This window comes from Streptomyces sp. NPDC086766 (assembly GCF_044746005.1).
Classification (GTDB): Bacteria; Actinomycetota; Actinomycetes; order Streptomycetales; family Streptomycetaceae; genus Streptomyces.
Map to the genome: position 1 here is coordinate 334241 of NZ_JBIVBI010000003.1, position 113162 is coordinate 447402.

At 74.2% G+C, this 113162-nt stretch carries 94 protein-coding genes and 2 pseudogenes (1 of these 96 cut by a window edge); 40 read left to right on the plus strand and 56 right to left on the minus strand.

The window, feature by feature from the left end:
* The 4 genes from ACIPM1_RS07365 to ACIPM1_RS07380 form a co-directional block, all read right to left on the minus strand.
* A protein-coding gene (locus tag ACIPM1_RS07365) for a right-handed parallel beta-helix repeat-containing protein (RefSeq protein WP_402430166.1) crosses the window boundary here: on the minus strand, nucleotides 1-2086 show its 5' portion. The gene continues 353 nt to the left of window position 1, outside the view; the window shows 2086 of its 2439 coding nt (coding positions 1-2086); it begins with the start codon at nucleotides 2084-2086; its stop codon lies off the left edge, out of view.
* A 107-nt stretch (nucleotides 2087-2193) separates the two neighbouring features.
* Entirely contained in the window at nucleotides 2194-2799 is a 606-nt protein-coding gene (locus ACIPM1_RS07370; protein ID WP_402430169.1) for a hypothetical protein, read from the minus strand.
* A gap of 166 nt (nucleotides 2800-2965) precedes the next feature.
* Complete coding sequence (locus ACIPM1_RS07375) at nucleotides 2966-3790, minus strand: MOSC domain-containing protein (protein WP_402430172.1); 825 nt, start codon at nucleotides 3788-3790, stop codon at nucleotides 2966-2968.
* Between the two features lie 39 nt (nucleotides 3791-3829).
* The gene (locus tag ACIPM1_RS07380) at nucleotides 3830-4261 is read right to left on the minus strand and encodes a DUF6643 family protein (RefSeq protein ID WP_402430175.1); all 432 of its coding nucleotides are present in this window, start codon (nucleotides 4259-4261) and stop codon (nucleotides 3830-3832) included.
* A gap of 312 nt (nucleotides 4262-4573) precedes the next feature.
* Between ACIPM1_RS07380 and ACIPM1_RS07385 the strand changes: the two genes are divergently transcribed.
* The gene (locus tag ACIPM1_RS07385; RefSeq protein ID WP_402430178.1) at nucleotides 4574-5917 is read left to right on the plus strand and encodes a TerD family protein; all 1344 of its coding nucleotides are present in this window, start codon (nucleotides 4574-4576) and stop codon (nucleotides 5915-5917) included.
* Nucleotides 5918-5957: 40 nt separating this feature from the next.
* Here ACIPM1_RS07385 and ACIPM1_RS07390 read toward each other — a convergent pair whose 3' ends face one another.
* Complete coding sequence (locus ACIPM1_RS07390) at nucleotides 5958-7370, minus strand: glycosyltransferase (RefSeq protein WP_402430181.1); 1413 nt, start codon at nucleotides 7368-7370, stop codon at nucleotides 5958-5960.
* Nucleotides 7371-7409: 39 nt separating this feature from the next.
* Here ACIPM1_RS07390 and ACIPM1_RS07395 point away from each other — a divergent pair, with 39 nt between their 5' ends.
* Together ACIPM1_RS07395 and ACIPM1_RS07400 are read left to right on the plus strand one after the other, a co-directional pair.
* Nucleotides 7410-8195 (plus strand): aspartate/glutamate racemase family protein, encoded by a 786-nt coding sequence (locus ACIPM1_RS07395; protein WP_356179886.1) that lies wholly within the window; start codon nucleotides 7410-7412, stop codon nucleotides 8193-8195.
* A 106-nt stretch (nucleotides 8196-8301) separates the two neighbouring features.
* The gene (locus tag ACIPM1_RS07400; protein ID WP_402430184.1) at nucleotides 8302-8844 is read left to right on the plus strand and encodes a hypothetical protein; all 543 of its coding nucleotides are present in this window, start codon (nucleotides 8302-8304) and stop codon (nucleotides 8842-8844) included.
* Between the two features lie 102 nt (nucleotides 8845-8946).
* On the opposite strand, the gene ACIPM1_RS07405 is transcribed toward ACIPM1_RS07400, so the two are convergent.
* Nucleotides 8947-9948 carry an O-antigen ligase family protein gene (locus tag ACIPM1_RS07405; RefSeq protein ID WP_402430729.1) on the minus strand — a complete coding sequence of 334 codons (1002 nt, stop codon included), beginning with the start codon at nucleotides 9946-9948 and terminating at the stop codon, nucleotides 8947-8949.
* 531 nt (nucleotides 9949-10479) lie between these two features.
* Between ACIPM1_RS07405 and lnt the strand changes: the two genes are divergently transcribed.
* From lnt to ACIPM1_RS07425, 4 genes are all read left to right on the plus strand, one after another.
* On the plus strand, nucleotides 10480-12090 hold the full coding sequence (gene lnt / locus ACIPM1_RS07410; protein ID WP_402430187.1) for an apolipoprotein N-acyltransferase: 1611 nt from the start codon (nucleotides 10480-10482) through the stop codon (nucleotides 12088-12090).
* Between the two features lie 67 nt (nucleotides 12091-12157).
* Nucleotides 12158-12637, plus strand: a complete 480-nt coding sequence (locus ACIPM1_RS07415) for an NUDIX hydrolase (RefSeq protein ID WP_402430190.1) — start codon at nucleotides 12158-12160, stop codon at nucleotides 12635-12637.
* Nucleotides 12638-12691: 54 nt separating this feature from the next.
* Nucleotides 12692-13492, plus strand: coding sequence for a 3-hydroxybutyrate dehydrogenase (locus ACIPM1_RS07420; RefSeq protein ID WP_402430193.1), 801 nt, complete (start codon nucleotides 12692-12694; stop codon nucleotides 13490-13492).
* 77 nt (nucleotides 13493-13569) lie between these two features.
* Nucleotides 13570-15549, plus strand: a complete 1980-nt coding sequence (locus tag ACIPM1_RS07425) for a helix-turn-helix domain-containing protein (protein ID WP_402430196.1) — start codon at nucleotides 13570-13572, stop codon at nucleotides 15547-15549.
* 231 nt (nucleotides 15550-15780) lie between these two features.
* On the opposite strand, the gene ACIPM1_RS07430 is transcribed toward ACIPM1_RS07425, so the two are convergent.
* Together ACIPM1_RS07430 and ACIPM1_RS07435 are read right to left on the minus strand one after the other, a co-directional pair.
* Nucleotides 15781-17172: an MFS transporter gene (locus tag ACIPM1_RS07430; RefSeq protein ID WP_402430199.1), complete on the minus strand. Its 1392-nt coding sequence runs from the start codon at nucleotides 17170-17172 to the stop codon at nucleotides 15781-15783.
* Between the two features lie 133 nt (nucleotides 17173-17305).
* On the minus strand, nucleotides 17306-17977 hold the full coding sequence (locus ACIPM1_RS07435; RefSeq protein ID WP_402430202.1) for an ArsR/SmtB family transcription factor: 672 nt from the start codon (nucleotides 17975-17977) through the stop codon (nucleotides 17306-17308).
* A gap of 52 nt (nucleotides 17978-18029) precedes the next feature.
* Between ACIPM1_RS07435 and ACIPM1_RS07440 the strand changes: the two genes are divergently transcribed.
* Nucleotides 18030-19298, plus strand: coding sequence for an MFS transporter (locus ACIPM1_RS07440; RefSeq protein WP_402430205.1), 1269 nt, complete (start codon nucleotides 18030-18032; stop codon nucleotides 19296-19298).
* 239 nt (nucleotides 19299-19537) lie between these two features.
* Here ACIPM1_RS07440 and ACIPM1_RS07445 read toward each other — a convergent pair whose 3' ends face one another.
* The 7 genes from ACIPM1_RS07445 to ACIPM1_RS07475 form a co-directional block, all read right to left on the minus strand.
* Nucleotides 19538-20113 (minus strand): rhodanese-like domain-containing protein, encoded by a 576-nt coding sequence (locus ACIPM1_RS07445; RefSeq protein ID WP_356179857.1) that lies wholly within the window; start codon nucleotides 20111-20113, stop codon nucleotides 19538-19540.
* Nucleotides 20114-20217: 104 nt separating this feature from the next.
* On the minus strand, nucleotides 20218-20961 hold the full coding sequence (locus tag ACIPM1_RS07450; protein WP_402430209.1) for a sulfite exporter TauE/SafE family protein: 744 nt from the start codon (nucleotides 20959-20961) through the stop codon (nucleotides 20218-20220).
* Nucleotides 20958-21323, minus strand: a complete 366-nt coding sequence (locus ACIPM1_RS07455; RefSeq protein WP_356179851.1) for a rhodanese-like domain-containing protein — start codon at nucleotides 21321-21323, stop codon at nucleotides 20958-20960. Before ACIPM1_RS07455 ends, ACIPM1_RS07450 begins: the two co-directional genes overlap by 4 nt.
* A 44-nt stretch (nucleotides 21324-21367) precedes the next feature.
* The gene (locus ACIPM1_RS07460; RefSeq protein ID WP_402430212.1) at nucleotides 21368-22726 is read right to left on the minus strand and encodes a rhodanese-like domain-containing protein; all 1359 of its coding nucleotides are present in this window, start codon (nucleotides 22724-22726) and stop codon (nucleotides 21368-21370) included.
* An 87-nt stretch (nucleotides 22727-22813) separates the two neighbouring features.
* Nucleotides 22814-23233, minus strand: a complete 420-nt coding sequence (locus ACIPM1_RS07465; protein ID WP_356179846.1) for a DUF302 domain-containing protein — start codon at nucleotides 23231-23233, stop codon at nucleotides 22814-22816.
* 82 nt (nucleotides 23234-23315) lie between these two features.
* On the minus strand, nucleotides 23316-23603 hold the full coding sequence (locus ACIPM1_RS07470) for a metal-sensitive transcriptional regulator (RefSeq protein WP_356179843.1): 288 nt from the start codon (nucleotides 23601-23603) through the stop codon (nucleotides 23316-23318).
* 117 nt (nucleotides 23604-23720) lie between these two features.
* Nucleotides 23721-26060: a GH92 family glycosyl hydrolase gene (locus tag ACIPM1_RS07475; RefSeq protein ID WP_402430216.1), complete on the minus strand. Its 2340-nt coding sequence runs from the start codon at nucleotides 26058-26060 to the stop codon at nucleotides 23721-23723.
* A gap of 187 nt (nucleotides 26061-26247) precedes the next feature.
* On the opposite strand from ACIPM1_RS07475, the gene ACIPM1_RS07480 reads away from it, so the two are divergent.
* Nucleotides 26248-27948 (plus strand): tetratricopeptide repeat protein, encoded by a 1701-nt coding sequence (locus ACIPM1_RS07480; RefSeq protein ID WP_402430219.1) that lies wholly within the window; start codon nucleotides 26248-26250, stop codon nucleotides 27946-27948.
* 108 nt (nucleotides 27949-28056) lie between these two features.
* Here the strand turns inward: ACIPM1_RS07480 and sbnA are convergent, their stop codons facing one another.
* The 8 genes from sbnA to ACIPM1_RS07520 form a co-directional block, all read right to left on the minus strand.
* Nucleotides 28057-29100 (minus strand): 2,3-diaminopropionate biosynthesis protein SbnA, encoded by a 1044-nt coding sequence (sbnA, locus tag ACIPM1_RS07485; RefSeq protein ID WP_402430222.1) that lies wholly within the window; start codon nucleotides 29098-29100, stop codon nucleotides 28057-28059.
* A 35-nt stretch (nucleotides 29101-29135) separates the two neighbouring features.
* Nucleotides 29136-30221: a 2,3-diaminopropionate biosynthesis protein SbnB gene (gene sbnB / locus ACIPM1_RS07490; protein ID WP_402430225.1), complete on the minus strand. Its 1086-nt coding sequence runs from the start codon at nucleotides 30219-30221 to the stop codon at nucleotides 29136-29138.
* Nucleotides 30218-31222 (minus strand): TauD/TfdA family dioxygenase, encoded by a 1005-nt coding sequence (locus tag ACIPM1_RS07495; protein WP_402430228.1) that lies wholly within the window; start codon nucleotides 31220-31222, stop codon nucleotides 30218-30220. Before ACIPM1_RS07495 ends, sbnB begins: the two co-directional genes overlap by 4 nt.
* A gap of 180 nt (nucleotides 31223-31402) precedes the next feature.
* A complete protein-coding gene (locus ACIPM1_RS07500) occupies nucleotides 31403-34666 on the minus strand; it encodes an amino acid adenylation domain-containing protein (protein ID WP_402430231.1) in 3264 nt (1087 codons plus the stop codon).
* Nucleotides 34667-34679: 13 nt separating this feature from the next.
* Nucleotides 34680-37301 carry a Pls/PosA family non-ribosomal peptide synthetase gene (locus ACIPM1_RS07505; protein WP_402430234.1) on the minus strand — a complete coding sequence of 874 codons (2622 nt, stop codon included), beginning with the start codon at nucleotides 37299-37301 and terminating at the stop codon, nucleotides 34680-34682.
* 177 nt (nucleotides 37302-37478) lie between these two features.
* Complete coding sequence (locus ACIPM1_RS07510) at nucleotides 37479-38165, minus strand: class I SAM-dependent methyltransferase (protein ID WP_402430237.1); 687 nt, start codon at nucleotides 38163-38165, stop codon at nucleotides 37479-37481.
* Between the two features lie 225 nt (nucleotides 38166-38390).
* Nucleotides 38391-39545 carry a Gfo/Idh/MocA family protein gene (locus ACIPM1_RS07515; RefSeq protein WP_402430240.1) on the minus strand — a complete coding sequence of 385 codons (1155 nt, stop codon included), beginning with the start codon at nucleotides 39543-39545 and terminating at the stop codon, nucleotides 38391-38393.
* 116 nt (nucleotides 39546-39661) lie between these two features.
* Complete coding sequence (locus tag ACIPM1_RS07520; RefSeq protein WP_402430242.1) at nucleotides 39662-40090, minus strand: ATP-binding protein; 429 nt, start codon at nucleotides 40088-40090, stop codon at nucleotides 39662-39664.
* A 145-nt stretch (nucleotides 40091-40235) separates the two neighbouring features.
* Between ACIPM1_RS07520 and ACIPM1_RS07525 the strand changes: the two genes are divergently transcribed.
* From ACIPM1_RS07525 to ACIPM1_RS07545, 5 genes are all read left to right on the plus strand, one after another.
* Nucleotides 40236-41003, plus strand: a complete 768-nt coding sequence (locus ACIPM1_RS07525) for an IclR family transcriptional regulator (RefSeq protein WP_402430245.1) — start codon at nucleotides 40236-40238, stop codon at nucleotides 41001-41003.
* Between the two features lie 41 nt (nucleotides 41004-41044).
* A complete protein-coding gene (gene glpK / locus ACIPM1_RS07530) occupies nucleotides 41045-42568 on the plus strand; it encodes a glycerol kinase GlpK (RefSeq protein ID WP_402430248.1) in 1524 nt (507 codons plus the stop codon).
* Nucleotides 42569-43055: 487 nt separating this feature from the next.
* The gene (locus ACIPM1_RS07535) at nucleotides 43056-43781 is read left to right on the plus strand and encodes a GNAT family N-acetyltransferase (RefSeq protein ID WP_402430251.1); all 726 of its coding nucleotides are present in this window, start codon (nucleotides 43056-43058) and stop codon (nucleotides 43779-43781) included.
* A 195-nt stretch (nucleotides 43782-43976) separates the two neighbouring features.
* Nucleotides 43977-44114: a hypothetical protein gene (locus ACIPM1_RS07540; protein WP_402430254.1), complete on the plus strand. Its 138-nt coding sequence runs from the start codon at nucleotides 43977-43979 to the stop codon at nucleotides 44112-44114.
* A gap of 153 nt (nucleotides 44115-44267) precedes the next feature.
* A complete protein-coding gene (locus ACIPM1_RS07545) occupies nucleotides 44268-44669 on the plus strand; it encodes an SseB family protein (protein WP_356195575.1) in 402 nt (133 codons plus the stop codon).
* A 62-nt stretch (nucleotides 44670-44731) separates the two neighbouring features.
* Here the strand turns inward: ACIPM1_RS07545 and ACIPM1_RS07550 are convergent, their stop codons facing one another.
* Entirely contained in the window at nucleotides 44732-45118 is a 387-nt protein-coding gene (locus ACIPM1_RS07550) for a MarR family winged helix-turn-helix transcriptional regulator (protein WP_402430257.1), read from the minus strand.
* 59 nt (nucleotides 45119-45177) lie between these two features.
* Nucleotides 45178-45522, minus strand: a complete 345-nt coding sequence (locus ACIPM1_RS07555; RefSeq protein ID WP_402430260.1) for a VOC family protein — start codon at nucleotides 45520-45522, stop codon at nucleotides 45178-45180.
* 351 nt (nucleotides 45523-45873) lie between these two features.
* Between ACIPM1_RS07555 and ACIPM1_RS07560 the strand changes: the two genes are divergently transcribed.
* The 8 genes from ACIPM1_RS07560 to ACIPM1_RS07595 all read left to right on the plus strand — a co-directional run bounded on the left by ACIPM1_RS07560 (nucleotide 45874) and on the right by ACIPM1_RS07595 (nucleotide 51554).
* A complete protein-coding gene (locus tag ACIPM1_RS07560; protein ID WP_402430263.1) occupies nucleotides 45874-46161 on the plus strand; it encodes an ArsR family transcriptional regulator in 288 nt (95 codons plus the stop codon).
* A gap of 227 nt (nucleotides 46162-46388) precedes the next feature.
* Nucleotides 46389-46850, plus strand: a complete 462-nt coding sequence (gene crcB / locus ACIPM1_RS07565; RefSeq protein WP_402430266.1) for a fluoride efflux transporter CrcB — start codon at nucleotides 46389-46391, stop codon at nucleotides 46848-46850.
* Entirely contained in the window at nucleotides 46847-47227 is a 381-nt protein-coding gene (locus ACIPM1_RS07570; RefSeq protein WP_356195568.1) for a DUF190 domain-containing protein, read from the plus strand. Before crcB (ACIPM1_RS07565) ends, ACIPM1_RS07570 begins: the two co-directional genes overlap by 4 nt.
* The gene (gene crcB, locus ACIPM1_RS07575) at nucleotides 47224-47601 is read left to right on the plus strand and encodes a fluoride efflux transporter CrcB (protein ID WP_402430270.1); all 378 of its coding nucleotides are present in this window, start codon (nucleotides 47224-47226) and stop codon (nucleotides 47599-47601) included. The genes ACIPM1_RS07570 and crcB (ACIPM1_RS07575) overlap by 4 nt, the downstream gene beginning before the upstream one ends.
* A gap of 71 nt (nucleotides 47602-47672) precedes the next feature.
* Nucleotides 47673-48509, plus strand: a complete 837-nt coding sequence (locus tag ACIPM1_RS07580) for an undecaprenyl-diphosphate phosphatase (RefSeq protein ID WP_402430273.1) — start codon at nucleotides 47673-47675, stop codon at nucleotides 48507-48509.
* Nucleotides 48510-48663: 154 nt separating this feature from the next.
* On the plus strand, nucleotides 48664-49389 hold the full coding sequence (locus ACIPM1_RS07585; RefSeq protein ID WP_402430276.1) for a FadR/GntR family transcriptional regulator: 726 nt from the start codon (nucleotides 48664-48666) through the stop codon (nucleotides 49387-49389).
* A 50-nt stretch (nucleotides 49390-49439) separates the two neighbouring features.
* Nucleotides 49440-50456, plus strand: coding sequence for an asparaginase (locus tag ACIPM1_RS07590; RefSeq protein ID WP_402430731.1), 1017 nt, complete (start codon nucleotides 49440-49442; stop codon nucleotides 50454-50456).
* A 165-nt stretch (nucleotides 50457-50621) separates the two neighbouring features.
* Nucleotides 50622-51554, plus strand: coding sequence for a glutaminase (locus tag ACIPM1_RS07595; protein WP_402430279.1), 933 nt, complete (start codon nucleotides 50622-50624; stop codon nucleotides 51552-51554).
* Nucleotides 51555-51670: 116 nt separating this feature from the next.
* On the opposite strand, the gene ACIPM1_RS07600 is transcribed toward ACIPM1_RS07595, so the two are convergent.
* Nucleotides 51671-52837, minus strand: a complete 1167-nt coding sequence (locus ACIPM1_RS07600; protein WP_402430281.1) for a D-alanyl-D-alanine carboxypeptidase family protein — start codon at nucleotides 52835-52837, stop codon at nucleotides 51671-51673.
* 129 nt (nucleotides 52838-52966) lie between these two features.
* Nucleotides 52967-54112: a transcription termination factor Rho gene (rho, locus tag ACIPM1_RS07605; protein ID WP_402430283.1), complete on the minus strand. Its 1146-nt coding sequence runs from the start codon at nucleotides 54110-54112 to the stop codon at nucleotides 52967-52969.
* A gap of 495 nt (nucleotides 54113-54607) precedes the next feature.
* Between rho and ACIPM1_RS07610 the strand changes: the two genes are divergently transcribed.
* Nucleotides 54608-55822, plus strand: a complete 1215-nt coding sequence (locus tag ACIPM1_RS07610; RefSeq protein ID WP_402430734.1) for a cytochrome P450 — start codon at nucleotides 54608-54610, stop codon at nucleotides 55820-55822.
* A 169-nt stretch (nucleotides 55823-55991) separates the two neighbouring features.
* On the opposite strand, the gene ACIPM1_RS07615 is transcribed toward ACIPM1_RS07610, so the two are convergent.
* A complete protein-coding gene (locus tag ACIPM1_RS07615; protein ID WP_402430286.1) occupies nucleotides 55992-56390 on the minus strand; it encodes a nuclear transport factor 2 family protein in 399 nt (132 codons plus the stop codon).
* Nucleotides 56391-56467: 77 nt separating this feature from the next.
* On the opposite strand from ACIPM1_RS07615, the gene ACIPM1_RS07620 reads away from it, so the two are divergent.
* Complete coding sequence (locus tag ACIPM1_RS07620; protein ID WP_356189075.1) at nucleotides 56468-57037, plus strand: PadR family transcriptional regulator; 570 nt, start codon at nucleotides 56468-56470, stop codon at nucleotides 57035-57037.
* Nucleotides 57037-57768: a class I SAM-dependent methyltransferase gene (locus ACIPM1_RS07625; RefSeq protein WP_402430290.1), complete on the plus strand. Its 732-nt coding sequence runs from the start codon at nucleotides 57037-57039 to the stop codon at nucleotides 57766-57768. Before ACIPM1_RS07620 ends, ACIPM1_RS07625 begins: the two co-directional genes overlap by 1 nt.
* 46 nt (nucleotides 57769-57814) lie before the next feature.
* Here ACIPM1_RS07625 and ACIPM1_RS07630 read toward each other — a convergent pair whose 3' ends face one another.
* The 4 genes from ACIPM1_RS07630 to ACIPM1_RS07645 form a co-directional block, all read right to left on the minus strand.
* Entirely contained in the window at nucleotides 57815-58486 is a 672-nt protein-coding gene (locus ACIPM1_RS07630; RefSeq protein ID WP_402430293.1) for a GntR family transcriptional regulator, read from the minus strand.
* Nucleotides 58487-58610: 124 nt separating this feature from the next.
* A complete protein-coding gene (locus tag ACIPM1_RS07635; RefSeq protein WP_402430295.1) occupies nucleotides 58611-59183 on the minus strand; it encodes a hypothetical protein in 573 nt (190 codons plus the stop codon).
* Between the two features lie 447 nt (nucleotides 59184-59630).
* Entirely contained in the window at nucleotides 59631-60386 is a 756-nt protein-coding gene (locus ACIPM1_RS07640) for a ferredoxin reductase (protein WP_402430298.1), read from the minus strand.
* A complete protein-coding gene (locus ACIPM1_RS07645; protein ID WP_402430301.1) occupies nucleotides 60379-60984 on the minus strand; it encodes a sulfite oxidase-like oxidoreductase in 606 nt (201 codons plus the stop codon). Before ACIPM1_RS07645 ends, ACIPM1_RS07640 begins: the two co-directional genes overlap by 8 nt.
* A gap of 212 nt (nucleotides 60985-61196) precedes the next feature.
* On the opposite strand from ACIPM1_RS07645, the gene ACIPM1_RS07650 reads away from it, so the two are divergent.
* Complete coding sequence (locus ACIPM1_RS07650; RefSeq protein ID WP_402430304.1) at nucleotides 61197-61931, plus strand: GNAT family N-acetyltransferase; 735 nt, start codon at nucleotides 61197-61199, stop codon at nucleotides 61929-61931.
* 25 nt (nucleotides 61932-61956) lie between these two features.
* Here ACIPM1_RS07650 and ACIPM1_RS07655 read toward each other — a convergent pair whose 3' ends face one another.
* Entirely contained in the window at nucleotides 61957-62463 is a 507-nt protein-coding gene (locus tag ACIPM1_RS07655) for a MarR family winged helix-turn-helix transcriptional regulator (RefSeq protein ID WP_402430307.1), read from the minus strand.
* 297 nt (nucleotides 62464-62760) lie between these two features.
* On the opposite strand from ACIPM1_RS07655, the gene ACIPM1_RS07660 reads away from it, so the two are divergent.
* Complete coding sequence (locus ACIPM1_RS07660) at nucleotides 62761-63615, plus strand: putative protein N(5)-glutamine methyltransferase (protein WP_402430310.1); 855 nt, start codon at nucleotides 62761-62763, stop codon at nucleotides 63613-63615.
* Between the two features lie 85 nt (nucleotides 63616-63700).
* Here ACIPM1_RS07660 and ACIPM1_RS07665 read toward each other — a convergent pair whose 3' ends face one another.
* Complete coding sequence (locus tag ACIPM1_RS07665) at nucleotides 63701-65779, minus strand: SpoIIE family protein phosphatase (protein ID WP_402430313.1); 2079 nt, start codon at nucleotides 65777-65779, stop codon at nucleotides 63701-63703.
* A 349-nt stretch (nucleotides 65780-66128) separates the two neighbouring features.
* On the opposite strand from ACIPM1_RS07665, the gene ACIPM1_RS07670 reads away from it, so the two are divergent.
* Nucleotides 66129-66500 (plus strand): hypothetical protein, encoded by a 372-nt coding sequence (locus tag ACIPM1_RS07670; protein ID WP_402430315.1) that lies wholly within the window; start codon nucleotides 66129-66131, stop codon nucleotides 66498-66500.
* A gap of 72 nt (nucleotides 66501-66572) precedes the next feature.
* Here the strand turns inward: ACIPM1_RS07670 and ACIPM1_RS07675 are convergent, their stop codons facing one another.
* A complete protein-coding gene (locus tag ACIPM1_RS07675; protein WP_402430318.1) occupies nucleotides 66573-68132 on the minus strand; it encodes a PQQ-binding-like beta-propeller repeat protein in 1560 nt (519 codons plus the stop codon).
* Nucleotides 68133-68353: 221 nt separating this feature from the next.
* Between ACIPM1_RS07675 and ACIPM1_RS07680 the strand changes: the two genes are divergently transcribed.
* Entirely contained in the window at nucleotides 68354-70369 is a 2016-nt protein-coding gene (locus ACIPM1_RS07680) for an NADPH-dependent 2,4-dienoyl-CoA reductase (protein WP_356189098.1), read from the plus strand.
* 63 nt (nucleotides 70370-70432) lie between these two features.
* Nucleotides 70433-70984, plus strand: a complete 552-nt coding sequence (locus ACIPM1_RS07685; RefSeq protein ID WP_356189100.1) for a PadR family transcriptional regulator — start codon at nucleotides 70433-70435, stop codon at nucleotides 70982-70984.
* A 111-nt stretch (nucleotides 70985-71095) separates the two neighbouring features.
* Here ACIPM1_RS07685 and ACIPM1_RS07690 read toward each other — a convergent pair whose 3' ends face one another.
* The 9 genes and pseudogenes from ACIPM1_RS07690 to ACIPM1_RS07730 all read right to left on the minus strand — a co-directional run bounded on the left by ACIPM1_RS07690 (nucleotide 71096) and on the right by ACIPM1_RS07730 (nucleotide 80410).
* Nucleotides 71096-73123 (minus strand): HelD family protein, encoded by a 2028-nt coding sequence (locus tag ACIPM1_RS07690; protein WP_402430323.1) that lies wholly within the window; start codon nucleotides 73121-73123, stop codon nucleotides 71096-71098.
* Nucleotides 73124-73598: 475 nt separating this feature from the next.
* The gene (locus ACIPM1_RS07695; protein WP_402430325.1) at nucleotides 73599-74132 is read right to left on the minus strand and encodes a hypothetical protein; all 534 of its coding nucleotides are present in this window, start codon (nucleotides 74130-74132) and stop codon (nucleotides 73599-73601) included.
* Nucleotides 74133-74310: 178 nt separating this feature from the next.
* Entirely contained in the window at nucleotides 74311-75252 is a 942-nt protein-coding gene (locus ACIPM1_RS07700; protein ID WP_402430328.1) for a LysR family transcriptional regulator, read from the minus strand.
* Between the two features lie 21 nt (nucleotides 75253-75273).
* Nucleotides 75274-76207: pseudogene (locus ACIPM1_RS07705) on the minus strand (fibronectin type III domain-containing protein).
* Between the two features lie 318 nt (nucleotides 76208-76525).
* A complete protein-coding gene (gene dhaM / locus ACIPM1_RS07710; protein ID WP_402430331.1) occupies nucleotides 76526-76933 on the minus strand; it encodes a dihydroxyacetone kinase phosphoryl donor subunit DhaM in 408 nt (135 codons plus the stop codon).
* Nucleotides 76926-77534, minus strand: coding sequence for a dihydroxyacetone kinase subunit DhaL (gene dhaL, locus ACIPM1_RS07715; RefSeq protein ID WP_356189112.1), 609 nt, complete (start codon nucleotides 77532-77534; stop codon nucleotides 76926-76928). Before dhaL ends, dhaM begins: the two co-directional genes overlap by 8 nt.
* Before the next feature lie 62 nt (nucleotides 77535-77596).
* The gene (gene dhaK / locus ACIPM1_RS07720) at nucleotides 77597-78589 is read right to left on the minus strand and encodes a dihydroxyacetone kinase subunit DhaK (protein WP_402430334.1); all 993 of its coding nucleotides are present in this window, start codon (nucleotides 78587-78589) and stop codon (nucleotides 77597-77599) included.
* Nucleotides 78590-79052: 463 nt separating this feature from the next.
* Nucleotides 79053-79814, minus strand: a pseudogene (locus ACIPM1_RS07725) (ribonuclease BN); the annotation flags it as partial.
* A 221-nt stretch (nucleotides 79815-80035) separates the two neighbouring features.
* Nucleotides 80036-80410 (minus strand): DUF6479 family protein, encoded by a 375-nt coding sequence (locus tag ACIPM1_RS07730; protein WP_402430337.1) that lies wholly within the window; start codon nucleotides 80408-80410, stop codon nucleotides 80036-80038.
* A 123-nt stretch (nucleotides 80411-80533) separates the two neighbouring features.
* Here ACIPM1_RS07730 and ACIPM1_RS07735 point away from each other — a divergent pair, with 123 nt between their 5' ends.
* From ACIPM1_RS07735 to ACIPM1_RS07750, 4 genes are all read left to right on the plus strand, one after another.
* Nucleotides 80534-80917: a ferredoxin gene (locus tag ACIPM1_RS07735; protein ID WP_356189118.1), complete on the plus strand. Its 384-nt coding sequence runs from the start codon at nucleotides 80534-80536 to the stop codon at nucleotides 80915-80917.
* A 249-nt stretch (nucleotides 80918-81166) separates the two neighbouring features.
* Nucleotides 81167-81964: an oxygenase MpaB family protein gene (locus tag ACIPM1_RS07740; RefSeq protein ID WP_402430737.1), complete on the plus strand. Its 798-nt coding sequence runs from the start codon at nucleotides 81167-81169 to the stop codon at nucleotides 81962-81964.
* Between the two features lie 127 nt (nucleotides 81965-82091).
* A complete protein-coding gene (locus tag ACIPM1_RS07745; RefSeq protein ID WP_402430340.1) occupies nucleotides 82092-84419 on the plus strand; it encodes a tetratricopeptide repeat protein in 2328 nt (775 codons plus the stop codon).
* Nucleotides 84420-84479: 60 nt separating this feature from the next.
* Complete coding sequence (locus ACIPM1_RS07750; protein WP_402430343.1) at nucleotides 84480-86051, plus strand: phytoene desaturase family protein; 1572 nt, start codon at nucleotides 84480-84482, stop codon at nucleotides 86049-86051.
* A gap of 154 nt (nucleotides 86052-86205) precedes the next feature.
* Here ACIPM1_RS07750 and ACIPM1_RS07755 read toward each other — a convergent pair whose 3' ends face one another.
* From ACIPM1_RS07755 to ACIPM1_RS07780, 6 genes are all read right to left on the minus strand, one after another.
* Nucleotides 86206-88170 carry a PQQ-binding-like beta-propeller repeat protein gene (locus ACIPM1_RS07755; protein WP_402430347.1) on the minus strand — a complete coding sequence of 655 codons (1965 nt, stop codon included), beginning with the start codon at nucleotides 88168-88170 and terminating at the stop codon, nucleotides 86206-86208.
* A gap of 50 nt (nucleotides 88171-88220) precedes the next feature.
* Nucleotides 88221-89804: a vWA domain-containing protein gene (locus ACIPM1_RS07760; RefSeq protein ID WP_402430350.1), complete on the minus strand. Its 1584-nt coding sequence runs from the start codon at nucleotides 89802-89804 to the stop codon at nucleotides 88221-88223.
* 194 nt (nucleotides 89805-89998) lie between these two features.
* A complete protein-coding gene (locus tag ACIPM1_RS07765) occupies nucleotides 89999-92602 on the minus strand; it encodes a hypothetical protein (RefSeq protein WP_402430353.1) in 2604 nt (867 codons plus the stop codon).
* 37 nt (nucleotides 92603-92639) lie between these two features.
* Nucleotides 92640-94184, minus strand: a complete 1545-nt coding sequence (locus ACIPM1_RS07770) for a hypothetical protein (protein ID WP_402430356.1) — start codon at nucleotides 94182-94184, stop codon at nucleotides 92640-92642.
* A gap of 22 nt (nucleotides 94185-94206) precedes the next feature.
* Complete coding sequence (locus tag ACIPM1_RS07775) at nucleotides 94207-96087, minus strand: hypothetical protein (protein WP_402430359.1); 1881 nt, start codon at nucleotides 96085-96087, stop codon at nucleotides 94207-94209.
* Between the two features lie 359 nt (nucleotides 96088-96446).
* Nucleotides 96447-98246 (minus strand): serine hydrolase, encoded by a 1800-nt coding sequence (locus tag ACIPM1_RS07780; RefSeq protein WP_402430362.1) that lies wholly within the window; start codon nucleotides 98244-98246, stop codon nucleotides 96447-96449.
* 192 nt (nucleotides 98247-98438) lie between these two features.
* On the opposite strand from ACIPM1_RS07780, the gene ACIPM1_RS07785 reads away from it, so the two are divergent.
* On the plus strand, nucleotides 98439-99938 hold the full coding sequence (locus tag ACIPM1_RS07785) for an acyl-CoA synthetase (protein ID WP_402430365.1): 1500 nt from the start codon (nucleotides 98439-98441) through the stop codon (nucleotides 99936-99938).
* A gap of 17 nt (nucleotides 99939-99955) precedes the next feature.
* On the opposite strand, the gene paaK is transcribed toward ACIPM1_RS07785, so the two are convergent.
* Entirely contained in the window at nucleotides 99956-101251 is a 1296-nt protein-coding gene (paaK, locus tag ACIPM1_RS07790; RefSeq protein ID WP_402430368.1) for a phenylacetate--CoA ligase PaaK, read from the minus strand.
* Nucleotides 101252-101449: 198 nt separating this feature from the next.
* Between paaK and ACIPM1_RS07795 the strand changes: the two genes are divergently transcribed.
* The 3 genes from ACIPM1_RS07795 (at nucleotide 101450) to ACIPM1_RS07805 (ending at nucleotide 103210) form a co-directional block, all read left to right on the plus strand.
* Nucleotides 101450-102313, plus strand: coding sequence for an alpha/beta fold hydrolase (locus ACIPM1_RS07795; RefSeq protein ID WP_402430371.1), 864 nt, complete (start codon nucleotides 101450-101452; stop codon nucleotides 102311-102313).
* A gap of 36 nt (nucleotides 102314-102349) precedes the next feature.
* Entirely contained in the window at nucleotides 102350-102592 is a 243-nt protein-coding gene (locus tag ACIPM1_RS07800) for a DUF397 domain-containing protein (protein ID WP_356189142.1), read from the plus strand.
* Nucleotides 102593-102712: 120 nt separating this feature from the next.
* Nucleotides 102713-103210, plus strand: a complete 498-nt coding sequence (locus tag ACIPM1_RS07805) for a hypothetical protein (RefSeq protein WP_356189144.1) — start codon at nucleotides 102713-102715, stop codon at nucleotides 103208-103210.
* 82 nt (nucleotides 103211-103292) lie between these two features.
* On the opposite strand, the gene ACIPM1_RS07810 is transcribed toward ACIPM1_RS07805, so the two are convergent.
* Both ACIPM1_RS07810 and ACIPM1_RS07815 read right to left on the minus strand, forming a co-directional pair.
* Nucleotides 103293-105281 carry an N-acetylmuramoyl-L-alanine amidase gene (locus tag ACIPM1_RS07810; protein ID WP_402430374.1) on the minus strand — a complete coding sequence of 663 codons (1989 nt, stop codon included), beginning with the start codon at nucleotides 105279-105281 and terminating at the stop codon, nucleotides 103293-103295.
* Between the two features lie 273 nt (nucleotides 105282-105554).
* Nucleotides 105555-106697 carry an aminoglycoside phosphotransferase family protein gene (locus ACIPM1_RS07815; RefSeq protein ID WP_402430377.1) on the minus strand — a complete coding sequence of 381 codons (1143 nt, stop codon included), beginning with the start codon at nucleotides 106695-106697 and terminating at the stop codon, nucleotides 105555-105557.
* Nucleotides 106698-106931: 234 nt separating this feature from the next.
* Here ACIPM1_RS07815 and ACIPM1_RS07820 point away from each other — a divergent pair, with 234 nt between their 5' ends.
* On the plus strand, nucleotides 106932-108422 hold the full coding sequence (locus ACIPM1_RS07820) for a hypothetical protein (protein ID WP_402430380.1): 1491 nt from the start codon (nucleotides 106932-106934) through the stop codon (nucleotides 108420-108422).
* Nucleotides 108423-108498: 76 nt separating this feature from the next.
* Here ACIPM1_RS07820 and ACIPM1_RS07825 read toward each other — a convergent pair whose 3' ends face one another.
* Entirely contained in the window at nucleotides 108499-109926 is a 1428-nt protein-coding gene (locus ACIPM1_RS07825; RefSeq protein ID WP_402430383.1) for a PP2C family protein-serine/threonine phosphatase, read from the minus strand.
* A 413-nt stretch (nucleotides 109927-110339) separates the two neighbouring features.
* Between ACIPM1_RS07825 and ACIPM1_RS07830 the strand changes: the two genes are divergently transcribed.
* Nucleotides 110340-110753, plus strand: coding sequence for an SsgA family sporulation/cell division regulator (locus ACIPM1_RS07830; protein ID WP_356189154.1), 414 nt, complete (start codon nucleotides 110340-110342; stop codon nucleotides 110751-110753).
* Between the two features lie 90 nt (nucleotides 110754-110843).
* On the opposite strand, the gene ACIPM1_RS07835 is transcribed toward ACIPM1_RS07830, so the two are convergent.
* A complete protein-coding gene (locus ACIPM1_RS07835) occupies nucleotides 110844-111869 on the minus strand; it encodes a Gfo/Idh/MocA family protein (RefSeq protein WP_402430387.1) in 1026 nt (341 codons plus the stop codon).
* 73 nt (nucleotides 111870-111942) lie between these two features.
* Nucleotides 111943-113043: a chemotaxis protein gene (locus ACIPM1_RS07840; RefSeq protein ID WP_402430390.1), complete on the minus strand. Its 1101-nt coding sequence runs from the start codon at nucleotides 113041-113043 to the stop codon at nucleotides 111943-111945.
* Nucleotides 113044-113162: the final 119 nt, after the last annotated feature.

Genomic DNA, 113162 nt, shown 5'->3' on the forward strand with positions numbered 1-113162 from the left:
TCACCACCACCGCGTCCCGGTGGTCCTCCATCAGCTTCACCAGCGTGTCGATGGCCTCCTTGCCGAAGTCGCGTCCGGCGTCCTCCGGGGACAGCGCGTAGGCCTCGTCGATGAACAGCACCCCGCCGCGCGCCCGCTCGAACGCCTCCTGGGTGCGGATCGCGGTGGAGCCGATGTGCTCGCCGACCAGGTCGACGCGGGACACCTCGACGAGATGGCCCTTCTCCAGCACGCCGAGGGAGGCGAGGATCTCGCCGTACAGCCGCGCGACCGTGGTCTTGCCGGTGCCGGGGGAGCCGGTGAAGACCAGATGGCGCTTGACGGAGGCCGCCTTCAGGCCCGCCTCACGGCGGCGCCGGCCCACCTCGATCATGTCGGTGAGGGCGCGGACCTCCCGCTTGACGCTCTCCAGGCCCACCAGCGCGTCGAGTTCGCCGAGCACGTCCTTCGCGGTCCGGGCGGGCTCGGCGGGCGGCACGGCGACGAGCGGCGGCTCCGGTTCGGTGGTGCGCTGTCCGGGGATCGCGCCCAGCAGCCCCGGCGACGGGCTCACCGTCTGCGCGGCCGTCTCCCGCGCCACGGGCGGCCGCAGGCCCCCGCTCTCGTCGCTGGTGCAGTCCTCGACCACGGGACCCGCCCCGCCCGAGGCGTCCGGGCCGCCGTCCGCGAACTCGTACCCCCCGCGCGCGCACCGCTCCGTGCGGCACTTGCGCAGCGTCGTGCGGCAGCCGTCGATCACATGGAAGCCGTAGCCGCCGCTGCCGGTCACCCGGCAGCCGACGAAGCTGCCGCGGCCCCCGGCCGACACGTAGAAGCCGGCCTCGGCGGGGGAGGAGACGGTGCACCGCTCGACGGTCGGGTCGGCGCCCTTGGTGACGATCACGCCGGTCTGCGTGCCGTCCAGCGTGCAGTTGTTCAGCGTGCCGCCGCTGCCGTGGTCGCGGAACCACGCGCCCGTGGCCGCCTCCCTGATCCGGCAGTCGTCGAGCTGCGCGGTCGCGCCGTCGCTCACCGACACGGCCGTGTTGCGCACCTGGGACAGATCGCTGTCGACGACGTCCGCGCGGGAGCCGCGGTCCAGCACGAACAGCGCGTCCGGCACGTCGTGCACGCGGCACGACTCCAGCACCGCGGTCGCGCCGTCGCTGACCCACACGGCCGGGTAGTCGCCGGTGCTGTCGAAGATCTCGCACTGGTTGGCGTCCACGCGGGTGCCCGGGTCCCACACCGACAGGCCGTTGCGCCCGAACTGACGCACCGTCGTCCGCGTCAGCGTCAGCACGGAACGCGACCGCAGGTCCACCGCGTTCTCCGGGATGTCGTGGATGCGGCAGTCGGCGAGGGTCAGCACGGCGTCCGTGTCGAGGGTGACCCCGTCCGCGGTGGTGCGGTGCACATCGCAGTCGGTGAGGTGGGCCGTGGCCCGCCCGGTGACCTGGACACCGCTGCCCCGGACCTCGTACACCTCGCAACCCACCGCCTCCAGGGCGGAGTTGTCGCCGGTCGCGGTGAGGCCCGCGCCCGAGGCGTGGTGCACCCGGCAGCGCTCCAGCCGGGGGTGGGCGCCGCCGCGCACCGCGACCCCCGACTGCCCGGCCGCCACCACCTCGCACTCCTCGAACACCCCGCCGCCGCCGTCGAGTACGGCGATGCCGATGCCCGCCGGGTTGTCGACGGTGCAGCGCCGCACGGTCGGCCTGGCGCCGCCGCGCACCTCGATGCCGGCCGCCGACCTGGTCACGATCCGCACGTCCCGCAGCTCGGGCGTGCCCTCCTCCACCAGCAGCGCCGGCGCGGCCGCGTCCTGCCCCTCCACGTGCAGGTCCTGGACCACGGCCGCGGCGCGCACGGTCAGCGGCACGCCGTCCACGGGTGCGATGCGCACCGAGCCGGGGGAGCCCTCGGGGCCGCGCAGGGTCACCGCCCGGTGGACGACGAGGTTCTCGCGGTAGGTGCCCGGGGCGACGGTGAGGACGTCGCCGTCCGCCGCGGCCTCCAGGGCGGCGGCGAGCGATGCGTACTCACCTGTGCGGCGCCGCCACCGCGATGTGCCGGTGTGCGTCACCTGGACCGTGCCCTGTGCCATGGTGTTGCTGTGCCCCCAGCTCGTCGTGCGCGGGTTGATGCCGAGTGCGTCGGCCGGACCACCGTAGCGTGCGCGCGGGCGGTCGGCCGACCAGAGCCGGAACGCCGTCAGCTGCCGGTGCCGGTGCGGCCCCAGTCGGGGCCCGCGCGGTCCCAGGCCTGGTCCCAACGCGCGTACCTCCGGCGGACCATGCGCCAGACGATCAGCCGGCGTATGCCCTCCACGGCGCCGGCGGTCAGCGCGGACGCGCCGAGTCCGGCCAGCACGGCGTGGGTCGCGGCCGTGGCCGCGTCCAGGGGCCGGGCCGTGATACGGCCGTGCCGATCCGTCCACAGCGGGAAGCGGTCGCCCGGGCGGGGGTTCCTCAGGGCGCAGGTGACCGCGGCGTGCTGCCGGGTGCCGTCCGGGGCCGTCCAGTCGGCGACCACGCGGCTGCGGAACTCCCGCCCCGAGGAGGTCTCCGGATCGGGCTCCACCGTCAGGCGCTCGAGCCCTCGCACCACGGTGGCCGTCACAGGGTGCCGGTCCTGGCGCTGGTCCCGGACGGAGCGCTGCAGGGCGTCCTGGGCGACGCTGCCGACGACGGAGCCGACGACGGGGGCGGCGACCAGGACGAGCAGCAGCGCCACCAGCGCCACCCACGACTCGGCCAGATCGGTCCCCCGCCGCAGCGGGTTGTGCCGCCAGCGCCAGAGTCCGCTGATTGACCGCACCGTCCCGCACCCCCCTTCCCGCTCCGTGATAGCCCCCGCACGCACCGTGCGCCTGCCGAACCCCGGAAGAGAGAGCGACGTCACCCCTTGCCCGGGTCCTTCGGCGAAGGCCGCGTCATCCGTCCAACGCCCGGGCCGCGGCCGCGGGTTCCCGGCCGCCCGGAGATCACCCGAGGATCGTGACCGGGTCGTCGAGCCGGAGCGTGCCGGTGCGCTCGGGCACCAGGTTCTGGCCGAAGGCCAGGTCGCCGCCGACGCGGCGGTGGCGCGCGAGGGTGCGCAGCGGCTCCCTGCCGCGCTCGGCGGTGCGCTGGTCGGTCGTCGTCACCACGCAGCGGCCGCAGCGCTTGGTGACCCGGAAGACGACCTCGCCGATCGCGACGCGGGACCATGCGTCCTCGGCCCAGGCGGCGGTGCCGGCCACCACGACGTTCGGCCGGAACCGGTTCATGGGCAGTGGGCCCTCGCCGGCGTGCTCGCCCCGCGCGATCAGCGAGTTGAGGGCGTCCAGCGACGCGACGGTGGTGAGCAGCAGCGGGAAGCCGTCGGCGAAGCTCACCGTCTCTCCCGGCAGGGCGTGTTCGGGCGCGACGGGCCGGCGCCGGGCGGGCTCGTCCATGTGGACCAGACGGACGTCGGCCCCCAGGTAGGCGCTGCACCAGGCGTGCGCGGCGGCCGCGGCCGGTACGGCCTCCACCTTCTCGCCGAAGATGTCGACCGTCACCGTGACGCCCGGCTCCGGGACGGGCACGGTGACCGCCTCGTGCCCCGGTGCGGAGAGCCGGAGGCCGCCGTCGGGCCGGAGCTCGGCGGCGGCCAGTGCGAGGCGTGGCTGCCCGCGTTGGGTGACGACCTTTCCCCCGTCGTCGATCACCACCCAGCGCCGGTGCCCGGCCAGTCCCCAGGGCTCCACGGCGCAGCTTTGCAGCGCCACGCCCCGGAACGCCTTGACCGGGTGGATGTGCAGCGAGTGCAGCTCCGCGTTCCCCATGACCTCATCCTGCCAGGTGGCAGGGGCGGTCAGGGGGGATCAGTAGCCGCGGTACTGCTGGTTGCCGTAGGGGTCCTGGTACGGCGCGGCGGCGGGCCGGGGAGCCGCCGGACGCATCGCCTCGTAGCCGGTGTTGGTCGCCATCGGGCGCATCGGCTGGGGCTGCTGCGGGCCGGGGTATCCGCGCGGCGCGGTGGCCTGCTGCGGGATGTACGCCGCGGGCGCCTGCTGCAGCGGGGCGGGCTGCGGGGTTTGCGGGTACCCGTAGGAGGGCTGGGACGGGCCGGCCGGGAGGGCGGGCAGCGCCGACGGGAGCGCGGGAAGGTGATGTCCCGTGTCGTACTGCGCGGGGACCCGGATCGGGGCGATCTGCGGGGTGCCCCGCTCGGCCACGAGCGAGTCGTAGATCGGGGTGTCCGGGAAGGAGGCGGAGTAGTAGCCGCCGCCATAAGTGGAGCGGGGGGAGGTCATGGCACATAAGTTAAGCCCACGATGTGCTGGTTGGGGAGACCGATAAGAGGGTTGTTTTCCGTGTCGGCGGTGACGCGGGATCCCCAATGTGAGCGAATTCGTCGAAAAGGGGCGCCGATCCGCGGGCTGATCGTGTAAAGCCCGAGTTCCCGGCGGGTTACCGGCGGTCGGCCGGACGTGTTCCGGTGCTCCCCCCCGGACGTGTTCCGGTGCTTCTCATGGGAGTTCGCGGTTCCCGGGAATAGGTTGGGCGGGTAGGGAGCCGGCGGACTGCCGCGGCATCGGTCGGCGGGAGACGCGATGGGGGCGTACATGTCATTGACGAAGGGGTCGAACACGCCGGTGCCGAGCACGGCCCTGCGGGTCGCGCTGGGATGGCGGGCGGGACCGGGCGTGCCCGACGCGGACGCCTCGGCGCTGCTGCTGACCGGCGGAAAGGTGAGCTCCGACGCGGACTTCGTCTTCTACAACCAGCCGGTGCACCCCTCCGGCACGGTCCGCCACGAGGGCAAGCGCGATCTCGGCGGCCGGGTGACCGACACCCTCCTCGTCGACCTCGCGCGCGTGGGGCCCGCGGTCGAGCGGGTGGTGCTCGCCGCCTCCGCGGACGGCGGGACGTTCGGGCAGGTGCCGGACCTGTACATCGAGGTCCGCGACGCCGACCGGGACACGGTGGTCGCCCGCTTCGACAGCCCCGGCGCCACCGTGGAGAGCGCGTTCGTGCTCGGCGAGTTCTACCGCCGCCAGGGCGCCTGGAAGTTCCGGGCCGTCGGCCAGGGCTACAGCAGCGGACTGGAGGGCCTGGCCACGGACTTCGGCATCACCGTGGACGAGCCGCGGCAGCACGCGGTACCGCCGGCGGCGCCCGCCGCCCCGGTCACGGCGGCCCCGCCGACGACCCCCGTCACCGCGCCCCCGCCCGCCGGGCCGCCCGCGCCGCTTCCGCCACCGGTCGCGCTCCCGGGCACCGTGCCCCCGCCCCCGACCCCCGCGCCGCCGGCGCCGCCCGCGGCCCCGGTCCGCCTGACCAAGGTGACGCTCACCAAGGCCGCCCCGTCGGTGTCGCTGGCCAAGCAGGGCGGAACCTCGGGCGCCATGCGCGTGAACCTCAACTGGCAGGTGCGCAAGCAGTTCTCCGGCTGGGGCGGCAAGCGCGGACGGGCGGTCGCCCTGCACGCGGACCTCGACCTCGACCTGTGCGCCCTGTACGAACTCGCGGACGGCCGCAAGGGAGTCGTCCAGGCCCTCGGCAACGCCTTCGGGGCGCTCCACCGGCCTCCGTACATCCACCTCGACGGCGACGACCGCACCGGCGCCTCGGCCGACGGCGAGAACCTCACGATCAACCTCGACCACACCCGCGACTTCCGGCGCGTTCTCGTCTTCGTGACGATCTACGAGGGGGCCCGCTCCTTCGCCGACCTGCACGCCACCGTCACCCTCCGGCCGCAGCACGGCGCCCCGATCGACTTCTCGCTGGACGAGTGCACGGTCCCCTCGACGGTCTGCGCGCTCGCCCTGATCACCAACACCGGCGGCGAGCTGGTCGTCCGGCGGGAGGCGCAGTACCTGGTGCCCGAGCGCGGGGTGAGCCCGCAGCGGACCGTCGACCGCGCCTACGGCTGGGGCATGAACTGGACCCCCGGCCGCAAGTGAGCGCCGCCGGCGGGCGCGACGGACGCCGGGGGAGCGGGAGTCAGCCCTCCTCGGCCACGGCGTCCACGTCGGCCACGGCGTCCGGGCGGGCGTAGGTGCGGCCCTTCCAGGCCGCGCCCCGGCCCCGGTGGTGCTGCACCGCCGAGTCGACCGTCATCAGCAGATAGAGGAACGCGGTGACGGGAAGCAGCGGAGCGAGCCACGGCGGCTGGCGGTAGTAGCGGAGCATCGGGAGGTACGTCGCCGCCATCACCAGCCAGGCGAGCCCACCGGCGAGCGCGGCCGCCGGACTCCCCGTCGCCAGGCCCGCCGCCAGGGTCACGGGCGGCGCGAGGTACACGAGGGCCATCCCGGCCACCGTGCCGCACAGCAGCAGCGGGCTGTGCCGCAGTTGGGCGTACGCGCTGCGCGAGACCATCCGCCACAGGTCGTGCAGCCGCGGGTAGGGGCGCACGCTCTCGACGTGGTCGGCGAGGCCCAGCCAGACGCGGCCCCCGCCGCCCTTGACGGCCCGCGCGAGCGCCACGTCGTCGATCACGGCGTGCCGGATCGCGTCCGGGATCCGCGCCCGCTCGGCGGCCTCGGCGCCCAGCAGCACGCAGCCCCCCGCGGCTGCCGCCGTCCGCGTGCCCGCGCGGGCGATCCGGCGGAAGGGATAGAGCTGCGCGAAGAAGTAGACGAAGGCCGGCACCACGAGCCGCTCCCACAGGCTCTCCACCCGCAGCCGGGCCATCTGCGACACGACGTCGAAGTCCCCGGCGCGGGCCGCCGCCACCAGACGGCGCAGGCTGTCCGGGTCATGGGCGATGTCCGCGTCCGTCAGGAGGAGGTAGCGGGGGGCCCGCGCGCGTGCCAGGGCGATGCCGTGGCGTACGGCCCACAGCTTGCCGGTCCAGCCCGCGGGCGGCTCGCCCGGCGAGGACACGGTCAGCGGCAGGCCGCCGTGCCGACGCGCCAGCGCGCGGGCCAGCTCCCCGGTGCCGTCCGAGCTGCCGTCGTCGACGAGGAAGACCTCCGCCCGCCCGGGATACTCCTGGGCGAGCAGGGACGGCAGGCTCCGGGGCAGGACGGCGGCCTCGTCCCGCGCGGGGACCACGACGCAGACCGGCGGCCAGTCGTCCGCGCCGGTGCGCACCTGCGGCCGTCCGTCCGGAGCGGCGCACTCCGGCGGCCGTCCGTCCGCGGCGGTGCTCACCGCCCTCCGTGCGCCCGGGGCGCCGGACACCGGCGGCCGTCCGTCCGGCCCCAGGGCCCCGCCCGCCCGGTCCCCGCCCGCCCGGTCCCGGCCCGGTCCGACCCCGTCCGGCCGGGCCTCGCCCGGTGGCCCTCCGCCCGGCGGCAGTCTGACGTCGGTGCGCCAGAAGAAGCCCTGGCCGAGCAGCAGCCACAGCCAGGCGGCGAGTGATACGGCGGCGGTCCACACGAGCGCGCTCACTCGCGCAGTCTGCCCCACCCGGCCGGGCCGCCGGGGCCCATCGTCTATCGTGGCCGGGTGAAGATCGCGCTCATGGACTCCGGAATCGGCCTTCTTCCCGCCGCCGCCGCGGTACGCCGGCTGCGGCCCGACGCGGATCTCGTGCTCTCCTGGGACCCCGACGGGATGCCCTGGGGACCGCGCACCCCGGAGGACATCACGCAGCGGGCCCTGGACGTCGCCGGAGCCGCGGCCGCCCACGAGCCGGACGTCCTGATCGTCGCCTGCAACACCGCCTCGGTGCACTCCCTGCCCGTGCTGCGCGCCCGCTTCGAACCCCGCCTGCCCATCATCGGCACGGTGCCCGCGATCAAGCCGGCCGCGGCGGGCGGCGGACCCGTCGCGATCTGGGCGACTCCCGCCACCACCGGCAGCCCCTACCAGCGCGACCTGATCGAGCGGTTCGCCGACGGGGTGACCGTCACCGAGGTGCCGTGCCCCGGCCTCGCGGACGCAGTGCACCACGCCGACGAGGCGGCCGTCGAGGCGGCGATCGCCGCGGCCGCCGCCCGCACCCCCGACGACGTGACGACCGTTGTCATGGGCTGCACCAACTACGAGCTGGTCGCCGAGCGCATCCGCGCGGCCGTCCAGCGGCCCGGGCGGCCGCCGCTCATCCTGCACGGCTCCGCCGGTGCGGTGGCGGCCCAGGCGCTGCGCCGGATCGGCGCCGACCCGGTACCCGAGGCCGATGTCGACAGCGCGCTGACGGTGCTGCTCAGCGGGCGCGAGGCCGAGCTGCCCGACACCGCACTCAGCTACGAGGAGGGCCGCCTCCTCCAGGTGGTCACCCCCGCCCGCTGACCGGCCCGAACGCACCGGACGCGGGCCCTGCGCCGCGCGTCCGCGGGGGCCGGTCACGCTCCGCGACGCCCTACCCGCCCGGCGAAACCTGAGTAACCTCGTTGGCATGAGGGACCATCCCCGCGGCGAGGACACCCCCCACTCCGAGGTCTGGACCGGACGCGCCACCAACCGGTTCCAGTGGCTGCTGGCGCTGGTCGGCGCAGGCTGCATGGCTCTCGGCGTCGAGTTGGCCGTCGACTCCGCCTGGAGCTCCGGCGTCGCCCCGCTGGTGATGTCCGTGGTGGGCTGCATCGCGGCCGGACTGCTGGTCCTCTTCGGCACCCTCGCCTTCGTGCACGTGGCGCTGAGGGTCGACACCGACTCGCTGGAAGTGCGCTGCGGCCACATCGGCCTGCCGCGCCGCCGCATCCCCCTCGACCATGTCGCGGGCGCCGAGTTCGACCCGCACGTCACCCCGCGCCACTGGGGCGGCTGGGGCTACCGCTGGCGGCCCGAGAAGGGCACCGCGGTCGTCGTACGGCGGGGCGAGGGCGTCGTGCTGCGCCTGTGGGACGGCCACACCTTCACGATCACGGTCGACAACGCCGAGTCGGCGGTCCGCGTGATCAGGGCCCGCCTGCGGCCGCCGTCACCGGGCGCGGCCTGAGCGCCGGCTCCGCTGCGGCAGCCGTCACCGGGCGCGGCCTGAGCGCAGGCTCCGCGCCGGCCCCGAGGGGGACCCCGGGCGCGACCGCGCGTCCGACGCGGCTCAAGGCGCCGGACGGCCCCGGCGTGACACCGGCTCCGCCACGGAGGGTCCCGGCTCCTCGGCCAGCGGGCGTGCGGTGGCCGTCCCCGCCAGCAGTCCCACGCCCACGGTCACGGCGGTGAAGCTCAGCGCGTTGCCGACCGCGGCGATCGCCGCCACCGCCGTCAGGACCGCCCCGGCCGTGAGCGCCACCGGCGTGGGGCGCGCGGTGCGCCACAGCGCGTGGAGCAGCCAGCCGTACGCGGCCGCCAGCAGGAGCACACCGGTCAGTCCCTGCTCGGCCGCCTGCTGCAACAGGGCCGAGTGCGGCTTGCCGTCCGGCTGGAGCGACTGGGCGGCCACCGGGCTGAACTCCACGAACCGGCCCGGACCCACGCCCAGGCCCGTGTTCCGGTGGGCGAGGCGCAGCGCGTCCCGCCACAGCTCGATCCGGTGCCGCGTCAGCCGACCCTCCGCGGCCACGGCGAGCCCGGCGGGCAGGACACGCGCCGCGACCGCCCACGCCAGTCCCGCCACCCCGGCCGCGGCCGCGGCCAGGCCCGCGACGGCCGCCCCGCGGCGCCGCACGCGGCCTGCCGCCGCGGAGACGAGCAGCACCGCGCCGCAGCAGGCGAGGCCGACGGCGGAACCGAGCACCGCCGCGGCCACCGCGACGGCGACGGCCAGGGCCCCGAGCGCGAACCGGAGCGCCGGGGCGGACGCGGCCCGGGCGGCGCAGCAGGCGGCGCCCGCGGACAGGGTCAGTACGGCGGCGGTGGCCCCGGCGTGTCCCAGCGGGGCGGCGAACTGCGGTCCGGGGACCAGCCCCGGGACCGCCAGCGTCAGTCCCAGTCCCGCCAGCGCCCCGGCGCAGGGGGCGGCGACCGGCAGCAGGGCCCCGCAGATCCGGCCCGTGGCGTATCCGGCGGCCACGGCCAGCACGGCGAGCAGCACACCCTCGGGGCGGCCGTCGTGCAGCGTGCCGGTGATCAGCGACCAGGTGGCGCAGGCACCGAGCACCACGACGCCGCTCGCATCGGAAACGATTCGTCTGCGGCTGTCGACGAGACCCTCGCCGTGGCCGCCGCCGTGGCCGTGGGCGACACGGCCGGTCCCGTTGTGGCCGTCGGTGTCCCGGCTGTTCCGGTCCCGCCCGTCGGTGTTCCGGCCGTCGGTGTCCTGGCCGCCACCGCCCGGGCCGTCACCGACGGTCCGTCTTCCGCTTCGGCCGTCCGCCCCGTCGGCCGGTCTCCTGTCCGTGGTTCGCACCCCTCGCCCCCCGCACCCTTGCCCCCGGCCGCGCCCCCGCACGCCGGTCGCTCCCCGCCCGTGACCGGACCCCGGCCGACCGGCCGGAACGGCCGCACGACACAGGCTCCGGCACACCGTAACGGCTGATGACCGGATTGGGGACGTCTCGTGCGGGACCGATGCCGTTGCGGACGATGTGGCCGCCGTGTCCGGAGCCGGGAGCCCGCCGGACGCCGCCGGAGGGCGGGGCCCGGTCACGGACCGTGCTGTCGACCCCCTGGTCACGCGCCGTAGACTCCCGGGGTGACCGTCACCGCAACTTCCGTCGACGAGTCGGACCGGCTGCGACCGCAGACCGCCGCCGCGCCCTGGCGCGCGAAGCTCGTTCGGCTCGTGCCCGCCGTCGCCGCGATCCTGGCCGGGGTGCTCCTCTACATCAGCTTCCCCCCGCGCACCCTGTGGTGGCTGGCGCTGCCGGCCTTCGCCGTCCTCGGCCGGGTGCTGCGAGGCCGAGGCTGGAAGGCGGCCCTCGGCCTCGGTTACCTCTTCGGCCTCGGCTTCCTGCTGCCGCTGCTGGTATGGACCGGCGTGGAGGTCGGCTCCGGCCCCTGGCTGGCGCTCGTCGCGGTGGAGTCGGTGTTCGTCGCGCTGGTGGGCGCGGGCATCGCCGCGGTGTCCCGGCTGCCCGCCTGGCCGCTGTGGGCGGCGGCCGTGTGGATCGCCGGCGAGGCGGTACGCGCCCGCGTGCCGTTCCGCGGCTTCCCCTGGGGCAAGATCGCCTTCGGCCAGGCGGACGGCGTGTTCCTGCCGCTGGCCGCGGTGGGCGGCACCCCGGTGCTCGGCTTCGGCGTCGTCCTGTGCGGCTTCGGCCTGTACGAGGTCGTACGGCTGGCCGGGGAGGGGCGGCGCGCCGGTGCCGTACGGCGGCCGGCCGCCGCCGCCGCGCTGCTGAGCGTGGCCGTCCCGGTCGCGGGCGCCGTGGCCGCCCGCCCCCTGGTGAGCGACAAGGCGGAGGACGGGACCGCGACCGTCGCGGTCGTCCAGGGCAACGTGCCCCGCGCGGGCCTGGAGTTCAACGCGCAGCGGCGGGCCGTCCTCGACTACCACGCGCGGGAGACGCTCCGGCTGGCGGAGCGGGTGAAGGCGGGCAAGGTCCCCCGGCCCGACGTCGTGCTGTGGCCGGAGAACTCCTCCGACATCGACCCCTTCGCCAACGCCGACGCGCGGATGGTGATCGAGGAGGCGGCCAAGGCCGTCGGCGTGCCCGTCTCCGTCGGCTCCGTCGTGGAGCGGGACGGCAGACTCCTGAACGAGCAGATCCTGTGGGACCCGGCCAAGGGGCCCGTGCAGACGTACGACAAGCGGCAGGTCCAGCCCTTCGGCGAGTACCTGCCGCTGCGCTCGCTGCTCGGCGCCGTCAACAAGAACTGGACGTCGATGGTCCGCCAGGACTTCAGCCGGGGCACCGAGCCGGGCGTCTTCACCGTCGGCGACGCCAAGATCGGCCTCGCCACCTGCTACGAGGCCGCCTTCGACTGGGCCGTGCGGGACACGGTCACCGACGGCGCGCAGATGATCTCCGTGCCGAGCAACAACGCGACCTTCGACCGCAGCGAGATGACCTACCAGCAGCTCGCCATGTCCCGGATCCGCGCGGTCGAGCACAGCCGGACCGTGACCGTCCCGGTGACCAGCGGCGTCAGCGCGATCATCATGCCCGACGGGCGGATCACCCAGAGGACGGGCATGTTCGTGGCCGACTCCCTGGTGCAGAAGGTGCCGCTGCGCTCCTCCGAGACGCCCGCCACCCGGCTGGGCATCCTGCCGGAGATCGCCCTCGTCCTCGTCGCCGCCGGCGGCCTCGGCTGGGCGATCGGGGCCGGTGCGCGCGGCCGGCGCGCCGGTGACGCGTAGCCGTACGCCGGTCGTACGCCCCCGGCCGCGCGCCGGGGGAGCCGGACCGGCCCGCTAGGGTCGGGCCATGGCCACTCCTGACTTCATCCGCACGATCCGGGCCTCCGCGGGGCAGCAGTTGCTGTGGCTCCCGGGGGTCACCGCCATCGTCTTCGACGACGAGGGGCGGGTGCTGCTCGGCCGCCGCGCCGACACCCGCAGGTGGTCGGTGATCGGCGGCATCCCGGAGCCGGGGGAGCAGCCCGCCGCCTGCGCCGTGCGCGAGGTGCAGGAGGAGACGGCCGTGCACTGCGTCGCCGAACGGGTCGTCCTGGTCCAGGCGCTCGAACCGGTCACCTACGGCAACGGCGACATCTGCCAGTACATGGACATCACCTTCCGCTGCCGCGCGGTGGGCGGCGAGGCACGGGTCAACGACGACGAGTCCCTGGACGTGGGCTGGTTCCCGGTGGACGCGCTGCCCGAGCTCAACGAGTTCGGGCTGTTCCGGATCAAGCAGGCCCTGAGCGACGCACCCACGTGGTTCGACCCCACGGCCTCCGACTGAAGTATGGGTTGCTGCCACATGTGGCAGGGGTGGGGGCGTGCCTAGGGTCGGCACATGACCACGCCCGACGCCCTTCCGGCCCCCCACGCCCCCTCGCTCGACCTCGGCGGTCGCACGGCTCTCGTCACCGGTGCCGCCGGCGGGATCGGCCGCGCCTGCGCGCTGCGGCTGGCCGCCGCCGGGGCGAAGGTCAGAGCCGTCGACCGGGACGCGGCCGGCCTGGACGCGCTCGCCGAGCAGTCCGGCGCTCTGGCGGGCACCCTCGAGCCGCATGTCCTGGACCTCACCGACCTCGATGCCGCCGAGCAGGCGGCCGCGGGCACGGACGTGCTCGTCAACAACGCGGGCCTGCAACTGGTGCGTCCCATCGAGGAGTACCCGCCCGAGGTGTTCCACACGGTGCTGACCGTGATGCTGGAGGCGCCGTTCCGGCTCATCCGCGGCGCACTGCCCCACATGTACGGGCAGGGCTGGGGCCGCATCGTCAACGTCTCCTCCGTGCACGGCCTGCGCGCCTCCGCCTTCAAGTCGGCGTACGTCGCGGCCAAGCACGGCCTGGAGGGACTGTCCAAGACGGCCGCCCTGGAAGGCGCCCCGCACGGCGTCACCTCCAACTGCGTGAACCCCGCCTACGTCCGCACACCGCTGGTCGAGAAGCAGCTCGCCGACCAGGCGCAGGCGCACGGCATCCCCGAGGAGCGGGTGCTGTCCGAGGTGCTCCTGCAGGACAGCGCGGTCAAGCGGCTGATCGAGCCGGAGGAGGTCGCGGAGGCCGTGGCGTATCTGTGCAGCCCGCAGGCGTCCTTCGTCACCGGCACCTCGCTGGTGCTGGACGGCGGCTGGACCGCGCACTGACCGACCCGGCGTCCGCCCCTCCGCCGAGTTGTCCACAGGGCTCGGCGGACGGGCGGACGATGGGGAATCCTGTGAGCATGTCCAGCGATCACGTGCGGTCCGCCGGGCGCCCCGCCAACGGCACCGGGGCGCCGGCCGGCCCTGCCGACGCCACCTCCGGCGTCGTGGCCGACGGCGCCGAAGCGCCCTTCCTCGAACTGCTCGCCCGGGGCGCGCCCGCGGAGGCCTACGAACAGCCGGTGCTGCTCGCCCGCGCCGAGGGCCGGCCGGACGCGTGGATCGCCGCCCTCGACCACGCCAAGGCCCTCGCCCTGCGCGTGCGCGCGGAGCTGGAGGGGCGCCGGCGACGCGAGGCGGAGCTGTCCGCCCTGTTCGAGACCGCCCACGACCTGGCCGGCCTGCGGGACCTGGACTCGGTGCTCCAGGCCATCGTGCAGCGCGCCCGCTCCCTGCTCGGCACGGACGTCGCCTACCTCACCCTGCACGACGAGGACCGGGGCGACACGTACATGCGCGTGACCGAGGGCTCGGTGGCGGCCCGCTTCCAGCAGCTGCGTCTGGGCATGGGGGAGGGCCTCGGCGGCCTGGTCGCCCAGACGGCCCGCCCCTACGTCACCGACGACTACTTCAAGGACCCCCGCTTCCAGCACACCGGCACCATCGACACGGGAGTGCGGGACGAGGGCCTGGTCGCCATCCTCGGCGTGCCCCTCGTGCTCGGTTCGCACGTCATCGGGGTGCTGTTCGCGGCGGACCGGCGGGAGCGGGTCTTCGAGCGGGAGCAGATCGCGCTGCTCGGCTCCTTCGCCGCCCTGGCCGCGGCCGCCCTCGACAGCGCCAACCTGCTCTCCGAGACCCGCTCGGCCCTGGCCGGTCTGGAGAAGGCCAACGAGATCATCCGCGACCGCAGCGCCGTCATCGAGCGGGCCTCCGACGTCCACGACCGGCTCGCCGAGCTCGTCCTGCGCGGCGGCGGCGTCCACGACGTGGCGGCCGCGGTCTCCGAGGTCCTCGCCGGCACGGTCGAGTTCACCGAGGCCGCCGCCGTACCCGCCGAGGCGCTGGAGGCGTCCCGGGCCGACGGACACGCGGTGCGGCACGGCGACGACTGGGTCGCGGCCGTCGCGGCGGTCGGAGAACTGCTCGGCGCGCTGGTGCTGCGCGGCCACCCCGCACTCGACCCCGTCGACCAGCGCACCCTGGAGCGCGCCGCGATGGTCACCTCGCTGCTGCTGCTCGCCCGGCGCTCGGCCGCCGAGGCCGAGCAGCGCGTCCGCGGCGAACTGCTCGACGACCTGCTCGACGGCCGCGACCGCGACCCGCGCCTGCTGCGCGAGCGGGCGTCCCGGCTGCGCGCCGACCTGGACTCCACCCAGGTCGTGCTCGCCGCCCGCCTCGACGCCCCGACCGCCGACGCCGACCAGGAGGCCGACGCCCGGCGCCGACTGTGGTCGGCCGCCTCCCATCTGGCCGCCACCCGGCACGGACTGGCCGCCGCCCGCGACGGCGGCACGGTCCTGCTGCTGCCCCTGGGCCGCGGTGACACCGCCACGGAGGTGGCCCGCCGCACCGCCCGACACCTCGGCACCGCCGTGCACGAGGCGGTCACCGTCGGGGCCTCCGCGCCGGTGGAGGACCTCGCCGTCCACCCCGACGGCGTATCCGCCGCCTACGCGGAGGCCCGGCGCTGCCTGGAGGCCCTGCGGCTGCTGGGGCGCTCCGGCGACGGCGCCGCCGCCGAGGACTTCGGCTTCCTCGGCCTGCTGCTCGCGGGCGAACGGGACATCGCCGGCTTCGTCGACCGCACCATAGGCCGGGTCGTCGCCTACGACGAGCGGCGCGGCACCGACCTGGTGCACACCCTGGACGCCTACTTCGCCTGCGGCATGAGCCCGGCCCGCACCAAGGACGCCCTGCACGTCCACGTGAACACGGTCGCGCAGCGCCTCGAGCGCGTCGGCCGCCTGCTCGGGGACGACTGGCAGACCCCCGCCCGCGCCCTGGAGATCCAGCTCGCCCTGCGCCTGCACCGGCTGTCGGCACCGGCACGGCTCTGACCCCATGCCGCCAGACGCCCCCGGGGTCCCGTACGGCGCGCGGCCCACTCCGGCGCGTGCCCGCGTACGCGAAGGCCCTCGTACGCGAAGGCCCCCGTACGCGCGGGGCGTACGGGGGCCGGAGCGGTGGCCGGGCCGGGCCGGACCGCGCGGGGCCGTCGGGCGGGGCGCGGTCCGGTCGGCTGGGGTGACGGCCGACGCGGCCGTCACCCGACAAGGCCGTCGGGCGCGTCAGGCGGTGCGGGCGTCCGTCGCCGCGGCCGCAGAGGGCTCGGTCCGGTCCGAGGTCTCGACGGCGGCGAGATCCCGGTGCCGGGTCTCGCTGGCCACGCCGACGGCGATCAGGGTCAGGACGGCCGCCGCGATGACGTACAGGGCGATGGGGGTGGAGCTGCCGTAGTCGGCGAGGAGGGCGGTGGCGATCAGCGGCGCGGGAGCGCCCGCGACGACCGAGGCGAACTGCGCGCCGATGGAGGCGCCGGAGTAGCGCATCCGGGTCGCGAACATCTCGGAGAAGAAGGCGGCCTGCGGGGCGTACATGGCGCCGTGCAGCACCAGGCCCACCGTCACCGCGATGAGCAGGTTGACGAACGTACCGGTGTCGATGAGGGAGAAGAACGGGAACATCCACAGGCCGACCCCGGCCGCGCCCAGCAGGTAGACGGGACGGCGTCCGATGCGGTCCGAGAGCGCGCCCCAGGCCGGGATGACGGCGAAGTGCACGGCGGAGGCGATCAGCACGGCGTTCAGCGCGGTCTCCTTGGAGACACCCGCGGAGGTGACGGCGTAGACGAGGATGAAGGCCGTGATGACGTAGTAGCTGATGTTCTCCGCCATGCGCGCGCCCATGGCCACCAGGATGTCGCGCCAGTGGTGCCGCAGCACGGACACCAGCGGCAGCTTCTCCGCCGCGGCCTCGGCGTCCTGGGCCGCCTTGCGGGCCTCGGCCTGGGCCAGCGCCTGCTTGAAGACGGGCGACTCGTCGACAGAGAGACGAATCCACAGACCGACCATCACCAGGACACCGGAGAGCAGGAACGGGATCCGCCAGCCCCAGCTGCCGAACGCCTGCTCGGAGAGCAGGGCGGTCAGCAGCGACAGCACACCGGTGGCCAGCAGCTGCCCGGCCGGCGCCCCGGTCTGCGGCCAGGAGGCCCAGAAACCGCGCCGCCGCGCGTCCCCGTGCTCGGAGACCAGCAGCACGGCCCCGCCCCACTCACCGCCGAGCGCGAAGCCCTGGACCAGGCGCAGCACGGTCAGCAGGATCGGAGCCGCGGCCCCGACGCTCGCGTACGTGGGCAGCAGGCCGATCGCGAAGGTCGCGCCGCCCATCATCAGCAGGCTCAGCACCAGCAGCTTCTTGCGTCCCAACCGGTCCCCGTAGTGCCCGAACACCAGGGCGCCGATCGGCCGGGCGGCGAAGCCGACCGCGTACGTCAGGAACGCCAGCAGCGTGCCGACCAGCGGGTCGCTGTTCGGGAAGAACAGCGTGTTGAACACGAGCGCGGCGGCGGAGCCGTACAGAAAGAAGTCGTACCACTCGATGGTGGTGCCGATGAGGCTGGCGGCGACGATGCGGGGGAGGTTCGCCGGTTTCGGCGGAGCGGTTGCTGCGGAGGCCATGTGCGCCACTTCCTCGTGTGCGGTGGGGACGGGTGTACGTGTCGGCACACCGTAGGAAGACGCAGATCAGGCGCACATGTGGTGGGACACCATAGTTCTGGTCCGGGGTGTAAGGGCGGCCCCCATGCGTCGTTCAGGAGCGCGCGGCGCCCGCCTCGACCGGGAGATCGGCGAGCCGCCACTCGAGCATGCCGTCGACCAGGCGTGCCGCGCGGCGCCCCCGGGAATCCAGCAGACGGGCCGCGTCGTGGGACAGTACGCAGTTGCTTCCCCGGCAGTAGGCGATGATCTCTCCCTCGGCCGGGAGGTCCGCGAGACGGGCCTCGAGCTCGTCGAGCGGGACGGACAGGGCGCCGGGGATGTGGCCGGCGGCGTACTCCTCGGGCGGCCGTACGTCGATCACGGTGGCGGTGCCGGACCTGATCCGCTCCAGCAGTTCCTCGCGTGTCAGGCAGTCGGTGTCGTCGGGGCCGAGATAGGCGGCGCGGGCCGCGCCGGCCGCCGCACGGTGGGCGCGGGCAACGCGCTGCAGCAGCGCGTAGAGGGCCGCGACGTCGTCGCCGGCGAGACGGTAGTGGATGCGGACGCCGTCGCGGCGGGTGGTGACCAGCCCGGCCCGCTTGAGCGCCTGCAGATGGGCGGAGGCCGTGGTCAGGCCGAGCCCGGCGGCCCGGGCGAGCGCGTCGACGCTGCGCTCGCCCTGGGCGAGGAGGTCGAGCAGCTCCAGGCGTTTTCCGTGGGCCAGGGCCTTGCCGGTCTGGGCGACGGCGTCGAACAGCTCCGCTTTGCGGGCAGGATCTCCCATGTGACATCCTCCATGAATCCATGGATTATCGTAATGGAAGTTCAAGGACATCATGAGCACCTCCGTCCCCTCGCCGGCCGCCGACGGCGGAATCCGCCTCGGTCTGCGCGCCAATCTCGCCCAGTTCTCCCTGCTGGTGGCTGTGAACGCCCTGGTCGGAGGCATGCTCGGGCAGGAACGCACCGTCCTGCCGCTGCTCGCGCACAGCGTCTTCCACCTCTCCGCCTACACCGCCGCCCTGACGTACATCGTGGCGTTCGGGGCGACCAAGGCGGTCACCAACTTCTTCGCTGGGACGCTGTCCGACCGCTTCGGCCGCAAGCCGGTCCTCGTCGCCGGGTGGCTGATCGCCCTTCCGGTGCCGCTGCTGCTGATCTGGGCGCCGTCCTGGGGCTGGGTGGTCCTCGCCAACGTCCTGCTGGGCGTCAACCAGGGGCTGACCTGGTCCACCACGGTCATCATGAAGATCGACCTCGTCGGCCCCGCACGGCGCGGCCTCGCCATGGGCTTCAACGAGGCCGCCGGCTACGCCGCGCTCGCCGCCACCGCCATGGCCACCGGCGCGATCGCCGCCCACACCGCGCTGCGGCCGCAGCCGTTCTTCCTGGGCATCGCCTACGCCGCCCTCGGGCTGGGCCTCTCCGCCCTCGCCGTGCGCGAGACCCACGCGCACGCCCGGCTGGAGGCCGCTCAGCACGGCACCGCGAAGAACCCGGACCACCACGGCGAGCTGACCACCGGGCAGGTCGCCTGGATCACCAGCGCCAAGGACCGGGCCCTGTCGGCGGCGAGCTGGGCCGGCATGGTCAACAACCTCAACGACGCCCTCGCCTGGGGCATCTTTCCCCTGCTCTACGCGGCCCATGGCCTGTCCGTCGCCGCGATCGGCGTCCTCGCCGCGCTCTACCCCGCCGTGTGGGGCCTCGGTCAGCTTCTCACCGGCTGGTGGTCCGACCGCGTCGGCCGCAAGCACCTGATCACCGCGGGCATGTTGCTGCAGGCCGTCGCCATCGGGCTGGTCGCGCTCGGCACCGCCTTCCCGGTGTGGGCCCTCGCGCAGGTCCTGCTCGGCGCCGGTACCGCCATGGTCTACCCGACGCTGCTCGCCGCCATCGGGGACGTCGCCCATCCCGCCTGGCGGGCTCGCGCGGTCGGCGTCTACCGGCTGTGGCGCGACGGCGGATTCGCCGTCGGCGCCCTCCTCGCCGGGGCCCTCGCCGACGCCTACGGCCTGACCACCGCCGTCTGGGCCGTCGCCGCCCTGACCGCCGCGTCCGGGATCGTGGTCGCACTCCGCATGTACGAGACCCACACCCCGTAGCACCGCTTTCGCCGCGTCTCCGCCCTCGTCCGGGGCGGAGACGCCGGCGAAGGACGCGCCTCGGTGCGACCGGAGGCGAGGCGCGTCCTGCCGCCGACGCGCCTCCCTGTGAGACCGGACGCGAGGGTGCCGTGTGACCGCACGCGAGAAGCCCCGGAAGCCTTCAGGCTTCCGGGGTCTCGTTCCTGCGGGGCAGCGGGTCCGGCGGCGCGCTCAGTCGCGGGCCGCCGGCACGCGACTCAGCTGTTGCGCAGGCGGGCCCGTGCGCTGTCCAGGTCGCACTGGCGGCTCCGGTTGTACGGGAGCTTGCCGAGGAGGACGGCCATGCCGCATGTGTTGGTCAGGGCCGAGAAGACCAGCCCGCCCGCGACGCCCGCGGACAGCAGGCGGAAGGCCGGGTGGACGAACTCGCCCAGCGCCAGGCCGAGCAGGACGAGCGAACCGGCGACCAGGCGGACCTGGCGCTCCATGGCCCACTTCGCCTTGGCGGCACCCCGGGGGCGCTGCAGGTCGTGGCCCTGGGCCGCCCAGGCGCCGGTTCCACCGGAGAGGGTGGCGGTGTGGATGCCGTTCTCGGCGAGCATCCGGCAGGCGTTCTCCGAGCGGGCGCCCGAGGCGCAGACGACGAGGACCTCGCCGCGCTGGGCCGCGGTGCGGATGTCGGGCATGGCCGCGTCGAGCTGGTCGAGCGGGATGTTGAGCGCGCCGGGGATGTGGCCGCCGTCGTACTCGCCGGGCGTGCGGACGTCGATGACGGTCAGCTCGTGCAGGCGGGTACGGGCCTGGCCGGGATCGAGAGTGGTGGGGGTCGTCATGAGGGGAGTCATCCTTGTGCGTCGAAAGGGCTTCGAGGGGGGTAGGAGGAGAGTAGTACGGGTACCCCGCGGGGTATCAGGGGGGTGGCGTGGTCATGTCGTGATCAGACGATGACGTCGACGAGCATGAAGGCGGCGACGGCGAGCAGCACATAGGCGAAGAGGCGCTGGAGCGTCTTGCCCTTGATCTTCTTCGACAGGCGCTTGCCGTCCCAGGCGCCGAGGATGGCGGCCGCGGTGAACGGCGCGATGACCGCCCAGTTCAGCTCCACCCCGCTGCCCGCCCGGGCGGTGAGCGCGGCCAGCGAGTTGATCGTGATGACCAGCAGGCTGGTGCCGACGGCCCGGCGCATGTTCAGACCGAGCACGCTGACCAGTGCGGGGACGGCCAGGAAGCCGCCGCCGACGCCCAGGAACCCGGTCACCGCGCCGAGCCCGGCACCGGCGGCTCCCGCCTTCCCCGCGTGCACCTGGCCGGACGGCACGGTGTGCTGGGGACGCAGCATCCGCAGGGCCGCCAGCGCCGCGATGACGGCGAAGGCGACGGTGAGCACGGTCTCGGGCAGGTGGCTCGAGAGGGCGCCCGCGAGCATCGCGGGAACGATGCCCGCCGCGGCGAACAGCAGGCCGGTGCGCCAGGCCACGTTGCCGTCCCGGGCGTGCCCGACCAGTGCGGTGACCGAGGTGATGGTCACGATGATCAGGCTGGCCGTCGTGGCGGCCGCCGGAGTGAAGCCGAGGAGGTAGATCAGGGCGGGAACGGCGAGGACGCTGCCGCCCCCGCCGAGGCCGCCCAGGGCCAGGCCTATGACGGCGCCGGCCAGGAGCGCGACGATCAGAACGGTCATGCTATCGAGCCGCGGTTCCCGCGTTCGTCGACGACCGGGTGGCCCGCGGCGGCCCAGGCGCTCATGCCGCCCTTGACGTCCACGGCGTCCAGGCCGCGCCCGGTCAGCAGTTCCGCTGCCCGCTGCGAGCGGTTGCCGCTGCGGCAGATCACCACCAGAGGCCGCCCCTGGAGCGCGCCGGGCAGCGCCGCCCCGGTCTGCAGGACGGACAGCGGCGCGTGGAAGGCGTGGGGCGCGTGCCCGGCGATCCACTCGCGCTGCTCGCGTACGTCCAGCAGGACGGCCTGGGCGCCGGTGCCCTGGGTGCGTCGGAGGGCTTCGTCGACGGTGACGCGGCTCTTGCCGCGACGGAAAAGGAACATCACACAACCTCGCAAGAACTAGGGGTGGGGTACGACGGGCCTGTTCAGCCGGTCACGATCGACAGTCCGGCCTCGGGAGCGTTGTCGAAGCCGTCGTCGACGGCCACCACGTCCCGCCCGGCGGCGTCCAGCAGCGAGGCGGCGATGCCGGCCCGCATTCCTCCGGCGCAGTGAACCCAGACCGTGCCGGCCGGTACCTCGCCGAGCCGCTTGTGCATCTCGTGGATGGGGATGTGCACGGAGCCCTCGATGTAGCCGCCGGCCCGCTCGGAGTCGCGGCGGACGTCCAGGACGACGATCCCGTCCGTGCCCTGCTCGGCCAGCCCCGCGAACGTGGACCGCGGGAAGGAGGCCGGCCGGCCTCCCTCGGCGACCCATTCCTCGGGGTTGCCCGTCGCCGCGGCGGCGGGCCGGTCGATGCCGACCCGGACCAGCTCCCGCTGCGCGGCGGCCAGCTGCTCCGGGGACTCGGCGAGCAGCGTGACCGGCTTGCCCCACGGGATCATCCAGGCCAGGTAGGTGGCGATCTTGCCGTCCGCCTCGAAGTTGAACGACCCGGCCACGTGGCCCTCGGCGAAGGCGACCCGGTTGCGCAGGTCCACGACCCATTCGCCGGCGGCGAGCCGGGAGGCGATCTCCCGGGCGTCCGCCACGGCCGGCGGGGTCAGGTCCACCGGGGCCGGGCCGGCGGCGTTGGCCGGACCCATGTACGTGTAGTACGCCGGTATGTCGTCGAGGTCGGCGAGCAGCCGGGCCACGAAGGAGTCCACGTCGGTGGTGAGCGCCGCGTTGACGGCCTTCTCCTTGCCGATCGTGGTGGCGTCGCCCTCGGCCTGCGCCGAGGAGCAGAAGCTGCCGAAGCCGTGCGTGGGCAGGACGGAGGTCTCGTCCGGCAGCTCGGCCGCCAGCCGGTGCGCGGAGGCGTGCTGGGCGCGGGCCAGCTGCTCGGTCAGGCGCGGCTCGACGAGGTCGGGGCGGCCCACGGTGCCGATCAGCAGCGAGCCGCCGGTGAACGCGGCCACCGGCACGCCCTTGTCCTGCAGGACGTAGGAGGTGTGGTGCGGGGTGTGTCCGGGGGTGGCGACGGCCCGCAGTTCGAGTCCGGCGTCGAGGGCGACGGTGTCGCCGTCGGCGACCGCCACCCGCGCGAACGACACGTGCGCACCGGCCGGGACCAGGTAGGCGGCGCCGGTCACCCGGGCCAGCTCCAGACCACCGGTGACGTAGTCGTTGTGGATGTGGGTCTCCACGACGTGGGTGATCCGCACCCCGCGCCGGGCCGCCGCCACCAGCACCTGGTCGAAGTCGCGCGGCGGATCCACCGCCACGGCCGTCTCCTTGCCGCCGGCCAGATAGTGGCGGTTGCCGAGGCCTTCGAGCTCAATGGTGTCGATGAAGAACACGGAGATGTTCCTTTCCCACGGAAATTACCCCCCCGGGTATGTGTATCACCGTAACACAAGTACCCCCGGGGGTATTCCGTAAGGCGGTCAGTCCGCCCGGGAAGTGCCCCCGGGGGTCTGTGCGGTGAGCGAGGCGAGGGCCGCTTCGAGGCGGCGGGTCGCCTCGTCGGCGACGGGACGCAGGGCGTCGAGCCCGGTCAGTGTCACCATCGTGTCGGGGTCGAGCGCCTGGACGGTGGTGCCGTCGCCCTCGGTGCGGACGACCACGTTGCAGGGCAGCAGCAGCCCGATGGTGCGGTCCGTGTCCAGTGCGCGGTGCGCCAGCGGCGGGTTGCAGGCGCCGAGGATGACGTAGTCCTCCATGTCCTGGTCGAGCTTGGCCTTCAGGGTGGCGGTGACGTCGATCTCGGTGAGGATGCCGAAGCCCTGCGCGGCCAGGGCCTCCCGGACACGCTCGACGGCGGTGGCGAAGTCGGTGTCGAGGTGCACGGTGCGGTCGTAGCGCATGAGGTGGCCTTTCTGTCGGTTCGCGAGAGACGGGTGGACGGGTGTCCGGGGGGCGGTCGGCCGGACGTGCTCCGGTGCCGGCTCACGCCAGCGAAAGGAACAGCCGCTCCAGCCGGGTGCGGATCTGGGCGGCGTCCTCGCCGTTCGCCCGTCCGGCGTCGATGTCGACCACGCATGTCTGCAGGCCGCTGGCGATGATCGCGAAACCCGCCCGGTCCAGGGCGCGCGACGCCGCCGCGAGTTGGGTGACGACGTCCTCGCAGTCGCGCCCCTCCTCGATCATCCGGATGACACCGGAGATCTGGCCCTGCGCGCGGCGCAGCCGGTTCAGTACGGACTTCAGGTTTGGGCCTTCAAGCTCCAGTTCCACGGTTTTCTCCTTGAAAAATACCCCCAGGGGTACTCCCACTGTACGCCCCGGACACGCCTGAGTCCCGCCCCCCGGGTGGGGGGCGGGACTCAGGCGGCCCTCAGCTTCCCTGTGGGATCACTCTCCGCGCTGATTCAGCGCGGGCGGTCCGTCCTCCGCCGCCGTTCCCCACGCGGACGGCTCGGCGCCGGTGGTGAACGCGAGCGACCGCATCTCGCGCAGGGCGCCCGTCGTCAGGTAGGTGCGGTCGTACGCGGTGCCGTCGACGCGGGCCGACCGGATGTAGTGGTGAGCGCCGGAGGTGCCGGGGGCCGTGATCGTGAGCGCGCCGCGCGGGTAGTAGCGCCGGTCGAGGGTGAGGTCGACCCGTTCGAAGACGGGGGTGGACAGGCCCCAGGTGTCGTAGCCGGGCTGCACCGGGAAGAGGCCGAGGGACGACAGCACGTTCCACGCGGACATGGTGCCGAGGTCGTCGTTGCCGGTCATGCCGGTGGGGGTGTCCGTGAACAGGGTGAGCGCGGCGTGCACCACGTCGGTGGTCTTCCACGGCTGCCCGGTCGACAGGTACGTGTACGGGGCGATGAGGTCGGGCTCGTTCTGCGGGTTGTACTTGTCCGCGTTGTAGTAGTCGTACGGGCCGTTCACCCACACCCCGCGGGCGGTGCCCGCCGGGTCCCGCACGAGCCGGTCGTAGGCGAAGAAGGAGTCCAGCCGGTCGTTCGCCGCCCGCTTCCCGCCGATCAGGCCGACCATGCCGGGCAGGTCCTGCGGCACCAGCCACTGGTACTGCCAGGACGTGCCCTCGTGGAAGCCCTCGCTCCTGGCCGGGTCCGCCGGGCCGGCGAACGCGCCGGAGGCGTCGCGGGCGCGGAAGAACCCCGTAGAGGGGTCGAAGATCCTGCGGTAGTTCTGGGCCCGGGCGGCGTAGCGCGCCGCGTCGGCGTCATGGCCGAGGTCGCGGGCCATCTCGGCGAGCATGGCGTCCGACAGGGCGTACTCCAGCGTCGCGGACCCGCCGTGGTCGTAGTCCGAGTCGCCGGGCTTGACGTGCGGCCGGCCCTTGACGTACGGCGCGAAACCGCCCGCGACGTACTCCTTGTTCGCCTCCCGGCCCACGGCCGGCGACTCGGCGGGCGGCACGCCGTCGGCGTTCTTCCTCAGCGCCGCGTACGCCCGCTCCTCGTAGCCCTCGAGCAGGCCCTGCTGGTAGGCGTTGGTGAGGAACGGGGTGACCGGGTCGCCGGTCATGATGTTCGTCTCGACCGTGCCGTAGCCCCACTTGGGCAGCCAGCCGCTCTCCTCGTCGATCCTGATGACGGAGATCGCCATGTCGCGGGCCTCGCGCGGCGCCAGCAGCGCCAGGAGCTGGGACTGGGTGCGGTAGGTGTCCCACAGGGACCAGTTCTGGTAGTACGTGAAGCCCCGCGCGCGGTGGATCCCCCGGTCCCAGCCGGTGTACCGGCCGTCGGCGTCGCTGCCGATGTTCGGCGCGAGGAAGGACCGGTAGAGCGACGAGTAGAACGTGCGGCGCAGCGTCGGGGTGCCGCCCTGCGCGCGGACGTCGTCGAGCCGGCCCTCCCAGGCCCGCCGCGCTGCCTCGCGGACCTGCTGGAACGAACGGCCGCCCTCGGAGCGCAGGTTGACGGCCGCGCCGTGGGCGTCGACGTACGACAGGGCGGTCGTCGCCTCGACGGTCCGGTCCTTCGTCGTGTCGAAGCGGACGTAGGCGCCGTCCCGGCCGGTCCTCGAACCGTCGGTGACCGCCGAGCCGTTCCAGGTGCCGAACGCGGTGAACGGGCGGTCGAAGCGGGTGATCGTGTAGACCGTGTACGGCTCGGTGTCCTGGCAGAAGCCGCTGCCGGTGATCGCGGTGCGCACCGTCCGGTCGTCGAGGACCTCGACCCGGGTGGAGAGGGTGCGGTGCAGTGACTGGCCCGCGTCGAGCAGCACATTGGCCTTGTCGGTGGCGGGGAACGTGTACCGCTGCACGCCGGTGCGCGCGGTCGCGGTCAGTTCGGCGTCGATGCCGGTCTTCAGCCCGACCTTGTAGTAGCCGGGGCTCGCCTGCTCCGTGTCGTGGCCGAACTCGGCCTGGTACTTGGCGTAGGCGGTCTCGGCCACGTCGCCCGTGGTCGGCAGCACGGGCAGGTCGCCGCCCAGCCCGCAGCCGACGCCGGAGAGATGGACGAGCGAGAAGCCCCGGATGTGGTTCTGGGAGTGGTCGTAGCCGGTGTTGTGCCCGGTGTCCGGCGAGAACTGCACCATGCCGAAGGGCACCGCCGCCCCGGGGTAGGTGTTGCCCTCGTTCTCGGTCCCGATGAACGGGTTGACGAGGTCGGTGAGCCGGCCGCCGCCGGTGCCGGCCGCCTCGGCCGTGGGTGCGGCGAGGGCGGCACCGAGCAGCGCGGCCGCGGCAACCACCGTGCCCGCACCACGCATTCGCTGGGTCCATCGCATGAACGTCAGCCCCTCCCCGGAGAATTGGACAACGTTGTCAAAGTGGCGCGCTCATTCTTCGGCGTTCTGCGTGTACTCGTCAAGAGTGCGTGCGCGCGGCGACCGCTGGGGCCCCGGCGGCCGGCCGGCGGAGTGATTCACGGTGAATCCATACGTTTTGCCCCAAGTCCCGCTAGGGTCGGGACATGTGAACTACTACGACCTGGGCAGCCACACCCGGCGCGTGACGACGTCGTCCCCCGAGGCCCAGTCGTGGTTCGACCGCGGGCTGAACTGGACGTACGCCTTCAACCACGAGGAGGCCGTCCGCTGCTTCGAGGCGGCCGCCGCGGCGGACCCCGACTGCGCCATGGCCGACTGGGGCGTGGCCTACGCCCTGGGCCCCAACTACAACAAGCCCTGGGGGTTCTTCGACGAGCGGGACCTCGCGCGGACGGTGGAGCGCACCCACGCCGCGGTGGAGCGGGCGCACACCAAGGCGGCGTCCGCGTCCCCCGTGGAGCGGGCGCTCGTCGAGGCGCTGCGCGCCCGCTACCCACGGGCCGAGGCCGAGGACGCCGAGGACTGCTCGGTGTGGAACGCGGCCTACGCCGACAGCATGGGGGCCGTCCACCGGCTGGCGCCCGACGACCTCGACGTGGCGGCCCTGTACGGCGACGCCCTGATGAACCTCACCCCCTGGCAGCTGTGGGACATCCGCACCGGCAGCCCCGCGCCCGGCGCGCGCACGCCCGAGGCCAGGGCCGTGCTCGAAGGGGCGATGGCGACGCGGGCGGGAGCACGGCACCCCGGCCTGCTGCACCTGTACATCCACCTGATGGAGATGTCCCCGTCCCCCGAGACCGCCCTGCCCGCCGCCGACCGGCTGCGCGGCCTGGTGCCCGACGCCGGGCACCTGCAGCACATGCCGTCCCACCTGGAGGTGCTCTGCGGCGACTACCGGCGGGTGCTCTCCGACAACGCCGCGGCCGTCGCCGCCGACGAGAAGTACCTCGCCCGGGCCGGAGCGATGAACTTCTACACCCTCTACCGGTGCCACAACCTCCACTTCAGGATCTACGGCGCGATGTTCCTCGGCCGCTTCCAGGACGCGATGGAGACGGCGGAGCGGCTCGAGGCCGCCGTGCCCGAGGAACTGCTGCGTGTGGAGAGCCCGCCGATGGCGGACTGGCTGGAGGGCTTTCTCGCGATGCGGGTGCACGTGCTGATCCGCTTCGGCCGCTGGGACGACATCCTGCGCCTGCCGCAGCCGGCCGACCCGCGGCTGTACCGCGTGAGCACGGCGATGCGGCACTACGCGCGCGGCGTCGCGTTCTCCGCCACCGGCAGGATCGCCGACGCCGAGGCGGAGCGCGCCCTCTTCCGGCAGGCGGCCGCCCAAGTCCCGCGGACCCGCATGCTGTTCAACAACACCTGCGCGGACATCCTGGCGATCGCCTCGGCGATGCTCGACGGCGAACTGGACTACCGCCGGGGCGATGACGAGGCGGCCTTCACCGCGCTGCGCCGGTCGATCGAACTGGACGACGGCCTCCCGTACGACGAGCCGTGGGGCTGGATGCAGCCCGCCCGGCACGCGTACGGCGCGCTGCTCCTGGAACGGGGGCGGGTCGCGGAGGCCGAGGCGGTCTACCGGGCCGACCTGGGGCTCGACGACACGCTTCCCCGCCCGTTGCAGCACCCCGGCAACGTCTGGGCGCTGCACGGATTCCACGAGTGCCTGCTGCGGCTCGGCCGGACGGCCGAGGCACGGATCGTCGCCCAGCAGTTGAAGATCGCGACCGCGGTGGCCGACGTGCCGATCACGGCGTCCTGCTTCTGCCGCCTGGACACCGCTCCGGACGACGGCTGCTGCGGCCCGCCCTCCCGAGGCGCACCACCGTCCTGAGACGTGCGGTCTGAGACCTCGGGCGCACCACCGTCCTGAGGCGCACCGCGTCGAGCGCCCGGCCGGTCCCGCACCGGGCGCCCGGTACGGAACCGGCCGGGCGCCCGCCTACGGTGCGCCGTTCAGCGGCTCGCGTCCGCCCACCGGCGTGGGCAGCGCCGGCTCGGCCGCCGGGGAACCGGCGGTCACCTCCTCGCCGCCGAGGACGTGCTCGCCGTAGAGGTCTTCCAGCCAGGTGGTCTGGTAGATGGTGTCGAGATAGCGCTCACCGAGGTCCGGGGCGATGGCGACCGCGGTGAGCTCGCCCATGTCGTCGTGCCGGGCCAGCCAGTCCATCGCCCCGCTGACCACCGTCCCGGTGGAGCCGCCGAACAGGAACCCGCGCCGGGCCAGCCGGTGGCAGACGCGGATGGTGTCGGCCTCCTCGACCTTGATCACCTCGTCGACGTAGGACTCGTCCAGCAGGGGCGGGCGCATGCTCATGCCGATTCCCGGGATCATCCGGCGGCCCGGCTCGCCGCCGAAGGTCACCGAGCCGACGGTGTCCACCGCGACGACCCGCACGGGCCGGTGCCAGGTGCGGAAGAACCGGGCGCAGCCCATGAGGGTCCCGGTGGTTCCCGCGCCCACGAACAGCACGTCCAGCTGCGGGAACTGACGGGCGATCTCCGGCGCCGTCCTGCGGTGGTGCGCCCGCCAGTTGCCCGGATTGGTGTACTGGCTGAGCCACACGTACCGGTCGTCGGCGGCGCACAGCGCGCGCACGTAGTCGATGCGGGCGCCGAGGAAGCCCCCGTTGGCGTCCAGGTCGGCGATGACGTGCACCTCGCTGCCCAGTGCCTCCATCAGCAGGCGCGTCGACAGATTGCAGCGGGAGTCCGTCACGCACAGGAACCGGTAGCCCTTGCTCGCCGCGATCATGCTGAGCGCCACGCCCAGGTTGCCGGAGGACGACTCGATCAGCACCGAGTCCGGCGTCAGCAGCCCGTCCCGCTCGGCCGCCTCCACCATCTCTACCGCGGCCTTCAGCTTGATCGAGCCGGCGAAGTTGAACCCCTCGCACTTCAGGAAGAGGGAACGCCCCATGATCGACTCCAAGTCGACGTAGAGCTGGCCCTCGTTGTACGCGTGGGGGGCGGAAATGACGGGCACGCTGGCCTCCTCATGCCAGGGCTGAGGGAAACCGCTCAGCCGTACCGGCGCAGCTCGTGGAAGAAGTCGTCGATGACGTGGAGGGCTCCGGTCCGGGCCACCTCGTCGTGCACGTAACTGCCGACGGCGAGGTCGAGGACACCGAGCCCGAAGGGCGAGAAGATCACGGTTCGGTCGGTGGGCAGGCTCGTCCGTCCCGTCATGACGTCGTGGAGTGTGCCGTCCAGGAAGTCGCGGTTGCCGGTGAGCTGCTCGGCCAGGTGGGGGGAGGTGTCGGCCTTCAGGCAGTGCTCGACGTCGTCGACCACGTTCGCCGAGGCGAGCAGGATCTCGGGAGCCAGGTCGCGCAGGGAGACGTGCAGGACGACGGGGTGGTGGGCGAACCAGGCCGGGTCGGTGACATGGGGCTGCCCGGCGACGGTGGCGAAGACCACCAGGTCGCTGGAGCGGACCAGTTCCTCGGCGCTGTCGTGGACGGTGACCCGGCCGGTGTGCCCGGCGCGGCCGTCCTGTCGCAGATAGCCGCGGAAGCCCGCGGCGCTGTCGGCCGACAGGTCGTGCACACCGATGGAGTCGAACGTCCAGCCGGTGCCGGCGAGGAACGTGTGGATGTAGCGGGCGATCAGGCCCGTGCCGAAGAACCCGACCCGGGTGGGGCGGGACCGGCCGCGGGTGAGCCAGTCCGCGGCCAGCGCGGCGGAGGCCGCGGTCCTGGTCGCGCTGATGATGGAGCTCTCCAGGCAGGCGAACGGGTAGCCGGTCTCGCGGTCGTTGAGGATGAGCACCGCCGACGCCCGGGGCAGGCCCGCCGCCACGTTGTCCGGGAAGCTGGAGATCCACTTCAGGCCGTCCACCCCCACCGGTCCGCCGAGGGAGGCGGGCAGCGCGATGATGCGGGAGTTCGGACGGTCGGGGAAGCGCAGGAAGTACGACGGCGGGTTCACCGAGTCGCCCCGGCCGTGCAGCCGGTAGGCGGACTCGACCAGTTCCACGATCTGCTTCTCGCGCCCTTCCAGGGCCTGCCGCACCTGAGCGCCGGAGATCACCGAGAAGCTCGGCACCGGGGCCGGGGCCGGGTGCGGGGCGGTGCCGTGGGCCGCGGGGGAGGTCACGGAGGTCATCGGCGGCTCCCCTCCCCGGCGGGGCGGCTCTCGGGCAGGCGCTGCGGCTCGGCCATGGCGACCACCACCTGGCGTTCACCGGTGAAGGCCTCCCTGCTGTGCGCGGTGCGGATGTTGTCGACGAGCAGCACGTCGCCGGCCTGCCACGGCTCGCGCCGGGTGTGCTCCTCGTAGGTGGCGTTGAGGAGCTGCACCACGTCCTCGCCGATCGGACTGCCGTCCCCGTAGCGGGTGTTGAACGGCAGCCCGTCCTCGCCGTAGACGTCCACCAGGTACTCCCGCACCTCCGGGGCCAGCGTCCACTGGTTGAGGAAGGCGATCTGGTTGAACCAGCAGCGGCGGCCGCTGACCGGATGGCGCACCACGGCGCCGCGGCGCTGCCGGGTGTGCAGGGAGCCGTCGGGCTGCCAGGTGAACTCGATGGCGTTGGCGCGGCAGAAGCGCTCCACGGCGGCGTGGTCGGCGGTGCCGAACGACTCCTCCAGCGACGCCCCGATCTCGTCGTTGTAGGAGCGCGTGAGCATCCAGCCCTCGCGCTCGAACCGCTCGGCGACCGCCGCGGGCAGCGCCTGGAGCACGCGCTCGGCGTCGGCCACCGCGGTCGCCCCGCCCTCGGCCGGCGCGGTCAGGCACGCGAAGAGCATCAGCCCGGGGACCTCCAGCGCGTAGCTGAGCTCGTGGTGCATGCACATCGGCTGGTTGGCCGGCCAGGTGGTGGAGGCGTACAGCCCCGGGCTGTAGCGCTGCCGGGGCGCGAAGGCCTCACGCTCCGTCATCAGGCCGCCGGCCAGCCCCGCGAAGACGGCGCCGGCGGACGCGGGTTCCCGCACTCCCAGACCACGGATCAGGAGCGCTCCGTGCTCGGCGACCCGCGCCCGCAGTCCCTCGCGGTGCTCGGCCGCCCAGCGGGGCGCGTCCTCGGGCGGGTCCACGTGCAGGACCGGGGGCCTGTCCGGCTCCAGCTCCACCTCGAGCAGGGATGCCGGGGAAGAGAACGACATCTGGTTTCCTCTCGTTCGTCGTCGCGGAGGATCTCTTCGGTCCGCGAGGTCTGCGAAGGTCCGGCCGGTCCGCGAGGTCGGGTCCGCGAAGGCCGGGTCCGCGAGGGCGGGTCCGGCAGGCCGGGCCCGCGAGCGCTGTCGCGGTGCCGCGGACCTCCGCGCGGACCGCGGGACGCGGGCTCAGGACGGTGCCATCAGTTCGGTGGCGCCCTGGACGGCCCGCGCCGCCTCGGTGGGCCGGGTGCGGGCGAAGTGGTGGCCGCCCTCGGCGAGCCGGTGCAGGTCCACCCGTTCGGCCAGGAGCCGCCACTCCAGGTGGCGGTCGGGAGCCTGCGCGGTGTGCGGATCGTCGTCGGCGACGACCACGGTGACCGGGGCGGACAGCCTGTCGGCCGGCGGGGCCTCCAGCGCCGCGGCGAAATAGCGGTGCGCGGCCACGCAGTCGTGCCGGTAGGCGGCGCCGACGTGCTCGGCGTGCCGCGCGTCCAGCTCGCCCAGCTCGGTGTGGCCGCCCTCCGCGCTCAGCCGTGCGGCGATCTCCGCGTCGCTCAGCGAGGCCAGCTCGTCGGCGGCGGCGCGCCGCTCGCTCGCGGTGCCGAGGAGCTGCGCGCCGAGGAAGACCCGGGGCACGTCGACGCCGAGCTCCCGAAGCCGCCGCGCCGTCTCCACGGTCGGCGCGGCGCCCGAGGAGTGGCCCCACAGCATGACCCTGGTCAGACCGCGCCCGGTGATCTCGGCGACGACCCGCTCCACCAGCTCCTCCAGCGGCACGAACGCCTCGTGGGGGGCGGCCAGGTCGTGCCCGGGCGGGTCGACGGCGTACACCGCGGGACCGTGGCCGGCCAGGGCGCTCGCCAGGGGCCGGAAGTTGACCGCGTTGCCGCCCGCGTGCGGGAAGCAGACCAGGGCGCACTCCGGGATCCCGTCCGGCGCCGACAGCGGCTGCAGCAGTTCCGCGCGCCGCCGTCCCGCGCCGTCCAGCAGGGCGGCGAGGTCGGCGAGCACCGGATGGCGGGTGATGTCCTTCAGGGACACCGCGCGGTCCAGGGCGACGGTGAGTCTCACCGCCGTCAGCGAGGTGCCGCCGGAGTCGAAGAAGTGGTCCCGCCGGCCGATCCGCTCCTCCGGCACCCCGAGCAGCCCGGCCCACGTGGCCGCCAGCCTGCGCTCGGCCGGGGTGCGCGGGACGTTCCGCTCCCCGGTGGCGCCTGCGCCGTCGGCGTCGGCCGCGGCCCGTTCGGCCAGCGCGGTCAGGGCCTTCCGGTCGATCTTGCCGTTGGCGGTCAGCGGCAGGCTTTCCCGCCAGTGGAAGGCGCTCGGGACCATGTACGCGGGCAGCGCCGCGCCGAGCGCCTCGCGCAGCGCGTCCACGTCCTGGCGGCGACCGCTGTAGAAGGCGATCAGATGCGTGCTGCGGCCGGCGAGTTCGGCGACGACCACCGCGCCGTCGCGCACCCCGGGCACCCGCAGCAGGGTGTTCTCGATCTCGCCGATCTCGATGCGGAAGCCGCGGATCTTGACCTGGTTGTCCCGGCGGCCGAGGAACTCCAGCTTGCCGTCCGGGTGCCAGCGCCCCCAGTCGCCGCCCAGGTAGAGCCGCTCGCCTGGGTGGTACGGGTCCTGCCGGTACGCCTCGAGCGTGCGCTCCGGGTCGTTGACGTACCCGCGGCCCACACACACCCCGGAGAACGCGATCAGCCCGGGAGCGCCCAGCGGCACCAGGGACAGCCGCTCGTCGACGACGAGGACGCGCACGTTGTTCACCGGACGTCCCAGCAGCACCCGTTCGGGCACCTCGTCCATGACCTCGTGGTTGGTGTCGTCGGAGGTCTCGGTCAGTCCGTAGGCGTTGACCAGCCTGATCCTCGGCTGGACCGCGAACCAGCGCTGGACCAGCTCCCGCTTCAGAGCCTCGCCGGTCACCGACACACAGGCCAGGTCGGGCAGTTCGCGGGGGTGCCGCTCCAGGTAGGACACGACCACCTCCAGGTAGGAGGGCACGACCTGCACCACCCCGACCCGCTCGCGGACGAGGGTGTCGACGAAGCGCTCGACGTCCACGACCACGTCCTGCTCGACCAGCAGGGTCCGCCCGTCCACCAGCAGCGCGGCCAGCAACTGCCACAGGGAGATGTCGAAGCACTGCGGCGCGGTCTGCGCCACCACCCGGCCCGGGCCGATGCCCAAATCGTCGATCTTGGCGTGGAGATGGTTGAGCATCCCCGCGTGCTCGCACATCGCGCCCTTCGGCTCCCCGGTGGAGCCGGAGGTGAAGTAGATGTAGGCCAGCTGGTCCGGGGCGACCGCCACGCCCACGTCGCCGTCCGCGTCCTGCTCCTCGTACGCCGTACCGACCGCCAGCGTCCGCACTCCCGGCAGTGTGCCCAGGGCCTCGGTGAGGTTGCGGTCGCTGCCGGGCTCGGTCAGCACCAGCCGGCATCCGGCGCGCGACAGGGTGGCCGCGATCCTGACCGCGGGGAAGTGCGGCTCGATCGGCAGGTACACGCCTCCGGCCTTGAGGACCGCCAGCACCGAGGCCAGCCAGTCCAGATTGCGCTCGGTGACCACCGCCACCACGTCTTCCCTGCTCAGCCCCCGGGACAGCAGGGCCCGCGCCAGCCGGTTGGCCCGCGCGTTGAGTTCGCCGTACGTCCACGAGCGTGCGCCGTGCACCGCGGCCACCGCCTCCGGACGCACCCGCGCGCGCTGCTCGAACAGCTCGTGCGCCCGCATCGGCGGCAGTTCGCGGTGCGGCCCGGCGAGCCCTTCGAGCTGGAACCGGACCTCGTCGGCCGCGAGGAGGCTCCGCCCGGTGTGCTCCGCGTCCGGGTCGGCGGCGAGGGCGCCCAGCGCGGTGAGGTGGTAGCCGCCGAGGCGGGCGGCGCACGCGACGTCCAGCACCTCGGTGCGGTACCGCAGCCGCAGGATCAACCGCCCTTGCTCCTCGAGGGAGTCCACGGCCAGCACGACCTCGGCTGGCAGTTCGCCGTCGAACCCCGCGGGGCCGAACACGACCTCGTACGACGGCTCGCTCACGCCCAGTTCCCGGCGCAGGTCGTCCACCGGGAAGCCCCGGTGCGCCAGCACCTCCGCCTCGGTCCGGTGCGCGCTCAGCACCAGTCCGCGCCACGACCCCGGGGGGACGGTCAGCCGGCACGGCAGCGGGCCGTGTCCGGGCCCCGGCACATAACCGGTGACGACCTCCCGCTCGCCCGACACCGCGGCCAGCACCCTGGCGTGCGCGGCCAGCAGCACCGCGCTCACCGGCACGTCCGACGCGGTGGCCAGCGCACGCACCGCCCCCGCCACGCCGTCCGGCACCACGTCTCGGTGCTCGGCCGTACCCGCCACCGGCTCCCGGGTCCACCGGGGGACGGCGGTGACGCCGCCGGCGCTCACCACGCCGCTCCAGAACTCCCGGTCCGCCTGCGCCTGCGTTCCCATCGAATGGCCTTCCTCAACGCGCCGTCGCCGCGGCGCCGTTCGCCGAGGACGTTCCTGCTGCCGTGACCGAGCCGGCCGTGCGAGCCTCACCGGGGAGGTCCGGCCTCTCCACGGCGGGATTCCCCCCCCACCGCGCGTACGGGGGGACCTCCTCGCCCTTCATCAGGAAGGAGTCGGCGGCCAGTTGGGCGCCCTCGCCCATCGTCACGCCGTAGTGCACGTGGGCGCCGACCCCGAGGGTGCAGCCGGCACCCAGCACGGAGTGGTCGGACTTGAAGGTGCCGTCCTCCTGGGAATGGCACTGGATCTTGCTGCCCGCGTTCAGGGTGCAGTCGTCGCCGACGGTGGTGAGCGACCGCTCCGTCATGTAGCAGCCGTCGTCGAAGACCCGGCGTCCGACGCGGACGCCCAGCGCGCGCCAGACCATGTTCTTGAACGGGGTCCCGTTGAACAGGTTGAGGTATTCGTCCGGCACCTTCCACAGCCGCTCGTGCCACCAGAAGTAGGGGTCGTAGATGGAGCACAACCGGGGGCGCAGCGGGCGGAACGCGCCGACGCACCGCTCCACCAGGACGTAGAAGGCGGCGGTGAGGGCGACCGTGAGTGCCAGGTAAGCGCCGATCACCAGGTGCCCGAGGGTGCCGTAGAGGGTCAGGCACGCCAGCCCCAGCGCGGTCAGGACGAAGGCGAGCAGCCACCGCAGGAGCAGATGCAGGGCCATGGAGCGGAGGTTGTAGCGGTTCTTGGCGGCCAGCCGGCGCCGCAGTTCGTCCCCGGTCCTCAGATGGTCGAACCGGGTGTCCCGCTCGACCGTGCGCGGGATCTCGAACGACGGCGAGCCGAGCAGTCCGACCCCTTCGCGGATCTCGCCGTCGAGGGGGACCATCACCTTCGTGGCGAGCAGGCAGTTGTCGCCCGTCCTGGCTCCCGCCGGATAGGCGATGTTGTTGCCGAGGAAGTTGCGCGGGCCGATCGTCGCACGGGTGACACGGAAGGACGTACCGGAGAAGTCCGCGTTGATCAGCGACAGTCCGTCGGCCACCATCGTCCCGGTGCCGACGGACGCCAGGAACGGGGTCTCGTGCTGCACCTCGGTGCCGAAGTTGGACCCGGTCTGCTCGACGCGGGACAGGTCGTACCCGAGGCGTCGCAGATAGGGGACGATGTAGGAGCTGTCGCCCACGAGCCAGGCGAAGAACTTCAGGTTCGTCATCCGGGCGATCGTCCGGTGCGCCGCGTAGTGGAAGCCGTAGAGCGGATAGACCTTGTCGGGCGTGATGACCAGGTTCAGCAGGCGCGGAACGGTGAACAGCACGGCGAGGCCGACGACGATGGCGCCGAAGTACAGCAGGGCGGAGAGGGCGAGCGCGTCGAGCAGGAACTCCGCCGAGGAGATGCGGGCGGCCTCCTGGCGCAGCCACCTGCCGAACGCCGGAACCCCGGTGGCGATCATGTACAGGCCGCCGACGGCCAGGGGCAGGTAGAGGAAGAGCATCTGCACGAGGGACAACAGGCCGAACCCGGCCCGGCGCAGTGTGCCGCACCGGGCGGGTGCGACCCTCACGTAGTCGACGTCCGTCGGCTCCGCCGGGGACCCGTGCCACCGCGCGCCGTCCGGGACGGACTGACCCCGGTACAGGGTGGACGTGTGGCCGAGCTGGGCTTCGTCGCCCAGGGCGGTGTCGATGTCGAGCACCGTCTTCTCGCCGACGAAAGCGTCCCGGCCGAGGGTGACCCGTCCGGTCTGGATGCGTCCGGCGTGCGCCCGGTAGCAGAGGAAGTAGGAGTCCTTGCGGACCACCGTGCCGGAGCCGATCGTCAGCAGGTCGGTGCAGACCGGCACGGTGCGGGAGAGGATCGTGACGTTCCTGCCGATCCGTGCGCCGAGCGCCCGCAGATACAGCACGTACAGGGGGTTGCCGATGAAGAGCACGATCGGATTGGCGTGAAGCAGCACCTTGACGATCCAGAACCGCAGATACGCCAGACTCCACACCGGAATCTCGCGCGGTTTCCAGCGTCCGACGAGAATCCATTTCGCCAGGATCGGGAAGGCGCACAGGGCGAGGAATCCGACGCTGACGGCGAGGACGGAACGCAGATAGACGGCGGCCGGGCCCGAGCCCTCGGCAATCCACGAGTAACCCCGGTCGGCGGCGAATCCGGTGGCGAGGGAATAGCCGAGGAAGACCAGTAACTGGAGTGTTCCGCACAGCACGTAGCCGAGATCGCTCGCCGGGGTGACCGGTGCCGGCGGCCGGGCCGGCACGGGGGCGGGTCCGGTGGCCGACGGCGGCGCCGGGAGCGCCGGGTCGGCGGGAGCGGGCGCGGCGGAGGCGAGAGCGCCGGCCAGGTCCCGGATCGTCTGGTGCCGGTAGATGTCCTTCATGGAGACGGACGGCAGATCCGGGTGCTTCCTGACCCGTGCGCAGAACTGGGCCATCACCAGGGAGTTGGCGCCGAGATCGGTGAAGAAGTTGCTGGTGCCCGCGACCTCCGGAACGGACAGGAGACCGGCCAGTATTCCGGCGAGTTCCGTCTCGGTGTCCGCCGCCGTCCGGCCCTCGCCGCCGGGTCCGGCGGTCGCGGATTCTCCCGTCGCGTTCAGCAGGGTGTCGGCGGACTTCTCTACCATTCGAGCTCCTCGAGGAATTCCCGCAAAGCGTCGGCCCGTACGGCGCTCAGTCTTGTGCGGCCACTTCCGCGTTGCCACTCGAATGCGATCGCGATGAGACGGCCGCGACCGCGAGAAAGCCGGTGTTTCCGCCGATCTGCACCGCTGGAGGGAGGAGTGGATCACCCGTATGGGGGTTCACCCGCGAAGGCGCGCCCGGACGACCTGGTCGACGACGGGATCACCGTCCGGGCGGGGGAGCAGGTCGACGGCGTCCACGGCGAAACCGTGCGCGGTGAGGACGTCCTCCCACAACTCGGGGGCGAGCACCCACATGTGGACCTCCCGGGGCTCCATGCCCGTCAGTCCCACCCGCAGCGAGCGGGGCCGGACGTCGGTGGACGGGGGCCGCCGGTGCAGATCGGTGTGCAGGACGGAGAAGACCAGCCGACCCTCGGGGCGCAGTCCGGCGCGCAGGGCGGGCAGGCTGCGGCGGGGGTCGAGGAAGCCGAGTCCGTGGATCGAGTACACGAGGTCGTACGGCTCGCAGCGCCGCAGGTGTTCGACGACGTCTCCGAGCAGGTAGCGCACGCCGACAGTGGCGCCGTACCGCGTGACGGCGCGCCGGTGCTGGGTGGGGGAGACGTCGACGGCGTCGACCAGGGCGCCGTGCCGGGTGGCGAGATGCGCGGCGTAGTGCCCGGCGCCGCTGCCGGCGTCGAGCAGCCGCCGGCCTGCGATGTCACCGAGCAGCTCGGTCCCCGGCCCGTCCGCGCCGGGAGCGCCCCAGTGGAGCCGTGCGGGCTCCGGCGGCCGGAATCCTCGATCGATCTGGAACCGGCCGTACGCCGTCCAGGCACGCAGGTTCACCAGGTCGCTGATCACGGTGGTCGCGCTCCTCGGCACAGGGGGCGGGGACGGGGGGAGGGGCCGGGCGGATGTCGGCGGGCACGGGCTGACGCCGACAGGGACAACGAACCGGGCGCCGTTTCGAACGCGCGTGTTTGAGTCGTGTCCCCGCCGTGGAATCCCGGGGCCCGTGTCGTGCCCGCCCCCGCTCCCTGGGCCGACCGCGCCCGGCGGCGTGGCCGAAACGCCGGGGGCGGGCGTTCACGCCAGGTGCACCCAGGTCCGTTCCTCGGCTGAGCGGGCCATGGCGTCCAGGGCCTGTGCGGCGGCCACCGCGTCGTCGAGGGTGGCTCCCCAGGTCCCGGGCCCGGTGATCGAGCGCAGGAAGTGGTACGCCTCGATCACCTTCAGGTCGTCGTAGCCCATGGCGGTGGCCGCCCCCGGCTGGAAGGCGGCGTACTCGCCGTGCCCGGGGCCGACGTGGACGGTGCTGACGGGCTGGTCCTGGTAGCCGGTGCCGCGGCTGACACCGAGTTCGCCCATCCGGCGGAAGTCCCAGAACAGGGCCCCGGCGGTGCCGTGGACCTCGAAGCCGTAGGCGTTCTGCTCGCCGACCGAGACCCGGCACGCCTCCAGCACCCCGCGGGCGCCGGAGGTGAAGCGCAGCAGGCAGTTCACGTAGTCCTCGTTCTCCACCGGACCGGGCTCGCCGCCGGTGGCGCGGCTGTGACCGGCGGTGGCGCCGGCCGGGCGGGCCCGCCGGGGCACGAACACGGCGGTGTCGGCGGTCAGCGAGCCGATCTCGCCGAGCAGGTGCCGGGCCAGGTCGACGCCGTGCGAGGCGAGGTCGCCGAGCACCCCGCTCCCGCCGCGTGCCCGTTCGTACCGCCAGGTCAGCGCGCCCTCGGGGTGGGCGGCATAGTCGCTGAACAGCCGGATGCGGACATGGGTGACCGTGCCGATCTCGCCGGCCGCGAGCATCTCGCGGGCGGCGGCCACGGCGGGCGCGTTGCGGTAGTTGAAGCCGACCGTTCCCCGGACGCCCGACTCCGCGGCCGCGTCGGCGACCGCGCGGGCGTCGGCGGCGGTGAGGCCCACCGGCTTCTCGATCCAGAGGTGCTTGCCCGCCCGGGCCATGGCGACGCCGATCTCGCGGTGCAGGAAGTTCGGCGCGGTGACGCTGACCGCCCCCACCCTGGGGTCGGCGGCGATCTCCCGCCAGTCGCGGGTCGCCGAGGCGAAGCCGTACTGTGCGGCCGCCCGTTCCGCCCGTCCGGGCACCTCGTCGGCCACGGCGACCAGGTGCGGCCGCGCGGTGAGCTGCGGGAAGTGGTGCGGCAGACGGGCGTACGCCTGGGTGTGCACCCGTCCCATCCAGCCGAACCCCACGACGGCGACGCCGAGCGCTTCCACCATGACAGCCCCTCTTCGGACCGGTCCACAGGCCTGGTGGCCCACCCTGGGCGGTGATTTCGCGAGGAGTCAAGCGGGAGCCGCGCCACGGCGGCGCCGATCGGTGCCGCCCGGCCGGCTCAGCCCGTGAGCACCTCCGCCCACCGGCTGGTCGCGCCGGGATGCGCGAGCACCCCGCACCGGGCGGACAGGGCGGCGACGATCCCGAGGCCACGGCCGTGCTCGTCGAGGTCTGGGGCGGGCTTCCTGGGGCCGGGCGGGGCGGCGGGGCCCCGGTCGGTCACCTCGACGCGCACCCCGCCGCGTCCGTCCACGGGGATCCGCCACAGCCGCAGTGTCGCCGGCGGCAGGGCGTGCACCAGAGCGTTCGTGATCAGCTCCGACACCACCAGGAGCACGTCCTCGACGGCGTCGGCGGGCAGGTTCCAGCCACCCAGGACCGCGCGCACGCGACGGCGTACGACCGAGACGGCCCCTGGGGCGGGCGGCAGCGGGAAGACCTGGTCTGCTTCCTCGCGAGGCGCTGCCGCGAGCTGCGCTGCGGTCATGGGCCTCCTCCTTCGGGTGGCGCGTCCGACCGGAGCACGGACGCGATATGGCACGCTAGGGAAGGAAACGCGTCCGGTCAATGAACAACGGTCGGCATTGCCGAACAGCAGTCCGGATCAGGGCAAATCGGGCTACGATCGCTGCATGGCCGGACCGGTGCAGTCCATCGAAAGGGCGGCGGCGATCCTGCGCCTGCTCGCCGGCGGCCCGCGCAGGCTGGGGCTCGGCGAGGTGGCGTCGTCGCTCGGCCTGGCCAAGGGAACCGCCCACGGCATTCTGCGCACCCTGCAGCACGTGGACTTCGTGGAGCAGGACGAGGCGACCGGGAAGTACCAGCTCGGCGCGGCACTGCTGCACCTCGGCAGCAGCTACCTCGACGTCAACGAACTGCGCTCGCGCTCCCTCAACTGGGCCGACGCCCTCGCCGCCCGCAGCGGGGAGGCCGTCCGCCTGGGCACCCCGCTGGAGGGCAAGGTCCTCATCGTGCACCACGTCTTCCGGCCGGACGACACCCTCCAGACCCTGGACGTGGGCGCGCTGCTGCCGCTGCACGCCTCCTCGCTCGGCAAGGTCCTGCTGGCCTTCGGAGCCGCCCCCGTCGAACCCCTGCTGCGGACGGAACTGGACGCGTACACCCGGCACACCCTGGTGCTTCCGGAGGACCTGAACCGGGCGCTCGCCGAGATCCGGGAACTCGGCTGGGGCGCCGAGGTGCAGGAGATGAGCATGGGCGACGCCGGGGTGGCCGCGCCGATCCGGGGGCACGGCGGCCTCGTGGTCGGCGCGATCGGCCTCTCCGGCCCGGTCGAGCGCATCTGTGACCCCAAGGGCAGGCCCCAGCCCGCCCTGATCGCCCTGCTCAGGGAGGCGGCACGGGCGATCTCCAGAGACCTGGGAGCGGCCCGCTGGTAGATCCCCGCACCCCGCGCGACGCTCGGAAGGCAGGCCCGATCATGGTTGAACGCTACGTGCTGTCGATCGACCAGGGCACCACGTCCACGCGATGCATCCTGTTCGACCATCGGGGCCGGCTGGTGTCGGTCGCGCAGCGCGAGCACCAGCAGTTCTTCCCCCGGCCGGGCTGGGTCGAGCACGACGCCGTCCAGATCTGGCAGAACGTCCGGCGCATCGTGCCCGAGGCGCTGGGCGCCGCCGGGGTGGACGCCGCGCAGATCGCCGCCGTCGGGATCGCCAACCAGCGGGAGACGACCGTGCTCTGGGACCGGCGGACCGGGACGCCGTACGGCCGGGCCATCGTGTGGCAGGACACCCGCACCGCCCCCCTCGTCGACGAGCTCAGGGAACGGCCCGGCGACGAGTTCTTCCTCGACCGCTGCGGCCTTCCCCCCTCGACCTACTTCTCCGCCCCCCGGATCCGCTGGCTCTTCGAGCACGTGGACGGCCTGGAGGAGCGCGCCCGTGACGGCGAGGTGCTGTTCGGCACCATGGAGAGCTGGCTGATCTGGAACCTCACCGGCGGCAAGGACGGCGGCCTGCACATCACCGACCCCACCAACGCCAGCCGCACCATGCTGATCAACATCCGGACCCTGACCTGGGAGCCGGAGCTGATGGAGTTCTTCGGGGTGCCGCGCCCCATGCTGCCGGAGATCCGCTCCTCGGCCGAGAGCTACGGCGAGGCCCGCGCGCTGCTCCCCGGCGTCCGCATCACGGCCGCCCTCGGCGACCAGCAGGCCGCCCTGTTCGGGCAGACCTGCTTCTCGCCGGGCGAGGCCAAGTGCACCTACGGGACCGGCAGCTTCCTGGTGATGAACACCGGCACCGACGTCGTGCGCTCCCGGCACGGGCTCCTCACCACCGTCGCCTACAAGATCGGCGACGAGCCCACGGTCTACGCCCTGGAGGGGCCGATGGCCGTGACCGGTTCGCTGGTCCAGTGGTTCCGGGACCGCCTGGGCCTGATCCACAGCGCGCCCGAGATCGAGACCCTGGCCCGCACGGTCGAGGACAACGGCGGCTGCTACATCGTCCCCGCGTTCTCCGGCCTGTTCGCACCGCACTGGCGCAGCGACGCCCGCGGCGTCATCGTCGGCCTCACCTCGTACATCACCAAGGGGCATCTGGCCCGGGCGGTCCTGGAGGCCACCGGATGGCAGACCCGGGAGGTGGTCGACGCCATGAACGCCGACTCCGGGCTCGCCCTGAAGGAGCTCAAGGTCGACGGGGGCATGACCTCGGACAACCTGCTCATGCAGTTCCTGGCCGACGTCCTCGACGTCCCCGTCGTACGGCCGCTGGTGGCCGAGACGGTCTCCCTGGGCGCCGCCTACGCCGCCGGGCTCGCGGCGGCCTACTGGCCCGACCTGGAGGTCCTGCGCCGCAACTGGCACCGGGCCGCCCAGTGGCTGCCGGACATGGACCCCGAATGGCGCGAGTGGGAGTACGGCTGCTGGAAGCGGGCCGTCGAGCGCTCCCTGGACTGGGTCAGGGAGCCCCCGCCGCGCAGGCCGCGCTGACACCGTCACCGGGCGGGCCGCCCGCGAGGTCCAGGGGTGCGGCAGGAAGCACGGAGCCCGGCCGGACGTGTCGGCCCTGGCGGGAAGCGGCGGGGCGCCCCTGGCGGTGGCGGGGCTTTCCAGGAAGTCGCGCACAGGACGAATCGGGGGCCGCGGCCGTGGTTACCCAGACAGCAGTGGGTTCGGAAGTGAGCCCCGGGGCCCTCCGCGCTGCGCACGGCGGAGGGCCCGTCCGGGCCCTCCGCGACCGCGCCCCCGGCCCTCGTGCCCGCCGCTCCCGGGGTACTCCGGGCGGACTCCCCAGACACGTCGGAGAGAACCTGGCGGAGGGTCTTGCGCGGGGCGTCATCGGACCGTCTACTGTCCTTCACGTCCCCGTTCCTCGCTCAACGGGATCTCTGACGCATCCTGTACCACCGCCCCATGCCGGGGTTCCGGTGGCGGGCAGTACCACCCCCCTTTTTTTCGCAGAAGGACCGAAGGCCCTGTGCCCGTACCCGTCGTTCTCACCGGCCGTGTGACGCGGCTGGAACCCCTCGCTCCGCACCACGCCGAGGGATTGGCCCGAGCCGGGGCCGAGGACCGCTCCTCCTACGCTTTCACCCCCGTGCCGCACGACCTCGAAGCGGCCCGCGGCTACATCGACCGCGCCCTCGCCGAGCAGGCGGCCGGCCGGGCACTGCCGTTCGCCGTGCTCCGCGCCGCCGACGGACGGGTGGTCGGCTCCACCCGCTTCCTCGAACTCGACTACTGGCAGGGCCCGCTGGTGTGGCCCGCCGTGACCGGCGTGCCGTACGGCGATCCGGTCACCGCCGTGCCGGACGCCGCCGAGATCGGGAACACCTGGCTCGCCCCCTACGCCCAGGGGACCGGGATCAACACCGAGGCGAAGCTGCTCATGCTCCGCCACGCCTTCGAGACCTGGCGGGTGCGCCGGATCTCCCTGCGCGCCGACGCCCGCAACCGCCGCTCGTGCACGGCGATCGAACGGCTCGGCGCGACCTGCGAGGGTGTCCGGCGCGCCCACTCCCGCGGCCTGGACGGCGCCGTGCGCAGCACCGCCTTCTACTCGATCCTGGACGACGAGTGGCCCGCCGTCCGCGCCGTCATCGAGCTCCGCCTCGCCGCCGGCTCCCCGGCCGCCCCGGTCCGGACGCCGGAGGGCGCCGGCCCGCGGCCGGGCGAACTCGACGGCCGGCTCGTCGGGGTGTGAGCCCGCCCGGCCCACCGCACCCGGGTGACGGGGGGGCGGCGCACCGGCGACCCGGCGCGCCGCCCCCTCCTTTGTCACCCGAACGGCCTACGGGGCCCCGGCCCCGGGCGTGCGCCGTAGCCCGTTCGGACGCAGGCTGGGTGAACCGGGCTGCCGCAACGCGCAGCTTTGATCACTGCTCCGTCGGGAGGCATCGTGATCGCCCTGGCTCTGCTCGTCCCGGTGGCACTGCTGCTGATGCTGTTCGGACTCGACGCGTTGGAGACCCGTCTGCTGCGCCGCCCCGACCCGCCGCAGGACGCGGCCATTCCGGAACAGTCCGTGCCGGAGTGAGACCGATCTGTGAAGCAACGTTTCACCACTTCACCCCCGCATTCTTCGGGGAGCGACGGTTGCGCCTCGCCCGTTCGGGTACGCGTGCAGGACCGTCCCGCGGGCGATCACGTCCCGGGAGGCCGCACGACCACCGCGACCAGGGGATCTGCCATGGATACACCCGCCAACGACAACACCGCCACGCCCGCTCAGCGAGCGCTGGACGTGCTCGTGGACAACGCCGAGGACGCGGTGGCACTGGACACGCTCGCGAGCAGCGACGTGCTGGTGCCCGTGCCCGACGACGCGAGCGAGGAGGAGGCCACCAATCCCTCCGCCGTGGCGCTGCCGGTTCTCGAGCAGCCGGGAGGGGCGCCGGTGGTGCCCGTGTTCACCTCCGAGATGGAGATGACCGAGCTGCTGCCGTTCGTCTCCCGCTACCGGCTGGTGCCCCTGGGCGCCCTGGCCTCCCAGTGGCCGGACGACGACCTGTCGCTCACCATCGACGCCAGCTCCCCGCACGGCCTGACCCTCACCTCGGAGGGCGTACGCACCCTGCTCGCCCATCGGTAGGACGAGCGGACCGGGCGGCAGAGAGGCGAAGGGGCGGCGACGGGGCGGGGCCGCGGCCCGGGTCAGCCGCCCAACATGCGGGCCAGCGCCGCGCGTTGCAGCGGCAGCACCTCGGTGTGCAGGTCACGGCCCTTGCCGGTCAGCGCTACCCACACTCCGCGCCGGTCCTCCGCGCACACCGTCCGCATCACCAGGCCGTCCCTCTCCAGCCGGCCGATGAGGCGGGACAGCGCGCTCTGGCTCAGGTGGACCCTGCCGACGAGGTTCTGCACGCGGCACTGGCCGCCCTCCCCGGGCGGAGCGGACGCCAGGACGTCCAGCACCTCGAAGTCGCTCGCGCCCAGCCCGTGCGGGTGCAGCACCCGGTCGATCTCGCACATCGTGCGGGCGTGCACCGACAGGATGCTCCGCCACCGCTCCTCGAGGGCCTCGACCGCGTTCGCTCCCATACACCGAATGTTAATGCGCGTGCATCGACATCGGCACGGCCGAGCGGCCGCTCGGGGGCTCAGGCGTCCTGCACGAGGCCGACCAGGTTGCCGTCCGCGTCCCTCACCGACGCGATCAGGCGCCCGCCGCCCACGTCCTGCACGTCCTGAAGCAGTGCGGCGCCCGCCGCCAGCAGCGCGGCCAGCCGGGCCCGGATGTCGGCGACGTGCCAGTAGGGCACCGGTCCCGTCATCCCCTTCGCGTGCCCGTTCGGGTCGAGACCGACGTCCTGGCCGGCGTCCTTGAACCCCACGTAGTAGGGCTCGTCCGCGTACGGCTCCACCTCCAGCAGCGCGCCGAACAGGGCCTTCGCCCGGTCCAGGTCCTTGACGGGGTAGACGATCGTCCTGAGGCCGTCGGTCATGGCGTACTCCTCGGTGAGCTGGGGCCGACGGGGGTCCGTCGGAGGCGCCCGGGGGTGTCGGGCGGTGGCCCCACGCTAGGACGGGGGAGCGCCGGGCGGCTTCTCCGATCCTGACCACGTGCGCGCCCCCGTTCCCGACCGCGGCCGGGCGCAGACGACGCGCCGAGCGTGCACCCCGCTCCGGCCGGGCACCCCGCCCGGGGGGCCGCGCGCCCGCGCACGCGGCGAACCGGGCGCACCACCAGGGGTGTTCGGTACCGGACAAGCGCCTCTGAGTCCGGGACGCGGCGGGTCCGTCCGCGCGAGAGTGGGAAAAATCGGGGACGGGACGCCATCGACGAGGAGGCGGCGATGCTGAGGACTCCCGTCGGCCAGACGCGTCGGGCCATCCTGGAGTGGCTCAAGCATCCGGCCGCCCACTTCCCCCGGCAGCGGCACGGCGACCCCGCCGTCGACGGCGTCACCGAACGGGCCGTCGCCGCCAAGCTCGGCGTGCCCCGCCGGGTCGCCGCGACCCACCTCGCGCTGCTCGCCGACCTCGGCCTGCTGCGCACCCGCCGCATCCGGCGCCGCACCTACTACCGCCGTGACGACATCCGCGTCGCGGAAGTGGCCCGGCTGTTCGAGAAGGGGTGGTGAGCCTCCTCGCCCGACGGACCGGGGGAGCGGGGCCGCCTGCGGCGGCCGGGCTCGAAGTGACCCGCTCGCGCCCCCGGCGCTAGTCTGTACTCCGGCCGCGATCAACTCGCGGCGCGGCGGTGGGGCCCGCCGTACCCGAACCGCGGCACCGTCGCCGCCAACGGTCCCTACTTGCGAAGGCAGCGGCCCCGCATGTCCGGGCCCGGGCGAGTAGGAGACGTACGACCATGACAGCCCCGCGCACCGAGAGCCTCCGGGCCCCCGCGAGCCGCCCCGGGCGGCGGGCCTGGCGCGCCCAGACCCCGGTGGTCGCGGTCGTCGCGCTCGGCGGCGCCGTCGGGGCCACCGCCCGCTACGCGGCCTCGCTGCGCTGGCCGGCACCGCCCGGTGGCTTCCCGTGGGCGACGTTCTGGACCAACGTCACCGGCTGCGCGGTGATCGGCGTGTTCATGGTGGTCATCACCGATGTGTGGGCCGCGCACCGCCTGGTCCGCCCGTTCTTCGGCACCGGCGTGCTCGGCGGCTTCACCACCTTCTCCACGTACGCCGTCGACGTGCAGAAGCTGGCCGACTCCGGCCATGCCCGCACCGGGCTGGCCTACCTGGCCGCGACCCCGCTCGCGGCGCTCGCGGCGGTGTGGCTCGCTGTGACGGCGGCCCGCCGCGTCCTGGCCCGGAGGCAGCGATGACGAGACTCACCGGCAGCGCCCTGCGCCTGACCGTGTTCATCGGCGAGAACGACACCTGGCACCACCGGCCCCTCTACTCGGAGATCGTCCACCGGGCCCATGCCGCGGGCCTCGCGGGGGCCAGCGTCTTCCGGGGGGTCGAGGGCTTCGGCGCCTCCTCCCTGATCCACACCTCGCGGCTGCTGTCGATGAGCGAGGACCTGCCGGTGGCGGTCGTGATCGTGGACACCGAGGAGCGGGTCCGGGCGTTCCTACCGCAACTGGACGAGCTGGTCGCCGAGGGGCTCGTGACCCTCGACGCGTGCGAGGTCATCCGGTACGCCGGACGCCCGGACGGTCCCGCGGAGGCGGGCGGGAAGGGTAAGAAGTCGTTGTGAACTGGCTGCTGGTGGTCGTGGGCGCCATGGTCGGCGCCCCCCTCCGCTATCTCACCGACCGGGCGGTGCAGTCCCGGCACGACTCGGTCTTCCCCTGGGGCACGTTCGTGGTGAACGTCACCGGCTGCCTGGTCCTCGGCCTGCTGACCGGGGCCGTCTCGGCGGGCGCCGCGGGACCCCACCTTCAGCTGCTGCTGGGCACCGGCCTGTGCGGAGCCCTGACGACGTACTCGACCTTCTCGTACGAGACCCTGAGGCTTACCGAGAACGGCGCCGGGCTCTACGCTGCGGCCAACGCCGTCGTGAGCGTGGCGGCCGGCCTCGGCGCCGCGTTCGCCGGGGCGTCCGCCGCCGGCGCCCTGTGGCCCGGGTAATCCTGCCTTCATCTCGGCGTAGTAAGACTGTCTACAGCAGTGTCGACCAACTCTCCTCAGAACTGGATCCCATGAGCGCCATCTCCGTCGGTCAGGCCGTCGTCCTCGGAGCAGTCGAGGGGGTGACCGAATTCCTCCCCGTGTCCTCCACCGGCCACCTCAAGATCACCGAGGGACTCATGGGGATTCCCGTCGACGACAACGCGGTCGTCGGGTTCTCGGCCGTCATCCAGGTCGGCGCCATCGCCGCCGTGCTCGTGTACTTCTTCAAGGACATCGTGCGGATCGTCTCCGCCTGGTTCCGCGGGCTGACCAACCGCGAGGAGCGCTACCACCACGACTACAAGTTCGCCTGGTGGGTCATCTACGCGACCATCCCGATCGTCGTGGTGGGCCTGGCCGCCAAGCCCCTCATCGAGGGCCCCCTCGCCTCGCTGTGGGTGGTCGCGGGCTCGCTCATCGTCGGCAGCGGCGTGATGTGGGCCGCGGACCAGATGGGCCGCCACAAGCGCGGTGAGGACGACACCTCCTTCAAGGACGCGATGCTGGTCGGCTGCTCGCAGATCCTCGCGCTGCTCTTCCCCGGCTTCTCCCGCTCCGGCGCCACCATGTCCACCGCGCTCGTCCTCGACCTGGACCGGGTCGCCGCCACCCGCCTGTCCTTCTTCCTCGGCATCCCGGCCCTCACCGGCGCCGGCCTGTACGAGCTGAAGGACGCCCTCGGCGCCGGCGTGGGCGCCGCCCCGCTGGCCGTCGGCACGATCGTCTCCTTCGTGGTCGCCTACGCCTCCATCGCCTGGCTGCTGAAGTTCGTCGCCAAGCACTCCTTCAACGCCTTCGTCATCTACCGGATCGTGGTCGGCGTGCTGCTCTTCGGCCTGCTGGGCGCGGGCGTGCTCGAGAGCTGAGGGCCCCCGGCCCCACGCGGCGGGGTGCGACGCCGGCCGCCGGCGTCGCACCCCGCCGGGTTTTCCGGGGCGCCCCTGCCGCCTGTGCCGGGGCCCGCCCGGCCCCGGCGGTCCCGCCTTGACAGTTCCCGCCCGCACGCCGCACCATCGGCCCGTGAACCTGTCAGACAGCCAGACAGGTGGCGGGGTGCCGCGACGCGTCAGCGCGATGGAGGCGGTGCTCACCCACCTGCGCTCCGCCATCGAGCGCGGCGACTACGCGATCGGCGACAAGCTCCCCTCCGAGGCCGAGCTCTGCCGCACCCTCGAGGTGTCCCGGCCCGTGCTGCGCGAGGCGCTGCGCGCCCTGCAGACCATGGGGCTCACCGTCTCGAGGACCGGAAAGGGCACCTTCGTGGTCGCCGCGACGGCGGACGACCCCACCTTCGGCGACTACGCGGCCAGCGACCTGATGGAGGTGCGCCGGCACATCGAGGTGCCGGTCGCGGGCTACGCCGCCGCGCGCCGCACGCCCGAGGACCTCGACCGCCTCGCGCACCTGCTGGCCCGGATGGAGAGCGAGACCGACACCACCTCCTGGGTCGCGCTCGACACGCTCTTCCACCTGACCGTCGCCCAGGCCGCCCGGAACCCGGTCTTCCGCCGGGTCATCGAGGAGATCCGGGACGCGCTGGCCCGCCAGTCCGCCTTCCTCAACGAGCTGGGCGGCCGGCGCGAGCAGTCGAACCGGGAGCACCGGGCGATCGTCGAGGCACTGGCCGAAGGCAGCGAACACGCGGCCGTGGCGGCCATGTCCCACCACCTCGACCGCGTCGAGACGACCCTCACCGACATCGTGCGCGCGGCGCGCACCCCCCTGGAAGGCAGCACCGAACGTTGAACGAGCACTCCCCGAGGAACGCGCCGGCCCCGGTGGCCGAGGTGCACGCGATCGACGGCACCCCCCTCGCGGAGGCGCCCGCGATCCGTGAACCCCACCACGCCCCCGTCGCCCACCTCATACGCGGCGGGATGATCGAGGGCGTCCACTACGGCTCCGTCGTCGTGCTCGGCGCGGACGGCGAGGTCCGCTGCCGGCTCGGCGACATCGAGGCCGCCACCTATCCGCGCTCCGCCCTCAAACCCCTTCAGGCCGTGGCCATGCTGCGGGCCGGGCTCCCGCTGGAGGGCGAACTGCTCTCGCTCGCCGCCGCCAGCCACTCCGGCGAGGAACGCCACCTCGCCGGCACCCGGCGGATCCTCGAACGGGCCGGCCTGACGGAGGACGACCTGCGCAACGTGCCGGACCTGCCCTACGACCCGGCCGTCCGGGACACCTGGGTACGCCAGGGCCGCCGGCCCTCCCGGCTCGCCCAGAACTGCTCCGGCAAGCACGCGGCCATGCTGTACACCTGCGTGCTGGGCGGCTGGTCCCTGGACGACTACCTCGACCCGGCGCACCCCCTCCAGCGGGCGATCGCCGCGACCGTGGAGGAGCTCACCGGGCAGCGCATCGCCCAGGTCACCGTCGACGGCTGCGGCGCGCCCCTGTTCTCCGTCGCCCTGCACGGTCTGGCCCGCGCCGCCGCCCGCCTCACCACCGCCGCGCCCAACACCCCCGAGGCCCGGGTGGCGGACGCGATGCGTGAGCACGCCGAGATGGCCTCCGGCTCCGGCCGGGACGTGGCCGCGCTGATGCGGGCCGTGCCCGGACTGCTCGCCAAGGACGGCTTCGAGGGAGTCCAGGTCGCCGCCCTGCCGGACGGCAGGGCGATCGCCGTGAAGATCGCGGACGGAGCGGGCCGGGCCCGCGTCCCGGTCGCCGCGGCCGCCCTCGCGCGGGCCGGCGTCGATCCGTCCCTGCTCACCGCGTTCGCGGGCGAACCCCTGCTCGGCGGCGGCCGCCCGGTCGGACGCGTCCGCCCGGTCCCCGCTCTGTCCCCGGCCCCCCTGCCGGCCTGCGCCTGAGCCCCCGGGTACGCGCCCCGGCCCCCTGCCGGCCTGCGCCTGAGCCTCCGGGCAGCCGCCCGGCGGTCACCCCCGCTTCCGGCGGCGAAGGCGTCCCTCTCCGAACCCGGCCCGCGGGGCCCCGCCCCCGCCCGCGCCACGTACCGGTACCGGCCAGAGAGCACAATGGTGATCATGACGTCGTCCCCGTCCTTCCAGCCGGTCCTGGAGCGCATCGCGGAGGAGATCGAGCGGACGCCCGGGCGTGGGCGGCCCGCCGGCTACATTCCGGCGCTCGCGGCCCGCGACCCGCGTGCGTTCGGCATGGCCGTCGCGGAGCCGGACGGCACGGTGTACGGCGTGGGGGACTGGCGGGAGCCGTTCTCCGCGCAGTCCGTCACCAAGGTGTTCACCCTGGCGCTCGACCTGGCCCGAGAGGGCGACGAACTCTGGGAGCACGTGGGCCGCGAGCCGTCCGGCAACCCTTTCAACTCCCTGGTGCAGCTGGAGTACGAGAACGGCATCCCGCGCAACCCCTTCATCAACGCGGGCGCCCTGGTGGTCACCGACCGCCTCCAGACCCGTACCGGCGACGCGGCGGGCGAACTGCTCGCCTTCCTGCGCGCCGAGAGCGGCAACCCAGGGCTGGACTTCGACGAGGAGGTCGCCGCCTCCGAGACCGCGCACGGCGACCGCAACGCCGCGCTCGCCCACTTCATGGCGTCCTACGGCAACGTCGACAACCCGGTGCCGGTCCTGCTCGACCAGTACTTCCGGCAGTGCTCCATCGCCGCGTCCTGCGCCGACCTGGCCCTCGCCGCCGGTTTTCTGGCCCGGCACGGGGTCCGCGCCGACGGCACCCGGCTGCTCACCCGCAGCCAGGCCAAGCAGGTCAACGCGGTGATGCTGACGTGCGGGACCTACGACGCGGCGGGCGACTTCGCCTACCGGGTCGGCCTGCCCGGCAAGAGCGGGGTGGGCGGCGGGATCATCGCGGTCGTACCGGGCCGGTGCACACTGTGCGTGTGGAGCCCGGGGCTGGACGAGCGGGGCAACTCGGTGGCGGGCGTCGCGGCCCTGGACCGCTTCACCACCCTCACCGGACTGTCGGTCTTCTGAGGACGCTCACGCGCCGGTCATGCGCGCCGCGCGACTGGTTCGACCTGCGGGTCCGCTACGGAACCGTCGCCGGCCGGCTCCGCCACGGCGGCCGGGTCGCCCGGTCCGCCGGCCGGTCAGCCGCGCGTGCCCCTGCGGGCCCTGGCCCGCAGAGTGAGCAGCACGCCGGCGGTGCCCAGTCCGGCCGCGCCCGCGACCGTCCCGGTCAGCGCCCAGTCCGGCGTGTCCCCGGCGGCAGCCGCGGCCGGGGTGACGACCGACGGCCCGTGCGCGACGGGGCGCATCCCGTCGAGCGAACCGACCGGATCGACCCGCCCGGCGGCGGCGAACCCCCAGTCGAGCAGTTCGCGTGCCTCCTCGTAGACGGCGAGGCCGCCGCCCTTCTGAGGGTTCAGCACGGTCACGACGAGGGTGCGCCCGCCCTGCCGGGCCGCCGCGACGAGGGTGTTGCCCGCGTTGCTGGTGTAGCCGTTCTTGATGCCGATCAGCCCCGGGTAGGGCACCACGCCGTTCGCGCCGGTCAGCAGCCGGTTGGTGTTCGCGATCTCGTACGTGCCCCCGTCGCCGGGGAACGCGGCCTGCGCGGTGGAGCAGTAGCGGGCGAAGTCCGCGTTGCGCAGCCCGGCCCGTCCGAACACGGCCAGGTCGTACGCCGAGGACACCTGCCCGTCGGCGTCGTAGCCGTCCGGTGAGAGGACGTGGGTGTCGAGCGCGCCCAGGGCCCGGGCCTTGGTCTGCATCTGTCGCGCCGTGTGGTGCCAGCCGCCGTTGAGCGAGGCCAGCACGTGCACCGCGTCGTTGCCGGAGTTGAGGAACACTCCGCGCCACAGGTCGGAGACCCGGTAGGTGTGGCCCGCGGTGACTCCGACCAGGCTGCTGCCCTCGCCGATGCCCCGCAGGTCCTCCGAGCTGACGGTGTGCCGGACGTCGGCCGGGAGGGCGGGCAGCACGGTGAGCGCGAACAGTGTCTTCAGGGTGCTCGCGGGCGGCAGCCTGCGGTGCGCGTCGTGCGCGGCGAGCACCTCGCCGGTGCGCGCGTCCGACACCAGCCAGGACAGCGCGGTGACCTCCGGGAGTTCCGGGGCGCCGGCGCGGAGCCGGACGTGGGTCCCGGAGCGCTCCAGCAGGGCGGGGGCGGGCATGGCGGCCCGGGATCGCCCCGGCGGGCCGGGGTCCGCCCCGTCCCCGCCCGCCGCCGCGACCGGGGGCGCGAGGGCGAGCGCGCCCGCTGCGCACAGAGCGCAGGTCGCCACGGCCGTCCGGGAAAGAATTCCGATCGTCATACCGCCAACGTAGGAAGTCATCGGCGGTACGGGGATGCTGCCGACGGCCGAACGGGGGGCGCGGGCACCCGGATGCGCTAAGCGGACGGTCCCAGGGGCCGGCGGTGGAGGCGGCGCCGGGTGGCGGGGTCAACCGGTGGGCAGGGTCGGCTGGATCCGCCGCAGGAACGTGGCGTTGTCGGGGGTGGCGCGCAGCCGCTCCAGGAGGGTTTCCAGGTTGGCCTGGCCGTCGCGGGACCGCAGGGCGCGTCGCAGCCCCTGCGTGGTCTCCAACTCGTTCGGGGACAGCAGGAGTTCCTCGCGGCGGGTGCCGGAGGGGTTGATGTCCACGGCCGGGAAGAGCCGGCGGGAGGCGAGTTCGCGGTTCAGCCGGAGCTCCAGGTTGCCGGTGCCCTTCAGCTCCTCGAAGAAGAAGTCGTCGGCCCGGGAGCCGGTCTCCACCAGCGCGGTGGCGAGGATGGTGAGCGAGCCGCCCTCCTCGGCCAGGCGGGCGGCGCCGAAGAGCCGCTTGGGGCCGTGCAGCGCGGCCGCGTCGACACCGCCGCTGAGGGTGCGGCCGCCCGCCGCGGCCGCGTTGTTGTGGGCCCGGCACAGTCGGGTCAGGGAGTCGAGGAGGACGACGACGTCCTCGCCCGCCTCGACGAGCCGCTTGGCCCGCTCGACGACGAGTTCCGCGAGCGCGATGTGCTGCTTGGGCGCCCGGTCGAAGGTCGAGGCGTACACCTCGCCGCGCACGGAGCGCCGCATGTCGGTGACTTCCTCGGGGCGCTCGTCGAGCAGCACCACCATGAGGTGGCACTCGGGGTGGTTGCCGGCCACCGCGGCGGCGATCTGCTGGAGCAGCACCGTCTTGCCCGTCTTGGGCGGTGCGACGATCAGCCCGCGCTGCCCCTTGCCGACGGGCGCGATCAGGTCGGTGACCCGCCCGGCCAGGCCGGAGGCGGGGTGTTCGAGGCGGATCCGCTCCCGCGGGTGCAGCGGAGTCAGGTCGTGGAAGTGGCGGCGGCCGTGCAGCTCGCCCGGGGTGCGCCCGTTCACGGCCGCGACCTCGGTGAGGGCGCCGCGGCCGTCGCGCACGCCGTCGACCAGATCGCCCCTGCGCAGGCCGTGGCGCCGGATCAGCGCGGGGGAGACCTGCGGGTCGGACGGAGTGGGCAGGCAGTCCCCGGGACGCAGCCGGCCCTTGCCGCTCGCGTCGATGTCCAGGACACCGGTGACGGGCTGCACGGCCGGAGGCCGCTGCCGTACGGGGGGATGTTCGAGTGTGGTGGTCATGGGCGGTCCTTTCACGGACGGTGGACGGGGACGTGCGAGGGGCGGGGGAGAAGCCGCGGGCGGGAGGCGCGGGACACGGGCCTCCGGCGGCGGGAACACCACCTGAGTGCGGAAGACCGCCGGGGGCGGCGGGATGGCGTCGCTCAGGGACGGTGAGAAGAAGCCGATGGTGCCGACACGAGAGGCGGAACGGCTCGGCGAACTCGGAGAAAATCACACCGGCGCCCACGACAGGGCGTGCACGGGTGCTGACCGCACTGTAGCACCGGGGACGCCGGTGCGGGAACGATCCGCTTTCGAGGGGGTCAACGCCAGGACGGCCGCTTTCATTCCGCCGGCCCGAACGGGAAGGGAGGAACCGTCCGGCGCGGCAGGCCGCGCGAGGGTGCTGCGCGGCGTGCGCCGGACAGGCAGAATCGACTGCCGTACGGCCTCGATCCGGCCCCGACGCAGAGGAACGCACCGGTGGACACCTCCCGCTCCGCGCCGCACCGCATGGACCCGTCCGGGGGCTGCCCGCACCCCGTCAACGCGCGGCTGCTCGCCCGGGGGGCCGTCGCCCCGGTCGTGCTGCCGGGGGAGATCGACGGGGCGGTCGTCCTCGGGCACGAGGCGCTGAAGGAGTTCCTCGCGCACCCCGAAGTCGCCAAGGACGCACGGCACTTCACCGCCCTGCACGAGGGGCGGATCCCGGAGGGATGGCCTCTGCTGACCTTCGCGACGGTACGGGGGATGACCACCGCGGACGGGACCGACCACCGGCGGCTGCGGTCGCTGGTGAGTCAGGCGTTCACCGTCCGGCGGGTGGCGGAACTGCGGCCCCGTGTCGAGGCGTTGACCGACCGGCTGCTCGACGGTCTCGCCCGTGCCGCGGAGGCCGACGGCCAAGTGGCCGATCTGCGCCGTCACTTCGCGATGCCCCTGCCGATGGGCGTCATCGGCGAGCTCCTCGGCGTCGGCGCCGAACACCGCGACCGGCTGCACGCGCTGTCCAGTCAGGTCGTCGCCACCGACCTGGGACCCGAGCAGGTCGTCGCCGCCAACCGCGAACTCCTCGCCGTTCTGGGCGCGATCGCCGCCGCCAAGGCCGAACAGCCCGGCGACGACCTGATCGGCGCACTCGTCGCCGCCCGCGACGAGGACGGCGGCCGGCTCAGCCACGAGGAGCTGATCGGCACCCTCGTGCTGATGATCGTCGCCGGGCACGAGACCACGCTGAACCTCATCACCAACGCCGTACGCGCCCTTTGCGGGCACCGGGACCAGCTCGGCCTCGTCCGCGCGGGGACGGCGAGCTGGGCCGACGTGGTCGAGGAGACGCTGCGCTGGGACGCGCCCGTCAGCTACTTCCCGTTCCGGTATCCGGTGCGGGACCTGACCGTCGGCGGGACCGTGGTCCCCCGGGGCACGCCGGTCCTCGCCGGCTACTCCGCCGCGGGGCGGGACCCGGCCGTGCACGGACCGGACGCCGACCGGTTCGACGTCACCCGGCCCGCCCGGCCGGACGCGGTGCGGCACCTCTCGCTCGGGCACGGTGCCCACTACTGCCTGGGTGCCCCGCTGGCGCGGCTGGAGGCGACCGTCGCGCTGGAGCGGCTGTTCACCCGCTTCCCCGAGCTCGACCTCGCCGTGCCCGAACCCCAACTCGCGTCGCACGCGGGCTTCGTGGGCAACAGCGTGCGCACCCTCCCGGTGCGTCCGACACCCTGAGCCGGATCGCCGGGCGGCGCCGCACCGGCCCCTGGGTGGGTCTCGGACGGGCCTGCGCCCTCTCCCGGACGGGCCTGCGCCCTCGGCTCCCGGACGGCCCTGTGCCCTCGGCTCCCGGCCGGGTCCCCGAACAACCTTCCCGGCCCGGCCCAGCCCGCCCCCGCGTCCGTCAGACCGACCGCGCCGCCGCCTCCGCGGCGATCTGCTCGAACCGCGCGCCCATGGCCGCCGCCAGCGCCTGCGCGGCCGACAGGGGGCGGACCATCACGGTCAGCCGGTCGATCAGCCCGTCCTCGTTGACGTGGAGGAAGTCGCAGCCCTCCAGTGAGCGGTCGCCCACCCGCGCGGCGAAGACCAGGGCGTGGTCGCGGCCGTCCGCGCCGCTCAGCTCGCGCTCGTAGCGGAAGTCCTCGAAGACCTCGGCGACGGCGCGCAGGATCGCCGCGGTGATCGGCTTGCCCGAGTACGGCTTGAACGCGGCCGGGCTGGTGAAGACGACGTCCTCGTCCAGCAGCGCCTCGACGGCGTCGAGGTCGTGCGCCTCGACCGCCTCGCGGAACGCGCGCATCGGATCACCCCATCGTCCATAGTCAATTATTTGAATAGGTGCGGGAGAGAATAATCACCGGTTGCTACGGTGTCCACATGTCTCTCAAGTACGCCGTGCTGGCGGCCCTCCTCGAAGGGGAGGCGTCGGGCTACGAACTGTCCAAGGGGTTCGACGTCTCGCTGGCCAACTTCTGGCCGGCCACCCCGCAGCAGCTGTACCGGGAGCTGGAGCGCCTGTCCCAGGACGGACTGGTGGAGGCGCGCGTGGTGCGGCAGGAGCGCCGCCCCGACAAGCGGATGTTCACCCTCACCGAGGCCGGCCGGCGCGACCTCGGCGCCTTCGCCGCCGAGCCGCCCCGGCGCCCCACCGCCATCCGCGACGAACTCCTGATCAAGATCCAGGCCATGGACGGCGCGGACCCCGCGGCCGCGGCCGACATGCTCCAGGAGCGCACGTCCTGGGCGCGCGGCAAGCTCGGCCGCTACGAACGGGTGCGCGAGCGTCTCCTCGCGGGCCGCGACGAGGAGGAGTACCTGCGGGACGCGGAGCGCGTCGGCCCGTACCTCACCCTCATGGCGGGCATCGCCTTCGAGCGGGAGAACCTGCGCTGGTGCGAGCGCGCGCTGGGGATCCTGCGGCAGCGCGCCGCCGTGAAGGGGGCGTGATGTTCGCTCCCGGGGGCCCGAGCCTGCGCGAACTCGCCGTCCAGGCGCTGTCGTCGGTCGAGCACGGCTACGACCTGCTCGCGCCGAAGTTCGACCGCACGCCCTTCCGTACGCCGGAGCCGGTGCTCGACTCCGTCGCCTCGATGCTGGAGAGGCTGGGGCCGTTCGACGACGGACTCGACCTGTGCTGCGGCACCGGCGCCGGCACCCGGGTGGTGGAGCGGGTGTGCCGGCACGGAGTCACCGGGGTCGACTTCAGCGCCGGAATGCTCGCCGTGGCCCGCGCCCGCGAGGCCGCTCGGGGCGCGGGGCCGCGGACCGCCTGGGTGCGCGGGGACGCCCGTGCCCTGCCGTTCCGGGCCGCCTTCGACCTGGTGGTGACGTTCGGCGCGCTCGGGCACTTCCTGCCGCGTGAGCTGCCGGGCCTCTTCGGCCAGGTCCACGCCGTGCTGCGCCCCGGCGGCCTGTTCGCCTTCCCCGTGCTCGCACCGCCCCGGCCCGCGTCGGCCGCCTTCTGGATGCTGCTCGGCTTCGACGCGGTGATGCGGGTGCGCAACGCCCTGTGGCGGCCGCCCTTCGTCATGTACTACCGCTCCTTCCGGCTCGCGGACGTGCGGCGCGAGCTGGAGCGCGCCGGGTTCCGGGTGGAGCTCCATGCCCTGCCGGAGTTCGGGCGGCGCGGCGACGGAAGCCCCCGGGTCCGCATGGTCGCGGCCCGCAGGCTGCCGTAGGCCCCGTCGCCGCACGCCCGCCGTGAGCGGCAGGTCCACCCACGGGCTACGGCGCGCACCCGGGCCGGTCAGACGGCCGCATCGACGGCCCGTCCGGGAAGCGGGTGATGGCGTCCCGGTGGTGCAGGGTCAGGCCCGCCCTGCGCATCCAGTCGTAGGCGCGCCGCAGTTGCGCGGCGCCCGAGCCGTCCGCGCGGTCCCGGTAGCGGGCGAGTTCCTCGACCTCGCGCAGCGCCACGGCGGAGAACGACGACACGGCCGTGCGCAGTGAGGTGCCGTCGGCGGCGGCGGACCGGTAGCGGTGCACCAGGGTGGGCCGGTCCGGGGCGAGTCCGAGGGCCTCGGCGTGCTCCGGCGGCGGCGCCTCCCAGGTCACAGCGGTCCGGTCGAAGGCGGCCGGATCGGCGGTCCGGGCGCCGACCGGGAAGGTCAGCGAGGAGGGCGCCTCCACCGGCGGCCCGGGCAGCGTGGCATGGCTGCCGCGCCGGTCGGTGGTGACCAGGCCGTCGCGGCGCAGCACCTCCAGCGCCTGCCGTACGGTCTCCCGGCTGACCCCGAAGTGCGCGGCCAGGTGCCGCTCGCCCGGCAGCCGTTCGCGGGGCGCGAGGGTGCCGTCGCGCAGTGCGCCGAGGAGCCGGCCGGCGACCCTCCAGTACAGCGGCTCTCCGTCGGCCGGTCCTTCCGTCGGGGGGTGGTCGGGCGGGGTGGTGCGGGCCATGCCGCGCCTCCTGATGGGTGACGTACCGTAGCCGTGCGGGCTCATTGCGCCACCAGGTCTAGCATTGGTCTAAACCACCAGGGAAGAGCGGTCCGGCCTTTCGGCCGAAACCGGCCCGCGCCCCTCACGCCCGGCGCCGGGTCCACTCCGGTCCCAGCCGGGCCCACTCCCGCTCCCACTCGGCCAGCCGGCGCCGCAGGGCTTCCCGCCGGACGGCGGAGTGGACGAGGAGGACGAGGGCGACGGCGCCGCCCGTGACGGCGGCGCCCACGGTCACGGTGTGCTGCCAGACGGTGGTGGCGTCCGGCGGAGAGGACACGGTCCGGCCGCGGGAGTCGAACCACACGTCCACCCGGTCGCCGTGCCGCGCCGCCGCCGGGACGCGCGCCACCGCGGTGCGTGCCTGCCGGCCGGCCTCGTCCCAGCGGACCTCCGCCCGCACGGTGTGCTCACCGCCGCTCTGCGCCACGGACGGAGAGCCGGGCACCCTGCCCACGACCTCGGCCCGGACGCGGTGCCGGTCGGCCCGCTCGGCCGCCGCGACGGCCCGGGCCGCGTCGTGTGCCCACCAGGCCGCGGCGACCCCGGCCAGCGGCGCGCCCAGGAACAGCAGAACGGCGACGGCCAGTGTCGTCCACGCCTCCACCACGTCCGAGCGGCGCCGCAGCGGATTGTGCCGCCGACACCGGCCACGCAACCGGGTCCGCGCTCCGGCCCTCCCGCCGCCGACGGGGCCGGAAGCCCCGGCGTGCCCGCCGCCAAGGCCGTCCGGTCCTATCGGGTGCCCGCGGCCGTCCGGCTCCTCCCTGCGCATCGCTCCCGCACCCCTTCCCGCGGGCGCCCTCCACCCGCTGACGCACGTGGAGCGGCGGGCGTGCCGCGGCGACCGCTCCGCGCGCCCCCGAGGCGGCGCGGCGAGCGTTCGTCTCTCCACGCGAGGAGCCCCATGTCCAAGAACCGGCGTGCGGCACGGGGCAGGGGGCGGTTTCCGTTCCCCGGCCAAGTCCCCGGCGGTACCGCCCCCAAACACCCGGGCTCCGCCGTGGCGCTGCGGGCCGACCGCCTCATCCGCCCGCGCGGACCGGGCACTTGCGGGACCGGCACCCCGGGCTCCGAGCCCCAGGCCCCGGGCTCCGGCCCGTCGTCAGCCGAAGCGTTCGATCCGGATGCGGTCCACGGGCTGTCCCGCCGCGACCAGCAGCCGGGAGGCGTGTTCGGCGAAGGCGTTGGACCCGCACACGTACGCCTCCCAGCCGGCCGGGGGCCGTTCGGACAGCAGGGGCGCGACCTGGGCGGCCGTCAGCCGTCCCACCGGCGTGCCCGCCGGAGCGCTCCGGGTGAACACCGGTGTGGTCTCCGACCCCAACTCCCGTGCGTAGATGAGCTCCTGGGGGCTGCGGGCAGACACCAGCATTCTGAGCGGCACGGACAGCCGCCGCGCCCGGTGGTGCCGCACCATCGACATCAGCGGTACGACCCCGGAGCCCGCGCCGATCAGCAGCGCGGGCCGGTCGCCGGGCCAGGCGAAGAAACCGCTCAGCGGGCCGCGCAGCTCGACCCGGTCACCGGGCCGGGCGACGGTGTGGAACCAGCCGGACACCTCTCCGCCGTCGACATGGTCCAGGGTCAGCTCGATGTGCCCGGAGTCGTCGGGCGCCGACGCGATCGAGTAGTGGCGCTGGGCCACGTAACCGTCCTCGGCGGTCAGCCGGAGCATCAGGTGCTGGCCGGGCAGGTGCCCCGCCCAGCCCGGCACCGCGAAGCGGAAGGTGGCCGCCCGCGGGGTCTCCCGCCGGATCTCGGTGAGCGTGGCGGTCCGCCAGGCCGCGGCGACCTGCTCGCCGACGGCGATGCGGCCCGGTACCGCGAAGCGCGTGGGCGGTGTGAAGGTCTCAGTCACCGGAGTACCGCTGCTCCTCCCAGGGGTTGCCCCGGGCGTGGTAGCCGTTCTGCTCCCAGAAGCCCGGCTCGTCGTGGTCGAGGAGCCGCAGGCCCGCGATCCACTTGGCGCTCTTCCAGAAGTACAGGTGCGGCACCAGCAGCCGCGCCGGGCCGCCGTGCTCCGGGGCCAGCGGCCTGCCGTCGTAGGTGAACGCGATCCACGCGCGCCCGCCGGTCAGGTCCGCCAGCGGGAGGCTCGTGGTGTACCCGGTGTGGGACCAGGCGACCGCGTGGGTGGCCGAGGCGTCGGGGCGCACCGCGTCCAGGAACACGTCCAGCGACACGCCGCCGAACCGCACCCCGAACTTCGACCAGCCCGTCACGCAGTGGATGTCGCCCTCGTACGCCGAGTCCGGCAGCCGCCGGACCTGCTCCCCGGTCCAGGTGAGGGGCGCGGCCACCAGGCCGTCGACGCGGAAGGTCCAGTCCTCGGGTGCGATGTCGGGCGTGACCTCCGCGGACAGCACGGGCCAGTCGTCGCCCGCGTCGTACTGTCCGGGTGGCAGGCCCGGGTCGGCCACGCGGGAGCGACCGGTGAAGCCTCGGGTGACGTTCATGGGGGTGGTGCCTCCAGGCCGCCGCGTGCGCGGCCCGCCGGTCGGACGTGATGATTGCTTACGCATTCAACCGTACGCGCCCGGCACGCCCGCCCCGGCCGCGGGACCGCCCCGGCCGCGGGACCGCCCCGGCTCCGTCGCCCCCCGCGACCGGCCCCCGTGACACCCCCGCGCCCGGCGCCCCCGTGACCGTGAAGGACAATGGACGCCGTATGAGCACCGCCGAGACCGCCCCGGGCCATGTCCTCGACCATCCCGCCCTCACCTCCCTGACCGGACCGCACGCGCACTTCGCCGAGCGCCGCGGCCGCGTGCTGCGCTACCCGGTCGACGTCACGCCCTGGCTGGCGCTGCCCCCGGAGCCCGACGCCGACGACTGGGCGGACGTCGCGGCCCTGGCCGGCCCCGGCCGCGAGGTCCCGCTGCTCGGGTTCGTGGGGCGGGTCCCGGACGACTGGGAGATCACCTTCCACACCGAGGGCGTTCAGCTCGTCGACGACGGCCTGGCCACCGCGCCCGACCCGGAGGCGGTCCGCCTCGGCCCGGCCGACGTGCCCGAGATGCTCGACCTGGTCGCCCGCACCCAGCCCGGCCCGTTCCTGCCCCGCACCATCGAGCTGGGCACCTACCTGGGCATACGCCGTGACGGTGCGCTCGTCGCCATGGCGGGGGAGCGGCTGCGGCCGCCGGGCTGGACCGAGATCAGCGGAGTGTGCACCGACCCGTCCGTCCGCGGTCAGGGGCTCGCGTCCCGGCTGATCCTCGCCGTCGCCCACGGCATCCGCGCCCGCGGCGAGACGGCGTTCCTGCACACCGGCGCCCGGAACACGCGGGCGATCCGGCTGTACGAGTCGCTGGGCTTCCGGCTGCGGCGCCGTACCGCCTTCCTCGCGGCCCGCGCGCCCGAACGGCTGACGGACGGCCGGGTCGCCGTACCGGTGGGGTAGGGCGCGCGCCCGGCCCTACGTCCGGTCAGCCGTCCTCCGGGCCGCGCCCGGGCCAGGCGTTGTAGCGCGTGAGGTAGCCCGCGAACCGCTCCAGGTCCTCCGCCGGCCAGTGCGCGAGCCGCTCGCGGAAGGCCGCCCGGCGGCTCTCGGTGACCTGGGCGAGGATCCGCCGGCCCGCCTCCGTCAGACGGAGCGCCTGGACCCGGTGGTCGTCCGTGTCGAGCCGCCGTTCGACCAGCCCGGCGCGCTCCAGGGCGGACACCTGGCGGCTGACCGTGGACTTGTCCAGCGCGTAGTGCGCGGCCAGGTCCGTGGTGCGGCAGCCGCCGCTCTCCTCCAGGTGCCCGAGGAGCGTGTACGACACCAGCGACAGTTCGGGGTGCAGACGTCCCGCGGAGGCGCGGGCCCGGCGGGCGAAGATCGTCATTTCGCGCTGGATGGTCTCCACGGCCGTAGCCGCGGCCGTCCCTCCGGTCTTCCCCGTGGTCGCCTCCTCGGCCGGCTCCGCATCGGCCCCTTCGGCTGCTGTCACGGCAATCCTCCCTTCCCCCTGCGCGTCGTCACGTCGCCCTGCGGGCGAGCCCCTGGTCGCACCGTACATCCGAGGTGCGGGGCGGGCCCGCGCGGAGGGGGCCGAAGAGGCCGTCGGTGACCCGGTGTTGGGGTAGGGTTGCCGTCCGGCCGTGGACGCTCCCGGCCGAGGCGAGCCGAGGAGGTGGGACCCATCACCACGTGTCAGATCGGGTGCTCTCACCTCGAAGCGGCGCGGATCACCGGACGCAGGTGACCGCGAGGGCGCCCTGCGGCTCCCGAAAGGTTCTCGGCCTCCATGCCTCCACTGTCGTCCCCGACCCCGCCTTCTCCGTCTTCCTCGCCCTCTTCGCCCTCTCCGTCCCCGTTCTCGCGGGCCCTGCGGGACGCGGTCGTCACCGCGCTGCGCGGCGCCGGCTGTGTGTTCGCCGAGGACGAGGCGGAGCTGATCCTCGCCGGCGCCCGGACGCCGGACGAGGTCACCGCCCTCGTCGAGCGGCGTGCTGCCGGGCTGCCCCTCGAACAGGTCCTGGGCTGGGCCGAGTTCCACGGATTGCGCATCGTCGTGGAGCCCGGCGTCTTCGTGCCCCGGCGCCGTACCGAGTTCCTGGTCGACCAGGCCGTCGCCCAGGCGCCGGACGCCTCCGTCGTGGTGGACCTGTGCTGCGGCTCGGGCGCGGTGGGCGTGGCGCTGGCCGCCGCGCTCGGCCCCGTGGAGTTGCACGCCGCCGACATCGACCCGGCCGCGGTGCGCTGCGCGGCCCGCAACCTGGGTCCCGCCGGGGGCCGGGTGCACACCGGCGACCTGTTCGAGGCACTCCCCGGCGCGCTGCGCGGCCGCGTCGGCGTCCTCGCGGCCAACGTCCCCTACGTGCCCACCGCGCAGGTCGCCCTGCTGCCGCCCGAGGCCCGCGACCACGAACCGCGGGCCGCCCTGGACGGCGGCGCCGACGGCCTCGACGTGCTGCGCCGGGTCACCGCCGGGGCGGGCGACTGGCTCGCGCCCGGCGGCTGCCTGCTGGTCGAGACGAGCGAACGCCAGGCGCCCGGCGCGCTGGAGGCTTTCCGGCGGGCCGGGCTGACGCCCCGTCTGGCCGTCTCGGAGGAGCTGTGCGCGAACGTGGTGGTGGGTACGGCCGGCCCGACGCGCTGAGTCCGCACGCCCCCACGGACCCGTCGGTGAGCGGTGCCGGCGCGCCCCACGGCAGGGGCTGCGCACTCCACGGCGGTGTCCGCGTCTACGGCAGGTCCCGCGCGCGGGCGATCAGCAGGGCCACGTCGTCGTGGTTGTCCGGCTCGTGCATCCGGCGCAGCAGGAGGTCGCAGACGTCCTCCAGGGGGCGCGCCGGGTCGTCGAGCAGGGCCAGCAGCGCCTCCAGGCGCTCGTCCAGCAGATGCCGGCGGGTCTCGACCAGCCCGTCGGTGTACAGCACGAGCTCGTCCCCGGGGTCCAGATCGACGGTGGTGGTGGAGAACTCGACGCCGCCCACGCCCAGCGGTGCCCCGGTGGGCAGGTCGAGCAGCTCCGCGGGGCCGCCCACCCGGACCCGGACCGGTGGCAGGTGCCCCGCGTTGGCGATCCGGCACTGCCGCCGGCGGGGGTCGTGGACGACGTACTGGCAGGTGGCGATGGCCTGGTCGAGCTGGTCGGTGATCCGGTCGAGGTGCGCGAGCAGCCGCGCCGGATCGAGGTCGAGCGAGGCGAGGGTGTTCGTCGCGGTGCGCAGCCGGCCCATCGTGGCGGCCGCGTTGATGCCGCTGCCCATGACGTCGCCCACGACGAGCGCCGTCTTGTCGTCCTCCAGCGGGATCACGTCGAACCAGTCGCCGCCCACCTCGATCGTCGCGCCCGCGGGCTGGTAGCGGGAGGCGACCTCGAGCCCGCCGGTGACGGACGGCAGGCAGGGCAGCAGGCTGCGCTGGAGGGTGAGGGCGGTGTCGCGGGCGCTCTGGTACCAGCGGGCGTTGTCGATCTGCACCGCCGCGCGCGCCGCCAGCTCGCGGGCCAGCAGGACGTCGTCCTCGCTGAAGGGCAGCGGGTTGCGCGTGCGCTTGAGGTCCAGGGCGCCCAGCACCTCCCCGCGCGCGATCAGCGGCACGGCCAGGTACGAGTGCACGCCCGCGCGGGCCAGCAGCACGGCCGCCTCCGCCGACCGGGCGATCCTCGGGAGGTCCTCGTCCTTCACCTGGGCCACGAGCACCGGGCCCGCGGTCCGCACGCACTCGGTGACGAGGCGGTCGGAGCCGTAGCGGGCGATCCGGCCCGGCGGGTCGGCCGCCTCCAAGGCGTCCGTGGCGTGGTCGGCGCGGACGGCCAGGGCGCGGATCACCGCCGGCTCGGCGGGCCCCAGAGGGCGGCGGCGCCCCCCGACGATCTCCTCCAGCAGGTCCACGGCGGCCACGTCGGCCAGCTCCGGCACGGCGACGTCCGCCAGCTCGCGGGCGGTGCGCTCCAGGTCGAGGGTGGTGCCGATCCGGGCGGAGGCGTCGGCGATGAGGGCCAGGCGCCGCCGCGCGGCCTCCGCCTCGATGCCCGCCCGGTACTGCTCGGTGATGTCCACGACGGAGGCGGCCACCCCCAGTACCCTGCCCAGCGCGTCCTCCAGCCGGTACAGCGAGAGCGACCAGGCGTGGTCCTCGTCCGGATCGGCCGGGGTGCGGCCCACGACCGACACGTCGATGAGGGGCTGCCCGGTCTCCAGCACCCGCTGCGCCGCGTCCTCCAGCGCGTCGGTGTCCCACTGGGGGAGCACCTCGCGGGCGGTGCGGCCGATGTGCTCCCCGGCCGTCATGCCGTTGATCCGCTCCAGGGCCGGGTTCACCGAGACGTACCGCAGCTGGGTGTCCAGGACGGCCAGGCCGATCGGCGACTGCGAGACGATCCGCGCCGACAGCGCCACGTCCCGCTCCAGCCGCTGCACGGTCGTCTGGTCGGCGGCGAGCCCGAGGGCGTAGACGTCCCCCCGGTCGTCGAGCAGGCGCATGTTGCGGAACTCCACCAGCCGGGTGGTGCCGTCCTTGCGCCGGATGGGGAAGGCGCCGGCCCAGCCCTCGCCCGTCTCCAGCACGTCGGCGAAGAGCTTGACGACCAGGTCGAGGTGCTGCTCGTGGACCATGATCCGGGCCGCGTACTGGCCCAGCGCCTCCTGGGCCGTGTAGCCGAAGAGCTCCTCGGCCTGCGGGCTCCACAGCACGATGCGGCCCTTGGCGTCGAGGACGACCGAGGCCACGCCCAGCACGTCGAGCAGCCCGCTGGCCCGGACAGGCCCGCGCACCGGCTCCTCGCCCTCGGCCAAGGGAGCCCCGGCTGCAGTCATCCCACGCACCGCCTTCGCCTGTCCGCGCGGCCCGCCGTCCCCGGTGCCGACACACCCTGTTGTACCGCGCCCGCCGGTGTCCCACCGACGGTCCGGCGCCTTCCTCCACCATCTCTCAACGAAGCGGGGGCCGTCCCCCCGAATCGGCCGGACGGCAGCGTACGGGGGCGGGGCGCACGGATGGCCGGCGCCGCGCGCGGCACCCTGATATTCGGGTGCCCGCAAGGGCCGCGAGGATGTGCGCCGGCGCGTGTGGTGCTCTCCTGGAAGGTGGTGCCGTGCCGACGGCGGGTGCGGTTCCGCGGGGCTCCCGCCGTCGGGCGGCGCGGCCAGGAGAGGAGCGATGACCATGGACAGCGAGCGACCGCACCCGGAGCCCGTCTCGGTGGAGCTGAGCGGCTGCACCAAGGAGGACGCCCGGATCGTCTTCGACGCCCTGTGCGCGTGCTTCTCGTCCGACCGGTGCGCGGACGACGTGCCCCGCGACTACGACGAGGTGCGTCCGACCGTGTGGCTCGGCACCTTCGACGTGGCCGAAGCCCACCGGGCCGGCCGCGGCCCCGGCCGGCTCGGGGCGTCCGTCACCGCCGACGTCCAGGGCGGCTACTGGGCGATCGACCGGTTCCGTACGACCCTGGACTCCCTCTTCACCGTCCAGGACCTGTGCACCGCCTCCGGGGACCAGGAGCGCGAGCTGCACGTACGTCTGGAGAGCCGTTGAGCCGTACCTGCGCCCGGAGGGCCGCCGAGCCGCACGGCCGCGCCGGGCGCCCGGCTCCCGCCGCCGCGGCCGTCAGGGCCTGAGCCCGAGTACGGGCGGGCTGCTGCTGCCGGTGGAGTTGACGACGATCCAGGTGCCGCCCGCCCGGAGCAGCTGCGAGCCGCCCGCCAGTTCGCCGTAGTCGCCGTCGGCGCCGCGCACCGTCGTGCCGTCGGCCTCTCCCCGGCGGTCTCCGTCGCGCTCGTCGAGCGTGTACAGCCGGGCGTCCGACCCGAGCACGGCGAGCTCCCCGCGGTCCGCCGGGGCCAGCGCGGCGATCGGGGCGCCCAGGTCCGTGTGCCACAGGGGCCGCCCGTCGGCCAGGGAGTAGGCGGAGATCCGCTCGGGGTCGTCCTTGCCCGGCACGGCGGCCGCGACGATCAGCGAGCGGCCCTCGACCACGGCGGACAGGGCCGGCCGGGCGGCGAAGGAGCCGTCGTCGGGGAGGACGGCCAGGTCCTCGTCGTCGGTGGTGAGGGGGATGTCGACGGGCTCGCCACCGGTGCCGCTCCAGGACAGGACGGCGGCGAGCCCGCGCTTGTCCTCCTCCTGGAGGAGCAGCGTGAACGGCTCGGCCGAGACCACCACGGCCGTCCTCACCGCGCTCTCCACGGGCAGCGGGCGGCGGCCGGTCTCCCGGCCCGTGGCGGTGTCCAGGGTCAGCAGCCGCGCCGTCCGCAGGACGCCGGACAACGACGAACACGTGACCACCACCCGGGTGGTGCCGCGGGCCGCGGAGGCGACGAGCGGCGTGCACTCCACGTCGTCCTTCCGGGCACGCGCGTCGGTGACCTTCGCCGTCCAGCGCGGGGCTCCGTCGGCGAGCCCGAATCCGCGGACCGAGCCGTCGGCCAGTGCCACGGCCACCCCGGCGTCGGCCGTGAGCAGGCTGTCGCGGGCCTCGCTGGAATCGGTGACCCCGTCGATCCCGCGCTCCCACACCTTGCGGCCGGTGCGCACGTCGACGCCCCACACCGTGTCGCAGGGCTTGGCGAAACGCCCGAAGGCGACCAGTCCGATGCCGTCGGTCACGGACTCGCTCATCCCGCACACGGACTCGCGCACCGGGACCCGCAGGGTCCATGCCCGGTCACCGTCGCGTGCGTCGTAGGCGACGAGCGCGTCGGTACGGACCCGTACCACCGTCGCGGAGCCGGGGCCCACGGTCCACACCCCGAGGCCGCGCGCCGTCGGCGGGCGGTCCGGGCCCGCCTTCCAGACGACGTCGAGCACCGGGCCCCGCATCCACAGGTAGGCCTGACGCCCCGGCCACAGGGCCAGCAGCACGCCCGCCGTCAGCAGGGCGGCGGGCAGAACCTTGCCCGGGCGGGCCTTGGTGAGCGCGGCGACCGCGGCCGTGGCGGCCGGAAAGCCGGTGAACGTGAGGAGGAACGCGAGCAGAAGGGTCGGCGTGGTGCCGTCCGGGCAGGGGGCGTAGCGGCCGCCGCAGCCGTTGCCGGGAAAGGACGTCCACCCCAGGTAGTGGAACTCCACCGCCAGTCCGACGGCCGCGCCCGCCGCCAGGACCGCGAGAGCCGCCGCGACGGGCCACGCTAGGCCTCCGCCTCCGCGCGGTCTGCTGTCCTCCACCATCGTGCGCCCACCCCCGTGCGTCCCCGGCGCCCCCTCGCGCCACCGCCCGCCCCGAGCGGCGCTGGAGCATAACCCGGGCGAGTGGATCACGTCAGCAGTCCTCGCGGACGACCGTGAGGCCGGTTCCGGACCCTTCTCGGGCGAGGCTTTGTGCAACTAGTTGCACAAGAGGGGGCCCGTCCTCTACAACTACAGGCACGACACCGCGCACGGAGGGGCCGATGAGCCGTTACCCGCACCTGCTGAGCCCGCTCGACCTGGGCTTCACCACCCTGCCCAACCGCGTCCTCATGGGCTCCATGCACGTGGGCCTGGAGGAGGCCGAGCGCGGCTTCGAGCGAATGGCGGAGTTCTACGCCGCCCGGGCCCGCGGGGGAGTCGGCCTGATCGTCACCGGCGGCATCGCGCCCAACGAGGAGGGGCGGCCCTACGAGGGCGGAGCCAAGCTCACCACCGAGGCGGAGGCCGAGCAGCACGCCGGTGTGACCGCCGCGGTCCACCGCGAGGGCGGCCGGATCGCGCTGCAGATCCTGCACTTCGGCCGGTACGCCTACCACCGCGACCTGGTCGCCCCGAGCCCGCTCCAGGCGCCGATCAGCCCCTTCGTGCCGCGCGAGCTCGATGACGCCGACGTCGAGCGGACCATCGACGACTACGCGCGCACCGCCCTCCTCGCCCGGCAGGCCGGCTACGACGGCGTCGAGATCATGGGCTCCGAGGGCTACCTCATCAACGAGTTCATCGCCGCGCAGACCAACCACCGCACCGACCGCTGGGGCGGCTCCTACGAGAACCGGATGCGCTTCCCGGTGGAGATCGTGCGCCGGGTGCGCGAGGCGGTCGGCGAGGACTTCATCATCGTCTACCGGCTGTCCATGCTGGACCTGGTGCCCGGCGGCTCCTCCCTGGAGGAGGTGGTCACGCTCGCCCGCGCCGTCGAGGCCGCCGGGGCGACCATCATCAACACCGGCATCGGCTGGCACGAGGCCCGCATCCCCACCATCGCCACCTCCGTGCCGCGCGGCGCCTACACCTGGGTCACGAAGAAGCTCATGGGCGCGGTCTCGGTCCCGCTCGTCACCACCAACCGCATCAACACCCCCGAACTGGGCGAGCAGTTGCTCGCCGACGGGTACGCCGACATGGTGTCGATGGCCCGCCCGATGCTCGCCGACCCCGACTTCGTCGCCAAGGCCGCCGCCGGCCGGCCCGAGGCCATCAACACCTGCATCGGCTGCAACCAGGCCTGCCTCGACCACACCTTCAGCGGCCGGATCACCTCCTGCCTGGTCAACCCGCGCGCCTGCCACGAGACCGAGCTGGTGCTGTCGCCGACCCGGCGGCGCAAGCGGGTCGCCGTCGTCGGCGCCGGACCCGCCGGACTCGCCTGCGCGGTGTCGGCGGCCGAACGCGGCCACGCGGTCACCCTGTTCGACGCGGCGAGCGAGATCGGCGGCCAGCTCAACGTCGCCCGCAAGGTCCCCGGCAAGCAGGAGTTCGACGAGACGCTGCGCTACTTCCGCCACCGGCTCGAGGAGCACGGAGTCGACGTGCGCCTCGGCACCCGGGTGGAGGCCGGCGACCTCGACGGCTTCGAGGAGGTCGTCGTCGCGACCGGCGTCACCCCGCGCGTCCCCGACATCCCCGGCGCCGACCATCCGCGCGTCCTCGGCTACCTGGACGTGCTGCGCGACGGCGCCCCCGTCGGCGACCGGGTGGCGATCCTCGGCGCGGGCGGCATCGGCTTCGACGTCGCCGAGTACCTCACCGACGGCGGCGACAAGGCGAGCGAGGACCCGGCGACGTACTTCCGCGCCTGGGGCGTCGACATGGACTACCGCGCGCCCGGCGGACTCGCCGCCCCGGAACGTCCCGCCCCGCCGCGCCGGGTGCACCTGCTCCAGCGCAAGACCACCAAGGTCGGCGCGGGCCTGGGCAAGACCACCGGCTGGATCCACCGCACCGAGCTCAAGCACCGGGGCGTCACCATGGTCCCGGGCGTGCGCTACGACCGGATCGACGACGCCGGCCTGCACATCACCGTGGACGGCGTCAGCAGCGTCCTCGACGTCGACACGATCGTGCTGTGCACCGGGCAGGAGCCGCGCCGGGACCTGTACGAGGCGCTGATCGCGGCGGGGCGCAGTGCCCACCTCGTCGGCGGCGCCGACGTCGCCGCGGAGCTCGACGCCAAGCGCGCGATCAAGCAGGGCACGGAGGTCGCGGCGGCCCTGTAGCCGTCGCCCGGACCGGACGGGCCGCAGGGTTCGCCCCCCGCGGCCCGTCCCTAGGATGACCCCATGTCACTCCCGCACGCGATCCTCACCGCCCTGCTCGAGAAGCCGTCGTCGGGGCTCGAGCTGACGCGCCGCTTCGACAAGTCGATCGGCTACTTCTGGTCGGCGACGCATCAGCAGATCTATCGCGAGCTGGGACGGCTGGAGACCGAGGGACTCATCCGCGCGCTGCCGGCCGAACAGCCCGCGCGCGGACAGAAGAAGAGCTACGAGGTGCTGCCCGCGGGCCGCGCCGAACTCGCCCGCTGGACCGCGGCACACCAGGAACCCAAGCCGCACCGCGACGCGCTGCTGCTGCGGCTGCGCGCCGCGGCCGTGGTCGGCACGGCGGGCCTGGAGGCCGACCTGCGCCGCCATCTGGAGCTCCACGAGGAGCAGTTGGCCACCTACCGGGAGATCGAGCGGCGCGACTTCCCGCCCGGGAAGGACGGCTCCCAGGAACGGTTGCAGCATCTGGTGCTGCGGGCCGGGATCGACCTGGAGACCTTCTGGACGGGGTGGCTCCGGCACGCCCTGGAGGAGTTCGCCGAACTGCCCGGCCACGACCCGGCGTGACCCCGGCTGTACCGAGCCGGCCCTCGGTCAGGCGGTGAGCAGCCCCTGCGCGCGGGCCGGTGTCTGTGCCGAGCCGGGTGCGCCCGCGGTGACGACGCGGGCGCCGAGCCGTCAGGCGGGCTGGACGGTGATGGTGCAGAGGCGCTTGGTGGCCCGGGTCAGGGCTACGTACAGGTCCCTCTCCCCACCGGGGCGGGCCGTGATGATCTCCTCGGGGTCCATGACGACGACGCCGTCGAATTCCAGGCCGCGTGCTTCGGAGGCCGGCACGATGCGTGCGTGGTGAGCGACGCCCTGGGCCGTCAGCTCGCCCACCCTGGTGTCCGCGCAGACCACTCCCAGAAGCTCGCCCGGGTGCGCGGTGCTCTGGGCGCGGAGTTCCTGGACGACGGCGGTGACCAACCCGTCCGGAGGTGTGGTCACGGTGCGAGGGCTCTCACCGCGTCGCAGTGACCGTGTGGGCTTCTGGTCCGGGGCGATCCGCGTGAGCAGGTCCCGGACGCTCTCCAGGATCTCCCGCGTGGTGCGGTAGCTGACGGTCAGGTCGTGCAGTGTGAACCGCGGTCCGACGTGGGGGCCCAGTGCCTCCTTCCAGTCGCGGGCAGTCGCGACCGGGCCCGCCTGGGCGAAGTCACCCACCAGCGTCATCGCCCTTGCCGGGCAGCGGCGGACGATCATCCGCCACTGCATGGCGGTCAGTTCCTGCGCCTCGTCGACGACGACGTGCCCGTACGTCCGCTCGGGAGGTCCCTCGACCAGGCTCGCCGCCTCGTCCAGCAACGGCACATCGGCATCGGTCCACGGGGCGTCCGGACCACGCAGCAGAAGGGACCGCTCCTGCGCGGTCAGGCGGGGCAGGCGCTCGGCGAGGGCGCCGGCGTCCGTCAGGAGCGCCTTCACGAGGTCACCGGGTACCAGCCGCGGCCACAGCGCCTCGACCGCTCGGTCGACGCCGGCGTCGTCGAGGAGATCGGCTCGGATGGCGCCCAGGTCCAGCTCGTGGACCGGACCCGGGTCGGGTGCGCCTTCGGCACGGCGCTGGGCGACTCCCGTGAACCGGTCGAGGTTGATGCCCGTCATCCTTTCGGCATCGGCGTCGATCTGTTCCAGGACGTCGCCCATGTCTCGTTGCATCGCGTCGGTGACGGCGTCGACCAGGAGCTCCTTGAACACCCGGCGCGCGGGGTTGTGCCCCGGTGCCGCTGCCACGGCGGCGTCGCGTGCCGTGGCGACTTCCTCGTCGGACAGGTGAACCAGTTCCTGTCCGACCCGCACGGAGAAGTCGCCGGCGGGGGCCTGGTGGACGCGCAGCAGGGAGGCCAAGGCGTCGGCGAGGTCGGAGCCGCCCTTGAGGCGCGCCGTGTCGAACGGGTCCACCGCGTCCGGGGACACCCCGGCCAGTTCCCGGCAGGTCGCCAGAACGACGTCGTTCTCTCCGAGCGAGGGAAGGACCTGGGAGATGTAGTCCAGGAACCGGGCGTTCGGGCCCACCACCAGGACACCTTCCTCCGCGGCGCGCGGGAACGCGTAGAGGACATAGGCCGCCCGGTGCAGGGCGACCACCGTCTTGCCGGTGCCGGGCCCGCCCTGCACCACGGTCACCCCTCGGTGGGCGGAGCGGACGATCTCGTCCTGTTCGGCCTGCAGCGTCGCGACGGCCGCGTGCATCGTGCCCGTACGCCGTGCCGACAGAGCCTCGGTCAACGGGCCGTCCCCCACGACGTCCTCGTCGGTCGGGGCGGTCCCGTCCAGCAGTTCGTCGCTCACCGAGACGACCGTGCGCTCCTCGAGGCGCAGGTGCCGGCGCCGCCGCAGGTCCATCGGGTGGACCGGTGTCGCCTCGTAGAAGGGCCGCGCCGCGTTCGCGCGCCAGTCCACGAGCAGAGGCAGGTCGTCCTCCTCCGTGTGCAGTCCGATCCGCCCGATACGCAGGGCCGTGCCGTCCGTCCAGTCGATGCGCCCGAAGACCAGCCCCTTTTCGGCGCTCTCCAGCCGACTGATTTCCTTGGCGAGACGCTCGGCGGCGATTTCTCTCTCGTATGCCTCACCGGCGCTGTCCGCCGGGGCCTTCAGCACACTCGCCCGGTGTACGCGCGCCTCGGAAAGCCGTTCGGTGAGCAACGCGTACAAGGAGGACACATAATCCTGCTCCGAGTCAACCGCACGAACAGCGGAATCATTCATTTTCGACAACAGGCAGCTCCTTCGATTCGAGCCACACCATACGGTCAAAGTTCCCTAAAGGTAAGTCTTGACTTGCTTGGTGAACCTATGTCCCTATGACTGAATCCATGACGGCTGACCGACGGCGTATCAATATTCCGCCGTTCCGTATATCGCTCATTGCGCTCCCGATGCTCGCGTGCCTTATGGGTGAGCCCGCCCTTAAATGCCGGCGGTTTTTTGCCGCGCTCGTGGAAAGGCGGAAGATCCGGCGAGGGGGCTATACCCCTGCGCGTCACCGCCGTCCTCACGGTCCACCGGAGACTTCTCGACCTCCGCCAGGTCCTCGATGCTTTTGGGCTTTCCTCGGCGCTACCTCGCGGAGCCGGGCCGCCGCTCGGAGCCGGTCCTTCGCTCGGAGCCGGTCCTTCGCTCAGAGGCGGTCTTTCGCTCAGAGCCGGTACGGCTTCGGGCGGCGGCGCAGCACCCCTCCGATGGCGGCCAGCGCCGCTGCCGCCAGCGCGCCCCCCACCGCGTAGGCGACCGTGCCGTGGCCCTCGGGGCCTTCGCCGGGACCGCCCGCCACCCCGCGCGGCGGTGCGGAGGCGGCCGAGGGCGTGCGCGCCGGGGGCTCGGGGACGAGGACGGACTGGCTGCCCGCGGTGAGGAAGTGCGCGCACACGACGACCACCGTGTAGGTGCCCGGCCTGACGTCCCGCCAGGCGGCGGACTGGCTCACGCCGGTGCCCCTGAGCGGCACCTGGCGCCCCGGGCCGAGGTCCGTCCGGTCGCCGCCGAACAGCGAGGCGGTGCCCCGGTCGCCGTCGGCGGCGCCGCACGCGCTGGTGGTGACCGAGACGGTGGAACCGCTGGTGGAGACGGAGATCCCCGGTCCCGCGCCGGCCGGCCCGGCCGCCACGCCGAGCGCGAGCGCGGCGGCCGCCGCGACGGGGACGGAGCGGAGCAAGAGTTGGGAAGTGCGCATCGGAGTCCTCCGGCGGCACGGTCGGCGGTCCGTCCCGTGTGCCGCCGGAGATGGGGAAAGGCCCGTGCTGCTCAGGGGCAGCCAACGTCCCCGGGCCGTCTCCCGCAGCCGGAGCGCACCCGGTCGGGTAACGCGCCGAGGTGCGGACACGTCCCCCCGGGCGGGAGGCCCGGATCGCTCACCAGGCCGGCGCGGCCTGGAGCAGCCGCTCCCGGACCAGGACGACGTGCGGATGGTCCGGGCCCCCCGGACGCTGGGTGAGGTAGGCGGTGTTGATCGGGGGGTCCTCCGGGGAGAGCAGGGGCACGAGCGCGCCGGAGGCCAGTTCGGCGCGGCACAGGTAGCGGGGGAGCACCGTGATCCCGGCCCCGGCGGCCACCGCGGACAGCACGCCCCGCAGGTCCGGCACGGTGACGGCGGCCTGGCCGGTCAGGCGGGTGCCGAAGACGTGCCGCCAGTAGCGCCGCGCGATCGGCAGGTCCTCGGCGTAGGTGACCAGGGGTGCCTCAGCCAGCGCGGCGGGCCCCTCGGCGGCGACCCGGCCGGTGCCGATGCGCTCCACCCAGGCGGGGGCCGCCACGAGCACGAACTCCTCGTCCATCAGCGGGACCCAGGTCAGAGTGCGGCCGCGCGGCCGGGAGGTGGCGATCACCAGGTCGTGGCGGCCGGCCCGCAGCTCGGCCAGCAGGTCGTCGGTGAGCCCGGCGCCGACCCGCAGCCGTACGCCCTGCTCGACCAGCGGGGCCAGGGCGGGCAGCACATGGGTGCACAGGAGCTCGGCCGGGCCCGCCAGATGGACCGGCTCCGGCGGCCGGTCGGCGCCGAGACCGCCGGGATCCGCGACGGCGGCGAGCGCGTCCAGCGGCGCCGCCACCCGGCCGGCCAACTGGTCGGCCACCGGGGTGGGTACCACGCCGCGCGACTGACGTTCGAACAGTTCCCGCCCCAGCTGCTCCTCCAGGGTGCGGATCTGTGCCGTCACCGTCGGCTGCGCGAGTCCCAGCAGCCGTGCCGCCGCCGTGAACGAACCGGCGCGGTGCACGGCGAGGAAGGTGCGCAGCAGGGACAGGTCCAGAGGAGTCGGCGGACCCGCCCGGCCATCGGAATTCCTATGGGGCATGGCCTCGATACTACGGTCCGTCTATGGCCGTCCCGCCCGGGCCCGTGGTCGCCGTGCGCTCGCCGGAGGGCCGGTGGTCACCGTGCGCTCGGCCGAGAAGCCGCCCCAGGTTCCGTCCGGGAGCCTGGTCGAGCTGGATCTGGTACTCCGTCACCACCCCGTCCGTGCGCGGCGGAATCCAGGAGAGGTCGAGACAGTAGGCCCCGCCGGCCCGGTGGGTGCCGGCGCGGAAGGCGCTGGGCGCGAGGTCCCGGCCGTCGTCGGAGCCCGGCGCGGTGGTGACGCGTACCGGGGCGCCGGCCGGGGAGAGGTTCCCGGCCGCGTCGCGGGCCCGCACGGTGAAGGAGTACCGCGTCCCGGCCCGCAGCCCCGTGACCACCGCCTCCGTCCGGTCCCCGGGCACACTGTGGATCTTCGTAGCGCCCTGGAGGACGTCGTACGAGACCACGCCCCGGTCGTCCGCCGAGCGGGACCAGGACAGCCGGACGGCGTGGCTCCCCGCCGCCCGGCCGCGCACGGCGCGCGGCGTGGTCGGCGCCGAGCCGTCCGCCGGGACCGCGGCGGGCGTGGTCGCCCGGACCGCGCGGCTGCGGGGCCCGAGCCGGCCGTCCGCGTCGCGGGCCCGCACCGTGAAGACGTACGTGGTCGCCGGGCTGAGCCGGGGGACGTCCACCATGTGCGCGGACGCCGGTACGTCCCTCACCTCGGCCGTGCCCCGGTACACCTCGTACCCGGCGATGCCGGACGGCGCGGACACCGCGTTCCACATCACGTGCACGCTGGTCGCGCTCCCCGCCACCGCGGTGACACCCGTGGGCGCCCCGGGCAACGGGCCGCCGTCGTCGTCGGAGCCGCCCCACCCGCAGCCGCAGAGCACCACCAGCGCGGCGCAGGCCGCGACGGCGCGACCGGGGACGCGCCGCGGGAGGACGGTTCGGGCGGGCACGCGTCGCACGAGAACGGCCTCCCCGCAAACGGCGGCGTGAGCGTCATGGACGCCGCCCGCAATGGTCCGGACCAATATGCACCGCCGACGGGGTCGCATCAAGGGGGCGGCCGCCGGTGAGTGTCCGGGAGACTTACGTATGCTGGTGCCGTATCGGCTGAACCAGCCCCGAGGACGGGGGAGTTCACGCTGCGGCGCGGACCGCTGTCGTCGCTGATGCCGCGCCGGCAGGGGCGGCCGGGGGCCGGAACCGACACGGATTCCGGCCCCCGGTCACCCGGCGGGCGCGACGCGTGAACCGAGGGCGCGTATCTCGGACTTCGGACCTCAGACCTTCCGGTAGCCGTACGCCTCCATGGCCGCCGCCTCCACCTCGTCCAGGTCGGCCCCCGTCGCCGCCGTGACGACCGCGGCCACCGCGCCCTCCACGAACGGGGCGTCCACCAAACGTGTGTTGCCGGGCAGTTCGTCGCACTCCGCGAGCAGCGCCTTCACGGTGAGCACGGCGCTGCCGAGGTCGGTGAGGACCGCCACCCCAGCACCCCGGTCCACGGACGCGGCCGCGGCGACGACCAGCTCGGCGCTGGTGCCCAGCCGGCCGTTCTCCCGGCCGCCCGCCGGGGCCACGGGCACCGCCGCACCCCCCGCCAGGCCCTGCGCCAGCCGCGCCACCGACTCGGCGACCTCGGCGCTGTGCGACACCAGCACGATCCCGACCAGCTTCTCCTCACTCACCCTCGGCCTCCGCAGCGTCGACCAGCGCGGCGACGAGCAGCGCCGACGAGGTGGCGCCGGGGTCCTGGTGCCCGATGCTGCGCTCCCCGAGGTAGCTCGCCCGGCCCTTGCGGGCCAGCATCGGCGTCGTGGCCACGGCGCCCTCCTCGGCGGCGGTCCGCGCGGCGGCGAAACCGTCGCCGAGCGCGTCCACGGCCGGCAGCAGCGCGTCGACCATGGTCTTGTCGCCGGGCTTCGCCCCGCCCAGGGTCATCACCCCGTCGACGCCCGCCCGCAGTGCCTCGGCGAGCTGCTCCTCACCGACCTCGGGGGCGTCCCCGAGCGCCTTGCCGGCCCGGCGCAGCAGCGTCCCGTAGAGCGGTCCGGAGGCGCCGCCGACGGTGGAGATCAACTGCCGTCCGGCGAGGGTCAGGACGGCACCGGGCGTCTCCGTCGCCTCCTTCTCCAGCGCGGCCCGTACGGCCGTGAACCCGCGCTGCAGATTGGTGCCGTGGTCGGCGTCCCCGATGGGCGAGTCGAGGGCGGTGAGCCGTTCCGCCTCGCGGTTGACGGACGCGGCGGTCGCCGTCATCCAACGGCGGAAGAAGTCGGCGTCGAGCACTGCATCTCCTTGCGTGGTAGGTACGTTGACGCGCCTGGCGTGCGAGGGCGGCCGCCGCCGTGTCACACGCCCCAGCGCAGGCCCGCTGTGTTCACCGGCGCGTCCCACAGCCGCAGCAGCTCCTCGTCGATCTGGCACAGGGTGACCGAGGCGCCCGCCATGTCGAGCGAGGTGACGTAGTTGCCGACCAGGGTCCGGGCCACGGGCACACCGCGCTCGGCGAGCACCCGGTGCACCTCGCCGTTGAAGCCGTACAGCTCCAGCAGCGGCGTCGCGCCCATGCCGTTGACCAGCAGCAGGACCGGGTTGCGCGGGTCCATGTCCTCCAGGATCGCGTGCACCGCGAAGTCGGCGATCTCGTGCGAGGTCATCATCGCCCGTCGCTCCCGGCCCGGCTCGCCGTGGATGCCGATGCCCAGCTCCAGCTCGCCCGGCGGCAGGTCGAAGGTCGGGCTGCCCTTGGCCGGGGTGGTGCACGCGCTCAGCGCGACGCCGAAGGTGCGGGAGTTCTCGTTGACCTGCCGGCCGATCGCCTCCACCCGTTCCAGGGGCTGTCCCTCGTCGGCCGCGGCGCCCGCGATCTTCTCCACGAACAGCGTCGCCCCGGTGCCGCGCCGGCCGGCCGTGTAGAGGCTGTCGGTGACGGCCACGTCGTCGTTGACGAGGACCTTGGCGATCCGGATGCCCTCGTCCTCGGCGAGCTCGGCCGCCATGTCGAAGTTCAGCACGTCGCCGGTGTAGTTCTTCACGACGAACAGCACGCCCGCCCCGCTGTCCACGGCCGCTGCGGCCCGCAGCACCTGGTCGGGGACCGGCGAGGTGAAGACCTCTCCGGGGCAGGCCGCCGACAACATCCCCGGGCCCACGAACCCGCCGTGCAGTGGCTCGTGCCCGGAGCCGCCGCCCGAGACCAGGGCGACCTTCCCGGCCACGGGCGCGTCCCGTCGTACGACCACCCGGTTCTCCACGTCGACGGTCAGCTCGGGATGGGCGGCCGCCATACCGCGCAACGCGTCCGCGACCACGGTCTCCGCGACGTTGATGAGCATCTTCATGGCTGCCTCCTGGTGAGCCCGGCGGGCTGTCTCGGTCCGGCTTCCGTGCGTCGTGGGCGAGGTCCGGCGGTCGGAGCGCCCGTCCCTCGCCGTCGGACGGGCGTCTCGTGCGCGGGCGTGGCCGCCCGCTCTCCGCAGTATCGGCCCTGTGGCGGTGATGGTCACCTGTACTGCCGATACCGGCGGTTCGGCCGCCGGGAGGGGGAGACGCGAACGCGGGTCAGCCGCCGGTGCCGTCGTGCCGCCCGGGAGGCCCGTCCTCCTCGTCCTCCCCCTTCCCCTCGTCCTCCTCGCGCTCCGGCTCCTCGCGCTCGCCGGGCGCGACGTCCGGCTGCTCCTCGGTCCCGTGGGTCCGGCGGGTCACGGGGGCCCTGCCGCTCACGACGATGCCGTCGATCTCGTCGATCCGGCCGGCCCCGTCGATCTCCTCGCGGTCCTCGTGCGCCAGCAGGTGCCCCGTACGGTCGCAGAACAGATGGCCCACCAGCGCGCCCCCGTGGACCACGAATCCGGCCCCGACGAGCCAGGACTCCACGATCAGGACCGTGCCCACGGCTCCGTAGCTGACCGCGTTGGTCACGATGAGCGGGGTGAACACCAGGTACGAGAACGCCCGCAGGCCCACCAGGCCCGCCATGGTCGCGACGGCGCCGGGCAGCAGCAGCCGCCAGCGCACCTGGCGGCCGAGGAGGAAGTGCGGGCCCCACCAGAAGAACAGCACGCCGATCGCCAGGCTGAGCAGCATTCGGTACGTCCCCGCCAGCACCGTGCGGGTCTGCACCTGCACGTACAGGTACGTCATGAGCGCGAGCAGCCAGACGGCCTGGCGCCAGATCCGGTGCCAGGGGCCGGCCGGCAGCCGCCACACCCGCTCGTAGCCGTTCTGCACGCTGGAGGCGAACGACAGGCCGAACAGGGCCAGCAGCACACCGCCCCAGACGCTGAGGGTGCCGACCACCTTGCGCGACGGGCTGAACGCCTCCGACAGCACCCGCTCGGACCGGCCGGACAGGTCCATGCCGTCCACCAGCCACAGCGCGAACCCGCCGTGATGCAGAGGATCGGCCGCCGCGACGACGATCAGCAGCGGGGCCAGGGTCACCAGCGCGAGCGTGGCGAAGCCCAGCGCCCGGTGCATCAGCTCCAGTTCCTTGCCGCGCCGGTAGAGCTCGGCGGCCCACCAACGGGCGGCCGACGGGCGGTCGCCGGGCCGCTCGCCGCTCAACGCCGCCGCCGGCGGTGTCCGTCTCCGTGACTGGCGGTGCCCGGCGTCGGGCCGGGCGGGCGGGGCAGGCGTGACATGGCGACGGCGCCTCCTCTCCGGACCCCGGCTGAACCGGCGCGCGGCCGCGCACCCCCATCATCGCGACGCGAGCGTCGCGCCGCACCCGGGAGCCGGGACGGGGGGAGGGGACGTGTGCCCCGGGCGGGGGAGTGGAGTGGGGGCTAGCCCCGGCCGGTCTCCGCGCCGCCCGGGCGGCCGGGCGTGTCGCCGCCGTGCCCGTCCCGGGCGGGACGCTCCGGCGTCGTGCTGGTCCGCGACCCGATGTTGCCGTGCGCGGGGATCTGGTGCGGGGTCAGCCGGTCACCGCCCCTGGGCACCTCGTCGGGCTCGCGGTGCTCCATGACCTCGCCGACCGGGCCGCCGTCCGGCAGACGCGGCTGCTCCTCCGGACGCGGAGGTGCGGGTTCGCGGCGGCGGACTCGGAAGCCCAGCACGAAGGCGCCGATCAGCAGGGCCACCACGACGAGACCCACGATGAACGGCCCGACACCGGCCAGGAAGCCCTGGCTGGCGATCTCCAGCGATGCGTTATTCATGATCCCGCGGGTACCCTCGGCCCGCGTGGTGAACCCGTTCACCACGCCCGCGCAGGCCAGGACGGGGACCGTACCCCCTGGGGTACCGGGTTTGACGGGGTCGGCACCGGCAACCCGCGCGATGTGAGTACTACGCCAGCGACGACATCGCAACAGGAACTGATTCGTTTTCTCGAAGACCGCTTCGCCTGTGCGCAGGCGTGTTCGGACTGCGCCCGCGCGTGCGCCCTGCGTGCCAGCGCGGTCGATCCCGGCGGCACCGACCAGCAGGAACTGGTCCGGCGCAAGGGCATCATGTGCGCGGAGGTGTGCGACGCGACCTGCCGGGTGCTGTCCGAGCAGAACGGCCTCGACGAGGCCGGCATCCGCGCCCAGCTCGAGTGGTGCCGCACCGTCTGCCTGGAGAGCGCACACGTCTTCGACGGTTTCCCCGGCGCCGAGCAGACCGCCGAGGCCTGCCGGGCGTCCGCCCGCGCCTGCTCCGAGTTCATGGCCACGCTGAGCTGACGGCCGCAAAGAGCCGACCGAGGAGGTGCGCGGACGGGACCACCGCACGGCATTCCCCCCTTTTTTTGAGACACGTTCCACGATGTGCGCCGTCAGGGCCGCTCCCGGCTCCCGGTGCGCCGCGGCCGGCGGAAGATCATCTCCTGGATCGGCCCGGGGACGACCCGGGTCCGGCGTTAGCCTGCCGGGGTGGAGACGACTCGTCCGGCCGACCCCGGGCTCTTCGGGCCCTCCTCGGTGACCTGGCAGATGCACGGCGACCCGATGATGTGGGTGGCCGGCATCCGCGCGCTCTACCTCCAGGCACTCCACCCGGCCGCCGTCGGCGGCGTCCTGCAGAACTCCGACTTCCGCCGGGACGCCTGGGGCCGGCTGCTGCGCACCGCGCGTTTCGTCGGCACGACGACGTACGGGACCACCGAGTCCGCCGAGCGCGCCGGCGCCCGGGTGCGCAAGATCCACAGCATGCTGTCCGCGACCGACCCGAGGACGGGACGGACGTACCGGATCGACGCGCCCGGACTCCTGCTGTGGGTGCACTGCGCGGAGATCGACTCCTATCTGCACGTCCTGCGCCGCTCCGGATTCCCCCTCACCGACGCACAGACCGACCGCTACCTCGCCGAGCAGCGGGAGAGCGCCCGCCTGGTGGGACTGGACCCCGCGGCCGTGCCCGCCGACCGCGCCGCGATGGCCGCCTACTTCGCCGCGGTGCGCCCGGAACTGGCCGCCGGAGCCGGCGCACGCGAGGTGGACGACTTCCTGCTCCGCCCCCCGGCGCACCCCCTGCTCGTCCCGGCGCGTGAGGTGCTGTGGCGGCGCGTGGCCCACCTGGCGTACGCCTCCCTGCCGCCGTACGCCCATGAGCTCTACGGCAGACCGGCCCCGCCGCCCGCCGTCGTGACCCGCCGGCTGCGGGCCGCGGGCGCCCTGCTGCGCCGCGTCCCCGCACGGCTGCGCTGGCAGCTCCCGCCCCGGAACATCCTGGGCGCGATGGCCCGGCTCGGACCCGAGTCACGTCCCGCACCGTACAAAGTCGGACGATAGCCCGCCATACTGGGCGAGGACCCGCCTCCGGGATCAGGCGGACGCCGGGGCGCGGTCACGGGCGGTCCGAAGGGGAGGTCCCGGCCGGGGAGGGCGGGGCGGACGGCGACGGGGGCGACGGCGCGAGATGGCGGACACCGGACTGATCCACGGCCGTTACCGGCTGCTCGACCGGATCGGGCGCGGCGGCATGGGCGAGGTGTGGCGCGCCCGCGACGAGTCGCTGGGCCGTCAGGTCGCCGTGAAGTGCCTCAAGCCGCTCGGCCCGCACCACGACCCGTCGTTCACGCGGGTGCTGCGCGAGCGGTTCCGGCGCGAGGCCCGGGTGGCCGCCGCGCTCCAGCACCGCGGGGTGACCGTCGTCCACGACTTCGGCGAGTCCGACGGCGTCCTCTATCTGGTGATGGAGCTGCTCGACGGCCTCAACCTCAGCCAGCTCCTGGAGGGCAACGAGCACCGGCCGCTGCCGGTCCCCGACATCGTCGAGATCGCCGAGCAGGTCTCCGCCGCCCTCGCCTACACCCACCGGCAGGGCATCGTGCACCGGGACCTGAAGCCGGCGAACATCATGCGCCTCGCCGACGGCACGGTGAAGATCTGCGACTTCGGCATCGCCCGCCTCGGCCACGACATCGGCTTCACCGCGCGGCTGACCGGCACCGGCGTGGCCATGGGCACCCCGCACTACATGTCGCCGGAGCAGATCGGCGGAACCGACGTCGACCAGCGCAGCGACCTCTACTCGCTCGGCTGCGTCCTGTACGAGATCGCCACCGGGGCACCGCCGTTCGACCTCGACGACGCCTGGGCGGTCCTCGTCGGCCACCGCGACACCCCGCCGACGCCGCCGCGCCGCCACCGCGGCGAGCTGCCCGCCTACCTGGAGCGGATCATCCTCGACCTGCTCGCCAAGCAGCCCGAGCAACGGCCCGGCGACGCCCACGAGTTGTGCCGCCGCATCATCGCCGGCCGGACGGCTCCGGCGTACGTGCCCACGGTGGTCACGGCCCGGCCGCGGCCGGGCACGCCCGAGCCGGGCACGCCTGAGCCGGGCACGCCCGAGCCGGGCACGCCTGAGCCGGGCACGCCCGAGCCGGGCGCGCGCGGAGGCCGCCTGCCGTCGTGGACGCACGGCATGACCGACGGCCCCAGGGCCACCGGCGCCGTCCTGCGCGCCACCCCCGCGGACCCGGGCGCGGGACTCACCGGCGCATGGACGGTTCCCCCCGGCCCGGACGGCGCCGGCGACCCGGTCGCGAGTCCCGGCGGGCGGCCCGCGCCGCGGCCGGACGGCACGCCCGCGCCGCCCCCGGCGACGCTCACCGCCCTCGCCGGACGGCACAACGCGGGCCTCGGCCTCGGGCGCCTCGGCCGCTGGGAGGAGGCGGGGGAGGTGCACCGCGCGGTCGCCGCCGAGCGGGCCGGCCTCCTCGGCGCCGACCACCCCGACACCCTCGCCAGCCACTACGAGGTGGCCTTCACGCTCAGCCGCACCGGCCGGGCCGGAGAGGCGCTGCGCGCGTACAAGCAGGTGACCGGGGCCAGGATCCGGGTGCTCGGCGCCGACCACCGCGACACCCTCGCCGCCCGCCAGGAGATGGCCTACGTCCTCGGGCAGCTCGGCCGCCACTTCGACGCCCACCAGGTGTACCGGTCGGTGCTCGCCGCGCGGGAACGCACCATGGGCGCGGACCACCCCGACACCCTGCGCTGCCGCCACAACCTCGCCTTCAACCTCAGTCGCCTCGGCCGCCTGGAGGACTCCTACCGCATGGCCTGCGAGGTGGCCGCCGCGCGCGCCCGCGTGCTCGGCCCCACCCACCCCGACACCCTGGTCACCCGCTACGAAGTCGCCTACGCCCTCGGTCAGTTGGGGCGCTGGGCCGAGGCCCTGCAGACCTACGGCGAGGTCGCCGAGGCGCGCGCCCGGGCTCTCGGGCCCGACCACCCCGACACCCTGGCCGCCCGCTACGAGGTCGGCATCAGCCTGGGCCGGCTCGGCCGCAGCGCGGAGGCGCTCCGGCTCTACCGCGGCCTCGTCGACGACCGCACCCGGGTGCACGGCCCCACCCACCCCGAGACCCTGCGCGCCCGGCACGGCCTCGGGGTCAACCTCGGCCGGCTCGGCCGCTGGGAGGAGGCCCTCGACGAGTCCCGCGACGTGTGCGCCATCCGCGAGCGGGTCCTCGGCGCCGACCACCCGGACACCCTGGTCAGCCGCCGCGAGGTGGCGGTCGGCCTCGGCTGGCTCGGCCGCTGGGCGGACGCGCTCACCGAGTACCGCCGGGTGGCCGCCGCCCGCGAGTACGTCCTCGGCCCGGACCACCCCGACACCCTGGCCAGCCGCAACGACGAGGCGCACTGCCTGGAACAGCTCGGCCGGGGCGCGGAGGCCGCCGAGCTGTACCGCAGGGTGGCGGTGCTGCGCCGGCAGCCGGCGGCGGGCGGCCACTGACACCGGCACCGCGTCCGCCGCCCCCTGGCCGTCGTAGATCATCACGTGTTAACAAGAACCATGACCGCACTCGAAGGACACGGGACGTACGACGCCGTCATCGTCGGCGCAGGCCACAACGGGCTGGTCGCCGCCGCCTACCTGGCGCGCGCCGGACGGTCGGTGCTGGTGCTGGAGCGGCTGGACCACACCGGCGGGGCGGCCGTCTCCACCCGCCCGTTCGCCGGCGTGGACGCCCGGCTGTCCCGCTACTCCTACCTGGTCAGCCTGCTGCCGCGGAAGATCGTCCGGGATCTGCGCCTGGAGTTCCGCCTGCGCACCCGCACCGTCTCCTCGTACACGCCCGTCGAGCGCGACGGCCGCGCCACGGGGCTGCTGGTCGGCGGCGGGGAGCAGCGGACCCGGGAGTCCTTCGCCCGGCTGACCGGCTCCGACCGCGAGTACGCGGCCTGGCAGCGGTTCTACGGCATGACCGGCCGCCTCGCCCAGCGGGTCTTCCCCACCCTCACCGAGCCGCTGCCCACCCGTGACGAGCTGCGCCGCCGCGTCGACGACGAGGAGGCCTGGCGGACCCTGTTCGAGGAGCCGATCGGCGTCGCCGTCGAGGACCGCTTCGCCGACGACCTGGTGCGCGGCGTGGTCCTCACCGACGCGCTCATCGGCACCTTCGCCGACGCCCACGACCCCTCACTCCAGCAGAACCGCTGCTTCCTCTACCACGTGATCGGCGGCGGCACCGGCGACTGGGACGTGCCCGTCGGCGGCATGGGCGCCCTGACCGACGCGCTCGCGGACGCCGCCCGCCGCGCGGGGGCCGTCATCGCCACCGGCCACGAGGCAGTACGGGTGGCGACCGACGGCCGGGCCGCCGAGGTGACCTACCGGCACCGGGACACGCAGGGCACGGTCGGCGCCCGGCACGTCCTGGTGAACGCCTCGCCCGAGGCACTGGCCGCGCTCACCGCGGACGCCCCGCCGGAGCCCGCGGAGGGCGCCCAGCTCAAGGTGAACATGCTGCTCACCCGGCTGCCCCGGCTGCGGGACACCTCCGTCGACCCGCGCGAGGCGTTCTCCGGCACCTTCCACATCGCCGAGGGCTACCGGCAGCTGGCCGCCGCGCACGCCCAGGCCGCCGCCGGCGAACTGCCCGCGGCGCCGCCGTCCGAGATCTACTGCCACTCCCTGACCGACCGCACCATCCTCGGCCCCGACCTGGTCGAACGGGGCTACCAGACGCTCACCCTCTTCGGCCTGCACACCCCCGCCCGGCTCTTCGCCCGGGACAACGACGGCGTGCGGGAGGACCTGCTGAAGGCGACGCTGGCGCAGCTCGACGCCCACCTGGCCGAGCCGCTCGCCGACTGCCTCGCCACCGACGCGGACGGGCGGCCCTGCATCGAGGCGAAAACCCCGCTGGACCTCGAACGGGACCTCGGGCTGCCCGGCGGCAACATCTTCCACCGCGCCCTGAGCTGGCCGTACGCCGCCGAGGGCACCGGCCGCTGGGGCGTGGAGACCCCGCACGCCAACGTGCTGCTGTGCGGCGCGGGCGCGGTCCGCGGCGGCGGTGTCAGCGGCGTGCCGGGGCACAACGCGGCCATGGCGGTTCTCGAAGCGGGCGAGGGCGGCTGACGGCCCGTCGGCGAGGCGTCCCGTCCGGTGCCAGGGGCTCCGGACGTGCGCTCAGGGGCTCCGGACGTGCGCCAAGGGGCCCGGAACTTCACGGGTTCCGGAACTTCAGGGACCCCGGCTCTTCTGGGGACCCGTGGCTTCTCAGGCCCGGGGGCTAGCGGCCCGTGACGGTGTCCGGTGCCGCCGCGGCGGGCAGCGCGTGCAGCGTGCCGCTGGACGAGGCGGCATGGACGCTCCGCCCGCCGGGGCCGCAGACCGCCGCCAGGATCTGGCCACCGAGGTCGAAGCTCTGCAACGACGTCCCGTCCGCCGCGTCCAGCAGGTGCAGCCGCCCGCTCCACCCGCCCGCGTAGACGGCGGCGCCGTCGGTGCACAGCGCGAAGAACTCCTCGTGCTCCCCGTACGGCGCACTCCAGACGGTCTCGCCGGTCGCCGAGCCCAGACAGTGGACGGTGCCCGCGGCGTCCCCGACGATCACCGTGCCGACCCCGCGGACCGGCGCGGCCACCACCGGCGCGCCGAGCCGCGCCTCCCACACGACCGAGCCGTCCGCGGCGGCCAGGCACCGCACCCCGCCGTCGCCGTCCGCGGCCACCAGCCCCTCCTCCAGCGGCAACGGCGTCGCGAGGAGCGGCGCGGGCAGCCGCGCCGGAGCCGCCCAGCACACGCCGCCGTCCTCGTCGTCGACGGCGAGGATCTCCCGGCCCTGCGCTGCCGACAGATACACGTGCCGGGCACCGGCCGCGACCGGCACCGCCGGGTCGCCCGAGCCGCCGGTGAGCGGATCGGTCCGCCACCACACCCGCCGGGTGACCGCGTCGAAGTGGTGCAGCTGGCCGATGGCGTCGCCGAGGAACACGCTCTGCCCGCGCAGCAGCACCCGGGCCTGGGTCAGACTGCCCGCCGGCACGGACCACCACAGCCGGTGCTCCCGGGTGTTCCACGACTCCAGCCGGCCACCGGAGTCGCACACCAGCAGCACCCCGCCGTCCGCGCACAGCTGCACCGGAGCGGTGAAGTCCGTGCGGCGGGCCGTCTCCCCGCCGGTGGCGGCGTCCAGCCAGCGCACCGCGCCGGCGCCGTCGGCGGTGACCACGCCGCCCTCGTCGGTGGCCACCACGCTGTGCGGCCACTCCCCGACGTCGGCGCTCCAGCTGCGCCGCCCGGGCCGGAACGGCACGGTGAGGTCGGCGGCGTTGCCCGCCGACGCCAGGATGTCCCGCAGCCGGGCACGGTGGCCGGAGAGCAGGCGGACGGTGTCGGCGGGCAGCCGCAGCGCGCCCGGCCGGCCGAACCCCTCGGCGACCTCGTCCAGCCGCGGGCGGTCGGCCGGATCCTCCGCCAGGCAGGCGCGGAGCAGGCGGCCGGTGGTGTCGTCCGGCAGCCGGGACAGGTCGGGCGGGCCACCGCCGACGCGGCGCATCAGCATCGCCCGCGCGTCGCTCTCCCCGGTGTACGGGGGACGGCCGGTGAGGGCGTACAGGACGATGCCCGCGATGCCGAAGACGTCGGTCGCCGCCCCCGTCCCGGCCAGTCCCCTGAGCTGTTCGGGCGCGCAGAAGTGCGGGTGGCCGATGACCGTGTCGAGGGTCAGCGTGACCCGCTGGCCGCGGATGCGGGTCAGCCCGAAGTCGATGATCCACGGCCCGTCCTGCGTCAGCAGGATGTTGCCCGGGTGCAGGTCCCGGTGGAGCAGGCCCTTGCGGTGCGCGGTGTTGAGGGTGTCCACGAGTTCGGCGGCGATCGTGTGCACCGTGTCGGGCGGCAGCGCCCCGCCGTGCGACTCCACCACCCGGTACAGCGACAGGCCGGGGATGAAACGGGTGGCCAGCGTGGGCCGGCGCCCGGCGCCGAAGTCCAGGGCGAGCAACTCGGGGATGCGCGCCCCCTTGCAGCGATCCAGCGCCTTGCTCTCCTGGTGGAAGCGCTGCATGTGCTGCGCGTCCTCGGTGAACTCCCGCTTGAGGAGCTTCACGGCCGCCAGGGTGTCGGGGCCGTGCCGGTCACCCGGCCGCCGGCCGAGGTAGACGGTGCCGAAGCCGCCCGTGCCCAGCCGGCTCAGCAGGCGGAAGCCCGCGGCCTCGGGCGGGTCGGTGGCCGGGTCCAGCGGCATCACCATGTCGACGTCCTCTCTGCGCTGCGGCTCGGGGGTGTGGGGGCGTGACCGCGTCACCGCAGGACGGCGGACCGGCTCTCCGTCTCGTGGGAGAAGCCGATGCCGCACAGCACCGTCGACTTGCCCAGCTCGCAGGTGCCGGTGTCGCGCAGCCGCTCCCCGCCCGGGCGGGAGGCCTCCCGCTCGCACCGCAGGGCGAGCACCGGACGGCCCCCCTCCTGCCGTCCGCGTACCGTGATCCTGGCCCGCACATCGCCGGCGTCCGTCTCCTCGGTGACCTCCCGGCCGCGCAGGAGGACGGTCTGCCGGCTGCCGGACCGCAGATCGGTGACGACCAGCGCCCCGCTGAGCTCCGGGTTGCGCCGCTTGTAGACGCGCCAGGCCGTCGCGGAGCCCAGCAGCAGGACGAGCAGGACGAGCGGGTAGAGCCAGCCGGGGGTACGGCCGGGCACCGAACCCCGCAGGTCCAGCTCGGTGACGACCGGCGCACCGGTGGAGAACCTCGGGTCCCCGAGGGAGCCGCGGACCGTCGTGGTCCACGGCGAGGAGACCTCGGCGCGCAGGCCCACCCCCGCCTCGAAGTCCCGGGTGACGGGGATCAGGCTGAACCGGGGGTCCTGATGCCAGGTCAGTGTCATCCGCACGGTGCGCTTCCGGCCCGGCGCCAGGGTGACGGGCCCGGCCGGGTCCAGCCGGGGACCGCCGGGGCCGCCGGCGGCGCTCAGCCGGACGCGCAGGGGCACGTGCCGCGCCCTGGAGACCACGGTGACCTCCAGGGTCCGGGTGCGGGCGCCGGTGCTCCTCCCGGTCCGCACGGTCACCCGGCCGCCGCCGGCGTCGCGCACCCCCTCGCCCGTCACCGAGACCGCGACGGTGCCGCCCCGGTCGGCGCGCAGCAGGCTCACCGCCTTCTGGGTGCGCACCTGGTCCTTGGCACCGCTGAGCTGGGAGCCCAGGGCAGCCGGGTCGACCGGCAGGATGCGCGGGGCGCCGAAGGCGCCGCCGAGGACCTCGGAGACCCCGGTGCCCTCGGCGAGCGGGAGACCGTAGCCCATGAGCTTGTGGCCGGTTCCCAGCGCGTCGTAGCGGTCCTTGAGGCGCTTCCAGGCCGGGCTGCCGAGGCGGGCGTAGGGGCTGCCGGGCGCGTTGACGGCACCGTCGGTCAGCATCAGCACCGCCCCGACCGGGGCCCTGCTGCGGTCGAGCTGGTCGGCCGCGGCGTCCAGGGCGGCACCGTGATCGCTCGCCGACTCCTTGGCGGCGTCCGGCAGTTCCCGGTCGAAGAGATGGTCGGTCCGGTCGGCGGGGGACATCGGGTGGACCACGCTGGTCGCCCGCCCGAAGGTGACGACGGCCACCTGGTCGGCGGGCGTGAGCGACTTCAGGAAGTCGGCCAGGCGCCGCTTGACCGTGGTGTACAGCGGTACGCCGTCGGGGCCGCGGTCCTGCATCGAGCTGGAGACGTCGACCAGGACGACGTAGGCCGCCGGTACGTCGTCGACCTTCAGCGAACGGTAGATCTCGTCGCGCGGCACCGGGGCGTCCGCGGCCGCGGCCGGAGCGGCGCCCGAGACGGCGAGCACCGCGGCGAGGGTGAACAGCGCGGCGCGGCGCGCCGTCGCCCGGATGGTGAACATGAGGTGGTTCCCCCTGGGTTGTGCGGGAGTGGGCTGCCGGCCGCGGAGTGCCGCCGGGCCGGTGCGGGTCGTGGGGCGGAGCGGGTCGTGGGGCGGCCGGGATCGGCCGCGGCAGTGGGTGGCGAGGGTCGGCTGCCGCCGTGGGCCGCCGTGGGCGGCCGTGGGCGGCCGTGGGCGGCCGCGGGTGGCCGGGGTCAGCCGCGGCCGTGGGCGGCCGTGGCGTCGAGCCTGCGCAGGCGGCGGATCTGCTGGTCGCACCTCGACTGGTCGTCCTCCAGCTTCCGGATCTGCTGCGCGCGGTCGGTCTTGAGCTGTGTCAGCCGCCGGATGGCGTGGTCGCGGTAGTGCTGCCAGACCAGGCGGTCCGTCCCGCCGCGGGCGAACGCGCTCTCCAGGTCGTCGCGTTCCTCGTCGGCGCGGCTCGCTCCCCCGAAGGCCACCCACTCCCGGTGGTAGGCGTCCAGGACGGTGAGCACGCGCGCGCCGACGTGACCCTGCGCGGCCCAGGCCTGCAGGGCCGCGCAGAGCTGGTCGTTCTCCGCGCCGGCGCGACGGGCCTCGCAGGCCCGGGCGGCCAGCGTCTCGCAGTCCTCCCGGGTCTCCCCGGCCCGTGCCGCGGCGCGATGCACCTCGCGCACGGCCAGGCCGGAACGCAGCTGGGGCAGGCGGGTGGTGAGCCGCTCGAGCCACCGCCGGTCCTCCGGGCCCTCCTTCCAGTGCGGGGCCCCGGTGGCCAGCCGGTGCACGGCGTCGAGGACGAGCCCCGCACACGGACCCTGCCAGTCCAGGATCCGCAGGGTCAGGTCGTGGCCGGTCGGGCCGGGCCCCTCGCCGGTGTGCGGGTCCACCGCGAGGGCGTGCTCCAGCAGGAGCCCGACCACCGCCGGGGCGTGCTGGCGCAGGGAGCGCGGCTCCAGCTCCGCCCGCAGGGTCGCGGTGTAGGTGCCGACACGGCCCGCAGGGCCGCCGGAGCCCGGCAGTTCGGCCGCCGAAGCCAGGGTGCCGAAACCCGAGGGCGGCAGCCCGGCCAGGGCGCACAGCACGTCCCAGCGGGCGGCGGTCTCCGGCCGCATCCCGGCGGCCGGCCGCTCCAGTGCGTGCCGCAGCCGCGCCCGCGACGGGTCCTCGGCCGCGGAGGACGCCGTACGGGCCGCACAACCGGTCAGCCCGTGGAAGAAGTCCGCGTGCAGCAGGCCGTCGGTGCGCCCGCAGCGGGCGGCGGCCTCCAGCAGCCGGGCCGCCGCCTCCGGGTGGCCCGCCGCCCACTTCCTGGTGGCCCCGGGCGGGCAGGTGCCGGTGCTCAGCAGGTCGTGCAGCAGCCGCAGTTCGGGATTGTGCTCGACCTCGGGCGCCGCTCCGTCGCCGAGCCATCGCAGCCAGGCGAGGACGGGACCGGCCGGGTCCGGCCCGTCGCACAGGGCCCGGACGAGACGGCCGGCGAGGCCGGGCACGTCGTACAGCAGGCACTGCGTGAACTCCATGGTCCCCTCGGCGAACGGGGCCACCGCCGGCAGGAGCCGCTCGATCACCGGGTCCGGTTCGGTGTCCGCGCGGGTGGCCTGGATCCGGCCGATGGCGAAGGCGAGGATCTCGTCCAGGGGCTTGAGGTCCTCCCTGGTGAGGGAGGTGGCGGCCCGCGCGCTCTCGAAGTTCCGCAGGGCGGTCTCCTGCCGGCCCGCGAGCAGATCGGCGATGAGCCGGTCGCGGAACGCCTGGGAGACGCCGGGCTCCGCCATGTGCGCCGCCAGCGGTCCCATGTCGGTGGACTGCCCCGCCAGCTTGCGCCCCGCGAGGACCTGGAGGGACCCGGGGTCGATCCGGGGCCGGCTCAGCGCCAGGTCGATCCGGTCGTTGTCCACCTCGCGGCCCTCGCTGACCTCGTGGGCCACGGCGACCGCGGGGTCCAGGGCGTTGAGCACCCGCAGCGCGTCCGCGTGCGCCGTGGGGCCTGTGATGTCCAGGGGCGCGCGGGCGGCGGCCAGATGGCGCAGCACGGTCTCGCCGCCGTGCACCGTCCAGTTCTTGATGATCAGGTCGCGGTAGGTGCGCGCCTGCGGGGAGAGCGCGCCGAGGTCCGGCAGCCCGCCGCCCCAGGCCAGGCAGGTCAGCCCGGGGGAGTCGTCGGCGACCCCCCAGTACAGGCGCATGGGCACCTCGGATCCGGAGGAGGTCCAGGTGGCCGCGGACAGGCTGCCGCGCATGCCGTACGGCAGCAGAGCGGCCACGCAGTCCAGGACCAGCAGCAGTTCGAGCGGCTCGTAGCGCCGGTCGCCGGTGACGACCACGGTGCCGTCCAGCAGGTGGGCCGCCGCGGCCGCCAGCCATCCGGTGATCTCCGACACCCGGGGGGTGACGCGGGGGCCGATGTCGGTGAGCAGTCCGCTGTCCTCGGGGACGGGCAGTTCGGCGGGCCCCGTGGCGCCCTCGGACAGCAGTGGGGCGGCGTCGAGGGCGGCACGGGCCAGGCCGCACCAGCCGAGGCCCGCCTCGCCGACGTCCGCCACCGGGACGGCGAAGTGACTGATCCGGTAGATCGGGCGGTTGGTGCGGTCCACGGCGGCCGTGCCGTCGAGGAGGAAGACGCCGACCGTGCGCGTCCCGTCCGGCCCGGTGGTGCACCCGATGGTGATCCACGGCAGCTGGTCGCCCGGCGCCGGTGTGCCCGGCGACCAGTGGTGGACGGCGGTGTTGAAGTCGGCGCTCCGGCCGGGCGGGTGGGCGGCGAGAACCCGGTAGCCGCTGTTGGTGTGGGGCTCCTTGCCCCACAGGGCCCAGTCGGCGATCAGCCCCGGTGCCATGGTGGTGTCCTCTCTCGTGCGGGTGTCGGTGGGCGGATCAGGACTGCGCCGGGCCGAAGCCCCGCAGGAAGAGGAACGGTTCGAGGATGTTGACGGGCTGGGGCGGCGCGACGAAGCGGACGTCGTCCTCGACGGGGTTCACCAGCGACGGATTCTCGAAGTCGAAACCCCGTTCGGGATCGACCCAGAATCCGACCGCGGAGCAGACGAAATAACCCACGCGTTCGGGGGCGAAGAACAACTCGATCTGCTGCTGGATCTCCCGCAGGCTGCCGTGCGGGAAGGCCTGGCACAACCCGTCGAAAAGGCGTTTGGCGTCCGCCACCTCGGGCTGTCCGGTGCGCGGATTGACCCGGACGTTTCCCTGTTCGCAGGCGAAGCGGAAGACCCGGTCGTCGTCGAACTTCGCCAGGCAGACGGCGATGCTGTGCGGCAGCAGGTTGCCCTCGCGCTCGCCGCGCATGTTGATCTCGGCGGCCACTCCGGCGAGGACGTCGGTGAAGAAGTCCGCGTTCTGCCGGGCGTCGTCGTTGACCGGACCGTCCTCGCCGTTGACGTGCCACTCCCGGACGGGGTCGACGACGTAGACCATCGCCCGCGACGCCCCGAGGTCCTTGATGAGCTTGCCGCCGAGGGCGGCCCCGGTCTGCGAGTGCAGGTCGAACGCCTCTCCCGGCAGGTCGCGGACGGTGACCTTGAACTCGGTCAGGTCGCGTTCGCGGTCGGCGCCGCGCCGCCACCGCCTGCGGCCGGCCTTGGAGAACCGGGTGCCGGTCAGGTCACCGGCCAGCGTGAAGCGGACCGGGCGCTGCTCGGTGAGGGTGGCGTTGGGGAACGTGCGGTCGCGGTAGAGGATGCGCGCCAGGTCGCCGAGGAACTTCTGCGAGGAGTGGTCCTCCGGCCACATGCTCCACTTCCCGTACAGCGGATCCTGGACCGCGCGCGACAGCGCGGCCAGCAGCGTGGACTTCCCGCTGCCCATGCCGCCCCAGAGCGTGACCGTCGACTCGGGTGCGGAGGGCCGGCCCTCCGGCTCCTGGACGTCGGCCCGGTCTCCGGCCGCCTTCCGGCCGCCCTTCGCGGGCTTGGCGGTCCGGTCGGCCCGCTCGGCCCGGTCCGTCCGGTCCTCCCGGTCCGCTCGCCCGGCCCGGTCGGTCCGGCCGGAACGCGGGGCGAGGCCGGGCTCGTCGAGCTTCTCCAGGAAGACGCTGGGCACCGCGTCGTCCTGCGGCGCGGCGGGAGCCGGGAGGGCGACGGGCCCGCGCGTCTTCTCCTCGGCGGGGGCCGCGGGCGCCGTCCGGGGCAGCGGGGGCGCGGACCCGTTGGCGGTCGGCGGGGCGGTGGCCGGCGCCGGTGGCAGGGCGGCCAGACCGCCGACGAGGGTGGACGGATCCCAGACCGCGAACGGTCCGTCGGCTTCCCGGTCCTCCCTCTTCTTCCGGTCCGGCCCGTCGTTCTTCCCGTCGTGGTTCTCGCGCTCGGACCGCGCGTCGTCGTCGACCATGGTGGGGCTCCCGCTGGAGGGGCGGCGGAAGTCGTCCGCCGCGCGGTGGTGGTACGGGTCCGCGCCTGCCGCGCGCACCTCGGGGTTCTCGGTTCGTTCGTCAGCCGGCCGCGGCGTGCTGCCACTCCCCGGCCGGGCCGTCGGCCACGACCAGCCGGATGGGCGCGCCGTCCGCGGGCAGGCACAGCGCCGGCGCGGCGACGGCCGAGGCGATCAGGCGGGGATCGTGGCCCGCGCCGAAGCGGCCCTCGGCGCCGAACGCGTCCCACGCGCCCTCGGCCCAGTGCGCCAGATGGGGCTCGCCCTGCAGGTCGTCCATCCAGGCCGGTTCGTCCACGACCGCCACGCACACGACGCCCTCGTAGTGGCGGGCCGCGTGCAGTTCGTCCCGCCATTCCAGGCGGTCGGGGCAGATGCGTACGGCCGCGCCGCGCCGCAGGACGCGGGGCGGGCGGGTGCGCGGATGCGGGGGGCGGGAGCCGACCACCAGGAGCACCCGGTGGCTGCCCGCCCGCCACAGGTGGCGCCAGGCGGACAGCTCCCGGGGGACGTGTTCGAGGCCGGTGGCGAAGTCGTGCCGCAGGGGGTGGGGGCGCCAGGTGCCGAGGGTGCGTCCGGCGTCCTGAGCGGCCGACATCGCCGTCCGGTGCACGACCGGGTCGTGGTCGCCGGGACGGTCGAGCGGGGCGTGGTCCCGGTAGCCGATCAGGCCGACCCGCAGCACGTCCTCGCCGCCCACCGCGTCCTCGACGGCGGTGACCACGGCCGCCGCCTCCTGCAGGCGCTCCTCGACCGCGGTGCCCCCGTCGCCCTGCGGCCCGGCGAGTTCCACGGCCACCACCAGGTCGACGGGCCGGGGCCGGGAGAGCTGCCGCGGGGTGCCGGAGGCCAGCGCGCTCCAGGGGGACGACTCCGGCTCGTGGTGGCCGTCGTGGCGCAGCTCGACGCGGTTGCGCCCGTGCAGGGCGTAGCGCAGGACCGTGCGGGAGCCGGGGGGCAGTTCGAGCCGGTCGAGCCGCAGGGAACGCCAGCGGGAGGCCGGCTCGTCGAGCCCGGCGGCGACGACGGCGGCGACGCTCTCGCCGGTGGTCGCGCCGTGCGGCGGGGCCGTGACCGGCACGCGGACGACGGGCGCCGCGGCTCCGCGGCCGTCGGTGCGGCTGCCGGCCGGGAACAGCGGGCGGCGCACCAGTCGGACCGTGCCCGAGCCGCCGTCGACCTGTGCGGCCGCCAGCCACACCGTGCGGCGCAGCGGCACCTCGGCGGTCAGGTCGTCCGGGGACGGCGGCCAGTGCGCGGACAGCCGCAGGCACAGCAGCGCACCCGCGTCCCGCCGCGCCTCCTCGGCGGCCTGTTCGACGGGCCCCCAGCCGGAGGCCCGGACCACCACCGCCAGCGGTCTGCCGTCGCGGGGGTTGACGCGCAGAAAGGCGTCCAGGGCCGCGCGCAACGGCGCCGTGACGGCGGGTGCCACGGGATCCGTCTCCGCGCCGCCCGCGAGCAGGAACAGCCGGCGCGGCCGGTCGTGGGGGAGTCCAGGCGCGGCGGGCGCCAGGTCCGTCCACGAGGACTCGGCGAGCCGGTGCACGTCGGGACCGGTGCCGGCCGAGTCGTAGGACAGCCGGCTCAGCCGCAGCCGCTCGCAGCCGATCTCCAGCACGTCCAGGGCCGGGAACGTCCCGGCGGCGAGGCGCGTGAGCAGCCAGCCCAGCCCGGCGCGCGAGAGGCGGGCGCGCTCCTGGGCGAGCACGTCGTGCCAGCCGCCGCGCCGGGCGTCGTCCGCGCGGGCCGAGCCGGCCTCGGCCACCAGCCCCCGCACCCCGCGCAGGTCGGGCGGCGGGGGCGGAGCGTCGTCGCCCGTGCCGTCCTCCGCCACGGCACCCGCGGCGCGCGCGGCGGGGCCCCCGGCCAGCAGATCCGCGACGCGGAGCGCGGCGCGAAGGTCGGCCGCACGGGTGTTCACCCCGATGTTCGACTGCACTGTTCCCCCACCCCCGATGCGGTCACCGGTCCCTGCACCGGATGCAGGGCGACCGCGGTTGAGCACGAATCGGGCATGGAAAAGCCCCGGCGAAAGGCGGCCGTGTCCGATCCCAGATCCCGGAGTCCCCACTCCGGTTGCGGCTTCACATTATCGCCTCGCTGAGCGGATGGAACCCTATTCATGAGCCTTTGTTGCCGCTGCTGCCCGGGAGATCTCTTTTCGAAAGAAAGGGAGTGGAATGGCGTCGATATAGGTTTCTGAGTGACCGTCGAAAAAGCGTGCGCCCGTGGAAATTGCAAGAAACTGACCGGGTGTGATCATTCATAAAGGACACGCTGGACGTGGTCCCGGGCCGCCTAGTCTCCGGAGGCCGCCCAGCCCGTCGCTTCGACGAGGGCGGCATCCCTCGGACGGGAGTCGTCGAAGAGGACGCCGCCGCCCGCTTCGACGCGCAGGGCGTCGACATAGGCGCCGCGGCCCACGTAGAGGCGGTCGGTCGTGCAGCGCCAGCGCAGAACGAGGCGGCGGTCGGCGGGGAGGGCGGCCGTCAGGCGGTGCCAGGCGCGGCCGGACCAGCCGGTGGCGGTGCCCGCGGGATGCTCCTCGGGCTCCTCGCCGGGGCGCACGGTCGTGAAGGGGACCGGCTGCCAGGTGGTGCCGCCGTCCGTCGTGGACTCCAGGGCGAGGACGTCCGAGACGGGCTCGGTGTCCCACCACAGGGCGCAGCGCAGCCGCGCGTCGCCGGCGGAGGTGTCGAGCGGGGGCAGCGCGAGCGTCGCGTCGGCGGCGTTCGCCATCCCGGAGAACCAGGCGGTACGGCCCCGCACCGGGTGCACCGGGACGGCGCGCGCCAGGTTGTTGCCGGCGGCGACCCGGGGAGCGGACCCCGAACGCCAACCGCGCACCGGGTGCACCGAGTTGCCGAGCACGATCAGAAACGAGTCGGTCGTCGGGTCGAGCACCAGCGAGGTGCCGGTGAAGCCGGTGTGCCCGGCGGTGCGGGGCGTGGCCATCGCGCCCATGTACCAGTGCTGGTACAGCTCGAAGCCGAGGCCGTGCTCGTCGCCGGGGAAGGCGGTGTTGAAGTCGGTGAACATCAGCTCCACCGACTCCGGGCGCAGGATGCGCGCCCGTCCGTAGGAACCGCCGTTGAGCAGCGTGCGGCCCAGCACCGCGAGGTCCCACGCGCAGGAGAACACCCCCGCGTGCCCGGCGACACCGCCCAGGGAGAACGCGTTCTCGTCGTGCACCTCGCCCCACACGAGCCCCCGGTCCAGCCCCGACCACGGCGGACGGGCGTCCTCCGTGGCCGCGACCCCCGGTCTCCAGGACGCGGGCGGGTTGTACCGCGTGCCGTCGAGGCCGAGCGGCCCGGTGATCTCCTCGCGCAGCAGCGTGTCCAGCGCCCGGCCGGTGATCCTCTCCAGCACCAGTTGAAGGGAGATCAGGTTCAGGTCCGAGTAGAGGTACGCGGTGCCGGGCGGGTTGAGCGGGGCCTCGTCCAGGACCAGCCGCACCCTCTCCTCGTACGTCGGCGCCTTGTACAGCGGCAGCCACGCACGGAATCCCGACGTGTGGGTGAGCAGCTGGCGGACCGTCACGTCCTGCTTGCCCGCGTGGCCGAAGTCCGGCAGGTACGAGGCGACCCTGCCCTCCAGCTCCAGCGCGCCCCGCTCGATCTGCTGCACCGCCAGGATCGAGGTGAACAGCTTGGAGACGGAGGCCAGGTCGAACACGGTGTCCCGGGTCATGGGGAGCTGCCGGCCGGCGGGGAACTCGACCCCGGTGTCGGTCGTCTCGTCGTACGCCGAGTAGCGCACCGCCATGCCGATCGGCTCGTGCAGCGCCACCGTGCCGCCGCGCCCCGCGAGCAGCACGGCGCCCGCGTACCACGGGTGCTTGGGGGAGGGGCCGAGGAACGCCCGGGCGTCGGTGACCAGTTGACGCAGCGAGGCGGCCAGCAGCCCGGCGCGCTCGGGCGAGCCGTGCCGCAGCGTGGGACGCCCGCTCGCCGCCGCCGTGCCGGGCGCCGCGTCGGCCGGACCCGCCGGCAGCGGTGCCAGGGCCAGCGCGCCGCCCAACGCCATGGACAGCCGCCCCACTTGACGGCGGGTGAGTCCGCCCCTGTCGCCGCTGCCCGCCGTGCCGTCGGTCATCCGGAGGCCTCCCGTCGCACCGCCTGAAAATATCTTTCGTGACGTGCCCTGTGGGATGAAACTTTCGTGTCAGACGTGGTCCGTGTCAACGGGGCGTGCGCGCGCTTCCCGGCAGCCCACCCCCGACCGGGTCCGGCGCGTCCGGGGCCCGCCCCTTGACCTCGTCGCGTGGGCCGTCGAGGATCGCGTGGCATGACGCCCGGACACGGCAGCACCGTCGACGGGGTGCTGCGGCGCAGCGCCCGGCGCACACCGGCTCGCGTGGCCGTCGAGTACGGCGACCGCTCGTGGACGTACGAGGAACTCGACGACGCCGTCTCCCGCGCCGCGCGCGTCCTGCGGGACCAGGGACTCGCACCCGGCGACCGGGTCGGCGCCTTCGGGCACAACTCGGACGCCTACCTCATCGCCTTCCTCGCCTGCGCCCGCGCGGGCCTGGTCCACGTGCCGGTCAACCAGAACCTCACCGGCGACGACCTCGCCTATATCGTCGGCCAGTCCGGCGCCGCGCTCGTCCTGGCCGACCCGGATCTCGCCGGCCGGCTGCCCGGCGGCGTGCCGGCGCTGCCGCTGCGCGACGCGGGCGACGCGCTGCTGACCCGGCTGCGCACCACACCGCCGTACGACGGTCCCGAACCCCGCGGCGAGGAGGTGGTGCAGCTGCTGTACACCTCGGGCACCACCGCGCTGCCCAAGGGCGCGATGATGACGCACCGGGCGCTGGTCCACGAGTACCTGAGCGCCGTCACCGCCCTCGACCTGAGCGCGGGGGACCGGCCCGTGCACGCGCTGCCGCTGTACCACTCGGCGCAGATGCACGTGTTCCTGCTGCCGTACCTCGCCGTCGGCGCGACGAACGTCGTCCTCGACGCCCCCGACGGCGACCGCCTGTTCGAGCTGATCGAGGCCGGGCGCACGGACAGCCTGTTCGCCCCGCCCACGGTGTGGATCGGCCTGGCGAACCGCCCCGACTTCCCCACCCGCGACCTCGGCGGCCTGCGCAAGGCCTACTACGGGGCGTCGGTCATGCCGGCCCCGGTCCTGGAGCGGCTCCGCGCCCGCCTGCCCGGCCTGGCCTTCTACAACTGCTTCGGACAGAGCGAGATCGGCCCCTTGGCCCTGGTGCTGGGGCCCGACGAGCACCAGGGCCGGATGGACTCCTGCGGCCGGCCGGTGCTGTTCGTGGACGCCCGGGTGGTCGGCGAGGACGGCAAGGACGTGCCCGACGGCACACCCGGCGAGATCGTGTACCGCTCCCCGCAGTTGTGCGAGGGCTACTGGGACAAGCCCGAGGAGACCGCCGAGGCGTTCCGCGACGGCTGGTTCCACTCGGGGGACCTCGCGGTGCGCGACCCCGACGGGTACTACACGGTCGTGGACCGGGTGAAGGACGTCATCAACTCCGGTGGCGTGCTGGTGGCCTCCCGCCAGGTCGAGGACGCCCTCTACACGCACGACCAGGTCGCCGAGGCGGCCGTGGTCGGCCTCCCCGACGACCGGTGGATCGAGGCCGTCACCGCGTTCGTGGTGCCGCGCGGCGAGGTCACCGAGGCCGGGCTCGTCGCCCACGTCCGCGACCGGCTGCCCCACTTCAAGGCGCCCAAGCGGGTGGTGTTCGTCGACGAACTCCCGCGCAACGCCAGCGGGAAGATCCTCAAGCGGGAGCTGAGGGACCGCTTCGGCGGGCGGTAGGTCCGCGCCGGGCCGGATCAGGACCGCAGATCCACGATCCGCCTGATCTTGCCCACCGAACGCTCCAGGGAGTCCGGTTCGACGACCTCCACCGCGACCGACACCCCGACGCCGTCCTTCACCGCGGCGGTGATCGTCCGTGCCGCGGCCTCGCGCACCTCGGGCCCGGCGTCGGGACGGGCCTCGGCCCGCACCGTCAGGGCGTCCAGGCGGCCCTCCCGGGTCAGCCTCAGCTGGAAGTGGGGCGCGACGCCCGGCGTGCGCAGCACGATCTCCTCGATCTGGGTGGGGAAGAGGTTCACCCCGCGCAGGATCACCATGTCGTCGCTGCGGCCGGTGATCTTCTCCATCCGACGGAAGACCCGGGCGGTGCCCGGCAGCAGCCGCGTGAGGTCCCGCGTGCGGTAGCGGATCACCGGCATGGCCTCCTTGGTGAGCGAGGTGAACACCAGCTCCCCCTCCTCGCCCTCCGGAAGCACCTCGCCGGTGATCGGGTCGACCACCTCCGGGAAGAAGTGGTCCTCCCAGATGTGCAGGCCGTCCTTGGTCTCCACGCACTCCTGCGCGACGCCCGGCCCGATCACCTCCGACAGCCCGTAGATGTCGACCGCGTCTATCGCGAACCGCTCCTCGATCTCCCGCCGCATCTCCTCCGTCCAGGGTTCGGCGCCGAAGACACCGACACGCAGGGAGGTGCCGCGCGGGTCGACGCCCTGCCGCTCGAACTCGTCGAGGAGCGTGAGCATGTACGACGGCGTGACCATGATGATCCCCGGTCGCAGGTCCTGGATCAGCTGGACCTGACGGGCGGTCATGCCCCCGGAGGCCGGGACGACCGTGCAGCCCAGCCGCTCCGCGCCGTAGTGGGCGCCGAGGCCGCCGGTGAACAGGCCGTATCCGTACGCCACGTGGACGATGTCCCCGGGCCGGGCGCCCGCGGCGCGGAGCGAACGGGCCACCATGTCCGCCCACAGGGACAGGTCGTCGTCGGTGTAGCCGACCACCGTGGGGCGCCCGGTGGTGCCGCTGGAGGCGTGGATCCGGCGGACGCGCTCACGGGGCACGGCGAACATGCCGTACGGGTAGTTCTCGCGCAGGTCCGCCTTGGTGGTGAACGGGAAGCGGGCCAGGTCGGCGAGCGAGCGGCAGTCGTCCGGGCGCACCCCGGCCTTGTCGAAGGACTCCCGGTAGAACGGCACGTTCTCGTACGCGTGCCGCAGCGAGGCCCTCAGCCGCTCCAGCTGAAGCGCGCGCAGCCCCTCCGTATCGAGCCGTTCCCCCGCGTCCAGCAGCTCCTTCGCGGCATCCGCCATCGGAAGTCTCCCTCACCAAATATGACAATTCAGGCGACCGATCATTCGGTCAGGTGCTGAGGATCAGTAATCCAGCCGCCCCCGGCCCCAGGCAAGACCCGAAGCCCCACTTTCTCGCCACGGAACCGGCGGCCCGGCCGTTCTGCCCTCGGCAGAGCGGGCGTGGTGCGCGCGGTGCCCGCGGCTAGCCTGCCCGTCATGGACATGGAGCCGCGCACCGTCGTCGCCAACGGCGTCACGATCGCCTACCGCGTCTGGGGACCCGAGGGCGCTCCGCCCGTCCTGCTCCTTCACTGCCGCGGCGCCGACGGCGCGGACTGGGCGCCGGTCGCCGAACGGCTCGCCGCCGGGCCGCAACCCCGCCGGGTGTACGCCCCGGACCTGCGCGGCCACGGCCGCAGCGACTGGCCGGGCAGGGTTCCCGGAGCGGGCCCCGAGGTGTACGCGTACACCACCCTGCGCGACGACGTCCACGCCTTCCTCGCCGTGCTCGGCATCGAGCGCGCCGACGTCGTGGGCCACTCGCTCGGCGGCGCGGTCGCCTACCTGCTCGCCCAGCACGCGCCCGGCCTCGTACGGCGTCTCGTCCTGGAGGACGTGCCCGCGCCCGTGCCGCTCGATCCGCCCCGGCCGCCCGCCGAACGCCCCGACGGCGACCTGCCGTTCGACTGGGCGATGGTGCGGGCCACCGACGAGCAGCGCAACGCACCCGACCCCGCCTGGTGGGACGGCATGGCCCGGATCACCGCGCCGGTGCTGCTCGTCGCGGGCGGCCCGGACAGCCTGATCCCGCAGGGCCAGATCGTCACCCTGGCCGGTCTGCTCCCCGACGCCCGGACGGTGACCGTCGACGCGGGGCACCTGGTGCACGCGACGCGGCCCCGGGAGTTCCTGGCGGCGGTCCGGCCCTTCCTGGCCGGCGAGGCACTCGGCGACGCCGCCGGGGTCGGGGAGGAGGAGCCCGCCCGCGGTTCTTCGCCACGCGGCCCGGCGGAGCCGATCGCCCCGACTCCTCGAAGGCAGCCCTCACGTGGCCTGTCGGCGGTCGGAGACGATCGCTAGGCTGGCCGCGGACGACGAGTCGGGAGGAGCACGGACGTGGCCGAGACCACCACCCAGGAGCACCGCCTCACGGGATGGGACAAGCCGGAGCTGGACCTCAGCAACGCCGAGTGGCAGTCCAGCAGCCGGGGCCGGGGGGATGTCCAGATCGCCTTTGTCGAGGGATTCATCGCGATGCGCAACAGCGGCCGGCCGGAGAGCCCCTCCCTGATCTTCACCCCCGCGGAATGGGGCGCGTTCGTGTCGGGAGCCCGGGAGGGCGAGTTCGACCTCACCTGACAGGGCCCGGACGGGAGGAACGGCAGCGGACCCGCCGGACCGGTCCGCCGGGGCGGATTGCCCTCCGGATGGTGGCCCACCGCACGTCGCGCCGCGGGCGGAGCCACGTACCATGGCCGCATGTCGTTCCTCCGTCGCCGCAGCGCCACGCCCGCCGGGCCCGACTTCGACGTCCTGGCCATGGACCCGGGCGACTGGCCCGGCAACCTCGGTGCCGGGCTGCTGCCCGCGCCCGACGGCACCTGCCAGGGCGTGTTCCTGCGCTACGACCTGTTCGGCGGACGCGGGACCGCGATGATCATCGGCAATCTCCCCGAGGGCTCCCCGGCGCGCGAGGTTCCCGACGGCGAGGTCCCCTTCGAGGTGGCCCAGCTGCTGCTCGCCCTGGAGAACGAGGAGGAGGTCACCGTCTCCGGCGTCGAGGACATGCCGGTGCTGCAGGGCGACAACCTCATGATCGTGCGCCGGCTGAAGCTCTCCGAAAGCCGGATCTCCTGCGTGCAGTTCGACCGCAGCGACGGCGTCCTGGTGACCATCGCCGCCTGGGACCGCCCGATCACCGACGACCTGTACGCCCTGCTCAAGCCGCTGCCCGCGGAGCTGTTCCAGCAGGGCTGACACCCGGCCCGCGGCACCCGGCACCCGGCACGACGAGGGCCGGCCCCCCCGGGGGCCGGCCCTCGCCCGGTTCCTGCACCGCCTACGACCCCGACTGCGCCACCCGCACGTCCGCGGCCCGCACGAACGCCACCCGGTGGCCGAACTGGATCTCGAAGTACAGGTCCTTGCCGACGACGACCCGGTGCGAGTCCGTGGTGAAGGTGACCGAGTAGTAGTACTCGCCGGGCACCTCGTCGCCGACCACGTACTTCTGGCCCGCGAGCAGCTTGTACGGCAGCGGCGACACGGACTGCGCGGGCACCCCCGCCGGGTAGGCCGCCGCCTCGGGGTAGGCCCGCCCGTACACCGGCACGCTGTCCACCCCGGCCTTCGGCGTCACCACGAGACCGGCCGCGTCGACCGCCGCCGGCTGCTTGCCCGGGTTCTGGAACCAGGCCTTCTGGCCCAAATACCAGATCGCCGTCCAGTCGCCCTGACGGTCGGCGACCGCGAACTGCTGGCCCGTCTCGGCCCGCGAGCCCGTGTCGTTGACGTCGGTCGTCGAGGCGCTGCCGTCCGGCCGCAGACCGATGTCCTTGATCAGCGGGGAGGCCGTGTCGGGCTGCGAGTACAGCCGCACCTCGCTGGAGCCGTGCGCCGGGCACGGGGTGCCGGAACTGGAGCAGCCGGTGTACTGCGGCTGGTTGGCGGCGTAGTCCGGCCGGATCGTCACCAGCCCGCCGTGCTTGCCCGCGGTGGGCTCGAAGGGGTGGTCCAGCAGCTCGAAGTAGTGCCGCCAGTCCCAGAAGGGGCCCGGGTCGGTGTGCATACCGGGGATGGTCGAGGTGGTCGGGCCCGGCACGGTGTCGTGGCCGAGGATGTGCTGCCGGTCCAGCGGGATGCGGTACGTCCCGGCGAGGTACTTCACCAGCCGCGCCGAGGACCGGTACATCGCCTCGGTGTACCAGGCGTCCGGGGAGGCGAGGAAGCCCTCGTGCTCCAGGCCGATCGACCCGGCGTTGACGTACCAGTTGCCCGCGTGCCAGGCCACGTCCTTGGCCTTCACATGCTGGGCGATGTGCCCGTCGGTGGAGCGCAGCGTGTAGTTCCACGACACATAGGTGGGGTCCTGGACCAGGTTGAGGACGCCGTCCCAGCGCCCCTCCGTGTCGTGCACGACGATGTACCGGATGCGCTGCGACGCGGGCCGGTCGCCCAGGTCGTGGTTGCCGTAGTCGTCGTTGCCGAACTGCTCGTACGGGGCCGGCACCCATTCGCAGGACACCGAGGAGGGGCACTCCGTGCCGGCCGCGGAGACGTGCCGCAGGCCGGTCAGCTTCAGCTGGGCGGTGTCCGGGGCCAGGGCCGGCCGGGCGGCCAGGACCATCCGCTGTCCGGCGTCCGTGGTACGCCGCTCCCCGGACCGGATGACGGCGTACACGTCGTTCGCGTAGGCCGCCGCCGTGGCGGTGTCGTCCGCGCCGGAGAACCGGGCCACCGCCCCGTACCACTCGGCGGGGTCCTCGCTCAGCGGCTCGCCGAGCTCCTTCTGGGTGGCGGCCAGCAGTGCCGCGCCGCCCGCCACGTTCGCGGCCTCGTCGCCGCGCAGCCGCTCGGCGGGGATCCCGGTCAGCCGCGCGGCCCTGGTCAGGGTCTTCAGCCGGTCGGGCAGCGCGGAGTCGTCGGGCGCCTTCGTGACGGGGCGCAGGGCGGTGCGGGCGGCGTCGCCGCGCGCGTCCTCGGAGCCCTCGCTGTGGTGCGGGACCCGGCCGAGCGCGGTGCGCGCGTCCGTCAGGTGCATCGGGCCGTAGCCGCCGGTGACGCTCGCGGCGCCGCCGTGCCCGTCCCACCGGGACTGGAGGTAGGAGACGCCCAGCAAGACGCTGAGGGGTACGTGGTACTCGGCGGCCGCGGAGTCGAACGCCCGTTGCAGACTGCCGCCGTCGGACGCGCCCGGGCCGGTGGCGCCGACGGAGGGCGCGGCTCCCAGCAGCGGCAGCAGCAGGGCCGCGGAGGCGACCGCGCCCGCGGTTCTGCGCGCGCGTCCGCGGCCCTGCACGGGTCTGGGGTCGGTGGCGGATCCTGGCAAGGCAGCCTCCTGGGGCACTGGGGGTGGCGGGGCGTGCGGGGCCGGCGTGGGTCAGTGGTACCGGCTGTCCGACGATCCGTCAATCATGCCCACAGCAAGGCGATTTCCCATGTCAAGCGGGGTCCCGGCGAGTTTCGCCGCGACGCCCCGCAGGCCTGCGGGGCGTCAGTGGAGTACACCAATGGCCCCGTGCGGGGCCCCGCCGAAAGCGGGACACGACAAAGGCCCGCGGCGCGCCGCCCATGGCGGACGCCCCGCGGACCGTCGTCCCCGTCAGCGCGTGCCGACCGCCGCGCGCACGGCCCGCCGGGCCAGCTGGCAGTCGTCGTGCAGCCGCCGCAGCAGCAGCCTCTGTTCCTCGCCGGACGGTGCGGCACCCGGGTGGGCCGAGCCCGGCGCCGCCGGGGCCGCGTCGTGCATCGAGCGCTGCACGGCCGTCTCGTACGTGCGGATCTCACGGGTCAGCACGAGCATCAGGTTCACCAGGAAGGCGTCCCGCGCGGCGGGCCCCCCCGACTGCGCGAGCTGGCTGATCTGCCGCCGCGCCACCGGCGCGTCGCCGAGGACCGACCACAGCGTCGCCAGGTCGTACCCCGGCAGGTACCAGCCCGCGTGCTCCCAGTCCACCAGCACTGGACCGGCCGGTGAGAGCAGGATGTTCGCGAGCAGTGCGTCGCCGTGGCAGAACTGGCCCATGCCCTGCCGGCCGGCCGCGTGCGCGATGCCGTGCAGCAGCTTCTGCAGGTCGCCCATGTCGCGGTCGGTGAGCAGCCCCAGCTCGTGGTACCGGGAGATGCGGGCCGCGTAGTCCAGCGGGGCGTCGAACGTGCCCGCCGGCGGGCGCCAGGCGTTCAGCCGGCAGATCGCGCCGAGCGCCGCCCTGATGTCCGCCCGCGGCGGGGCCTCCGCCGGATGCCGCTGGAGCGCCGCCACCCGGCCGGGCATCCGCTCGATCACCAGCGTGCAGTTGTCCGGGTCCGCCGCGATCAGCCGGGGCACCCGCACGGGCGGGCGCTGCCGGACGAACGAGCGGTATGCCGCTATCTCGTGGCGGTAGCGCTCGGCCCAGGCGGGGGAGTGGTCGAGTAAGCACTTGGCGACGGCCGTGCTGCGCCCGGTCGTGCCGACCAGGAGCACGGACCGCCCGCTGCGGCGCAGCACCTGTACCGGGGAGAACTCCGGGCAGATGCGGTGCACCGAGGCGATCGCGGTGCGCAGCTGGGCGCCCTGGGGGCCGGACAAGTCGAGTCTCCCGCTGAGCGGTGGCGTGCCGAGCCCCGCGGGGCGACGCGGCCGTCCCGCACCGAGTACGGGGGCCGGCCCCGGCCGGGCCGGGTCGAGGTAGGGGCCGCCGGCGCCCGGGCGGGCGCGCAGCGGCCGGGGCGGGGCGGACACGGAGGACGATGCTGCGTACATGGGAGAGACAGATCCCTTCGTGTGCCTGCTGCTTCGGTGCGCGACCCGGCCCGGACGCCCGGGTGCACCCTGGGGAATGTCCCTCGGCGACCGGGTCGGGGTGGCGCATTCCTACCTGACACCTGACGCCCCGTGGCACACCATCTGGCGCACCCTGGCGAACCGTGGCGAATAGTCGCCCGGCAACTCTCGGCGGGTCTACTGTCAACTCAGCCGAGTACCTGGGGGCTTGACGTGAGCGGACAACCCAACACCCGACTGTCGGACCTGTTCGGCCTGGCCGGCTGGTCCAAGGGAGAACTCGCGAGGCTGGTCAACCGGCAGGCGGCGGCCATGGGCCACCCCCAGCTGGCGACCGACACCTCCCGGGTGCGGCGTTGGATCGACGTGGGAGAGATCCCGCGCGATCCGGTGCCGCGGGTGCTGGCGGCTCTGTTCACCGAGCGTCTCGGCCGTGTCGTGACCATCGAGGACCTTGGTCTGGTTCGACACGGGCGTGCGGGGAAACGGCAGGGCGACGGGAGTGCGGAACATCCCGACGGAGTGCCGTGGGCGCCCGAGCGGACCGCCGCGGTCCTCACCGAATTCACGGGAATGGACCTCATGCTCAACCGACGCGGCTTGGTGGGCGCGGGCGCCGCGCTCGCCGCGGGATCCGCACTCAGCAGCGCCATGCACGACTGGCTGCACACCGATCCGGCACTCAAGGCAGACGCCCCGAACCTCGACCATCCCCTGCACGCCGACCCCGCTGGGTTCGACCGCTACGAGGCCGCCCCCATCGGGTCGCAGGAGATCGAGGAACTGGAGCGCTCGGTCGAGGTGTTCCGGGCCTGGGACGCGGCCCGCGGGGGCGGGCTGCAACGCAAGGCCGTGGTGGGCCAGCTCAACGAGGTGGGCGGAATGCTCGCCTACCGTCACCCACCGCATCTCCAGCGGCGCCTGTGGGGCGTCGCCGCCAACCTCGCCGTCCTCGCGGGCTGGATGTCCCACGACGTCGGCCTGGAGCCCACGGCCCAGAAGTACTTCGTCATCGCCGCCCATGCCGCGCGCGAGGGCGGCGACCGGCCGCGGGCCGGCGAGGCGCTCTCCCGCGCCGCGCGCCAGATGGTGCACCTGGGCCGGCCCGACGACGCGCTGGACCTGATGAAGCTCGCCCAGTCCGGCTCGGGCGACGAGGTGCTGCCGCGCACCCGGGCGATGCTCCACACCATCGAGGCCTGGGCACAGGCGTCGATGGGCAAGGGCCAGGCCATGCGCCGCACCCTCGGCCAGGCGGAGGACCTCTTCGTCTCCGACAAGAGCGACGTGCCGCCGCCGAGCTGGATGCAGACCTTCAAGGAGGAGGATCTGCTGGGGATGCAGGCCCTCGCCTACCGCACGCTGGCCGAGCACGAGCCCGCCGCGGCCGCGCACGCCCAGTACTACGCGGACAAGGCCCTGGCCCTGCGCAACGACGGCCGGCAGCGGTCGAAGATCTTCGACTTCCTGTCCATGGCCTCCGCCTGCTTCATCGCCGACGACCCGGAACAGGCGGACCGGTACGCGCGACTGGCCCTGGTGTCGATGGGGTCCAACTCCTCCCACCGCACCTGGGACCGGCTGCGCGAGATGTACCGGCTCACCGCCCAGTACTCCGGCTACCCGAAGATCCACGAGCTGCGGGAGGAGATCCGGCAGGCCCTGCCCAGGGTGAAGGGCAAGGGCAGCGGCGCTCAGGTGTAGCGCCCGGGTACGGGAGGACGGCGCACGGGTACGGACGTGCGGCGCACGCGAGTGGGACCGTCTGCCCGTTCGTGCCTCAGGCGATCCTGGCGACGAGCACGCAGGCGTCGTCCTCGCGCTCGTTCTCGCCGAACTCCTCCACGACGGTCCGTACACAGTCCTGCGCGGTGCGCGCCCCGCCGAGCCTCGGGGCGAGTCCGAGCAGTCGCCGCACGGTGGCCGGTCCGGCCCGCCGCGGACCCAGGCCGTCGGTGTGCAGCAGGAGCAGGTCGCCCGCCTTCAGGGTCTCCTCGGCCTGCCCGTAGACGGCCGACGAGGTGGCGCCGAGCAGCACGCCGTCCGGTGCGTCGAGCACGCGCCCCGTCCCGTCGCGGAACAGCAGCGGGGCGGGGTGGCCCGCCTGGGCCCACACCAGGGTCCGGGTGGCGGGCCGGTAGCGGCAGCAGACGGCGCTGCCCAGGGCGGGCTGCGCGGTGGCGTCCAGCAACTGGTTGAGCAGGTCCATGAGCCGGCCGGGTCCGGTGCCCGCCATGGCCATGCCCCGCAGGGCGCCCAGGAGCATCGCCATCTCCGAGGTCACGGTCGGCCCGTGCCCGGTCAGGTCGCCCACACTGAGCAGGGTGTCGCCGTCGGACAGCTCCAGCGCGTCGTACCAGTCGCCGCCGATCAGTCTGCTGGTCGAGGCCGGCAGGTAGTGGGCCGCCAGATCCAGGCCGGGGTGTCCCCGGTGCGGCGGCCGCGTGGAGCCGCGCCACGGCGGCAGCACGGCCTCCTGGAACTCCACCGCGAGCCGGTGCTCGGTCTGGGCGCGGTGCCGGTGGTGCTGGAGCGAGTCACGGGTCTCGCGTTCCGTCCGCTGGCTGCGGCGCAGTTCGCTGACGTCGCGCAGTACGGCCCACATCGCGTCGGTGCCGCCGTGGGCGCCGAGCACGGGCTCGCCCATCATGTGCACGGTGCGCAGCGCGCCGTCGGGCCGCACGACACGGAACTCCCCGTCGATGGGCTTGGCGTCCACCAGGCAGTCCGTGACCATCGAGGTGAGCCGGGGCCGGTCCGCGTCGAGCACCAGGGAGGGCAGTTCGTCGAGGGTGAGGGGCGGGGCCGCGGGGTCCCGGCCGAGGATCTGGTAGAGCTCGCCGGACCAGGTGGCCTCGTCGGTCAGCAGGTTCCACTCGGCGCTGCCGACCCGGCCGAGCGGTTCACCGTGCGGCGGTCCGCCCGGCGCGGCGGGGGTCCGGTCCTCCGGCCCTGCGAACACGGCCACCGGGGGCGGCCCGTCCCGCAGTTGCGCCAAGTGCTCGTCGACGTCGTTGAGCTGATGCAGGGCCAGATCGCACAGCGCGCGCTCCCACCGCCCCCGCGGGTCCGACCCGTCGTCCTGCGCGTCCCGCCGTACCGCGTCCACGTCCCCCTTGAGGCGGCGCGCCAGCGTTATGAGGGCGTCGACCGCGCCGCGTCCGGGCGGCTGCGCGGGTGGGTGGTCCGCGGAGAGATGGGACGGCATGACGCACTCCGAAGGGACGGTACGGCCAAGGCGTTGGGAGGGACCGCTACGACTGTTGCACAGCCCGCGACGCCCCGTAAGGGAATTGGCAACACCCGATACGGTGGTGCTTCTGGCATATGCCACAGTCTCCCCGGCCTCCCCGGCCGCCACCCTTTCCCTACTCGCCTCGTCCGTCAAGTCGTAGACGCCCTACGTGATTTGAGGGGCCGCGTGAGGTTTCCGATGCGCGTTCAGGCGGGTGTTCGACGGCACTGTGTTCGCTTCTGGTCCGCGCTGCGGCATCCGATCCGGAAGAGTGACACAGGTCACAGGAATTGGGTCGGGTGGAGGCGTAATGCAAACGGCTCCCGCGGACTCCTAACAGCACACGGCACAGCCGGCCGACCTCCGACCCGCAGGGGAGACCGACCATGGACGTCACGCTCGAACAGCCCGCCCGCGCCCGCCTGATCACCGCGGACGAGGAGGCGCTCCCCGTGCCCGTCACACTGCGCTACGCCTGCGCGGACCCGCTGGCCGTGCACCTGGACTTCCCGCCGGAGGTCTGCCTCGACGGCGCCCCGGTCTCCTGGACCTTCTCCCGGGCCCTGCTGGAGGAGGGGCTCGGGCAGCCCGCCGGAGCCGGGGACGTGCACCTGTGGCCGTGCGGAGGCGGCCGTACGGTGCTGGAGCTGCACTCGGTGTCCGGCCTGGCCCTGCTCCAGTTCGAAACGGCGGCGCTGCGCCGCTTCCTGCTGCGCAGCTACGCCGTGGTGGCGGTCGGCGAGGAGGACGTGGCCGCCGAGGTCGACCGCGGGCTGAACGCCCTGTTCGGCGCGGTGTGAGCGGTTCGGAGCGGGAGCGCGTTCCCCGAGCGGGCTCCGGCGCGCTCCTCGACGGGCCCCGGTGCGCCGGGCCGGGCGCGCCGGTGGCGGTCAGTGGCCGGACGCGGCGTACAGGCCGGGGCGCGGGGCGAGTTCGACCGTCGCGCGCCGGCCCTCGTCCAGCGCCCGGACCCCCGCCTCGGCGACGACGGACGCGGCGTAGCCGTCCCACGCGCTCGGGCCGGTGACGCGCCCCCGCCGGGTGGCGTCGACCCAGGCCCGCACCTCGCGGTCGTAGGCGTCGGCGAACCGTACGAGGTAGTCCTGCGGCACGTCCTCGCGGGCGCCGCCCCGGGAGGTGACGACCATGGCGCGGTCCTCGCCGATCCGGGCGCTGCCCGCCTCGCAGACCGCCTCGCAGCGCACCTGGTAGCCGAAGCCGCAGTTGACGAAGACCTCCACGTCCACGAGCGCGCCGCGCTCGGTCTCGAACAGCACGAACTGCGGGTCCGCCAGGCCCTCGGGGGCGCCCGCCGACGGCGCGGGACGCAGCACGGTCACGGCGGTCAGCTCCTGGCCGAGCAGCCAGCGGGCCGCGTCGATCTCGTGCGACACGGAGCTGTTGATCAGCATCGCGCTGGTGAAGTGGTCCGGCGACGACACGTTGCGGTGCGTGCAGTGCAGCATCAGCGGCCTGCCCAGCCGTCCGGAGTCCAGCAGGGACTTCAGGCGGCCGTACTCGGCGTCGTAGCGGCGCATGAACCCGATCTGCGCCAGCCGCCGCCCGAGCCGCGCCTCCGCCTCCACCACGCGCAGCGCCCCCGCCGAGTCCGGCACCATCGGCTTCTCGCACAGCACCGGCAGCCCGCGCGCGAAGGCCGCGAACAGCGCCTCCTCGTGCGCGGGACCCGGCGACGCGATCAGTACGGCCTCGACGCCGGGCGCGTCCAGGGCGGCCGCCGCGTCCGCGTGCACCGAGGCCCCCTCGATGCCGCGCAGGGCCTCCTCGGCCCGGGCCGTGTCGGGGTCGGCGACGGCGGCCACCCTGGCCCCGCTCACCACCCGGTCCAGACGCCGTACGTGATCGGCCCCCATGTGCCCGGCACCCAGCACGGCCACGCCCAGCAGGTCGCCCACGTGCGCCCTCCCCTGTCCGCCGACTGTCCCGCCGTAGCGTAGGACCTCGGCGCGGGCGGGCGCCCGGGCGCCCTCAGTAGCGCAGCACTCCGGCGATCCCCTGCGCGTCGGCCAGGGTGCCGTCCGGCACGAAGCGGACCTCGGCCCCGGTCTCCAGGCACTGCTCGACGATCTCGTCCACGATGTCCTCGCGGGCCTTGGGGTCGCCGCTGTCGGCCGGCACCAGGTGGTCGCCCATGTCGTCGCGCACCCGCACCTGGAAGTCCTCCTCGACGGCCAGCAGCCGCACGCGGCCCTCCCGGGCGTTCTGCCAGAGCTCGTCGACGCCCGCCGCGAACTCCTTGCGCCCGCGGGCGCTCTCCAGCTCCCGGGCCACGGCAGCGGCGCTGTCGCGGGCCTCCGCCTCCTGGACCGGCCGGATCGCCCGCCACACGGCCTCGTGACTGCCGTGCGCCAGACCCCCGTGCGGCACGTGCACCGCGTCCCGGGCGGCGCTGCCGACCTCGTCGAGGACGGTCAGTGCCTCCTGCTCGCCGGTGACGTACACCGGGCGCGGATGCTCGCGCAGGAGGGCGCCCAGCGCGCCGTCCGCCTCGCGCAGGAACTGGCGGGTGCGCTGGTCGCGGAAGACGCTCGGCGCGTCGCCGATCTGCTCCTGGCGCTCGGCGTCGAAGTTCTCGGCGAGATCCCTGGTCAGCGGGAAGCCGCCGATGCGCTCCTCCGTGACCCGGCCGGAGCCGCCGCTCCACAGCGTCACGCGGTCGGCCGAGACCGACAGCACCCAGAACGGGCGCTCGGCGGTCTGCGCGGAGACCAGGTTGCGGGTCAGGAAGGTGTCCGAGAGCACCACGCGCTCCGGCACGGTGCGGGCCAGCGACCACACCTGGTGCTCGCCCGGGGCGGCGAAGATCACCAGCCCGTCCTCGGCGAAGGCGAGGTCCACCTCGGCGAGGGCCTGGTCGAGCTGCCGGACGACGTCGGTGCGCCGCTCCCGGCTGATCGCCGGGTCGGCCTCCAGCTGCTTCTTGGCCTCGGCCACGACGTTGCGCAGCCGGACCGGATCCTGGGTGTTGTCCGGCTCGCGGCGGTGGGTCGGCGTGAGCACCGACACCGCGGGGTAGGGGCGCGGACGCCGCAGCTCGGCGAGGGTGGCGGGACTCAGATCGTGCTCCATGACAGCACCATAGGACCGATTCGCCGATCAGGCATTCGGGGCAATTCGATTCGCCGTGCGGGCTGGTGCGGTGCTATGGGCGGCGCCGTGCGGGTCCGGTGCGCGGGGTGGGCCGGTGT

What these genes read in the sequence shown, in the direction of transcription:
- ACIPM1_RS07545 (WP_356195575.1), top strand. Translation starts at nt 44,268, where the DNA reads ATGGATACACCCGCCAACGACAACACCGCCACGCCCGCTCAGCGAGCG.
- ACIPM1_RS07520 (WP_402430242.1), bottom strand. Translation starts at nt 40,090, where the DNA reads ATGACCGCAGCGCAGCTCGCGGCAGCGCCTCGCGAGGAAGCAGACCAG.
- ACIPM1_RS07425 (WP_402430196.1), top strand. Translation starts at nt 13,570, where the DNA reads ATGTCCAGCGATCACGTGCGGTCCGCCGGGCGCCCCGCCAACGGCACC.
- dhaK (WP_402430334.1), bottom strand. Translation starts at nt 78,589, where the DNA reads ATGAAGATGCTCATCAACGTCGCGGAGACCGTGGTCGCGGACGCGTTG.
- ACIPM1_RS07620 (WP_356189075.1), top strand. Translation starts at nt 56,468, where the DNA reads ATGTCTCTCAAGTACGCCGTGCTGGCGGCCCTCCTCGAAGGGGAGGCG.
- ACIPM1_RS07445 (WP_356179857.1), bottom strand. Translation starts at nt 20,113, where the DNA reads ATGACGACCCCCACCACTCTCGATCCCGGCCAGGCCCGTACCCGCCTG.
- ACIPM1_RS07830 (WP_356189154.1), top strand. Translation starts at nt 110,340, where the DNA reads ATGGACGTCACGCTCGAACAGCCCGCCCGCGCCCGCCTGATCACCGCG.
- glpK (WP_402430248.1), top strand. Translation starts at nt 41,045, where the DNA reads ATGGTTGAACGCTACGTGCTGTCGATCGACCAGGGCACCACGTCCACG.
- ACIPM1_RS07595 (WP_402430279.1), top strand. Translation starts at nt 50,622, where the DNA reads ATGGTGATCATGACGTCGTCCCCGTCCTTCCAGCCGGTCCTGGAGCGC.
- ACIPM1_RS07785 (WP_402430365.1), top strand. Translation starts at nt 98,439, where the DNA reads ATGACGCCCGGACACGGCAGCACCGTCGACGGGGTGCTGCGGCGCAGC.
- ACIPM1_RS07670 (WP_402430315.1), top strand. Translation starts at nt 66,129, where the DNA reads ATGGACAGCGAGCGACCGCACCCGGAGCCCGTCTCGGTGGAGCTGAGC.
- ACIPM1_RS07420 (WP_402430193.1), top strand. Translation starts at nt 12,692, where the DNA reads ATGACCACGCCCGACGCCCTTCCGGCCCCCCACGCCCCCTCGCTCGAC.
- ACIPM1_RS07665 (WP_402430313.1), bottom strand. Translation starts at nt 65,779, where the DNA reads ATGACTGCAGCCGGGGCTCCCTTGGCCGAGGGCGAGGAGCCGGTGCGC.
- ACIPM1_RS07560 (WP_402430263.1), top strand. Translation starts at nt 45,874, where the DNA reads ATGCTGAGGACTCCCGTCGGCCAGACGCGTCGGGCCATCCTGGAGTGG.
- ACIPM1_RS07610 (WP_402430734.1), top strand. Translation starts at nt 54,608, where the DNA reads ATGGACCCGTCCGGGGGCTGCCCGCACCCCGTCAACGCGCGGCTGCTC.
- ACIPM1_RS07430 (WP_402430199.1), bottom strand. Translation starts at nt 17,172, where the DNA reads ATGGCCTCCGCAGCAACCGCTCCGCCGAAACCGGCGAACCTCCCCCGC.
- ACIPM1_RS07745 (WP_402430340.1), top strand. Translation starts at nt 82,092, where the DNA reads ATGGCGGACACCGGACTGATCCACGGCCGTTACCGGCTGCTCGACCGG.
- ACIPM1_RS07815 (WP_402430377.1), bottom strand. Translation starts at nt 106,697, where the DNA reads ATGTACGCAGCATCGTCCTCCGTGTCCGCCCCGCCCCGGCCGCTGCGC.
- ACIPM1_RS07580 (WP_402430273.1), top strand. Translation starts at nt 47,673, where the DNA reads ATGAGCGCCATCTCCGTCGGTCAGGCCGTCGTCCTCGGAGCAGTCGAG.
- sbnB (WP_402430225.1), bottom strand. Translation starts at nt 30,221, where the DNA reads ATGACCTCCGTGACCTCCCCCGCGGCCCACGGCACCGCCCCGCACCCG.
- ACIPM1_RS07495 (WP_402430228.1), bottom strand. Translation starts at nt 31,222, where the DNA reads ATGTCGTTCTCTTCCCCGGCATCCCTGCTCGAGGTGGAGCTGGAGCCG.
- ACIPM1_RS07645 (WP_402430301.1), bottom strand. Translation starts at nt 60,984, where the DNA reads ATGAACGTCACCCGAGGCTTCACCGGTCGCTCCCGCGTGGCCGACCCG.
- ACIPM1_RS07780 (WP_402430362.1), bottom strand. Translation starts at nt 98,246, where the DNA reads ATGACCGACGGCACGGCGGGCAGCGGCGACAGGGGCGGACTCACCCGC.
- ACIPM1_RS07625 (WP_402430290.1), top strand. Translation starts at nt 57,037, where the DNA reads ATGTTCGCTCCCGGGGGCCCGAGCCTGCGCGAACTCGCCGTCCAGGCG.
- ACIPM1_RS07600 (WP_402430281.1), bottom strand. Translation starts at nt 52,837, where the DNA reads ATGACGATCGGAATTCTTTCCCGGACGGCCGTGGCGACCTGCGCTCTG.
- ACIPM1_RS07380 (WP_402430175.1), bottom strand. Translation starts at nt 4,261, where the DNA reads ATGACCTCCCCCCGCTCCACTTATGGCGGCGGCTACTACTCCGCCTCC.
- ACIPM1_RS07730 (WP_402430337.1), bottom strand. Translation starts at nt 80,410, where the DNA reads ATGAATAACGCATCGCTGGAGATCGCCAGCCAGGGCTTCCTGGCCGGT.
- paaK (WP_402430368.1), bottom strand. Translation starts at nt 101,251, where the DNA reads ATGGCGGATGCCGCGAAGGAGCTGCTGGACGCGGGGGAACGGCTCGAT.
- ACIPM1_RS07825 (WP_402430383.1), bottom strand. Translation starts at nt 109,926, where the DNA reads ATGCCGTCCCATCTCTCCGCGGACCACCCACCCGCGCAGCCGCCCGGA.
- ACIPM1_RS07615 (WP_402430286.1), bottom strand. Translation starts at nt 56,390, where the DNA reads ATGCGCGCGTTCCGCGAGGCGGTCGAGGCGCACGACCTCGACGCCGTC.
- ACIPM1_RS07700 (WP_402430328.1), bottom strand. Translation starts at nt 75,252, where the DNA reads ATGCCCCATAGGAATTCCGATGGCCGGGCGGGTCCGCCGACTCCTCTG.
- ACIPM1_RS07570 (WP_356195568.1), top strand. Translation starts at nt 46,847, where the DNA reads ATGACGAGACTCACCGGCAGCGCCCTGCGCCTGACCGTGTTCATCGGC.
- ACIPM1_RS07630 (WP_402430293.1), bottom strand. Translation starts at nt 58,486, where the DNA reads ATGGCCCGCACCACCCCGCCCGACCACCCCCCGACGGAAGGACCGGCC.
- ACIPM1_RS07375 (WP_402430172.1), bottom strand. Translation starts at nt 3,790, where the DNA reads ATGGGGAACGCGGAGCTGCACTCGCTGCACATCCACCCGGTCAAGGCG.
- ACIPM1_RS07765 (WP_402430353.1), bottom strand. Translation starts at nt 92,602, where the DNA reads ATGGCACCGGGGCTGATCGCCGACTGGGCCCTGTGGGGCAAGGAGCCC.
- ACIPM1_RS07685 (WP_356189100.1), top strand. Translation starts at nt 70,433, where the DNA reads ATGTCACTCCCGCACGCGATCCTCACCGCCCTGCTCGAGAAGCCGTCG.
- ACIPM1_RS07550 (WP_402430257.1), bottom strand. Translation starts at nt 45,118, where the DNA reads ATGGGAGCGAACGCGGTCGAGGCCCTCGAGGAGCGGTGGCGGAGCATC.
- ACIPM1_RS07385 (WP_402430178.1), top strand. Translation starts at nt 4,574, where the DNA reads ATGTCATTGACGAAGGGGTCGAACACGCCGGTGCCGAGCACGGCCCTG.
- ACIPM1_RS07450 (WP_402430209.1), bottom strand. Translation starts at nt 20,961, where the DNA reads ATGACCGTTCTGATCGTCGCGCTCCTGGCCGGCGCCGTCATAGGCCTG.
- ACIPM1_RS07650 (WP_402430304.1), top strand. Translation starts at nt 61,197, where the DNA reads ATGAGCACCGCCGAGACCGCCCCGGGCCATGTCCTCGACCATCCCGCC.
- ACIPM1_RS07660 (WP_402430310.1), top strand. Translation starts at nt 62,761, where the DNA reads ATGCCTCCACTGTCGTCCCCGACCCCGCCTTCTCCGTCTTCCTCGCCC.
- ACIPM1_RS07500 (WP_402430231.1), bottom strand. Translation starts at nt 34,666, where the DNA reads ATGGGAACGCAGGCGCAGGCGGACCGGGAGTTCTGGAGCGGCGTGGTG.
- ACIPM1_RS07675 (WP_402430318.1), bottom strand. Translation starts at nt 68,132, where the DNA reads ATGGTGGAGGACAGCAGACCGCGCGGAGGCGGAGGCCTAGCGTGGCCC.
- ACIPM1_RS07680 (WP_356189098.1), top strand. Translation starts at nt 68,354, where the DNA reads ATGAGCCGTTACCCGCACCTGCTGAGCCCGCTCGACCTGGGCTTCACC.
- ACIPM1_RS07760 (WP_402430350.1), bottom strand. Translation starts at nt 89,804, where the DNA reads ATGTTCACCATCCGGGCGACGGCGCGCCGCGCCGCGCTGTTCACCCTC.
- crcB (WP_402430266.1), top strand. Translation starts at nt 46,389, where the DNA reads ATGACAGCCCCGCGCACCGAGAGCCTCCGGGCCCCCGCGAGCCGCCCC.
- ACIPM1_RS07415 (WP_402430190.1), top strand. Translation starts at nt 12,158, where the DNA reads ATGGCCACTCCTGACTTCATCCGCACGATCCGGGCCTCCGCGGGGCAG.
- ACIPM1_RS07555 (WP_402430260.1), bottom strand. Translation starts at nt 45,522, where the DNA reads ATGACCGACGGCCTCAGGACGATCGTCTACCCCGTCAAGGACCTGGAC.
- ACIPM1_RS07455 (WP_356179851.1), bottom strand. Translation starts at nt 21,323, where the DNA reads ATGTTCCTTTTCCGTCGCGGCAAGAGCCGCGTCACCGTCGACGAAGCC.
- ACIPM1_RS07515 (WP_402430240.1), bottom strand. Translation starts at nt 39,545, where the DNA reads ATGGTGGAAGCGCTCGGCGTCGCCGTCGTGGGGTTCGGCTGGATGGGA.
- ACIPM1_RS07750 (WP_402430343.1), top strand. Translation starts at nt 84,480, where the DNA reads ATGACCGCACTCGAAGGACACGGGACGTACGACGCCGTCATCGTCGGC.
- ACIPM1_RS07400 (WP_402430184.1), top strand. Translation starts at nt 8,302, where the DNA reads ATGAGGGACCATCCCCGCGGCGAGGACACCCCCCACTCCGAGGTCTGG.
- ACIPM1_RS07435 (WP_402430202.1), bottom strand. Translation starts at nt 17,977, where the DNA reads ATGGGAGATCCTGCCCGCAAAGCGGAGCTGTTCGACGCCGTCGCCCAG.
- ACIPM1_RS07840 (WP_402430390.1), bottom strand. Translation starts at nt 113,043, where the DNA reads ATGGAGCACGATCTGAGTCCCGCCACCCTCGCCGAGCTGCGGCGTCCG.
- ACIPM1_RS07505 (WP_402430234.1), bottom strand. Translation starts at nt 37,301, where the DNA reads ATGGTAGAGAAGTCCGCCGACACCCTGCTGAACGCGACGGGAGAATCC.
- ACIPM1_RS07525 (WP_402430245.1), top strand. Translation starts at nt 40,236, where the DNA reads ATGGCCGGACCGGTGCAGTCCATCGAAAGGGCGGCGGCGATCCTGCGC.
- ACIPM1_RS07795 (WP_402430371.1), top strand. Translation starts at nt 101,450, where the DNA reads ATGGACATGGAGCCGCGCACCGTCGTCGCCAACGGCGTCACGATCGCC.
- ACIPM1_RS07805 (WP_356189144.1), top strand. Translation starts at nt 102,713, where the DNA reads ATGTCGTTCCTCCGTCGCCGCAGCGCCACGCCCGCCGGGCCCGACTTC.
- ACIPM1_RS07465 (WP_356179846.1), bottom strand. Translation starts at nt 23,233, where the DNA reads ATGCGCTACGACCGCACCGTGCACCTCGACACCGACTTCGCCACCGCC.
- rho (WP_402430283.1), bottom strand. Translation starts at nt 54,112, where the DNA reads ATGACCACCACACTCGAACATCCCCCCGTACGGCAGCGGCCTCCGGCC.
- ACIPM1_RS07740 (WP_402430737.1), top strand. Translation starts at nt 81,167, where the DNA reads ATGCACGGCGACCCGATGATGTGGGTGGCCGGCATCCGCGCGCTCTAC.
- ACIPM1_RS07695 (WP_402430325.1), bottom strand. Translation starts at nt 74,132, where the DNA reads ATGCGCACTTCCCAACTCTTGCTCCGCTCCGTCCCCGTCGCGGCGGCC.
- ACIPM1_RS07440 (WP_402430205.1), top strand. Translation starts at nt 18,030, where the DNA reads ATGAGCACCTCCGTCCCCTCGCCGGCCGCCGACGGCGGAATCCGCCTC.
- ACIPM1_RS07755 (WP_402430347.1), bottom strand. Translation starts at nt 88,170, where the DNA reads ATGGTGATGCCGCTGGACCCGGCCACCGACCCGCCCGAGGCCGCGGGC.
- ACIPM1_RS07475 (WP_402430216.1), bottom strand. Translation starts at nt 26,060, where the DNA reads ATGCGATGGACCCAGCGAATGCGTGGTGCGGGCACGGTGGTTGCCGCG.